This window comes from Bradyrhizobium sp. 2TAF24 (assembly GCF_052115025.1).
GTDB lineage: Bacteria > Pseudomonadota > Alphaproteobacteria > Rhizobiales > Xanthobacteraceae > Bradyrhizobium_A.
Map to the genome: position 1 here is coordinate 1 of NZ_JBFRFW010000002.1, position 113,237 is coordinate 113,237.

The following is a 113,237-nucleotide window of genomic DNA, read 5'->3' on the forward strand; positions in this document are numbered from 1 at the left end:
GTCTGGCCGACGAGCTTGAGCGCCGGGCCAAAGCCAGTCAGGTAGCCGAAGCCGGTGACGCCGACGAGGCCCATGGCCATGCCGACCGGCACGCGCAGCAGCATCAGAACGAACAGGGTGACGAAGCCGAGGACGGCGACGGTTTCAGGAGTCACAGCTGCTCACTCCGCCGTCTTGATCTTGGCATCATGGATATCCTCGGGGTGGAAGATCAGGCGATAGGTCCGGATCGCGATCAGCAGCACCGCCGAAACGTCACCGATCCAGGCGACCGCGAAGAACGGCCAGTTCGGCAACCGCAGGTCGTAGGTCAGGACGTGGTCCTGATAGGTGGTATAGACCTTGTCGAACAGCGTGATGGTCTGCACCGTCACGACGAACAGCAGCACCAGTGTCGCGAAGATGTCGATCAGGCGTTGGTAGCGCGGGGTGGCGTTGGCCCAGACGAGATCGACGGTAATGTGGGAGCCGCGATAACTGGTCGCGGCAATGCCCCAGAAGATCAGGATGCCGAGCAGCAGCCGGCCGAAGTCGTAGTAGTCGGGGATCGTCACGGCAAAGAACTTGCGCATGAAGATCGCAATGAAGGTGTTCAGCGCCACGATGCCGACAAAGGCGGCGGCGATCAGCTCGATCGTGTCGATGAAGCGGTCCATCAGGCTCTTGCGGCCCGACGGCGTGCCACCCTGGTTGACTTGCGGTTGTGCACTCATCGCAGCTCTCCCAGATCATCCAAGACCGGCCGCCCCGCACAAAGGCATAAGAATGAAGGCTGACGGTCTCGGGACGACACGACTTAATCACAGAACGGACGACCTGGTCATATGAAAGCAGGCGGCGGCGCCGGATTGGCGCCGCCGCCTGTCTCGTCCAGTGCCGGCTCAGATCCCGGCGTCGTGCTTCTTGATGGCGGCGTCGAGGTCGGCCTGGATCTTGGCCGCATCGCCACCGGCGGCTTTCACCGCATCGGCCCAGCTCGCGCGCAGCACCTGTGTCGCGGTCTTCCACTGTGCGATCTGGTCGTCGGTCAGCTTGTAGACCTCATGACCTGGCAATGCTCGCATCTTGACGCGGCCGTTGGCCTCGAACTCGGTCCAGGGATCGGACACCTTCGCCGCCCACTCCGGTGAGCAGTGATCGTCGAACACCTTCTTCTGGGCGTCCGACATCGAATTATAGGTCTTGAGATTGACGTTATAGGTGAACACCGTGGTGTAGAGCGGGGTATCGATGTGGTACTTCACCACCTTGTCGATGCCGAACAGGAAGATAGAACCCCATGGGAAGGCAATTTCGTCGGCAACGCCGCGCTCCAGCGCATCACGGGATTCCGGCGCCGATGCCTGCACGTTGGTGCCGCCCAGCAGCTTGACCATTTCGGCAATGGTGCTCTGCGCCGGGCGCACCTTCACGCCGCTGAGATCGGTCGGCACCACGATCTTCTTCTTGCCATGCAGCGAACCGGGATCGTGGATGAAGGCGAAGCACAGCTTGGTGTCCTTCATCTCGGTCGGCGCATATTTGCGGTACCACTCGTCGAGCGCCAGAGTGCCCTTTTTGCCGTCGCCGAAGGTGAACGGGATCTGGCCGGCGGCCACGATCGGGAAGCGGCCCGGCTGATAGCCCGGGTTGACATAGGTGACGTCGGCGATGCCGTCGCGCGCCATGTCGTAGTGGTCGAACGCCTTGCCAAGCTGCTCAGAAGGAAACACCGTCGACTTGATGGTGCCGCCCGAGGCCTTATCGAGATCGGCGGCCCATGCCTGCGTCGCCGGCACCAGCGGATGCGCCGGCGGCACCCACAGCGAGATCTTGAGATTGACGGTCTTGTCTTGCGCCATTGCAGGATTGAGCGCGGACATCGTCCCCGCCGCCACCGCGAGCGCCAACATTGTTTTCTTCATCAGGCGTCCCTCCCTCTACATGATGATCCAAGACGATTGTCGAGGATAGACTCTGTCCCAGGTCTTCCTGTCCGACATCGTCGCGCCCGGTTGCCCGGATCGTTCCTTAACACGTTATCTAGTCAGCCCTGCTTTGCAAGTCGCCACGTTGCCGCGCCGCCACAACGGCCGGTTCCCTTGCCCCCGGTGATGCCAGAGGGTCATGATGGCCGTCAGACAGGCTGACGACAAAAAGTTGCCTAAGCAACCTTTTCAACAGTCGTTGCATCGTATAATGAATGGGTCGGAATGGCGCGACCGTCGCAATGGCGGCGGATGGGATCAGCACCAACGGGAGGATCGAAGCCTTGCGCACGCAGGTTGTGATCATCGGCAGCGGACCGGCGGGCCTGCTGCTCGGCCAGTTGCTCCACACATACGGCGTCGACAACATCATTGTCGAACGCAAGGACCGTGACTACATCCTTGGCCGCATTCGCGCCGGCGTGCTCGAGCAAGGCACCGTGCGGCTGCTGGAGGATGTCGGCGCCGCGGCGCGACTGCACCGCGAAGGCCTCATTCACGATGGCATCGAGCTGTTGTTCGACGGTGTCCGCCATCGCATCGACATGAAGGAGGCCACCGGCGGCAAGACGGTCACCGTCTATGGCCAGACCGAGGTGACCCACGATCTGATGGATGCCCGCGTCGCGGCCGGACGTCAGACCATCTACAACGCCGATCAGGTCACCCCGCTCGATTTCGACGGGCCGTCGCCGCGTGTGACCTACGTCAAGGACGGCGTCACCCACGAGATCGCCTGCGACTACATCGCCGGTTGCGACGGCTTTCATGGCGTCAGCCGCCAGAGCGTGCCGGCCGCCGCCCTGAAGGAGTTCGAGCGGGTGTATCCGTTCGGATGGCTCGGTGTCCTGTCCGAAACCCCGCCTGTGTCGCCGGAACTGATCTACGCCCGCCACGCGCGCGGCTTCGCGCTGTGCTCGATGCGCTCGCTGACCCGCAGTCGCTACTATGTGCAGTGCAGCCTCGAGGACCATGTCGACAATTGGTCGGACGACCAGTTCTGGGACGAGTTGCGCCGCCGGCTCGATCCGGAAGCGGCGGAAGCCCTGGTGACCGGCCCGTCGATCGAGAAGAGCATCGCGCCGCTGCGCAGCTTCGTCGCAGAGCCGATGCGGTTTGGCCGCCTGTTCCTCGCCGGCGACGCCGCCCACATCGTGCCGCCGACCGGCGCCAAGGGCCTCAACCTTGCCGCCAGCGACGTGCACTATCTCGCCGAGGCGCTGCGCGAGGCCTACACCGACAAGTCCAGTGCCGGCGTCGACGCCTACTCCGCCCGCGCACTGGCGCGGGTGTGGAAAGCCGAGCGCTTCTCGTGGTGGATGACCTCGATGCTGCACCGCTTCGACGACACCGACGAGTTCAGCTCGCGCATCCAGATCGCCGAGCTCAACTACCTCGTGAGTTCGCGCGCCGCGACGACGTCGCTGTCGGAGAACTACGTCGGCCTGCCGTATTGATCTCTCCGCCGGCGGCTAGGCCGCCGGCGCCTTCATCGCCTTCGCCAGCATGTCGACCGCATCGGCGATCGCCTGACCGTCGCCCTGAACGCGGGCCAGGATCAGGGCGCCTTCCAACGCCGAAATCGCCAGCACCGAAAGCTTGCGCGCCTCTGCCCGCGAAAAGCCGTCGCGCAGCAGCGCCTTCGCGATGATGCCGGTCCACGCTTCGAACGCCGTGCGCCCCGCGGCGGTCAACGCCACCGACTCCGGCGCCGTCTCCAGCAGCGTGGTGGTGATCGGGCAGCCGTCGCGAAACCGCGACTGCGCCATCCAGCCCCGCAGCAGGCCACCATAGGCCTTGATCATCGCCGCCGCCGAATTGGTTTCCGCGGACAGCCGTTGCAGCGTCGCCGTGACGCGATCGGCGGCGAAACGGACCGCGGCCTCGCCGATCTCGTCCTTGCCGCCGGGGAAATAGTGATAGAGCGAGCCCTTCGGCGCGCCGCTGACTGCGACGATCTCGTTGATGCCGGTGGCGGCGAAGCCGTGGCGGCGGAACAGCGTGGCGGCTGCGGCGACGATGGCATCGCGGTGCTTCGGTGCGGCTCCCATCGCCGATTCTCCCCTTGCGTCGATATTCCGATTATATAGACTGGTCTAATTAATAAAAGGAGGCGTCGATGGACGACAGCGACGTGCCGGAGGGATTTGCCCGGCATTTCCGGCAAAGTCCCCTGACCGAGCCGTGGGAGCCGATCTATTCCAAACGAACGGACACGGCTGTCATCGTCGGTCTGCGCCTCGCAGCCGCCCACACCAACTCACGCGGACTGGTGCACGGCGGGCTGATCGCGACCCTGGCTGACAACGCCATGGGCCTGAGTTGCGGGCTCGCGCTGCGCGATCCCGGCTCGCTCGTCACCATCAGCCTCGGCATCGATTTCCTCGGCGCGGCGGCACTGGACCAGTGGCTGCAGGTCGATACCAACTTCGTCAAGGCCGGCGGCTCGATCTGCTTCGCGCAATGCCTCGTCACCGCCGACGGCACACCGTGCGCACGCGGCAACGCGACCTTCAAGGTGCTCAAGCCCGCGCGCGCCGCGGCTTAGCGCGCGCTGAAACGCCAGTCGCAGGTCTCGACCGTGAGGTCCACGAACGCGCGGACCTTGGCGGACAGCAGCCGCGACGCCGGATACACCAGATGGATGGGACGCGGCGGCAGCTCGAACGGCCGCAGCACGAGACGCAGGCGGCCATCGCGGATCGCGTCCAGCGCCTGATAGGCGAGCACCATGGTCAGCCCGCCGCCCTGTTCGGCATGCCAGACCCCGGCTTCGGCGCTGTTGGTGGTGTAACGCGGCGCGATGGCGACGCGGAGCGGCCGTCCGTCCTGCATGAAGCGCCACTCGTTCGAGGGCAGCAGCGCGGAACACTGGATGATGTCATGCACGCGCAAGTCCGACGGTGACGCCGGCTCGCCGCGGCGGGCGAGATACTCCGGTGACGCGACGACGACGCGGTACATGTCGCCGACGTTCTTCGCCACGACGCTGGAATCCGGCAGATGCCCGATCCTCACGGCGACGTCGACGCCCTCCTCGATCAGGTTGACCGGGCGGTCGGACAGGCGCAGCTCGCCGGTGACGTCGGGATAGCGCCGCAGATATTCGGACATCAGCGGATTGACATGCAGCCGCCCGAACATCAGCGGTGCCGACACCACGAGATGCCCGGACGGCCGGGTGCGCTCGGCGCGCGCTGCCCCTTCCGCTTCCTCGACGTCGGCGAGAATCCGCCGCGCGCGGGCGAGATAATGTTCGCCGATATCGGTCAGCGCGACCGAGCGGGTGGTGCGCTGCAGCAACCTCGCCCCGACGCGCTCCTCGAGCGCCGCCACCAGCCGCGTGACCGCGGAGGGCGACAGGCGCAGCTTGCGTGCCGCCGGCGCGAACCCCTTGAGGTCCGCCACCGCGACAAACGCTTCCATGGCTTCGATCCGGTCCATGCTTTTATTTCATATTTGGCAATAATCTAGTGTCAATGCTGGGAATTGCAGCAAATGAGGACTTTATCCATTTTGGAGGCAGGAACCGACGCCAGGAGGCGAACATGGACGGCAATTTCGCAATATCCAGCGACATCGCCTTCACCCCGACCGTGAAGGCGATCCAGAGCCGCAAGGGCTCGCGCCGGGCCTATCAGCATCAGGAAGAGAGTGGCGGCTGGGAGACCGAGATCACCGACGACCTCGCCGCCTTCATCTCCGAGCAGATCAGCATCTTCTTCGCCACCGCCAATGCCGACGGCCAGCCCTATATCCAGCACCGCGGCGGCCCGCCCGGGTTCATCCGCATCCTCGACCGCAAGACGCTGGCGTTCGCCGATTTCAGCGGCAACCGACAGTACATCACGCAGGGCAACCTGCAGGACAATCCCAAGGCCTACATCTTCCTGATCGATTACGCGCACCGCCGCCGCGTCAAGATCTGGGGAGAGGCCCGCGTGATCGAGGATAACCCGGACCTGCTGCGCCAGTTGATGCCGGAGGGCTACAAGGCGCGTCCTGAACAGGTGATCGTGTTCACGGTCGGCGCCTGGAGCGCCAATTGTCCGCAGCATATTCCGCAGCGGTTCGACGCGCCCGATGTCGCGGAGGTGCTCGCAGTCCGCGAGGCACGCATCGCCGAGCTGGAGACGGAAGTGGCGGCACTGAAGAGCCAGTTGGCCGCCGCTGCACCTGTCGCCGCTTCCACGGCGTCTCCGAGCACCTGAGCCAGGATCGTTACGCGGCCGCCAGCGGCTGCCAGTCGTGCTCCGGATAGACCTGCGCCATCATCCGATCGACATAGCGCAGCAGATTGGGAAACTGCAGCGCCTGCTGCCGCAGCGGCGAATCGAAGAACGGTGTCAGCAGGCCGGCGAGCGCCGCGAACGCCGTGGCATCGACGCCGCACGGGCGATCGCCGAACAGGTACGGCTTGTCGCCGAGCATCACCGACAGGGCCGACAGCGAGCGCACGCCGAGCATGACGATCTCCTCCGGCGTATGACGGGCGAGACCAGCGTTCCGCATGTTTTCCCCGACGCGCCCCTGAACATCCCGACACAGCGCCTCGCGCATGTCCTCGGGCGCACCATCGAAAAACCGGGCCGGCCCCTTGGCGAAATTCTCGGGCAGCATCCAGCGGGCATAGCCCGACGCCCAGTTGAAATGGTTCTCGATCATGCGCTCGAGCGCCCACGCCTCGGCGCGCTGGCGATCGTCCAGCCCGGCATCGAGATCCACCCCATGGGCCTGCTCGAGATGCAGGCGGATGAAGGTGGAATCGGCGACGCGGGCATCGCCGTCCGCGATATAGGGGAGCTGGCCTTTGGGCGAGCTGTCCGGCATCGCCTGCTGCTTGACGTAGGCAAGGCCTGCCAGCCTGAGTTGCACCTCGGTCTTGGTGACATAGGGGCTGATTTCCGGGAGGTCGAAACCGGGGCCGAAACCGTAGAGCGTGATCATGGCGTGCATCCTTGCGCGTTGAAAAGATGCCGTTTTCTAGCTACCCCCTGCTGCCACCATTCTGTCAGCAGTGATCACGAGGGATCGATGCGCCGCGCCGACCGGCTGTTCCAGATCATCCAGGTGCTGCGCCGCAGCCGCCGCCCGATCACGGCCGATGCCATCGCCGGGGAGCTCGAAACCTCCAAGCGCACGATCTATCGCGACATCGCGACCCTGATGGCGCAGCGCGTGCCGATTCGCGGCGAGGCCGGAACCGGCTATGTGCTGGACAAGGGCTACGACCTGCCGCCCCTGATGCTGACACCGAACGAAATCGAGGCCGCCGTGCTCGGCGCCCAATGGGTCGCCGGCCGCGCCGACCCGGTGCTGGCGACCGCTGCGCGCGACCTGATCGCCAAGATCGCGGGGACGGTTCCGGAACGGTTGCAGCCGCTGGTGCTGGAGCCGGCCAGTCGCCCCCGGCCGCAATGGGACGGACCAACGGACACAATCGACGTGGTGCAACTGCGGGCGCATGTCCATGCCGGTCGCAAGATCCACCTGCACTATCGCGACGAGCAGGGGCGCGACAGCGAACGCACCATCTGGCCGGTCGCCATCGGCTATCTCGACACCGTGCGTCACCTCATCGCCTGGTGCGAGCTGCGGCGCGACTTTCGCAGCTTCCGCATCGACCGCATCCGGCAGGCTGATTTTCTCGATGACAGATATCCCGAGCGCCGCGCTGCGCTGCGGGCACGATGGATGGCGACGCTGCCGCGCGCGCCGCACCCGGAGGGCAACCGATGACCGACGGCACAAGCCCCTGCCAGTCCTGCGGCGCCTGCTGTGCCTATTCGGCGAACTGGCCACGGTTCACGATCGAGGACGACGTCGCGCTCGATCTCATTCCCGCCCATCTCGTCAACGATCGGTTGTCGGGCATGCGCTGCGAAGGCGACCGGTGCTGCGCGCTGACCGGCAAGATCGGCGAACACACCGCCTGCGGGATCTATGCGGTCAGGCCCGAAGTCTGCCGGACCTGCGAGCCCGGCGATCCCGAGTGCACGATGGCACGGCGCAGGTTCCGCCTTCCCGACCTGCCGCCAGGCGGATGACGGCCGATCCGCCGGTCAGGCGACGATCGGTTCCTCGGCCTCGTCATCGATATCGTCCATCGCCGGCAACGCACTCAGCGGCGCCGTCGACAGCGTGATCGACTTGCGATGACCGGACGGGGCAGGTCTTGCCATCGGCGCCTGCCGCGAGATCGCGAACAGCGTGGTGCCGGCACGGCCGCCCCACTGCGACAGCTCGCGTTCATCGCAGCTCGCCGCGATTGCCACGCCAAGGGCGTGGAGATGGCTGCGGCGATAGCAGTAGAGCGCGAGCATGGCGCGAATGTCGGGCGAAACCGACGCCACAAGAGCGGGCAGACCGTTTTCGTTCGACCGGTACAACTGCCCCAGCAGATCATCGCCGACGGGACAGGCATCATTCTCAAAAGCGACGCGTCCAGACCACATTGCGAGTTCTCCTGTACCGAGAATGCAATGTGAGATGCTAATGAGCAGTTAACCAATGAACGCGGGAACCAGTCTTTCCCGCATTGTGTTGATAAAGTCTTCAGCTTTCGAGAAAGGTCACCGCGTCCTGCAACGACGCCCGATTCGTGCGGTAGCTATTTGCCGCATGCTCTCCGTCGGCAAAACCGAACGAGATGCCGCACACCACGCGCCGGTCGTCGCCAAGGCCGAAATGCCGCCGCACCATATCGGAGTGGCCGGCGAGCGCGGCCTGCGGAATGGTCGCGACCCCAAGCGCCTGCGCCGCCAGCAGGAAATTGCTGACATAGCCGCCGCAATCGACCGCACCATAGACCCCGAGCGCTTCGTCGGACGTGATGATCGCGACATGTGGCGCGCCGAACAGCCTGAAGTTCTGCAGCGACTGGCGGCGATAGCCCTCTTTGTCGCCGCGGGTGATGCCGAGTGCATTGTAGAGCTGGAACCCGCTCTCGCGCCGGCGCTCGAGATAGACGCCGCGATACTCCCGCGGGAAAGGAAAGTCCGAGTGCACGTCATGGGCCGACGCCGAGGCGCTGGCCGCATCGTGAATCGCATTGCTGAAGCGCCGCGCTGCCTCGCCGCTGGCGACGATCACCTGCCAGGGCTGGCTGTTGCACCACGAAGCAGTGCGCTGCGCCGCCGCCAGGATGCGTTCGATCGTCGCGCGCGGCACCACATCCGGGCGAAAAGCCCGGCAGGAATAGCGCTCGGCGAGCAGCGCCTCGATGGTATCGATGCGCCCGGTTGCTGATATCGTCATGAGAAATCCTCGGTCGGCTCAGCGGCCCTTGGTCGGGATCTGGTTGAACGGCACGTCCTTGTCGACCCGAATGTCGCCGGGCAGGCCAAGCACGCGCTCGGCGATGATGTTGCGCAGAATCTCGTCGGTACCGCCGGCGATGCGGTCGGATGGCGAGCGCAGCAGCATCGACTGGAACTGGCCGGCGGCTTCCGCGACTTTCGGATCGGTCAGTACGCCTGCCGCACCCTGCAGGTCGGCGGCATAGGCGGCAATATCCTGCAGCATGGAGCCGGCCACCAGCTTGCCGATCGAATTTTCCGGCCCCGGCCGCTCGCCGCGCGACAGCGCCGAGATCGAGCGGTAGCTGGTGTATTTCAGGCCGCTGTTGCGCACCGCCCAGTTGGCGAGCTTGGAGCGCACGGCGCGGTCGTCCAGCGCCGGCCCGTCCTCCAGCATCAGGTTGCTGCAGAACGCGAACATCTCCGCAAATCCGGTGGCGCCCCGCGCGCCGATCGACATCCGTTCGTTCATCAGCGTGGTCAGCGACACGTTCCAGCCGTCGTTGACGGCACCGAGCCGCTGGGCATCGGGAATGCGGACGTTGGTGAAGTAAACCTCGTTGAACTCCTGCTGGCCGTTGGCCTGCTTGATCGGCCGCACCTCGACGCCTGGGCTCTTCATGTCCAGGAAGAACATGGTCAGTCCCTTGTGCTTGGGCTGCGACGGATCAGTGCGCGTGATCAGAATGCCGTAGTCGGAATAGTGCGCGCCGCTGGTCCAGATCTTCTGGCCATTGATGATCCAGTCGTCGCCCTGCCGCTCCGCCCGGGTGCGCAACCCCGCAACGTCGGAGCCTGCGGACGGTTCGGAGAACAACTGGCACCAGATATGCTCACCGGAGGCAAGCTTGGGCAGATAGTGCTGCTTCTGCGCTTCGCTGGCATAGGTCATCATGGTCGGGCCGCACATGCCCTGGCCGATCAGGAAGACGCCGGCGAGCTTGTCGTAGACGCCCTCCTCCTGTTGCCAGATCACGCGCTCGATTGGCGAGGCGCCGCGACCGCCATATTCCTTCGGCCAGTGCAGGCAGGCCCAGCCGCCCTCGGCCTTCTTCTTCTGCCAGGCCTTGGAGGCCTCGATGATGTTGCCACGTTCCAGCGCGATGCGGCCGACCGACGGACGCGACAGCTCGGCCTCGAGCTCCTTGGGGGCGTTGGCTGCGATCCAGTCGCGCGCCAGCTTGCGGAATGCGGCTTCTTGCGGGGTGTCGTCGAAATTCATGGTCGTGATCCTCGATTATCTCAGGCGGCGTTGCGGCTGCGCATGCGGTCGATCAGCAGGTCTTCCCAATGGGACTGGCTGCCGAGCGCGAGCGCCAGCGCGTTGGAGCGCCGGTAGTAGAGATGGCAGTCGAACTCCCAGGTGAAGCCCATGCCGCCGTGAACCTGGATGTTGTTCTTCGAACAGTGCTGGAACGCCTGTGTCGCGCTGATGCGTGCCGTCGCTGCCGCCTCCGGCAGTTCCGCTGCGTTGGTCGAGAGCGCCCATGCGCCATAATAGGCGTTGGAGCGCGCCAGCGTCGCCGACACATACATGTCGGCGAGGAGGTGCTTGACCGCCTGGAACGAGCCGATCGGCCGTCCGAAGGCAATCCGGTCGAGCGCATAGTCGCGCCCCATTTCGAGCGCGCGGTCGGCGCCGCCGACCTGCTCGAAGGCCATCAGCACCGCGGCGCGATCGAGCACCCGCGTCAGCACGCTCCAGCCCTCGCCGGCCGCGCCGAGCGGCTCCGCAGGGCAGTTCTCGAACACGATCTCGGCCTGGTTGCGGCTGGGATCGACGTTCGCCAGGCTCTTGCGCGTGACGCCTTTACCCGTGAGATCGACGATGAACAACCCGATATCCGTCTCGCGGCCACTCGCCGCGGTGCGTGCCGCCACCACCGCGATGTCGGCGATGTCGCCATCGGCCACCGGAATCTTCCTGCCGCTGAGCTGGCCGTTGCTGACGCTCGCCTTGATCGCCTTCGGCGACGGATTGCCCGGCCCCTCGAACAGCGCCAGCGTGCCGATGGTGTCGCCCGACGAGATCCCCGGCAGCAGGCGCCGCTTCTGCTCGTCGCTGCCGGCGAGCATGATCGCTTCCGCCGCGAGATAGATCGACGACGAGAACGGCACCGGCGCGAGCGCCCGGCCCATCTCCTCGGCGATCACGCAGAGTTCGAGATGACCGGCACCGGATCCGCCGAACTCCTCGGGAATGGCGACGCCGAGGAACCCCATGCCAGCAAGCCCCTTCCACAGGGCGCGATCGAAAGGAGCCCCACCCTCGAGGACGGCCCGCACCGCCTTGGGGGAGGAATGCTCGGCGAGGTAGCGCCGTGCTTCATCCCGCAACTGCTTCTGTTCGTCGGAGAAATCGAAATTCATGGTCTGGCCTTTGCTTGCTCTTGTTCTCGAGAATGAAAGGAAACGATGCCGTCAGGAGATCACCAAGACGTCGGCGGCGGGCGGATCGGCATAGAGCCGCTCGACCAGCGCGGCGCGGCGTTCGAGGCCAGCTCGCTGGTTGATGTAGCCCTTGTCGGTCAGTTCATTGCCGTCGATCGACGGCGGCTCAGCCATCAGCATGGCGCGGGCGATGCGCAGGCTGCTGGCACAGTTGACCGCGGTGTTGTGCGCCTGCAGGCCGTCGCGCACGCGGGCGATCACGGCGGGATGAGCGATGACGCTGTCCATGGTCGCCGTCATGTCGCCGATCAGCCGGCGGCAGGCGTCGAGGTTCGGCCAGATCAAGAGACCGATCGCATCACGGTCCTGCCCCGTAACCAGCGCGTCCTGCACCACCGGCGACGCCGCCGCGATGGCATCGGTGCGTAGCGCGCCGACCTGGACAAAAGTGCCTGTCGTCAGCTTGAAGTCCTCGACAATGCGGCCGGAGAAGATCAGGCCCTGAACCGGATCGTCCGGATCGACGAACACCGCGGCGTCGCCGATGCAGTAGAAGCCCTCGTCGTCGAACGCGGCCGCCGTCAGATCGGGGCGACCGAAGTAGCCGGGCGTGACGTTGACGCCGCGCAGCCGCAGTTCGTATTTCGGCCCGACCGGCACGAGCTTGAGCTCGACGCCGGGGAACGGCAGGCCGATCAATCCGACGCGCTCGGTGTCCCAGTAAGTGCCGGTCGCCGTCGGCGCCGTCTCGGTCGCCCCCCAGCCGGTGTAGAACACGATACGCTCGCCGGTGGTGCGCACCGCCAACGCCTGCATGCGGTCATAGAGATCGTCGGGCAGCCGCGCGCCGCCATAGGCCATCAGGCCGAGTTTCCTGAAGAAGCCACGGCACAGCTCGTCGTCCTTTTCCATGGCGGAGGCGAGCGCGGCATAGCCGGCCGGAACGTTGGCATAATAGGTCGGCGAAACCTCGCGCAGGTTGCGCAGCGTCTCGTCGAACTGCCCGGGGACCGGGCGGCCATCGTCGATGTAGAGCGTGCCGCCCTCGATCAGCACCGGATTGAACAGGGCATTGCCGCCCATGGTGTGATTCCACGGCATCCAGTCGAGAAACACCGAATCGACGCTATCGGGATCGCGCGGCCGTGTCTGCATCATCATCGCCGCATTGGCACACATCATCTGCTGGGTGTTGATGACCGCCTTGGGCATACCGGTCGAGCCGGAGGTGAACAGCAGCTTGCCGATCGTCTGCGGCGTGATCCGTGCGATCGAGGCCTCCACCGCCGCCGTCACCGGCGTCGCGGCGAGGTCGGCATAGGCGAGGCTCGGCACGGCGGCCGGCGGCCGCTGCACATGCACCACGGTCACGCCGTCGAGATCGAGCGCTGCCAGCGCCTTCTCGAACATTGGACCGTCCTGCACCATCACCACCGCCGGACGGATCAGGTCGAAGATGTATTTGAGCTTGGCGTGGTCCTGGCTCATCAGCGAATAGGCGGGCGAGACCGGCGCCGCCGGAATGCGCGCCTGCATCGCCGCCTGGGTCATCAGGGCATGCTCGATCGAGTTGCCGCTGAGAATGGCGACCGGCCGCTCGCCGGTGACGTTCAGGTCGAGCAGGGCCTGGGTCAGCCCATCGACGGTGCGCTTGGCTTCGCCATAGGACACCTTCAGCCACTGCCGCTCGGGGCCGCGGCGCTGCGCGAGCCAGACATGGTCGGGGCGCTCCTTGGCCCACCGCGCAAGTGCTTCCGGAATGTACCGCGCATAGGGCTGCAGCGGCACACGGGACTTCAGGACGATCACGCCGTCAGGCCGTCGCTCGACGGCGATGTCCCGCTTCATCCAGTTGATCTTGCGGAAGGCGGGCTTTTGCAGCGCCGCCGCAGTCATGGTTTCCATCGGTCCTCCCCGGATCCGGCCCACTGCCCTCGTTCATCGAGGCTGTCGTGCTTATCGGGCCTTACATGTTGCGATAGACGGGCTTCCTCTTCTCCAGGAAGGCGCGGATGCCCTCCTTGAAATCTTCCGACCGGCTGGTCAGCACCTGGTTGCGGTCTTCCATCGCGACGACCGCCTCGAGCGAGGCGGCGTCGACGCTCATGTTGAGGCATTCCTTGGAGAGCCGCAGGCCGAGCGGCGAGGCCGCCAGCATGGCCTCGACATAAGGCGCCGCGGCAGCCTCCAGCGCATCGTCCGCGACCACCTCGGACACGAGGCCGACTGCCAGCGCCCGCTCGGCGCCGATGAACCGGCCAGTCAGGATCAGCTCCGAGGCCACAGAGACGCCGACGAGACGCGGCAGGAAATAGCTGGTGCCGATGTCGCAACCGCCGAGGCCGAGGCGAATGAAGGCGCAGTTCATCCGCGCCGATGTCGCTGCGATACGGATGTCGGCGGCGAGCGCCAGCGCAAAGCCGCCGCCGGACGCCGCGCCCTGCACCAGCGCAATGATCGGCTGCGGACAGCGCCGCATCAGCATGACGATGTCGGCGATGCTGCGCTGGTGCGCCAGCGCTTCCGCCACGCTTGCCGGCGGCGCGCCGGCCGGCCGGCGCTGTATCGCCTCCTTGAGGTCAAGCCCGGCGCAGAACGCCCGGCCCGCCCCCGACAGCACGACGACGCGCGTCTGCTCGTTGCGCGCAAGTCCGGCGAAATAGCCACTCAGCGCGTCCACCATCGCGGTGTCCAGCGCGTTGAGGCTGTCCGGGCGATTGAGCATCACCCGGTCCACTCCGTCGGCATGCGTGACGAGCAGCGGCGCGTCGGTCATGCGTTTCGCTCTTACTTCGGCGCCATGCGGATGGCGCCGTCGAGGCGGATGGTCTCGCCGTTGAGCATCGAGTTCTCAACGATGTGCACGGCGAGCGCACCATACTCCTCCGGCTTGCCGAGGCGGGCCGGATGAGGCACCTGCTTGCCGAGACTCTCGCGGGCTTCTTCGCTGAGGCCCATCAGCAGCGGGGTGAGGAACAGGCCCGGCGCGATGGTGTTGACGCGGATCAGCAGGCTGGAGAGGTCGCGCGCCACCGGCAGGGTGAGACCGACGATGCCCCCCTTCGAGGCCGAGTACGCCGCCTGGCCGATCTGTCCGTCGAACGCCGCGACGCTCGCGGTGTTGATGATAACGCCGCGTTCCTCGCCGATCGGCGACAGCGACTGCATGCGCTCCGCCGTCAGGCGGATGCAGTTGAAGGTGCCGATCAGGTTGACGCGGATCACGCGCGAGAACTGGTCGAGCGGATAGGGACCGTTCTTGCCGACGGTCTTGGCCGCGCCGCCGATGCCGGCGCAGTTCACCAGCACGCGCGCCACACCATGGGCCGCCTCGGCCTTGGCCAGCGCCGCCTTGACGTCGTTCTCTTCGGCGACGTCGCCGACCAGCGCCACGCCCTTGAGCTCGGCGGCGACCTTCTCCGCGTTCTCCTTGTTGACGTCGAGCACGGCCACCTTGGCGCCCTTGGCGGCCAAGGCGCGTGCCGTGGCAGCGCCGAGCCCCGAGCCACCGCCGGTGACGATGACGGCTACGTCTTTCAGATCCATGATAGTGCCTTTCTGTCGGGTTGGATTTTACGAAGCGGCCTGCCGCCGATCGGACCAGGCGGCAAGGATGTCGGGAATTGAGGTCGGCGGTACCGCGGCCGGCCCCTGGATGGCTGATCTCGTCCGGGAGAAGCGCGGAGCCGGCGCCGGCTGCAGGTTGCCGGCATGTTCGACGAAGGTGCGCCGCGCCGCAAGATGCGGATGCGATGACGCCTCGAACAGGCCGACCACCGCCGCGGCGCAGGCGTCGGTGCCTTCCAGAAGCGCGCACCATTCGTCGCATGTCTTGGTCTTGAAAACGGCGGCGAGCTTGTCCTGCAGCTCCGGCCAGCGGCTGCGGTCCATCTGCGCGTCGAATGCCGGATCGGTCAGCCCCGCCAGCTTGCGCAACTCGGCATAGAACTGCGGCTCGATGGCGCCGATGGAGATGAAGCGGCCGTCGGCGCACTCATAGGGGCGATAGAAGTGAGCGCCGCCGTCCAGCATGTTGGTCCGCGGTTGCTCGGTCCAGCGCTTCAACGCATGCATGCTGTGGAACATGGACAGCATCAGCGACACGCCATCGCACATCGCCACATCCACGACCTGGCCCTTGCCGGAGGCACGCGCTTCGATGACCGCGGCCAGCACGCCGACCACCAGGAACAGCGCGCCGCCACCATAGTCGCCGACGAGATTCAGCGGTGACACCGCCTCGCCATTGGATGCTCGGAACGAATCCAGCGCGCCGGTGATGGCAATGTAATTGATGTCGTGGCCGGCGGCCTGAGCGAGCGGCCCCTCCTGGCCCCAGCCCGTCATGCGGCCGTAGACCAGTCGCGGATTGCGCTTCAGTGTCTCGTCAGGACCGAGCCCGAGCCGCTCCATCACCTGCGGGCGGAACCCCTCCAGCAACACATCGGCTTGGGCGATCAGATCGAGCGCATGTGCGACGTCACCAGGTGCCTTGAGGTCGAGTTCGACGATCCGCCGTCCGCGGTTGACAAAGTCGCGGTCGTCACGCTTGCCGGCGCCGCGGCGCACGACCGAAACGACATCCGCGCCCATGTCCGACAGCATCATCGCCGCGAACGGCCCAGGGCCGATACCGGCAAATTCGACCACCCGCACGCCCGTCAGCGGCCCGGATGCCGCGCTCGTCCTGCTCACTCGATACCTCCCGCCTCATTTTCCTGCCGCTCGGCTTGTTGTCGTTGCACGCGACCTTGCCGGCGCCAGTTCCTTAGTTCCTTGCCGCGGCGCGCCGCCGCTCCGGCTGCAGCATGCCGCCCAGCAGCGCGTCGATCATGTGATCGATATACTGCCGCCGCACCTCGTCGGTCACCTCGCCGACCCCGGCCGCGCGAGACATCGCATGGCGCCCATGAAACAGGTGATCACAGGCACCGATCAGGTGGGTGTAGAAGAACACCGGATCGACCGGCTTGAACTCTCCCGCCGCAACTCCTTCGTCGAGCAGCCGCCGCTGGAAATCAAGCAGCGGCTTGACAAAAAAATGGGACACCGACTGAGCAGCCTTTTCCGTGCTGTCGTGCAACAGCAGATGCAGCAGGCGATTCATATAGGGAAAGCGATAATAGGCATTGATGATGCCGGCGATGTGAAGCTTCAGCTTCTCCGTCGGCGAGATCGGCTGCTGCAGCAGATATTCCAGGTGAGAGACCTGAACCTCCGCATCGCGCGCCAGCAAAGCCAGCAACAGGCCTTCCTTGTTGCCGTAGTGATATTTGACCAGCGCGGCGTTTACCCCCGACCTTTGGGCAAGGTCACTGAGCGACACGTCGGTGGAATTGCGCTCGATCATCAGATCACTGACCGCATCGAGCAGCTTTTCTGCCGTCGCATTCCGCGAGGGCTGCGGTCTGGCCGAAGCGTCGGTCGTCACACCCGGTGCCATTCGCGGTTCCATCTCTTCACGTACAAGCAGATGCATTTTGCGCTTCGTGGAATGTCGTCCGTCGCAGACAGCATTCTCCGCGCCGACAAGTTAATTGATTGATTGACTAAGTCCAGCCTCGTCTTTTTAATCCGGCCAACCAACCAGAACCCGTCAACCAGGGAGAAGAAGAATGGCCGAGGCCTACATCGTTGCAGCCGCCCGCACCGCCGGCGGACGAAAGGGAGGCCGCCTTGCAGGCTGGCATCCCGCCGATCTCGCGGCCGTCGTGCTCGACGCCCTGGTCGAACGCAGCGGCGCGGATCCGGCGCAGGTTGAAGACGTCATCATGGGATGCGTGATGCAGGCTGGTGAGCAATCCAACAATATCGCCCGCAACGCCATCATGGCATCCAGGCTGCCGGAGAGCGTGCCGGGCACATCGATCGACCGGCAATGCGGGTCATCGCAGCAGGCGCTGCATTTCGCGGCCCAGGCGGTGATGTCCGGCTCGATGGATGTCGTGATCGCCGCCGGCGTCGAGAGCATGACGCGCGTACCGATGGGCCTCGCCTCGACACTGCCGGCGAAGAACGGCTTCGGGCATTACAAGAGCCCGAACATGGAGCAGCGCTATCCCAACATCCAGTTCAGCCAGTTCACCGGCGCCGAGATGATGGCGAAGAAGTACGACCTGGATAAGGAAGCCCTCGATCAGTACTCCTACCAGAGCCATCAGCGCGCGATCGCAGCGACGCAGGCCGGCGCCTTCAGAGACGAGATCGTGCCGGTCTCCATCACCCGCACCGACGGCTCGACCGACATCCACCACATCGACGAGGGCATCCGTTTCGACGCCACGCTCGACGGCATCCGCGGCGTCAAGCTGATCACCGAGGGCGGCCGGCTGACCGCCGCCAGCGCCAGCCAGATCTGCGATGGCGCCTCCGGCGTGATGGTGGTCAACGAAAAGGGCCTCAAGGCGCTCGGCGTGCAGCCGATGGCGCGCATTCATCACATGACCATGATCGGCCACGATCCGGTGATCATGCTCGAGGCACCGCTGCCGGCGACCCACCGGGCGCTGAAGAAGGCCGGCATGAGCATCGACGACATCGACCTGTTCGAGGTCAACGAGGCCTTCGCCTCGGTGCCGACCGCATGGCTCAAGGACACCGGTGCCGATCCCGCCAGGCTCAATGTCAACGGCGGCGCCATCGCGCTGGGACATCCGCTCGGCGGTTCGGGCACCAAGTTGATGACCACGCTGTTGCATGCGCTGAAGCAGCGCAACAAGCGCTATGGATTGCAGACCATGTGCGAGGGCGGCGGCATGGCCAACGTCACCATCGTCGAGCGGCTCTGAGCCTGATCGACAAGGGCGGGTCGAAAGACCCGCCCTTTTTGTTTACGACCAAGACCACGCGCCAATGAGCGGCAGAAGCCGCCGGATCTTCCAGGAAACGCCAGGAAACACCCATGAGCCACCCGTCGCTGCACGCCCGGACCACACCCGACAAGACCGCCTACCGGATGGCCGGGTCAGGTGAGGCCATTACTTATCGCCAGCTCGACGAGCGTTCGAATCAGGGCGCGCAGCTGTTTCGCGCGCTCGGCCTCAAGGCGGGCGATCACATCGCCCTGCTGATGGAGAATTCGCTCGCGTTCATGGAGATCTGCTGGGCCGCGCAGCGCAGCGGCCTGTACTACACCGCGATCAGCCGCTACCTGACCGCCGACGAGATCGCCTATATTATCAAGGATTGTGGCGCCCGCATCGTGGTGACGTCGGAAAAATGCGTCGACGCCGTCGCTCCGCTGCTCGTGGGCGCGGATCCGGCGACCGCGTTCTACATGACCGGCACGCCGCGTCCTGGATTCCACTCATGGGACAAGGCGCTCGCCGCGCAGCCGAAGACACCGATCGCGGACGAGGTCGCGGGCTACGACATGCTGTATTCGTCCGGCACGACCGGCCGGCCGAAAGGCATCAAGCGCGAGGCCACCGGCGACGCGATCGACAAGCCGAATCCGTTCCTGCGCTTCCTGTGCGCCCACATGTGCGGCATGTCGGCCGATACGGTCTACCTGTCGCCGGCGCCGCTGTATCATGCAGCTCCCCTGCGCTTCAACATGATGGCCGGCGTGCTCGGCGGCACCTCGATCATCATGGAATCGTTCGATGCCGAAGCCTTCCTGCGCCTCGTGCAGGAGCATCGGGTTACCCAGAGCCAGCTCGTGCCCACCATGTTCGTGCGCATGCTGAAACTCCCGGAAGACGTGCGCCGACGCTACGACGTGTCGTCGCTCAAGGGCGCGATCCATGCGGCGGCCCCCTGTCCGGTCGACGTCAAGGCACGGATGATCGACTGGTGGGGCCCGATCCTGATCGAGTATTACGCCGGCTCGGAAGGCAACGGCGTCACCGTCAGCACCTCGGCGGAGTGGCTGTCCCATCGCGGCACCGTCGGTCGCGCGGTGGTCGGCAAGATCAGGATCCTCGACGAGAACGACGAGGAGGTGCCCACGGGAGAAATCGGCACCGTGTATTTCGCCGACGCGCCACAGTTCGCCTATCACAACGATCCGGACAAGACGAAGCGGGCCTACAATTCCAGGGGCTGGTCGACGCTCGGAGACGTCGGCTATGTCGACGACGGCGGCTATCTCTATCTCACCGACCGCAAGGCCTACATGATCATTTCCGGCGGCGTGAACATCTACCCGCAGGAGACCGAGGACGTCCTGATCACCCACCCCGCCGTCGCCGACGTCGCCGTATTCGGCGTCCCCAATGAAGAAATGGGCGAAGAGGTCAAAGCGGTGGTGCAGCCCCATGACATGATGCAAGCCGGCAGGCAGCTCGAGGCCGAACTGATCGCGTTCTGCCGGCAGCACCTGTCCCCGATCAAATGCCCACGCACCATCGACTTCGACCCGGAACTGCCCCGCACCCCGACCGGCAAGCTGGTGAAGCGGCACCTGCGCGACCGCTACTGGCCGGCCAAGCCGGCCGCCTGATCCGGCAACGGACGACGCCGGCGCGGACTGTTTCCGAAATGGCACGCGCCGGCACCTTCATCGGGCCCCTTCGCCCGAAGCATGGAGACCATCTGCGGTTCTGTGTTAGAGAGGCGCGGGCTGAAGCTTTCCACCGCCAAACCGAAGGGTCGTGATGTCGAAATCCCTGCTTCTGACTGCGCTCATTCTCGCTTCCGTCTCCACCTCCACCCTGGCGCAGAACGCGCAGCGCAGTGGAACGCCGGAGGAACAGAAGGCCTGCGCCAAGGATGTGTCCCGGTACTGCCGGACGCTGATGGACCAGGGCGACCTGGTGATCCTGTCCTGCCTGCAGCAGAACCGCCCCAAGATCACTCCCGCCTGCGACAAGGTCCTCAAGGACCACGGCCAATAAACGGCATCCTCGCAACCAAGGGGGACCGCGCATCCCGCGCGGTTGCCCGCAGGTTCAGGCGAACGTCAACGTCTGAGGGTGAATGAAGACAAGTGCGGCCCGACAGTCTGTCAGGCCAGCTTGCTGCCAGGCCGACTGCTGATCAGGCCGACTTGCGCATGGCGTTGTCGACCAGGGTCTTGCCGAGCGACCAGACGGCCCCTGGCACGCGATGGCTGGCGCCGATCACCGTATCGAAGGCCGTTTCAATCCACTGGCAGTCTTCGTCGGTGATCGACAGCGTGGGCAGCAGCTTGATGGTGTGGCTGCCGTGGCCGGACACCTGGGTCAAAATCTTGTGATCCTTGAACAGCGGAATGGTGATCAACTGGCAGAACAGCCCCTTGCTCGCCGTCTCCAGCACATTCCATGAGGCCTTCAGCGCCAGCGACTTCGGCGCGCCGAACTGCACGCCGAGCATCAGGCCCTTGCCGCGGACTTCCTTGAGAAGTTCGTATTTCTGCACCATGCGGCCGAGAGACGCGAGCAGGCGCTCGCCGCGCTGCTGCGCGTTCTCGATCAGCTTTTCCTGCTTCAGGACTTCGAGCGTTGCGATGCCCGCGGCCATCGCCAGGTCGTTCTTGCCGAATGTCGAGCCGTGCACCACCGCGCGATCCATGCGGTCGAACACCTTGTTGAAGATCGAGCGGCGGGTCAGCACCGCACCGACCGGTACGTGCCCGCCCGACAGCGCCTTTGCCAGCAGCACCATGTCCGGCTCGACATTCCAGTGCTCGACCGCCAGGAAGCGGCCGGTACGGCCGAGACCGGTCTGCACCTCGTCGGCGACGAACAGCGTGCCATAGCGCCGGCACAGCGCAGCCGCCTCCGGCAGGAAGTTGTCGTCGGGGATGTTGACGCCCTTGCCCTGGATCGGCTCGATGATGAAGGCTGCGACCTGGCGGGTGGCCAGCGCCTTCTCCAGTGCGGCGAGATCGTTAAAAGGGATGGAGGTGCACCCCGGCAGCAGCGGCTCGAACCCGCTGCGGAAGTTCATATCGTCGGTCAGCGACAATGAGCCGTAGGTCAGGCCGTGGTAGGACTGCCCGCAGTAGATGATGTCGGTGCGGCCGGTGGCAACCCGGGCAAACTTGATCGCGGCCTCGACACTTTCCGTTCCCGAGTTGGCGAAGAACACCTTGTCGAGGTAGGGAACACGCTCGATCAGCTGCTCGGCCAGGATACCCGCGAGCGTCGAGACGTCCATCTGCACCAGATTGGGCAGGTCGCTGTTCAGCACGCTGCCGAGCGCGCTGCGCAGCGCGGGGTGATTGCGGCCGATCGCAAAGACGCCAAAACCGCTCAGCAGATCCAGATAACGCGCGCCCACGCGATCGTAGAGATACTGCCCCTGCCCACGAACGAACCCCACATCGTAGCCGATGGTCTTGAGGACCCTGACCAGCTGCTCGTTCAGGTAGCTCGCATGCAGGTCACTGCGCTCCGCCTGGCGGGCCGCAAACATCTCGGAAAGGTCAAGATTGGGATACATCATCAGCTACATAGGTCGTTTCGGGAAGGGCGCGTCAACAGGAAATCAAAAATGCGGCGATTTGCCCCGCGCTGCGGAACTTCTGGTAAGATTGTTCATTGCTTCGCTGCATTGCAGAAGAGGTTCTATGAAGAAAGTCATCTTTGGCGGGATTGCCCTGCTCGCATCGCTCGGACCGGTCCACGCCGTGGAGCCGGTGCCTCCGCTGGGCGAGTGGTTGGTGCAGGAAGGGGTCGCGCGCATCCGCATCGTTGATTGCAACAGCCATCTCTGGGGGGTGGTTTCCTGGGAGAAGGTCCCGGGCAATGTCGACGCCCAGAACCCGGACCGCTCCAAGCGAACCCGCCCAACCTTCGGGATGCCTGTACTCCTGAACATGAAGAAATCTCCAGCAGAAAATAAAGGCGATCCCGAGGAATGGGAAGGCAAGGTTTACAACGCCAAGAACGGCAAGACCTACGATTCGACGATCAGGTTAACGGCCCCCGACAAGCTTGAGATCAAGGGGTGCGTCCTCGGTTTCCTGTGCGGCGGTGAGACCTGGACCCGCTATCTCGACCCCGCGGCGACTCAGATCCCCCCTGCGCCTACTCCTAGTACGCCACCAAAGTCGAATCCGGCTCAAGCGAAGACAAAGTCCATCGCCACGGCCGGCACAGCGAAAGGACCTCCCCCCGCCGACCCGGCCGCGGAGATTTGTTCACTTCCCGAGATCGCGGGGACGCCCCATTAGCGCCGGCTGGAACAGGACAGCCGCCGCCAGGGTGGTGACCAGCGACAGCGCCAGCAGCTTGCCCATGCTGGACGTGCCAGGATGGCTCGACAGCCAAAGGCTGCCGAACGCCGTGGCCGTGGTCATGGCGCTGAAGAAGACCGCCCGCGTCAGGCTCGACTGCAACAGGTCGGTCTGACCGGCGCGCCAGGCCGTCACGTAATAAATCTTGAACGCCACGCCGACCCCGAGCAGCAGGGGCAAGGCAATGATGTTGGCGAAATTCAGCGACAACCCGATCAGCACGCAGATCTCCAGCGTCAGCACGCCGGCGAGCAGCAGCGGCACCAGCGTCAGGAGGACGTCACCGATCCGCCGCAGCACGATCCAGAGCAGGATCGCGATCGACAACAACGCCCAGCCCCCGGCCTGGATGAAGGCCGATACGATGGTGTCGCCCGACTCCAGGATCGAAATTGGCCCCCCGGTCGCGGTCGGCGCGACCTTCAGAACAGCCCCGGCGAACTTGCGCAGCGTATCATTGTCGTTGGGATCGCCGCTCGGTTGCGCCTGCACACGAACACGCCCGTCTGGTGTGCTCCATTCGCTCACCAGATCCGGCGGCAGCGTCGTGACGGTGATCGGCTGAGCCCGCAGCAGCGCGCGCACCTGATCGAGCATCACATTCAACGGCGCGACGAACACCGCCTCGACCTTGTCTCGCATGCCGTTGTCGGCGGCGGCCAGCTTGCCGAGGTCGTCAGCAAGACGCTTGCTGGCCACGACCCAGGGTGCATCGGCCTTCGCATCGGAACTGCCGGCGAACTTGCGCAGGCTCTGGGCGGCTTCGGTCAGAGCGACGACACGGTCGGTGTCGCTGGGCGCCGCGCCGGGCTTGCCCTGGAGAATCGGATCGAGGGTTGCCGCAGCCTTGTGGATCAACGCCAGCTTGGCCGGCTGGTCCGCGGGCACGAAGGTGTCCAGCGAGATGGTCCGCGCCACTTCCGGCAGCTTTGACAGCTTGGCCTGCAGCTCCTGCGCCGCCGCCGCCGACGGCACGATCATGTCGACGGCGTTGGTTCCGGTGTTGGGATCACGCCGCAGATCGAGATAGGTCGCGATCGACTCGACCTTCTTGCTGCGCAGGTTGATCGGGTTGAAATCGAAATGAAGGAAGTACAGCAGCGGCAGGCCCGCCACCGCGACGATCAGTGTTCCCGCCACGATGGGGACGCGATGACGGCTGAGGAAGCGATCGACAGGCGCCATGAAGGCATAGCCAAGCGGCTCGGATTCACCGGGCGGATTGAACACCTTGAGCAGCGCCGGCAGCACGGTCAGCGCTGCCAAAAAGGCGACGATCATGCCGGCGCCGGCAATCTCGCCGAGTTCGGACACGCCCTTGTAGTCGGTTGGCAGGAACGACAGGAAACCGGCCGCGGTGGCCACTGCCGCCAGCGTCAGCGGCACCGCGGAATGATCTGCGGCGACCTCGATCGCCGTCTGCAGATCGCCTTCGTTATGACGCTCGGCGCGGTAACGCACGCTGTACTGGATGCCGAAATCCACGCCCAGGCCGACGAACAACACCGCGAAGGCGATCGAGATCAGGTTCAGCGCCCCGACCAGCATCAGGCCGATCGCGGTCGTGAGCGACAGGCCGATGACAAGAGTGATGAACACCGAGGCAATGATTTTCGGCGAGCGCAGCGCGAGCCACAGGATGAACAGCACCACCGCGACGGTTCCAATGCCGTTGACCAGAGCTCCCTCCTGGACGGTGGCGAACTCCTCGTTGGCGATCGGCGTCGGGCCGGTCAGGCGGACCCGGGCCTGATATTTGCCGGCGAGATCGAGCTCATGGGCCGCCCCGCGAATGGCGTCGGTGGCCACCTTACCGGGTTCCAACGCCTGAAAGTCCAGAATTGGACGTGCAGAAATCAGCACCCGGCGGTCGCCGGGCGTCAGCGGCTCCGGACTGGCTAATTCCCGCCAGGAGAAATTTCCATTCCCCTTTCCGAGAACCTGTTCGACCGTTGCGGCCACCGTGCTCAACGGCTTGGCCAGAGCCTCCTTGGGAAACTCCCCGCGCTGGGCGCCGTTCACAGCGAACTCCAGTACGCCCGTGAGCCCCCGCAGGTTCGGATCATCGACCAGGATATCGAGAATCGGAGACGCGGCCGCGAGCTGTTCCGTCTGCTTGGCGACCTCGGCGGTCGGCAGGAACAGGAGGCCATTGGTATCGAAAAACGGTCCGCCCCCGGCAAACCGGACCCAAATGAACTTGTCGGTCTGGGGAACCAGCTTCTTTTCCAGCTCGATTCCCGCCTGGCGGGCCTGTTCCGGGGTCGGGGCCTCGACCACCGCCAAAATCATGTCGTTTTGACCCGGAAACGCCTTGTCGAAGGCGATTTCACGCTGCCGCCAGTCCAGATTGTTGGCAATCAGCTTGCCGACATCGGTATCGATCGCGAAGTGCTTGGCGGAGTACGCCCCCGCAGCGACGGCCAGAAGGATTCCCGCAATGATCGTGAGCCATGCAAAACGCGTACAGCCCCTCACCAGGGCAACAATAATCCTTGTCAGCACAGTTTTTCTTTCTATGTCTTTGGACCGATCAGCAGTGGGCGCAGGCTGGGCAGCTTGCCGGGTTAACTGTATTGGCCGCGAGCGGTGCCCTTAAGTCACACAATCATGGCATAACGCCAGCCCCCTCCGAGAAATACTGCTGAAAATCTGCCAGAATGCTACACTTCAAGATGTTCTCGTCCTGTTCTTTGTGCTGAGTTGGAAGATAGTGCATGACTTCACAGACGCCGCTTCTTGACGCTGTTAAATCTCCTGCCGATCTCCGCAAGCTGAAAGAAAGCCAGTTGACCCAGCTGGCGGCGGAACTGCGCACGGAAACGATCAACGCCGTGGCCGTGACTGGCGGCCATCTCGGCGCCGGGCTTGGCGTTGTCGAACTTACGGTAGCACTGCACTACGTTTTCAACACGCCATCCGACCGCCTGATCTGGGACGTCGGCCATCAGGCCTACCCGCACAAGATCCTGACCAGCCGCCGCGACCAGATCCGCACTCTGCGACAGGGCGGCGGTCTCTCCGGTTTCACAAAGCGCGCCGAAAGCGAATATGACAGCTTTGGGGCAGCGCACTCCTCGACTTCGATTTCCGCTGGTCTAGGCATGGCGGTGGCCCGCGACCTCGCCGGCGAGGAGCGCAACGTCGTCGCCGTCATCGGTGACGGCGCGATGTCCGCCGGCATGGCCTATGAGGCCATGAACAATGCCGGCGCGATGGACTCGCGCCTGATCGTGATCCTCAACGACAACGAAATGTCGATCGCGCCGCCGGTCGGCGCCATGTCGGCCTATCTCGCTCGGCTGCTGTCCGGCCGCACCTATCGCTCGCTACGCGAGATGGGCAAACAGTTCGCCAAGAAGCTGCCGAAATTCGTCAAGACCAGCGCGGCGCGCGCCGAGGAATATGCCCGCGGCATGGTCACCGGCGGCACGCTGTTCGAGGAACTCGGCTTCTACTATGTCGGCCCGATCGACGGTCACAATTTCGATCACCTGCTGCCGATCCTCAAGAACGTCCGCGACTCCAAGGAAGGCCCGATCCTCATCCATGTGGTGACCCAGAAGGGCAAGGGCTATGCACCCGCCGAAGCCGCGTCGGACAAGTACCATGGCGTGGTCAAGTTCGACGTCGCCACCGGCACGCAGGCCAAGGCGAAGGCCAACGCGCCGTCCTACACCAAGGTGTTCGGCGAGAGCCTGACGAAGCTCGCCGAGACCGACGACAAGATCGTCGCGGTCACCGCGGCAATGCCGTCCGGCACCGGCATCGACATCTTCAACAAGGCCTTCCCGGACCGCACCTTCGACGTCGGCATCGCCGAGCAGCATGGTGTGACCTTCGCTGCGGGCCTTGCAACCGAAGGCATGAAGCCGTTCGTCGCGATCTATTCGACCTTCCTGCAGCGCGCTTATGACCAGATCGTGCACGATGTCGCGATCCAGAGCCTGCCGGTGCGCTTTGCCATCGATCGCGCCGGCCTCGTCGGCGCCGACGGCCCGACCCACGCCGGCTCGTTCGACCTCGCCTATCTCGGCTGCCTGCCCAACATGGTGCTGATGGCGGCCGGCGACGAAGCCGAGCTGGTGCACATGGTCGCGACCGCGCACGCCATCGATGATCGCCCCTCCGCTTTCCGCTATCCGCGTGGCGACGGTGTCGGCGTCGACATCCCCGCGATCGGCGTGCCGCTCGAGATCGGCAAGGGCCGCATCGTGCGCGAGGGATCATCGGTCGCCCTGCTGTCGCTTGGCACGCGCCTTGCTGAGTGTCTCAAGGCTGCGGAGATTCTAAAATCCCACGGATTGACGGCGACTGTTGCTGATGCTCGCTTTGCCAAGCCGCTCGACACCGACCTGGTGCTGCGCCTGGCCCGGGAGCACGAGGTGCTGATCACCGTCGAGGAAGGCTCCATCGGCGGCTTCGGCGCAATGGTCCTGCAGACCCTGACCGACCGCGGCGCCGTGGACAGGGGACTGAAGGTACGGTGCATGGTGCTGCCGGATACATTCATCGATCACGATACGCCGGCGGCGATGTATGCCAAGGCCGGGCTCGACGCCAAGGGCATCGTCATCAAGGTGTTCGAGGCGCTGGGTCGCGACGCCGACAAGAGCATGGTGCAACTTGCTTGATCAGCGCACCATCGAGGTCGTTCTAGCGCAGCCGCGCGGCTTCTGCGCCGGCGTCGTGCGCGCCATCGAGATCGTCGAGCGCGCGCTCGAGAAATATGGCCCGCCGGTCTATGTCCGCCACGAGATCGTGCACAACAAGTATGTGGTCGAGAGCCTGAAGGCGAAGGGCGCAGTGTTCGTCGAGGATCTGCACGAGGTCCCGGCCAATGCGGTCACCGTGTTCAGCGCCCATGGCGTGGCGCGCCGTGTCGAGGAGGAGGCGGCCGCCCGTGGCCTGCCGGTCCTGAACGCCACCTGCCCGCTGGTCACGAAAGTTCACAATCAGGGGAAGCGCTACGTCTCCAAGGGACGCTCGCTGATCCTGATCGGCCATGAAGGCCATCCCGAGGTGGTCGGCACCATGGGCCAGATCGACGGTCCGGTGACGCTGGTGCAGAACGTCGATGAGGTCGCCGCGCTCGACCTGCCGGCCGACACCCCGCTGGCCTACATCACCCAGACTACGCTTAGCGTCGACGACACCAGGGACATCATCGCGGCGCTGGAGGCCAAGTTCAGCGATATCCAGGGGCCGGATACCCGCGACATCTGCTACGCGACACAAAATCGCCAATCTGCCGTCAGAGACCTCAGCAAGGTGGTTGACGTCATTCTGGTGGTCGGCGCCACCAACAGCTCCAATTCCAATCGGCTTCGCGAGATCGGCACGGAGGTCGGCGTGCCGAGCTACCTCGTGGCTGACGGCAGCGAGGTCAGTGCCGAGTGGCTCAAGGACGCCAGAACCGTCGGCATCACTGCGGGCGCATCGGCGCCTGAGGTGCTGGTCGATGACGTGATCGAAGCCCTGCGGCGAATCGGACACGTGTCCGTGTCGCTGCTTCCGGGCCGCGAGGAGAATATCGAATTCCGCCTGCCGGCTGAGCTTGCCTACGCAAGCGCCAGCCCAACCCCCTGATCAGATCCGAGAAAGTCTGTCGCTCATCATGGCTATTCCGTTCTTCAAAGAGATCAAGATTGGCTCCTACCTCGTGAAGCAGAAGCTTCTCGGGCGGAAACGCTATCCGCTGGTGCTGATGCTCGAGCCGCTGTTCCGCTGCAATCTTGCTTGCGTCGGCTGCGGCAAGATCGACTACCCGGATGCGATCCTCAACCGCCGCATGACGGCGCAGGAATGCTGGGACGCTGCCGACGAGTGCGGCGCCCCGATGGTCGCGATCCCCGGCGGCGAGCCGCTGATCCACAAGGAAATCGGCGAGATCGTACGCGGCCTCGTCGCCCGCAAGAAATTCGTGTCGCTGTGCACCAACGCGCTGCTGCTCGAGAAGAAGCTCGACCTGTTCGAGCCGTCGCCCTACCTGTTCTTCTCGGTCCATCTCGACGGCCTCAAGGATCACCACGACAAGGCCGTGTCGCAAAAGGGCGTGTTCGACCGCGCCGTGTCCGCGATCAAGGCGGCGAAGGCCCGCGGCTTCACCGTCAACGTCAACGCCACCATCTTCGATGGTCATCCGGCCGAGGAGATCGCCAAGTTCCTCGACTTCACCAACGAACTCGGCGTCGGCGTCTCGATGTCACCGGGCTACGCCTATGAGCGCGCGCCGGACCAGGAGCACTTCCTGAACCGCAAGAAGACCAAGGAGCTGTTCCGCAAGGTGTTCGAGCTCGGCAAGGGCAAGAAGTGGAACTTCATGCATTCCGGCCTGTTCCTCGACTTCCTCGCCGGCAACCAGAACTTCCACTGCGAACCGTGGGGCATGCCGGCGCGCAACATCTTCGGCTGGCAGAAGCCGTGCTACCTGCTCGGCGAAGGCTACACCAAGACCTTCAAGGAGCTGATGGAAACCACCGACTGGGATTCCTACGGCACCGGCAAGTACGAGAAGTGCGCCGACTGCATGGCGCACTGCGGCTATGAGCCGACGGCGGCGAACGCGGCGGTGGCCAATCCGTTCAGGGCGCTGTGGGTGGCGCTGCGCGGCATCCGCACCTCAGGCCCGATGGCGCCGGAAATCGATCTCAGCAACCAGCGCCCGGCGCAGTACATCTTCTCCGAACAGGTGCAGAAGAAGCTGTCAGAAATTCGCGCCGACGAGGCGACCGCCGCCCTCGCCAAGAAGCAGGCTCCGACAGCCGCTTAACGACCGGAGGGCGCGATTGAAGTCGCGCCCTGCGGACACCAGCGCCGGGATCGCCATCGGGTTGACTGCGATCCCGCGCATCACCTTCCAGACATCGACCTTGCCATCCGGCTTCAGTGCATCCATCGCCAACGCCGGCAGCGCACGCGACGCCGGATCGCTGATGACGCGCACGGCTGCGAACGGCAGATCGTTTTCTTCGGCATAGGCTGCAGCGATGTGGCTTTCCATATCAACGGCGGCCGCGCCGGTCATCGCGCGCAGCGCCGCTTTGCCGGCCTGATCCACCACGACATCTTCCGAGCCCGCGAGCACGCCGGGCACGATCTTCGGGCGACCTGATCCGGGCAATGACACGAGATTGCGGCTCGCCGGCGACACGGCCTGCCAGCGCCTGTCACGAACGACGACTTCGGTCGCGACAACAACGTCGCCGGATTCCAGTTCGGGATCGAGACCGCCGGCAACACCGAACGACACGATGCCGCGCACGCTGCCCGGATCGAAGGTGGTCATCAATTCCCGAAGCTGACGCGGGTTGCTGCTGCTGCAGACCACGGTCATGCCCGGGCCGGCAGCAATCTGGGCCTCCTGACGGAGACCAGTCACGATCAATACGGGAAGACCGTCATGATTGGCGTCGCCGCCCGCCCCAAGAATCACATTCCGACCCCTACGTGACGACTATTACTATCGCGCAAATTCCGATACCGCGCCAGCGCCCACAGCGGGAAGAACTTGGAATAGCCGTGATAGCGCAGATAGAACACCCGCGGGAACCCGCCACCGGTGTAAGCCTGCTCATCCCACAGGCCGTGCGATGCCTGTGTTTGCAGCAGATAGCGTATTCCGCGCCGTGTGGCCAGATGATCGACCTCGCCCGCGGCCATCAGTGCCAGCGTCGCCCACGCGGTTTGCGACACCACGGATGATGAGCGCTCATAGCCACGGTAATCAAGCTTGTAGCTGTTACCGTCCTCGCCCCAGCCACCGTCGGTGTTTTGAATCGAAATGAGCCAATCCGCGGCCTTGCGGATCATGGGATCATCATGCGCGACGCCGGCGGCGTTGAGCGCGCACAGCACCGACCAGGTTCCGTAGATGTAGTTGACGCCCCAGCGACCGAACCAGGAACCGTCTGCGAGCTGGGTGCGACGCAGATACTCGACGCCGGCCCTGAGCGCCGGGCTGCTGTCCTGCGTATCGCCGAGCTGCGCCAGCATCGACACGCAACGCGCAGTGACGTCGTCGGTCGGTGGATCGAGCAGCGCGCCGTGATCGGCGAACGGGATGTTGTTGAGATAGTATTCAAGGTTGTCGGCATCAAAGGCGGCCCAGCCGCCGTCCTTGCTCTGCAGGCCGAGCAACCATTCGCGGCCACGCGCGATCGCCTCGTCATACGCCTTGCTGCCATCGAGCCTGCGCTCGCGATCCATCGCCATGACGACGACCGCAGTGTCGTCGAGATCCGGATAATGGGGGTTTGCGTACTGGAACGCCCAGCCGCCGGGGCGCACACCGGGGCGCTTCTCGATCCAGTCGCCCTCGACATCGAGGACCTGCATCGGTTTCAGCCAGTCGAGCGCGGTCTTTGCCGCAACGCGCGCCTCGTCACCGCCGGCTTCGAGCACCGCGTGGCTCGCGAGCGCAGTATCCCAGATCGGCGACACGCAGGGCTGGCAGTAGGCTTCGTCGTCCTTGACGACGAGCAGCTTCTCGATCGACTTGCGCGCGATGGCGCGCGACGGGTGATCCTCGGCATAGCCGAGCACGTCGTACATCATCACGCTGTTGGCCATCGCGGGATAGATCGCGCCGAGACCGTCCTCGCCGTTCAATCGCTCTGTCGTGAAAGTGACCGCCTTGTCCAAGGCACGCTTGCGCATCCCCTTGGGGAACAGCGGGTCGGCGACACGCAGCACCTTGTCGACGATGTCGAAGAACACGAACCACGACGTCTTCTGATGCGGCGCCTTCGGTGCGAGGCCGATGGCCTGCAGATCCTTCTCGACGAACAGCTCCGGAATCGAGATGCCGAGCGCGTTGCGTGCCCGCGGCTTCATCAGCATCAGCACCAGAAGCGGCACGATCACCGTACGCGCCCAGTACGAGATCTTTGTCAGGTGAAACGGAAACCAGCGCGGCAGCAGCATGATTTCCACCGGCATCACCGGCACCGCACGCCACGACAGCACGCCGTATTGTGCGAGCAGGATGCGCGTGAACACGTTGCTCTTCGACGCGCCGCCGCGCGCCAGCACTGCCTTGCGCGCCCGCACCATGTGCGGAGCATCGATGGAATCGCCGATCATCTTGAGCGCAAAGTAGGCTTTCACTGTCGCGCTCATGTCGAAATCGCCGCCATGAAACAGCGCCCAGCCGTCATGATCCGCCTGGATGCGGCGCAGATAGTTGCCGATCTTGGCCTCGAGCACGCTGTCAATGGGCTCGCCGAGATAGTGCCGCAGCAGGACATATTCCGACGGAATGGTCGCGTCCGCTTCGAGCTCGAACACCCAGTGCCCGTCACTCTGGCGACGTTTCAGCAGGGCGTCGCGTGCCGACGCGATGCCTGCGTCCAGCACGGCCCGGGAATCCTTGATGTGCGTATCCACCATCATCTGGTTCAATGTCGTCTCCTCGGCCGCTCTCCGTTGCAGGGACAGCGGCCCGTCGGCTTTGATGCTGTCGGGGAAATCCCGGCGGAGCGAGGCTCCACCATCCCCGGGAAACGTCTACGGCATCCGCAGGACGTGGTCGGCGGCGCGGTCGCCGGACCGCACCGAGCCCTCGATGGTCGCCGGCAGACCTGTATCAGTCCAGTCCCCGGCAAGGAACAGGTTTGTCCAGGCCGTCACTGTGCCCGGGCGCAGCGCATGCTGCTCGGGGGTCGCCTCGAAGGTCGCGCGCCGTTCCCGCACGATCTGCCAGGCTGGCATCTCCGCCTTGATTCCGGCCGCACGGCAGATATCCGCCCAGATCGCCCGCGCGAGTTCCTCACGGGGCGTATCGACCAGCCGGTCGCCATCGCTGATGGTCACGGACAGCCGTTCCGGGAAGGCGAACAGCCATTCGACCAATCCCCCGACAATCCCCATGAAGGGCGGCAGGTGGGCGGGCGATGCATAGCGGAAATGCGCGTTGACGATGGCGCGGAACCGGGTCGGCGCCTGCAGCCCTGGCAGGAGGGCTGTTGCCGACCGTGGCGGAACCGCCAGCACCACAGCATCGTCCGCCCCCAGTTCAACTTCATCTTCGACGAATTTGAGGCGCTCGACCCGGCCACCGGCGCGTACCAGCTCGCGGACCTCATGGCCGATGGTGACGCTGCCGCCGCGCGCGCGGATGAATTCCACCGCAGGATCAATCAGCACGGTACTCAGGCCGTCGCGCGCCACCAGCGGCCGGCAGGCCTGGCCGCCGGCCAGCAGGGTTTCGCGGACGATGGCGCCGGCAAGGCCGGCCGATCCCTGCGGCGGGTCGATATTGAGGGCCGCGAGCAGCAGCGGCTGCACCAGGCGGTCATACAGCGTGCCCCGGCAGGAAATGGCATCGCCGACCAGCTTGTCGGTGCCGGCCCAGGTGAGCGGCGCGAGCGCGAAGTAATCACGCGGGCTGGTATCGGGCACCCGGCTCGCCTTGTCGAACACCCAGAACGGAATACGGCCGTCGTTGAGCCGCAACAACCACTGCTTGTCAGCCTTGAAATCGACGAACGAGAATTCGGCCTGCTCGGGCCCGGCCAGCCCGCGCTCCGAACCGATGGTGCGGGCGTAAGCCAGCGCATGACGGTTGCCGGACAGCAGCAGGTGGTTGCCGTTGTCGATCATCAGCCCGGTGGCGCCGTCGAAATAGGTGCGGCAGCGGCCGCCGAGCTGCTGGGCCGCTTCGTGGACATGAACGACGTACCCCGCATTGGCGAGACGCACGCCCGCGGAAAGGCCGGAGATGCCGGCGCCGACGATGTGAACGGTCTTGGTCATCAGATGAATGCGTACCGAAGAAGGATGAGAAGCTTGGCCGCCTTGCCGAGCCGGACCGGCGCGCGCGGCGGCGCGAAGCCACGCGCGATCAGCCGATCGAGAATGGCATGATAGTATTCCGACATGATCCGCGGCGCCTTGACGATCCGCCGCGGATAGCGCGCCATGATCGCGTCGGCTTTCTCGAAATGCGCCTGCGCCTGCGCGATCAACGGCACGCAGGCCTGCGGCACTGCCGGGTCCGCCGCCACGACCTTTGGATCGGTCGAGCTGATGCCGGCCGTAGCGAGCGCCTCGCGCGGCAGGTAGAGCCGCCCGATCGACGCATCCTCGTCAATGTCGCGCAGGATGTTGGACAGCTGCAGCGCCCGGCCGAGATGATGCGCCAGCGCTTCGCCATCGGGCGACGGAACACCGAACACCTTGACCGAGAGCCGGCCGACGGCGCTCGCCACGCGATCGCAGTACAGATCGAGCGTTGCCGCGTCAGGCGCACGGATATCCGTCGGGACATCCATTTCCATGCCATCGATGATGGCCTGGAAATCCTCGCGCTTCAGCCCGAAGGTCTTCACCGCGGGCGCATAGGCCGCAACGCTCGCCGGCGGATGGCCGGCATAGAGCGCATCGATGTCGCGCCGCCACTGCGCCAGCGCCGCGAGCTTGTGCTCGCGCGGAGCCTCGGAGTCGGCGACGTCGTCGACATGGCGGCAAAAACTGTAGATCTGGAACATGGCGTCGCGCTGCGCCGGCGGCAGGATCCGCATGGCGGCGTAAAACGAGCTGCCGGACGCTTGCGCCTCGGCGGTGGCGGGTGCGGTTGTCATGTCAGAAGTCATGCCCCCGATGCGGTCCGCGACACCGCCGCGCGGCCGCTGCCTCGGCGGAGCAGACCGGCGAGCAGCGCGGCAAGGCTGTAGGTCGCGAACTGCAGCTTCGACAAATGCACGCGCTCGCTGAGCGGATCGCGCTGCTGCAGCATGCGCACGATCCTCTCCGCATAGGTCTGGATCACCGAGATCTCGAGGCTCAGCCGCAGGTCCCGCACCTCGGCGCCGAGATGGCGGCCGTCGCGCAGCAGGGTCTCGGTGCGCTGGGCGAGCTTGTGGATGCAGGCGAGCAGCGGCGCCGGCGCACGATCGAGCGCGAGCTGCTCGACGCTGGCGCCACAGGCCTCCATCGTATCGCGCGGCAGGTAGACGCGCTTGAGGCTGCGATAGTCCTTGCCGCAATCCTGCAGGTGATTGTTGATCTGCAGCGCCGCACATATCGCATCCGACGCTACCCAGGTCGAGCGATCCTCGCCATGGACATCGAGCATGAAGCGACCGACCGGCATCGCCGACAGCGAGCAATAGTGGATCAATTCGTCCCAGTTCTCGTAACGCAGCTTGGTGATATCGAGCCGGAACGCGCCGAGCAGATCCTGTGCATGCTTCGGCGCCATCGAGCGCTCGGTCAGCGCCAGGCGCAGCGTCGTCGCTTCCGGCTGGTCGTCGCGACGGCCGAACAGACCGTCCTCGAGCTGGTCGAGCAGATCGAGCTTTTCCTGCGGCTGCAGCGAGGCATGGTCGGAGATGTCGTCGGCGATCCGGACGAAATTGTAGAACGCCAGGATCAGCGCGCGATGGCGCGGATGAATAATCCATGACGCGACGGGAAAATTCTCGTCACGATGGGTCTTGCCGGAGCGCAGGTCGGAAGCGGTGGTCATCGGAACCCGGACAGGTTGGCCTGGGCGCGACCTTTCCACATGCCGCCACGACCCCGGTAAAACTGGTAAGCGGAGTTGATCGTGTACATCAGATAGGCGAGCGCGATGAGGGGAAGAGCGAAGCCCCAGAGGGGCGCGCGGCGATAATACCGCAGCGTCGGCTGGAAGGCGACCGCCATCAGCACCCACGACGCAAGCGCCAGCCAGCGGGTGTCGCCGCTGCCGGTCAGGGCGAGATACACCGGCGCCAGGTAGACCAGGGCCATCGCCACAATGGTGCCGACGAGCAGCAGCGGCGAATACTGCAACTGGGCGTAGGCCGAGCGCGAGATCATGCCGCCGACATCATCGAACGTCTTGGATGCACGCACACTGTTGACGTCGGGCGAGAAACCGAGCCAGACCGGCCCGCGGCTCTTGAGCAAGGCGCCCATGGCGCAGTCGTCGATCAGCGAACCGCGGATCGCATCGATGCCGCCGGCTTCATACAGCGCGGTCCAGCGCGCAAGCAGGCAGCCGCCGGCCGCCGCCGCCGTGGTACGGTCCTCGCGCGCCACCCAGGAGAATGGATAGAGCATCTGGAAAAAGAAGATGAAGGCCGGGATCAGGAAACGCTCGGCGAAGCTTTCGCAGCGCAGCCGCGCCATGATCGAGGCCATCGCCAGATGGCCGTTCTCGGCCCGCGCCACCAGGCGCGACAGTACGTCGCCGGAATAGACGATGTCCGCGTCGGTGAGCAGCACATAGGTCGGCGCCGTCTCGCGCTCCTCGATGCGGCTGAGCCCCTGCTTCAGCGCCCATAGCTTGCCCGTCCAGCCGGCCGGCGGCGTCCGCCCCGAGATCACGGTGAGGCGGTCCGCAGCGCCGATCGCGGCTGCAGCCGCGACCGCCAGCGCCGCCGTGCCGTCGCTGCTCTGATCGTCCACCAGGATGACCGACAAGTGACCCGCATAGGGCTGCGACAGCAGCGAGCGGATGCAGTCGCCGATGCTCTCCGCCTCGTCCCGTGCCGGAATCACGGCAACGATGTCCGGCCGACCCTGCTCCGGGAGCGGCGCGACCAGGTCATTGAAACGAGAGGTCATCCAGAAGCCGCCATGGAATCCGACCAAGTAGATCCACGCGGCGCAACCGATGGCGGCGACAAGAAACAGCATGACGGCTATCGAACTCGTTCGGCCCCCCGGGAGCACCGGAGGGGATCCGGCCCGGCGCCCCCCGCCGGGCGGCGGCGGCTTGGGGCCTCTCTTTGCCCCCTATTTTAGAACCAAACAAGGCCAATTCCCATGACGAAGTTTGACCGCAGGTTCGTCTTTTTCATATTAATATGAACAGCTTAACCCGAAAGAGCTGCGGCCGTGCCGCCGCGGCGTTCTGTCCCGCGCTCAAACGCCCGTGATCCGATGGGAAGATTCCCGCCCCGCCGCATTGTCTGCCTCACCGAGGAGACGGTCGAAACGCTGTACCTGCTGGGCGAGCAGGACCGCATCGTCGGCGTTTCGGGCTATGCGGTCCGCCCGCCCCGCGTACGCCGGGAAAAGCCCCGGGTATCGGCCTTCATCTCCGCGGACCTGCCCAAGATCACCGCGCTGGCCCCGGACCTGGTGCTCACGTTTTCGGACCTGCAGGCCGATATCGTCGCCGGCCTGGTCCGTGCGGGGATCGCGGTCCATGCCTTCAACCAGCGTGACGTCGCCGGCATCCTCGCCATGATCCGGACCGTGGGTGCCTTGGTGGATGCCGCCGGCCGGGCCGACACCCTGGTCGCGACCCTCGAGCGCCGGCTGGATGCGGTTGCCCACACCGCGGCGCGGTTGGTGAGACGGCCGAGGGTCTATTTCGAGGAGTGGGACGAACCGATGATCAGCGGCATCGGCTGGGTGTCCGAGCTGATCGGTCTCGCGGGCGGCACCGATGTGTTCGCCGACCTCGCCACAGCCGCGGCGGCCCGCGACCGGATCGTGTCGAGCGAGCAGGTGATCGCCGCCGCCCCGGCTGGGACAGCCTGCCGGCGGTGCGCGACGGCCGGATCGTCGAGATCAAGTCGGCGCTGATCCTGCAGCCGGGGCCGGCCGCCCTCACCGATGGCCTCGACGCCATGGTCGCGGCGCTGCGCTCCTGAGCCGCCTTACGGAAACAGGCCGCGCGTGGTCTTGGCGCCGCGCACACGCTCCACACCGATGGCCATGGCCGCGGTGCGGTTGAACACCTTGTCGCGCCGCGCGCGCGCCACCATGCGGTCGAATGCACGGTCGAGGATCTGGTATTCGCGCCGCGTCACCTCTTCCTCTTCCCAGAACAGCTGCTGCAGGTCCTGCACCCACTCGAAGTAGCTCACCACCACACCGCCGGAATTGCAGAGAATGTCAGGGATCAGGAATATCTCGTGCTGCCGCTGTTCCAGCACCAGGTCGGCTTCCGGCGTGGTCGGGCCGTTGGCGCCTTCCGCGACGATCCGGCAGCGCAGCCGCGCAGCGATGTCGGCATCGATCACCCGCTCCATCGCTGCCGGCACCACCACATCACATGGCAGCGTCAAAAGCTCATGCGGATCGAAGGCCAGTTCGTTGGCATAACCGGCCAGGCTGCCGCAAGCCGCGGCATATTCGACGAGGCCAGGAATATCCAGCCCGTTCGCGCGGTGGAGCGCACCGGTGTGGTCGCTGACCGCGATCACCTTGACGCCCATATTGTGCAGTTCGAGCGCCGCCACCGAGCCGACATTGCCGAATCCCTGCACCACCGCTGTCGCGCCGCCCGGGCGAATCTGCAGATCCTGCATCACCCGCCGCGTCAGATAGGCCACGCCCCGCCCTGTGGCCTCGCGGCGGCCGAGCGTGCCGCCGGCGGTCACCGGCTTGCCGGTGACGATCTCCGTCACCGTGCGGCCCTGGTACATGGAATAGGTATCCATGAACCAGGCCATCACCTGCTCGTTGGTGCCCATGTCCGGCGCCATCACGTCGGTGTGCGGGCCAACGAACGGAATCATCTCCTGCATGTAGCGCCGCGACAACGCCTCGAGCTCGCGCTTCGACAACGTCGACGGATCGACCCCGATGCCGCCCTTGGCGCCGCCATACGGCAAACCGACCAGCGCACACTTCCAGCTCATCCAGATCGCCAGCGCCGCGACCTCGCCGAGATCGACGCTCGCGGCGAACCGCGTGCCGCCCTTGGTGGGGCCGAGCGTCAGATGATGCTGCACCCGATAGCCTTCGAACACCGCAGTGGTGCCGTCGTCGCGATGGATCGGGCAGGAGATCGTCACTGCGCGCTTGGGCATCAGCAGCCGATCGCGCTCGTCGAGCGGGATCGACAGGTGATCGGCGATCACCCCGAACTGGTTGACCGCCATGTCGAACACCGGACCGCTATAGACCGTCATGCGTCCCTCCCTCGCTTGCGTGCGCGACGCGTTCCGACGGATTGTTACATCCGCCGCCATCGCGTGGCGCCGTGGCTTGATGAAATTTCGCGCTTGTGTCCTCTGCGACTCACGTCGCAGGACCGAAGCCCCCACCCGTCGGTGTGATGATGGTGACGGCCTCACCTGCCTGCAGCACCGTGCTGGCACAGCCGCCGAGCACCTCGACGCCATTCCGGCGCCGCACCAGATTTTCACCGAGCGCCCCCGGTTCGCCGCCATCGACGCCGAACGGCCTGACGCGGCGATGACCCGACAGGATCGCGCACTCCATGGCCTCGAGGAAACGGATGGTGCGGCGCGTGCCGTCGCCGGCGTTGTGCCGCCCCCTGCCGCCCGAGCCGCGCCGGATGGTGAACTCTTCCAGCACCACGGGAAAGCGGGTTTCCAGGATTTCCGGATCGGTCAGCCGCGAGTTGGTCATGTGGGTGTGGACCCCCGGCGCTCCGTCGAAATCGGGACCGGCCGGCGCGCCCGAGCAGATCGTCTCATAATACTGGTAGCGATCGTTGCCGAAGGTCAGGTTGTTCATGGTGCCCTGCGCCGAGCCCAGCGCCTTGAGCGCACCGAACAGGCAGTTGGTCACCGCCTGGCTGACCTCGACATTGCCGGCGACCACCGCTGCGGGATAGCGTGGCGCCAGCATCGAACCATCGGGCACGATCAACTTGATCGGACGCAGGCAGCCGGCGTTCATCGGGATGTCGTCGTCGACCATCACACGAAAGACGTAGAGCACCGCCGCGCGGGTGACCGGTGCCGGGGCATTGAAATTGTCCGGACGCTGCGTGCTGGTGCCGGTGAAATCAACCGTCGCCTCGCGCTTCTGCTTGTCGACCGTGATCCTGACCTCGATCACCGATCCCTGGTCGATCTCGTAGCGGAAGACGCCATCGGCAAGACGGTCCAGCACCCGCCGCACGCTCTCCTCGGCATTGTCCTGCACGTGGCCCATATAGGCACGCACCACGTCCATGCCGAAATAGCCGATCATCTTCTTGAGCTCGGCGACGCCCTTCTCGTTGGCCGCGATCTGTGCCTTGAGGTCATTGACGTTCTGCACCACGTTGCGAACCGGGTATTTCGCTCCTGTCAGCAACTGCGTCAGCGCCGCCTCGCGGAACACGCCGCGATCGACCAGCTTGAAGTTGTCGATATAGACCCCCTCCTCCTCGATGGTGGTGGCGATCGGCGACATCGAGCCCGGCGCGATGCCGCCGATGTCGGCATGATGGCCGCGGCTCGCGATCCAGAAGATGATCCGCTGCTCCGCATCGTCGAACACCGGCGTGCACACCGTGATGTCGGGCAGATGGGTGCCGCCATTGTACGGCGCGTTGATGGCGTAGACGTCCCCCGGGCGGATATCCGCATTCTGCGTCAGCACGGTCTCGACCGACTTATCCATCGAGCCCAGATGCACCGGCATGTGCGGCGCATTGGCGACCAGCGCGCCGGTCGCGTCAAAGATCGCGCAGGAGAAGTCGAGCCGCTCCTTGATGTTGACCGAATAGGCGGTGTTCTGCAGCGTCACCCCCATCTGCTCGGCGATCGACATGAACAGGTTGTTGAAGATCTCGAGCATCACCGGATCGGCAGCGGTGCCGACCGCCGCCCGCGCCGGCATCGCCTTGACGCGCGACAGCACGAGGTGGTCGCGCGTGGTCAGGCGGGCTTCCCAGCCGTCCTCGACCACGATGGTCTGGTTGGGCTCGACGATAATGGCGGGGCCCGGCATGCGGTGTCCCGCCACCAGTCCCTCGCGACGATAGACCTCGGCTGTATGCCAGCGACCGCCACTGAACATCTGGGTCTGGCGCACTCCCGGCGGGATCGCGGCCTCGATCGGCGCCACTTCCGGCTCGGCGAAGGTGGCCGCACCGCCGACGGCTTCCGTGCTCACCGCTTCCACCACCACCGGCTTGGTATCGTCGACGAAGCCAAAACGCTTGCGATGGGCGACCAGGAAATCGTCACGCAGGGTGCTGCGACGATCCGCGATGACCCGACCGTCACGCCGACTGAACGCCGGGATTTCCAGCGTGGTGTCGGTGCCGGCATAGCGGATATGGGCGCTGACGTTCACGGTGATCTCCTCTCCCGTCACGCCCTGACGTGTCAGTTCGGCCGTGCAGAGATCGCCGAGCTCGGCGCCGATCTCTTCGAGCGCGGCCCCTGCAGCCTCGAGGGGCTGGTCGAGCGCCCGCACCCGCGTGGCCCTGATATCGGCAAGCCCCATGCCGTAGGCCGACAGCAGCCCGGACATCGGATGGATCAGCACCTTGGTCATGCCGAGCGCGTCCGCGACGAGGCAGGCATGCTGGCCGCCGGCGCCGCCGAAGCAGTTCAGCGCATAGGCCGTGATGTCATAGCCACGCTGCACGGAGATCTTCTTGATCGCCTCCGCCATGTTGGCGACCGCGATCTGGATGAAACCGTCGGCGACCTGCTCAGGGGTCTGGCCGCCGCCGACATCCGCCGCCATGGCCGCGAACTTGTCGCTGACCACGCCGGCGTCGAGCGGCTGGTCCTGCTGCGGGCCGAAAATCGTCGGGAAGAACTCCGGGATCAGCTTGCCGGTCATCACATTGGCATCGGTGACCGCGAGCGGCCCGCCGCGGCGGTAGCAGGCCGGGCCCGGATTGGCGCCGGCGGATTCCGGCCCGACGCGGAAGCGGGCGCCATCGAACTGCAACAGTGAGCCACCGCCGGCGGCCACCGTGTGGATCAGCATCATCGGTGCACGTACCCGCACACCGGCGACTTCGGTCTCGAACGCGCGCTCATACTCGCCGTTGAAATGGGCGACGTCGGTCGAGGTCCCGCCCATGTCGAAGCCGATGACACGCTGGAAGCCCGCCGACTGACCGGTCTTGGCGAAGCCGACCACGCCGCCTGCCGGACCGGACAGGATGGCGTCCCGCCCCTGAAACATCTGCGCCGCGGTGAGACCACCGGACGACATCATGAACATCAGCCGGGCACCGGTTCGGGCGACATCGAGCTCCTCCGACACCTGCGCCACATAGCGGCGCAGGATCGGCGACAGATAGGCGTCGACCACGGTGGTGTCGCCACGCCCGACCAGCTTGATCAGCGGCGACACCTCGTAGCTGGCCGACACCTGGGTAAAGCCGATGCGCTCCGCGGCCGTTGCCAGAGCCTTTTCGTGCTCGGGGAAACGAAAGCCATGGATCAGAGCGATGGCGATGGCGCGAATGCCCGCGGCATATGCCGCCTTCATGGCTTCGACCGCCTGCGGCAGGTCGATCGCCTGCTCGACGGTGCCATCTGCCCGTACCCGCTCATCAACCTCGATGACGCGCTCGTAAAGCTGGTCAGGCTTGAGGATGTTGCGGGCGAAGATGTGCCGGCGATCCTGGTATCCGAGCTCCAGCACGTCGCGGAAGCCGCGGGTGGTGACGAACACGGTGCGATCGCCCTTGCGCTCCAGCAGCGCATTGGTCGCAACCGTCGTGCCCATCCGCACCTCGTCGATCAGCCCGGCCGGTATAGGCTCGCCGCTGCCGAGCCCGAGATGGGCGCGAATGCCGGCGACCGCGGCGTCGCGATAGGCGCCCGGATTTTCCGACAGCAGCTTGCGGGCGTGCAGGTCGCCTTGCGGATCGCGGCCGATCACGTCGGTGAAGGTGCCGCCACGATCAATCCAGAAATTCCAGCGTGACATTGTGGTCTCCGTCGTCAAATTTCGGCAATGGCTGACCGTTCGCCCGCGGTGGTCCGCCGGCGCCGGCCGTCTGAGTTGTCAAATGCGCCCGTGATCGGGCAACGAGCCTACATTCCGAGATAAGCCCGTCTCACCTCCGGGTTGTCGCGCACCTCAGCCGCAGGACCGCTCATGACAATACGGCCGGTCTGCAGCACATAGGCCCGATCGGAAATTTCAAGGCTCTCGGACAGCCGCTGCTCGACCAGCAGCACCGTCACGCCGGTCTCCCGGATCTTGCCGATCGCCTCGAAAATCTCGTCGACCAGCTTCGGCATGATGCCCTGTGATGGCTCGTCCAGCATCAACAGGCGCGGCCGCGTCATCAGCGCGCGCGAGATCGCCAGCATCTGCTGCTCGCCGCCGGACAGCGTCCCCGCCCGCTGGGGCAGACGCTCCTGCAGCCGTGGGAACAACTTGAACACGAAATCGAGCGGCGCATCTCGATCGGCCTTGTTTCGGAACAGGTAGCTGCCGAGCCGCAGATTGTCGGCGACGCTGAGGCGCGGGAACAACCGCTTGTTCTCGGGCACATAGGCGAGGCCGCGCGCGGTGATTTGATGGGCGGGGATGGTGTCGATGCGTTCACCGGCGAAATTGACCGTGCCCGAGCGCGCCTTCTCCATGCCCGCGATCGACTTCAGCAGGGTCGACTTGCCGGCCCCATTGGCGCCCGCCACGGTGACGATCTCGTTAGCATCGACCGCAATCGAAATGTCCGAGATGGCGATCAGGCCGCGATAGGCGGTCGTGATGTTGGAGACCTCAAGCAGCACGATGGCGATCTCCCAGATAGGCGGCGATGACGTTCTCATCGCGCACGACATCCTTCGGCGCGCCCTCCGCCAGCACCTTGCCGAGATTGAGCACCACGGCACGGTCGACCAGCGGCATCACCACTTCCATGACATGCTCGACCATCACCACGGTGACGCCGCTGTCGCGGATCTTGCGGATCAGCTCGGCGCCGGCACGCGACTCGCTGGGCGTCAGGCCTGTCAGCACCTCGTCGAGCAGCAGCAGTTTCGGCTCGGTCGCCAGTGCCCGCGCCACCTCGAGGCGACGCTTCTGCGGTGGAGTGAGGTCGGCAGCCGGTACGTTCGCCTGCGTCATCAGTCCGACATAGTCCAGCACGTCGAGCGCCTTGGCGCGGGCCTGGGCGGCGCGCGGATGGCGGACGAAGGCCCCGACGATGACGTTCTCGACCACCGTCATGGAATCGAACGAGCGCGGCACCTGGTAGGTGCGGGCAATGCCGCGAACGCAGCGCTCTGTCGCCGGCAGCGCGGTCACGTTCCCGCCCTCGAAGGTGATCGTGCCTGACGATGGCGGAAAGGCACCCGCGATCAGATTGAACAGGGTCGACTTGCCGGCACCATTGGGCCCGATCAGGCCGAGGATTTCGCCGCGGGCGATGGTCATGTCGATGGAGTCGTTGGCGACCAGACCGCCAAAACGGCGCGTCACCTTGTTGCAGGACACCAGAGGTTCACTCATGACGCCGTCCTCCGCCGCGCGGACTGGTCGAAGATGCTGAGCAGCCCCTCCGGGCGGGTCAGCGACACCACCATGATCAGCGCACCATAGACAGCGAGATCGAGTCCCGAGCCGGTGCCGCCCATGTAGGAGCGCGTGAACTCGGCGAGCGGGATCAAAATCAGCGCGCCCACCGCCGGCCCCCACAGCGAGCCGACACCTCCGAGCACGGCCGGCAGCGCCATCAGCAGCGAGAAGCGGAACTGCATCACGCTCTCCGGATCGATATAGGACACGAACGCCGCGTAGAAGCCGCCACCAATGGCCGTAAAGAACGCGGACACCCCGGCAGCCGCCATCTTGGAATGGAACACGGTGACACCGAGGCTTTCGGCGGCCTCCGGATTGTCCTTCACCGCCCGCCACCAGTAGCCCCAGCGCGACTCGACGATGCTGAAGGTGACGAGCCACACCACCGCGAACAGTCCCAGCACAAAATAGAAGTATGGCGCCTTGTCGCGGGCGAACTGCAGCGTCCACCAGCTGTCGCGGCCGAACGGCCACTGGATGCCGAGTGCCGCACCGGCATAGTCCCAGTTGTGCACGAGCAGCAGGCCGATCTCGGCGATGACAATGGTGGCGATCGAAAAATAGTGCCCCTTGAGGCGGAAACAGGGATAGCCGAGCACCAGCGCCACCAGCGCCGCGAGCATGCCGCCGGTCGCGAGCCCGACCCATGGCATGATGCCGAACTTCACGAACAGCAGGCTCGTGGTGTAGGCGCCGATGCCGAAATACAGCGCATGCCCGAGCGACACCTGCCCGCAATAGCCGCCGAGGATGTTCCAGCTCTGCGACAACGCGGCGAACAGCAGCGTCAGGATCAGGACGTTCATCACATAGACGTCGGAGACGAGCTTCGGCACGAAAGCCAGCGCCGCGAACACGGCGAGCGCAATGATCAGCTGCGCGCGGCGATCGGCGAGATGGCCGGCCACAGGGGATTGGGTCACGACGTCCCGCATCACAGCCTCCCGAACAGGCCGCTCGGCCGGATGAACAGCACACCCAGGTAGAGCGCATAAATGCCGACCGACTTCAGTGCCGGCGGCAAGATCAGCGTGGTCAGTGCCTCGACCAGACCGACGACGACTCCGGCGACAAGGGCGCCGAAGATGCTGCCGAAGCCGCCGAGCGCGACCGTGACATAGGCGATCAGCGCGAAGGTGCCGCCGACATTGGGATGGATGTAGTAGAAGATCGCAAGCACGGCGCCGGCAAGCCCGACCAGCGCGGCACCGAGCCCCCAGCCGAGCGCGAACACTCGGTTGCGGTCAATGCCGACCAGCGCCACCGCGCCCTGGTCCTCTCGGGTCGCTTCCAGCGCCTTGCCGAAATCGGTGCGGGTGATCAGCAGGTAGAGACCGGCAAAGGTAGCGAGCGAGATCACCCCGCCATAGATCTGCGGCCAAGGCAGGAACACGCCGCCGACATTGAGCGTCTTGCCGCCGAGCCAGGTGTGCGAAATGCTCTTGAAGTCAGGGGTGAAGACATACTGCGCGACGCCCTGGATCAGGATCGCGAGGCCAAAGGTCGCAAAGATCTGCACCATGCCCTGGTTGGTGGTGGCACGCATCGCAAACCGCACCACGCCGGCATAGACGGACACCCCGACCCCGAACATGACGGCAACCACAAGCGGCGCCATCAGCACCGGGTCGAGCGTGGTGGCGAACACCAGCCCGAAGGTTGTGTACATGGCCAGCATCAGGAACTCGCCATGGGCGAAGTTCACGACGTCCATCAGGCCGAATATCAGCGACAGCCCGACCGCGATCAGGGCGTAGATCAGCCCCATCAGAAGGCCGCTCGCAAGAACCTGCAACAATGCCTGCGTACTGATCATAAAGGGATCCGACGGCGCGCTTCAGCGCCAACGAGGAAAATGGACATTCATAAGTCGGGAGGCGCCGAACGTCGGGCCGGCGCCTCCGTGACGCGCGATCAGGCGTTCATCGGCCACAGCGGCTCGGCGACCGCGACCGCGGTCGGATAGATGGTGACGAACTTGCCGCCGATGTACTGGATCAGCACCGGATCGGCGTCGGCGTTCTGGCCGTCGGCACCAAACTTGACGCGTTTCCAGGGCATGATGGTGCGGTCACCCGGGATATCGGTCGCGGCGAGCGCCGCGCGGATCTTCTCGCCGTCGGTCGACTTGGCGCGATCGATGGCGTCCGCCAGCACCAGGATCGCCATCAGCTGGCGCGAGGTGTTGTCGTTGAGATCGCGGCCGGCGCGGGCCTTGAACATCTCGTTGACCTTGAGAATCGCGGGGCGCTTCTGCGCCATGTCCAGCGAGAAGCTGGCGCGGGAGATCAGGCCGACCGACTTGTCGGCGACCGCATCGAAATAGGCCTTGTCGGCGAATCCAGCGGCCTGGGCGAGGATGTTCTTCGGCTTGTAGCCGAGCTCGTCCATGGTCTTGACCAGCAGGATCGCGTCGGTGGTGTAGCTCGACGGCATCAGCACGTCGGGATTGGCCGACTTGAGCTGCTGCACCTCGGCGGTGAGCGACGGCGAGTTGGACTTGTACTTGATGTCGGCGACGATCTTGTAGCCGCGCTCGGCGGCGAGCTTGCGCTGCACGTTCGAGGAGTCGGTGCCGAAAATGGTGTCCTCATAGAAGATGCCGATCGTTTCGACCTTCTTGCCGGCCTTCTTCTGCGCGTCGAGGAAATCGAACATCGCCGCGGTGAACATCTCGTCATGGGCGGCGGGACGGAAGAAGAACTTCAGGCCGCGGGTGTGCAGGCTCGGCGACGAAGAGTCGGCCGCGACATAGGGCACACCGTAACGCTCGCAGGCGACGCTCGCCGTTGAAGACGCGGACGAATGGAAGGCGCCGGCGATGGCGACGACCTTCTCCTGGGTGATCAGGCGCTCGGCTTCGGCACGGGCTTTCTGCGGGTCGCCCTGATGGTCGGCGAACACCAGCTTGATCTTGGCGTTGCCGAGCCCGGCGAGGCCGGCATTCTTCGCCGTCGGCAGATCGAGATCGTGGGCGTTGTTGACGATGTCGACGGCGGTTTCGAGGGCATGCCGCGCATCGGTGCCGACCTGCGCACTGGCGCCGGTGAACGGCCAGATCGCGCCGATCGCAATCTCCCCTCCCGACTGAGCGAAGGCGCGGGTCCCCAGCAGGGACAGGGCGGCGCCGGACAACAAGACTTCGCGACGATTCATCGAAGATCCTCCTGAAGGTGAATGACGCCAGATGGCGCCTATTCGCTCGATTTACTGGATGGCGAATTCCGTATTGCGACGGTCCGTGACCAGCATGGCCCCGGGCGCGTGGGTGATGGCGAAGTCTGGACGCGACTGCAGGATGATCGACTGTGGCGTGACGCCGCATGCCCAGAACACAGGCACTTCACCCGGATTGATGGTCACCGCGTCACCATAGTCCGGCTTGCTGACATCAGCGATGCCGATCTGCGAGGGATCGCCGAAATGCACCGGCGCGCCATGCACCGACGGGAAACGGGTGGTGATCTGGATGGCGCGGATCGCGTCCCTGGGCTTGAACGGCCGCATCGACACCACCATCGGCCCCGAGAACGGTCCCGCCGCCGTGCAGGGCACGTTGGTGCGGTACATTGGAACGTTGCGGCCCTGTTCGATGTGGCGGATGCCGAGGCCATCGGCCATCAGCGCTTCTTCGAACGAGAACGAGCAGCCGATGACGAACGCGACGAGGTCCTTGCGCCAGTGCGCCATGATGTCCGTCGGCTCCTCGACCAGCTCGCCGTCGCGCCACACCCGATAGCGCGGCAGGTCGGTGCGGATGTCGAGGTCGAGGCCCAGCGCCGGGATCCGCGGATCGCCGACCTCCGAGATACCCACGATCGGACACGGCTTGGGGTTGAGCTGGCAGAAGCGCAGGAAGTCGGCGGCCAGCCGCTCCGGCAGGATGGCGAGGTTGCCCTGCACATAGCCGAGGGCGACGTTGGCGGTCGGGCCGGTGATCTGGCCGGTGCGGCAGGCCAGGCGCGCCTCACGGCTGGCCAGGGCACGGTCGGGGGACGGCGGAGTGATCGACATCGGCGTTTCCATTCTCGGGTGGTCCCGATCGTTGCAAAGTTTGTTCCTCTCGACAAAGGACCATCACGGAACGATAATGTCTAATCGTCTTTTTGGATCAATGTTGATAAATTCATCTTATCGGACGTTGAGCGCCGCACATGGTCGACTTCAAGAATCTCGAGACCTTCGTCTGGGTGGTCACCCTTGGCAGCTTCCGCGGCGCGGCGCACAAGCTCAACACCACCCAGCCGGCGATCTCCCAGCGCATTGCGCAGCTCGAGGACGAGATGGGCGTCAAGCTGCTGCAGCGTGACCACCGCGCCGTGCTTCCCACTCCAAGCGGCCGGCAGATGATGCTCTATGCGGAGCGGCTGATCGGCCTGCGCGCAGAAATGCTGGCCGCGGTGCGCGACCGCACGGCGATGCGCGGCGTGCTGCGGCTCGGCGTCTCCGAGACCATCGTCCACACTTGGCTATCGCAGCTGATCAAGGACGTGAACACCGCCTATCCGCACCTGTCGCTGGAGATCGAGGTCGACATCACGCCCAACCTGCAGGCCCGCCTGCTGGCGCAGGAGATCGATCTCGCATTCCTGCTGGGGCCACTGACCGCCCCCTCCGTGCGCAACCGGGTGCTCTGCGACTATCCCAACGCCTTCGTCGCGAGCCCGGCGCTCAAGCTCGGGAGCAGCCTCATGAGCGCGCATGACCTCGCGCAGTATCCAATCATCACATTCCCGCGCAAGACGCAGCCCTACGAGCTGATCCGCTCGCTGTTCAATCGTCCCGATCTGCCCTCGGTGCGGCTGCATGCCAGCGCGTCACTCGCCACCGTGATCCACATGGCGATTGAAGGCCTCGGCATCGCCGTCATTCCCACCGCCATCGTCGAGAACGAGATCGCCGACGGACGGCTGCAGATGCTCACGACCGAGATCGCCATCCCATCGCTGACATTCTCCGCGAGCTGGCTGGCCTCGCCGGACGCGCTGGCGGTCGAGCTGGTGGCGCAGATCGCGGTCGACCTGGCGCAGCGGCCGCAGGCCCCGCCCCGCCCGCCCCCCAGCAGGGGTTAGCGAGCGCCGCCGGCTGACCCGTCCAGCGCCCGGAAACTGTCCTCGAGCTGCGCCGAGATCGGCACATCGAGCTTTTCGCCAGTCGGCAGCCGCGCCACGAACCACTTCTTGTAGAGCGGCAGCAGGTCCTGGTTGGTGGCAAGCTTGCGCAGCGCCCGCTCGACCACATCGGCAACCTGCGGCTCGCCCTTGCGGAACATGATGCCGTAGGGATCGTAAGACAGATAGTCGCCGGTGACGCGGAACCTGTCCTGCGACTTGTGCCGCGCGATCAGACCGTAGAGCAGGATGTCGTCGGTGGCGAAGGCGTCTGCCTTGCCGTCCACCAGCATCTGGTAGGACTGCTCATGGTCGTCCCCGACCAGGAACTTGAGCCCAAGACTGAACTTGGCGTCGACGAGATGCATCGCCTGTTCGTTGGTGGTGCCCTTGGTCACCACCACGGTCTTGCCGGCGAGCTCTTTCGGGCCGTTGATGACGGAGGCCTTCGGCACCATCAGCTTGGTGCCGGACACGTAGATCATCGGCGAGAATGCCACCTGCTTGGCACGCTCGGCATTGGCCGTGGTCGATCCGCACTCGAAATCAATCTGCTTCTGCAGCAGCGCCGGAATGCGACTGTCCGACGTTACCTTCACATAGTCGATCTTGAGGTCGCCCTCGTCGATCTCGATACCGACCTCGTCGACGATCGCCTCGCAGATTTCGAGGCTGTAGCCGATCGGCCTGTTGGCATGGTCGAGGAAGGACAGCGGCGGCGAACTCTCACGATAACCGAGCCGCACGGTGCGAGTGGCCTTGATAGTGGCGAGGGTGGGGCTGAGCCCACCCTCCGTTTGAGCGGCGCCGGAGGCCGGCAAGCTCAGCACGCCGGCCAGAACGCAGGCGGCACGGAGCATCCTGATGACAGCTGCGCGCATTGGTCGATCCACTGGGCGATCCATCGCTCGATCCATCCTTGACCGAAACCGGCTACGGCTACGCTGGCACCGGTTCTCCGGGAATCGCGCTCGGCGGCACCACGTCATCCGGCCGCAGTTCGTGCTCGGGCGCGAGCTCGCCCTCCCACTTCGCCACCACCGCGGTGGCCAGCGAGTTGCCGATCACGTTGGTGGCGCTGCGGCCCATGTCGAGGAAGGTGTCGATCCCCATGATCATCAACAACCCCGCCTCCGGAATGTTGAACTGCGACAGTGTGGAGGCAATCACCACCAGCGACGCGCGCGGCACGCCCGCCACGCCCTTCGAGGTGATCATCAGCGTCGCCAGCATGGCGAACTGCGTCCCGAGGGGCATCTCGATATGATAGGACTGCGCGATGAAGATGCTGGCAAAGGTGCAGTACATCATCGTGCCGTCGAGATTGAACGAATAGCCGAGCGGCAGCACGAAGCTGGAGATCCGCGACGACGCGCCGAAACGATTCAAACCTTCCAGCGTCTTCGGATAGGCCGCCTCCGAGCTCGCCGTCGAGAACGCGATCATCAACGGCTCGCGGATCAGCCGCAGCAGATGGGCATAGCGCGGACCGATCGCAACGAAGCCGACGACGATCAGAATTGCCCAGAGAATCAGCAGCGACAGGTAGAAGCCGCCCATGAACACGACCAGCTTCCACAGCACGCCAAGGCCGTTCTTGGCGACCGTCGCCGTCACCGCCGCCCAGACGGCGAGCGGCGCGAACAGCATGACATAGCTCGTCACCTTCAGCATGATATGGGCAAGGTCGTCGATCAGCGACAGCATCTGCTTGGAGCGCTCGGGCATCGCGCCCATTGCCACCGAGAAGAACACCGAGAAGATCACGATCTGCAGGATTTCGTTCTGCGCCATCGCGTCGGCGATCGAGGTCGGGATCAGATGGGTGAGAAATTTTTCAAGTGAGAACGCCGAAACCGGCAGGCCGGTCGACTGCGTCGCCGCGGGCAGGGTGCCGGGAAAGTTCGCACCTGGTTTCAGGATATTGACCATGACGAGGCCGAGCAGCAGCGATACGAATGACGCCGTGACGAACCAGCCCATGGTCTTGGCAAAGATGCGGCCAAGCTTGGCGCCGCTGCCCATGTGGGCGATGCCGCCGACCAGCGTTGCGAACACCAGCGGCGCAATGATCATCTTGATCAGGCGGAGGAACAGCATCGCGATCAGGTTGATGCTGGAGGCAAGCTCGGCGCGGGTGTCAGGCCAATATTCGTAGATCGCGGCGCCCATCACGATGCCGAGCGCCATGGCGAAGAGAATGTAGCGAGTAAACTTATTGGACATAGCCAAGTACTCCCCAATCCCGACGGTGGTGAGTATGACGAAAATTTAAACCGGGGCAACCGCGTTCGACGCGCACACCATTACAGTTGTGCCTGCCGCTGCCCGCAGCGCAGCAAGCACACTGGTTGCGCTGCGACGCCGTTCGTCAGCGCTCGTCGTCGGCCTTGCGACGATCGCGCAGACCACCGGCGACGCGCTTCAACCTGTTTCGCAAGGTGGAGAGCGTCGGCATATCCAGCCCCGCGGCGCACATCAGCGCCGCCGGAATGTCCCGCGCCGTCTCGCGGAACGCGCGCCCCTTGTCGGTCAGCGTCACGCGAACAACCCGCTCGTCTTCGCTGTCGCGACGCCGCGCGACCCATCCTGCAGCTTCCATCCGCTTCAACAGCGGCGTCAAGGTGCCGCTATCGAGAAACAGCGGCTCGCCGAGCTGCTTCACGGTCTGGTCGTCCCGCTCCCAGAGCTGCAGCAGCACGAGGTATTGCGGGTAGGTCAGCCCTTGCGGATCGAGGAACGGCTTGTAGGCCTGCGTGAAGGCATGGCCGGCGGCATAGACGGCAAAGCACAACTGGTTGTCCAGTCGTTGCTCCGGCGGCACGTCTCCAGCAGCGATCTTCTTTGCGCTCAAAGACTTACTCAACGGCTTGCTCAACGCTCAAGACTCCGGCGGCAGGCATCCGTCAGCCTGCGCGATTCGACCCGGCAGGCACAATGCCCGCCCCGCTTGACTTTTAATATTACGCAATTAGATTGCGCGCAATGCAATTTGCGATGGCAAATTGCAGCCCTTCCTCTTCGAGCCTCGCTTCCCCTCACATCAAGGAATCTTGCCATGTCTCTGCAGAAGGTGGTCTATCAAGCTCATGCGACGGCGACCGGCGGCCGCGACGGCCGCGCGGTTTCCTCGGACAACGTGCTCGACGTCAAGCTCGCGACCCCGCGCGAGATGGGCGGCGCCGGCGGTGTCGGCACCAACCCCGAGCAGCTGTTCGCCGCGGGCTACTCCGCCTGCTTCCTCGGCGCACTGAAGTTCGTCGCCGGCCGCGAGAAAGTGGCAATTCCCGATACCACCACCGTGGAGGGCACCGTCGGCTTCGGTCCCATCCCCAATGGCTTCGGCATCGAGGCCGAACTGAAGGTCACCATTCCCGGGCTGCCGCACGAGCAGGCCGAAGCGCTGGTGCACAAGGCTCACCAGGTCTGTCCGTACTCCAACGCCACGCGCAACAATATCGACGTCCGGCTCGTCGTGGCCTGACGCGACGCGGACCATCGACCGGCGAAGCGCGCCGCTTCGCCGGTCGCGACATGATGCGGCCATTTCATCCCCGGCGGAAATGCTCTAGCGTTCAAAAAAACGCATCCGCCTGGAGGAATGCCATGACCGCCGTCAACCGTCAGATCCTGCTGGTCGAGAAGCCGACCGGAAAGCTCGGCCCCGAACATTTCCGTCTGGCGGAAGCGCCGATTCCGGAGGCCAAGGACGGCGAGGTTCTGCTGCGGGTGCGCTATATCTCGCTCGACGCCGCCAATCGCGCCTGGATGCACGGCGCCACCTACCGCTCGGCGGTGGAGGCCAACACCGTGATGGCCGGTGGCGGCATTGCCGAGGTCGTCAGCTCCAACGCCCCCGGCTTTGCTCCCGGCGACATCGTGTTCGGCGACACCGGCTGGCAGGACTACGCCGCGGTGCGCGGCAAGCATCTCACCAGGATGCCGAAGATCGAGCCGATGACCTACCTGCTCAGCGTCTACGGCATCGCCGGACTAACCGCCTATTTCGGCCTGCTGAATGTCGGCCGCCCGAAGGCCGGCGAAACCGTCGTCGTCTCGGCGGCGGCGGGTTCGGTCGGGTCGATCGTCGGGCAGATCGCGAAGATCAAGGGCTGCCGTGTGGTCGGGATCGCCGGCGGCGCCGACAAATGCCGCTGGCTGACCACCGAGCTCGGCTTCGATGCCGCGGTGGACTACAAGTCCGGCCCGGTGTTCAAGCAACTGAAGACCGCGGCTCCGAACGGCATCGACGTCTATTTCGACAACGTCGGCGGCGACATCCTGGAAGCCTGCCTGCCGCAGATGAACCTGTTCGGCCGGATCGCCTGTTGCGGCGCGGTCTCGCAGTATGATGGCACCCCGTCGTCCCATGGCCCGCGCGGCGTGCCGGGGCTGATCGTGGTGAAACGCCTGACCATGCAAGGCTTCATTGTGATGGATTTCGACAGCCAGCGCGACCAGGCGCTGGCCGACCTGCAATCGTGGGTGGCCTCGGGGCAGCTCAAGGTTCAGGAAGACGTCATCACCGGCCTGGAAAACACCCCGCAGGCACTGATCGGTCTGCTCGCCGGCGACAATCGCGGCAAGCGCATGGTGAAACTCTGAACGCAGGTGTCCTGGTTCTGACACTCGCATCAAGCTGTCGTAGACGACAGAACGGTGACGATGGCACAACCACGCCGTGAAAGGCTGATTCCTGAACGGCCCCAGCGACATCCCCTAGCAATTTGTCCCGGCCGGCGGCACACTGCACGCGCGAGCGGCCTTGTGACGGGCCGGGCCAACGGCGTTCTGATCGAGGGGAAGCAATGACCACGACCCATGCCGACCTGTCGCAAAGTCGCAATGGCCTGCCGCTCGCGGCGACGCTTGGCGCCCTCGGGGTGGTCTATGGCGATATCGGCACCAGCCCGCTCTATGCGCTGAAGGAAGCCGCCAAAGCCGCGGCCCATGGCGGGCCGCTGGCGCCGGACGCGGTGCTCGGCGTGGCATCGCTGATCCTGTGGGCGCTGATCACCATCATCTCGATCAAATATGCAATGCTGATCATGCGCGCCGACAACCGCGGCGAAGGCGGCATCGTCGCGCTGCTGGCGCTGTTGTCCGCGCGCAACGCCCGGCCCGGGACCTGGCGTGCGCATCTGCTGCTGGTCGGCCTGATCGGCGCCGCGCTGCTCTATGGCGATGGCGCCATTACCCCGGCGATCTCGGTGCTGAGCGCGGTCGAAGGCCTCAAGGTCGACGCACCGTCGCTGGCGCCCATCGTGGTGCCGCTGACGGTGGTGATCCTGATCGGGCTGTTCATCATGCAGAAGAAGGGCACCGGATTCATCGGCGGTATCTTCGGCCCGGTGATGCTCGCCTGGTTCCTGGTCATCGGCCTGCTCGGCCTTTACGGCATCGCCCACGCCCCCGGCGTGCTGGTCGCTCTCAGCCCGCTCTATGCGGTCGACTTCCTGCTGCACCAGGATTTTCATGTCAGCTTCGCGATCCTCGGTGCGGCGTTCCTCGCCGTGACCGGCGGCGAAGCGATGTATGCCGACATGGGCCATTTCGGTCGCATGCCGATCCGGCTTGCCTGGTTCGCGATCGCGCTGCCGGCGCTCGTGCTCAATTATTTCGGCCAGGCGGGCCTGCTGATCTCGGATCCAACCGCCATCGACAATCCGTTCTATCAGCTTGCCCCCAACTGGATCCACTATCCGCTGGTCGCGTTCGCGACCCTGGCGACCGTGATCGCCTCGCAAGCGATCATCTCCGGTGCCTTCTCGCTCACCCAGCAATCGATCCAACTCGGCTTCCTGCCCAGGATGCAGATCCGCCACACCGCCAGCCACGAGATCGGACAGATCTACGTGCCGCTGGTGAACTGGCTGCTCGCCGCCGCGACGCTCGGCGCCGTGCTGGGCTTCGGCACATCGGACGCGCTCGCCGGCGCCTACGGTATCGCCGTCTCGCTGCTGATGGCGATCACCACCCTGCTCGCGGCGCTGGTGGCGATCCAGTGGGGCTATCCACCCATCGTCGTGCTGGCCGTCAACGGCTTCTTCCTCATCATCGACTGCATCTTCTTCGCCGCCAACGCCACCAAGCTGTTCGAGGGCGGCTGGTTCCCGCTGCTGCTCGCCGGCGCGGTGGCTTTCCTGATGCTGACCTGGCGTAGCGGTGTGCGGCTGGTCGAAGCCGCGCGCGGCAGGCTGCGCCAGCCGGAAGAAGAGCTGATCGAAACCGCGGTGAGCAAGTGCAAGGCACGGCTGCCGGGCGCCGCGGTCTTCCTCGCATCATCGCCGCATGGTGTTCCGCTGGCGCTGACCCAGTTCGTCAAGCACAACCACGCCCTGCACGAACGTGTGCTGATCGTGACGGTCCAGATCGAGGAAGCTCCGCGCATTCCGGACACCGAGCGCGTCGAACTGATCGAGATCGTGCCCGGCATCACCCGGATCATCCTGCATTTCGGCTTCATGCAATATCCCACCATCTCGGAAGGCCTGAGCCTCGCCTGCGATCAGGGCAAGCTGCCAGACATCAATCTCGACGACATCAGCTACTACATCGGCCGCGAAACCATCATCCCGACCGAGAAGGTCGCCGGCATGGCGGTCTGGCGCGAGACGGTGTTTGCCTTCCTGCAGCGCAACGCCGAGCGTTCGGCTGCCTTCTTCGGCGTGCCCACCAAACAGGTTGTGGAGTTCGGCACCGAGCTCGAGATCTAGCGGGGCGTGGCCCAACTGGACGACCGAGTCAGGGGCGACGATTAACCATCTCCTGGAAGGTCCGCCGGCCGGCCCGCTGTGCCCGGACGCGACAATTTTCATCAATTGAAAACCACCGCTCTGCGTTTAAGCAGCAGGTCAGGTTTTCTTAAGTGCTCAGCCGACATGGTGGAACCGGTACTTCCGAACCGTCGGAAGCTCCCGGTTCGCGGCAACGACCGCCGAACCCGACAGGTAACAGGGCGGACGTGATGCAGCTCCACGCGCAGACACTTCAGATCGTGATTCTCGCGAACTTCGTTGCGCTCGCCGTGGTCTGGACCTATGTCGTCCGCAGCTATCCGACCCTGAACGCCGCAGGGTGCTGGACCGCATCGGCCTGGGCCGCCGCGGGCGGAGCCCTGGTCTCGCTGCTGCGCCCCGTGATGGATCCGCTGCTGCCGATCACGGTCGGCAACAGCCTGATGATCCTCGCCTGCTGCCTGTCGTGGGCTGGCATCCGGCAATTCTACAACCAGCCTATCCCGGTCCGCACGAGCGCCGTGGTCGTCGTCGCCACAGGCGCGCTGCTCGGGGCGCTGGCCCTGCTCGGGAAGGACGTCAACCTGCGGCTCGCCGTTTTCTCCGTGGCCGAGTGCATTCCCCTTGGTCTCGCGCTACGCGATCTGCGCGCACGCCCCGAGCCCGGACGAAGCCCTGGCGCCGAACTCGCCAGCACCATGATTATCTGCGTCATGCTCATCCACGCCCTGCGATCGGTGTGCGGCTTCCTCGGTTTGGGCGGCCCCATCTCCGTGGTCACGTTCAATGGCGTCCAGGCGGCTGCGTTCCTGCTCCTGATCTTCACCTCGATGATGGCGAACTTCGGCTTCATTCTCATGGCGATCGATCGCCTGCGCGCCGAGGTTGCCGGCCTCGCCCTCGTCGACGACCTGACGGGAATAGCCAATCGCCGCCATTTCCTGATCCGCCTGACCGAAGCGTGCAGCCGCGCCAGCCGCCTGGAAGAGCCGTTCGGCCTCCTGGTGATCGACCTCGACGGCTTCAAGGCAATCAACGACAGCTACGGCCACAGCGCCGGCGACGAATGCCTGCGCACCTTCACGCGTGTGGCGCAGGCCCACCTGCGGATCGGCGACCTGCTCGCCCGCACCGGCGGCGACGAGTTCTGCGTCATCCTGCCCTCCACCACCTTGAGCGAATCGGCGCTCGTCGCCCGCAATCTGGTCAAGGCCTGCCGCGGCACCGCCCTGCACTGGCACGGTCTGCAGCTGTCGATGACTGCCAGCATCGGGATCGCGGTCTGGTCGGACGACATCGGTCACGACTCCCAGAAGCTGATCGCGGAAGCCGATCACGCTCTCTACGTCGCCAAGAAGCAAGGCCGCGACCGTCTTGCGGTGCACCAGCATACCGTCCGGTTGCTGCGCAAGAGCGCCTGAAACCGGGCCCTGCCTTTGCCCCGGTGACGGCGTCGCAGGCAATTGCGGCAAACTCGACCGACTGCCTTCATAAACAAGAAGCCATAAACGCCCCCTTCAACGCTCGGGTGAAGGAATATTAAGCGCTCGCGCCCAAGCTGTCGGCACTATCCGGAGACATCCGGCTATCGGTTCGCGGCAACGACCGCTGAATTCGTCAAAGAAGCAGGGTCTGCAGTCATGCAGTTGAGTGTGCCGACGATCTATGTCGTCATCTTCGCCAACTTCCTGGCTTTGAGCCTGGTGTGGCTGCACTTCACACGCAGCTATCCGAACTTCGTCGCAGCCCGCTACTGGACGGCCTCGACCTCCGTCGCCGCGCTTGGCGCACTGTTTTCCTTCACTCGCGGATTGATGAATCCGCTGCTGGCCATCCTCGTCGGCAACGGCCTGCTGATCTTCGCGGCCGGCCTTGCCTGGATGGGTGTCCGACGCTTCTACGGGCAGCCGGTTCCCTGGCGCGGCAATATCGCCATCACTATCCTCTCCATCTGCGCGCTCGGCTTGCTCACCGTCGTCTACGACGACATCCGGATGCGGATCGTGGTCTATTCGATCGGGCAGTGCATTCCGTTAGCGATCGCGACCACCGAACTGCTGTCGCCGCGCGAGGGACGGCGCAGCCCCGGCGCGAAGCTCGCCGCAATCATGTTCGTTCTGCTCGTATTCACCCACGGCCTGCGCTCGCTCGTCAGCATGAGCCGCGTCGACGGTGCCATCGCCCTCGCTGACTTCAACGGCTTCCAGGCGGCCTGCCTTCTGATCATGGTCTTCGCTGGCATGATGGCCAACTTCGGCTTCGTGCTGATGGCGATCGATCGCCTGCGCGCGGAAGTCGCGGATCTCGCCTTGATCGACGACCTCACGGGCATTGCCAACCGGAGGCATTTTCTGGTTCGCCTGTCGGAAGCCTGCGCCCGCGCCAGCCGGGCGAACGAACCGTTCGCGCTGCTGATCCTCGATCTCGATGGCTTCAAGGCGATCAATGACGGCTCCGGCCATGCCGCCGGCGATGAATGCCTGCGGCTGTTTACACGGGCGGTGCAATCACGTCTGCGCGTCGATGACCTGTTCGCCCGCACCGGCGGCGACGAGTTCTGCGTGATCCTGCCGGCCACCAGCCTGAGCGACGCCGCCCTGGTGGCGCGCAACCTGATCAAGGCGGCCCGCAAGATCCACGTCTCATGGAACGGTCTGCAGATTCCGCTGACCACGAGCATCGGCGTCGCCATCTGGTCCAGTGAAACCGGGCGCGATGCCGAAAAGCTGATCGCTGCCGCGGACAAGGCTCTGTACGTCGCCAAGAAGCAGGGGCGCGACCGGCTCGCGGTCTATGAAGAGATTCCGGAGCGGTTGCGCGAGACGGCATGACGCCGCCCCCCGAGGCCGCTAGGCAGCCCGGAATTCTCCGATCGTCCGTGCCACGAGATCGGCAACCGACGGGATATCATGCACGCCCGACGTCGCGTGCCCCGCACTCCAGACATCACGCCAGCGTTTGGAACGCGCCTCGCGGGCGCCGACATCGATATCCCTGGCGATTTCGATCGCGCCTCGCTCCGGAAGCTTGTCCGGGTCGAGCCCGGCGGCGACGATCGACGGCGTCAGCATGTTGGTTTGCAAGCCGGTAAAGGCGCGGGTGAGCAGGATGTCATCCGCCGAGCTCGCGACCAGCATCTCCTTGTAGGCGGGATCGGCCATGCTCTCCTGCGTGGCAATGAAGCGTGTCCCCATATAAGCAAGGTCACAGCCCAGCACTTGCGCCGCGCGCAACGCATGGCCGTCGCTGATGCCACCTGCCAGCACGAGCGGCCCCTGGAAGAACTGCCGCACCGCACGGACGAAGGCGAATGGATTGAGCCAGCCGGTCTGGCCGCCGGCGCCGGCCGTCAGCAACACCAGGCCGTCGGCGCCCGCGGCAACCGCACGCTCGGCGTGCCGGATGCTGGCAACATCCGCCAGCACAAGCGCGCCGGCATCGCGCAGCGGGCCCAGCACCGGCGCGGGCGAACCAACGCTGGTGATCACGATCTCCGGTGCATGACGGAGCACCACCGCAAGATCGTCGGCAAGCCGTGGATTGGAGCGATGGACAATCAGGTTTGCGCACACCGGCGCCGGAGCGCGTCCAGCAGCGTCGGCAGCGCACTGCAGTCGATCGTGGATGATCTGCAGCCATTGATCGAGCTGCTCCGCGCTGCGGCAATTGGCCGTCGGGAACGAGCCGATCACGCCATGGGCGCATGCCGCGACCACGAGGTCGATCCCGGACACCAAAAACATGGGCGCCGCAATCAGCGGCAGCTGCAAGCGGCCTTCAAAACGGGACAGCTTTCCGGTCAACACGCGCCGACGGCCTCCATGGCACCGCCGTGAAGTCTGGCACAGCCACAGCCGGATGCAAAACCCGATCGAACTGCCGGATCCATCAGCCCGGCAATATCACTCCGCGGCTTCCGCCAGATCGTCGGTCTGCTTGTTATAGTCGTAGACCACGCGGCCGTAAGGCAGGGTGAGATCGGCGAGGAAATGACGCGCTCCGATCACCTTCCGGACCGGGAAGTCGGCCACGGGAGCGTTGACGTGGGGCACCAGATGCAACCGCCCCGGCCCGGCCCAGGACCCCTTCACGGCGATATCGGTGAGGTTGATGGCGACGAGCTGGCAGACCTCGGCGCGACCATCGACGCCCGGGATCAGCTTCAGGTTGATCTGGGTCTTGGCCAGCATGGCCCGCGTGGCGTCACCGCTGCCGGCCATCGCTTCATGCTTGTAGCCCATGGTGCCAACGGCGACCTGGGCGCCGGCATATTCCAGCGTTCCCGTCAGCGTATCCTTGATGATCTCGAGCTTGGGATGGGCGTACTTCTTGGGAAAGCCCCAGATCTCGCGTCCGGCGGCGATCGGCGGATCGTCATCGAGATACATCTGCGAGACGAAGTTGACTTCCTCACCCTTGAAGCGGGCAGGGATCACGAGACCCGACTCGGTATAGCTGCCGAAGCCGGAGCTGTCCGGCATCTTGATCCACTCATAGTGCGCGACCGGCTGCTCGACCGGCTCCAGCGGCTCGGGCAATCCGGCGCGGATCAGCTCCGGATCGGTCTCATAGCTGATGACCAGGAACTCACGGTTGACGAAGCGATAGGGGCCCGCCGGATAGCTCGGGCCTGCGGCCGGCATCGAGGGCAGCTTCAGCACGTCGTCCTTGCGCATCGATGGTCTCCCTGGGTGAGCCGGCGGAGCTTTGTCGTAGCGGCCACAGTTGACGCCGGTGTGAGGATTTTCGTGCAGCCCGATGACAGCCGCGCAGCAGCGCATTCCACGGCGTCAACCATCCGCACAACCGTCGGCCAGTTGTCACCACAGCGTCACGGCGACCGGAAATGCTACGCCGCATCATCGCGAGACCTGTGTCGCAACAGAGGGGCTGCTGCCATGGACGCACGAACGCCGGATACGCATGCGCTGGTCTTCCGCGGCTGGCGTCCCGACCGCTGCAACCGCGTCGCGCTGGTGCTGCAAGGCGGCGGCGCTCTCGGCGCCTATCAGGCCGGCGTGTATCAGGCCCTGCACGAGGACGGCATCGAGCCGGACTGGGTCTGCGGCGTCTCGATCGGCGCGATCAACTCGGCGATCATCGCCGGCAACCCGCCGGAGCGGCGGCTGGATCGGCTGCGCGCCTTCTGGGAGCACATCACCGGCCGCAAAGTATGGCACTACACGCCGGACGGCGACATCTATCGCAAAGCCCGTAACTTCGCCAGTTCATACCTCACCACCGCGCTCGGCCAGCCCGGCTTCTTCAAGCCGCACGACGTCAACCCGTGGCTCAGCCTGGCCGGTGCCCGCACCGCGACCAGCTACTACGACACCTCGCCACTGCGACGCACGCTGCTGGAACTGGTGGATTTCGATCTGATCAACGCCCGCAAGATGCATTTCGCCGTCGGCGCAGTGAACGTGCTGACCGGAAACTTCCTCTACTTCGACAACAAGAAGGAAGTGATCGGCCCCGAGCACGTGATGGCGAGCGGCGCGCTGCCGCCGGCCCTGCCGATGGTCAAGATCGGTACCGATCACTTCTGGGACGGCGGCATCGTCTCCAACACACCGCTGCAGCATCTGCTCGATCAGCAGGACAAGACCAATTCGCTGGTGTTCCAGGTCGACCTGTTCAGCGCGCGTGGCTCACTGCCGCGCGACATCCAGGAAGTCATGGCCCGGCAGAAGGACATCGTCTACTCCTCACGCACCCGCCACAACACCGATATCTACCGTCGCGAGAACAACCTCAAAGCCGACCTGTATCGGGCGCTGGGCAAGATCCCCGAGCATCAGTTGACCGAACGCGAGCGTGGCCTGCGCGACAGCCTGAAGGACCTGCCCGAGATCACCATTCTGCAGCTGATCTACCAGCAGAAAGCCTATGAGGGGCACGCCAAGGACTATGAGTTCTCCGCCACCTCGATGCGCGAGCACTGGCAGAGCGGCCTCGAGGACACGCGGCGAACCCTGCAGCGCCGCGACTGGCTGGCAATGCCCGAGCCCGGCACCGGCATCGTGGTGCACGACGTACACCGTGAGAACGGCTACTGACCTGCAAACAAGCGTCAGGCCGTTTTCACGACCCGAGCGCTCACCACAACGACTGCCTGGCCCGCGCCGGCCACGCCTTGTCGTACTCGGCGCCGCCGACCCGGTTCTCGCTCATCTCGGCGAGGATCTGTCCCGGCGTCGGCAGTGTCGACGGATCGACGCGCTTGTCGGGATTCCACAGATCGGAGCGTACGATCGCCCGCGCGCACTGGAAATAGATCTCGTCGACGTGGAACACGATCACCGAGCGCGGCGCCTTGCCTTCCATCCGGAACGTCTCGAGCAGCGCCGGATCGGCGGTGAGCTGCGCACGGCCATTGGCGCGCAACGTGGTGCCGGCGCCTGGGATCATGAACAACAGCGCGACGCGCGGGTCGCGCACGATGTTGCGCAGGGAATCGATCCGGTTGTTGCCGCGGCGATCCGGCATCATCAGCGTCCGCGCATCGTGGATGCGCACGAAGCCGGGATGGTCGCCACGCGGCGAGCAGTCGAGCCCTTCGGGCCCGCTGGTCGCCAGCGCCACGAACGGCGAGCGCTCGATCAGGATGCGGTAGAGCGGGGTGACATGATCCGCCACCTTGGCCGTCGAGGTCTCCCCGGTCTCGCCGTAGATGGCCTCGAGCTGCTCAATGGTGGCGATGATCGACACGTTGCTGTCCTCCGGTTTCAAGTCTCGCGGCGTCTGGCGACGACCGCCTCTCCGCGGATCGCCGCCAGCAGCTCACGGGCGTGGTCGTCGAGCGTGCCGACATTGTTGATGATCACATCGGGAGCAAACGCCGCCGTGTCGACTGCACGGTTGAGGCGATCGTCCAGGCGGCCGTCGCTGTCGCGGTTGCGCAACGCGAGACGCTGCATCAGCACCTCCGGCGGCGCCGTGATCAGCACGGCCGTCACCGCAGTGTAGGTCTGCCGCGCCTGCGCCACGACGGTGCGCGAGACATTGACCACGACCGTCCGCCCGGCGGCGAGATCGTCCTCGATCGCCCGCCGCACGCCGTAGCTCAGGCCATGGGCCTGCCAGTGCAGGGCAAATGCGCCCTCCACAACAGCGCGCGCGAAGTCGTCGGCCGACAGCGTTTCGTTGGGTTCGTGGGCAGAGCCCTGCCGCGTCACCACTCGCCTCGGAAACACCACGGAAGGATCGTCTGCGCACGCCGCCTCGGCGCGACAGAGCAGCGCATCCTTGCCGGCGCCGCTCGGGCCCACCACCAGCACAAGCCGGCCGCTCCGGTCATCCCGCGCACGCTCCCCGCCCATGATCGATGCCAATGTCACGCGACGCGCTGCCCTGCCCGCCACACGCTGCGGACCACCGGCACCTGGCCGGCGACATGGACGCGGATGACGTCGGCGCGCTTGCCAACGGCGATCTCGCCGCGGTCTCCGAGGCCGACGGCCTCCGCCGGACGCTTGGTGACGGTCCGCACCGCGGTGGCCAGGTCGATCGTCGGCACCCGTTCCGGCAACTGCAGCGCCGCCATCAGCAGGCTGGAGGGAATGTAGTCGGACGACAGGATGTCGAGCAGGCCCTCGCGTGCGAGATCGACCGCAGCGATATTGCCGGAGTGCGAGCCGCCGCGCACCACATTGGGGGCGCCCATCAGGATGCCGATGCCGGCCTGATGCAGCCCGCGCGCCGCTTCCATGGTGGTCGGGAACTCGGCGACCACGACACGGTCGCGAATGGCATCGCGCACATTCTCGTCCGTGGTGTCGTCATGGCTCGCCAGCGGCACGTTGTGCGCGTGCGCCAGCGCGACGATGCCGCGCATGTTGGTCTCGGCATACTCGCGCTGATAGGCGACGCGGCGGGCGAACATCACGTCGAGCTCGGCGTCGGTGAGGCCACCGCTCTTGCCGCGATAGTAGTCGCGCAGCTTGACCTCATCACGGAACTGGCGCTGGCCCGGGGTGTGATCCATCAGCGATACCAGCCGCACGTCGGGACGGTCCACCAGCCCGCGCGCCTCTTCGATGACGTTCGGCATCGGGATTTCGCAGCGCAGATGCAGGAAATGATCGGCGCGCAGCAGGCCGCCGTCACGCGCCGCTGCGATGGCAGCGGCAAGGATTTCGGCCTGGCCGTCGGCATCCGGCGCGCCCTCCTCGCGCCACACCCGCAGCGAGTCGAGCACCGTGGTGATGCCGCTGGTGGCGAGCTGGCCATCGTAGGAAATCACCGCCGCCACTGGATCCCAGTGCACCTTGGGGCGCGGCATGTAGTGCACCTCGAGGTGATCGGTGTGCAGCTCGATCAGGCCCGGCATCACCAGGTCACCGCCGGCGTCCTGCGCGCCCGCGGGCGCGGCGCCGTCGCCGATCTCCGCGACCTTGCCGCCGGACATCGCGATCCAGCCGCGTTCGATCACCCGGTCGGCAAGGACGATCCGGGCATTGCCGAGAACTGCCTCATTGGTATCGCTCATTGCTGGGTCACTGCCTTTCCTGCATCGTTGATTATCGCCGATCACGCCGCCGCCGCAAACGATGTCACGTCGACCAGGCGGTCGGCGATCAGTTCGCGCATCTCGTCATCGTGGACGATCGCCACGATGGCAACACCCTTCTGCTTCTTGGCCGCGATCAGGTCCACCACCACGGCCCGGTTGACGGCGTCGAGCGACGCCGTCGGCTCGTCGAGCAGCAGGACCGGCAGATCGGAGATGAAGCCACGGGCGATGTTGACCCGCTGCTGCTCGCCGCCGGAGAACGTCGCGGGCGGCAACGCCCACAGCCGCTCCGGGATATTGAGGCGACGCAGCAGCACAGCTGCCTGGCCCTGGGCGTCGGCACGGCTGACGCCGCCTGCGAGCAGCGGCTCCGCCACGACGTCGAGCGTCGCCACCCGCGGCACCGCCCGCAGGAACTGGCTGACATAGCCGATGGTCCGCCGCCGCACGTCGAGCACCTGGCGCGGCTCGGCGGTCGCCAGATTGACCTGCCGGCCGAGATGGTGGATGCCGATCACGCCGCGGTCGCAGCGATAGTTGCCGAAGATCATCTTCAGGATCGACGACTTGCCGGCGCCTGACGGCCCCGACAGCACCACACATTCACCGGCATCGACATGAAACGAGACGTTGCGCACCACCGGCAGCGTCACGCCGCCCTGCAGGTGCATGACGAAGCTCTTCTCTGCGCCGCGGACATCGATCAGCGGCACGGGGCCGGCGGCGGAAATATCGCTGGAAAGCATTGCGGACCTCATGGCGGCAGGATCGAGGAGACGAGCAACTGGGTGTAGGGCTCGCGGGGATCGTCGAGCACCTGGTCGGTCAGGCCAGTCTCGATCACCTGGCCGCCCTTCATGACCATGACGCGGTGCGAAAGCAGCCGCGCCACGGCGAGATCGTGGGTCACCACGATGGCCGCGAGCCCGAGCTCGGCGACGAGGCTGCGCATCAGGTCGAGCAGGCGCGCCTGCACTGACACATCGAGACCGCCGGTCGGCTCGTCCATGAACACCAGCCGCGGCTCGGTGACGAGATTGCGGGCGATCTGCAGCCGCTGCCGCATGCCGCCCGAATAGGTCCGCGGCGTGTCGTCGATGCGGTCGGCGGCGATCTCGACCCGACCGAGCCAGGTCGACGCGGTGTCACGGATGCGGCCATAGTGGTTCCAGCCGACCGCCATCAGCCGCTCGCCGACGTTGGCGCCGGCGGAGACGCCCATGCGCAAACCCTGCGCCGGATCCTGGTGCACGAAACCCCAGTCGGTGCGGAACAGGAAGCGCCGCTCGGCCTCGCCGAGATCGGTAAGGTCACGCGTCACGCCGTCGCGCATGCGGTAGCGGACGCGACCGCTCGTCGGAGTCAGCTGCCCCGACAGCATCTGCAGCAGCGTCGACTTGCCCGAACCGGACTCGCCCACGATCGCCAGCACCTCGCCGGGATAGAGCGCGAACGAGATGTCGCGGCAGGCCTGCACCCGGCCATAGGACTTGTTCAGGCCGTCCGCCAGCAGCAGCGGCTGGTCGCTGGTCTCGACGACCGCCATGGGAATGCCGTCAGTCATGGCGCGGCTCCGCATGCGGCGGTGCGCTCATCTCACCATGATGGCCGGCGTCGCGGCGGGTTTCGCAATAGTCGGTGTCCGAGCATACGAACATCCGGCCTCCCTTGTCGTCGGTGACGATTTCATCGAGATAGGAATCGCTCGCTCCGCACAGCGCACAGGGCGCGTCGAAGCGATAGCGCGTGAACGGATGGTCCTCGAAATCGAGCGATACCACCTCGGTATAGGGCGGCACGGCATAGATTCGCTTCTCGCGGCCGGCTCCAAACAGCTGCAGCGCGGCGCAATTGTCCATCTTCGGATTGTCGAATTTCGGCGTCGGCGATGGATCCATCACATAGCGCGCGCCGACCTTGACCGGATAGGCGTAGGCGGTGGCGATATGGCCGAAGCGGGCGATATCCTCGTAAAGCTTGACATGCATCAGGCCGTATTCGGCGAGCGCATGCATGCGACGCGTCTCGGTTTCGCGCGGCTCCAGGAAACGCAGCGGCTCGGGGATCGGCACCTGGTAGACCAGCACCTGGCCGGCGTGCAGCGTCTCCTCGGGGATACGATGGCGCGTCTGGATCACGGTCGCATCTGCGGTGCGGGTCGTGGTCTCGACGCCCGCGGTCTTGGCGAAGAACTTGCGGATCGAGATCGCGTTGGTGGTGTCGTCGGACCCCTGGTCGATCACCTTGAGCACGTCATCGGGACCGAGGATGGCGGCCGTCACCTGCACGCCGCCGGTGCCCCAGCCATAGGGCATCGGCATTTCGCGGCTGGCGAACGGCACCTGGTAGCCGGGGATCGCGATCGCCTTGAGGATCGCGCGGCGGATCATCCGCTTGGTCTGCTCGTCGAGATAGGCGAAATTGTAAGCGGGCGCGTTCATTCCGCGGCCTCCTTGACTACGTCGGCCGTTGCGTTGGCCTCGGCGAATTCCTGACGCAGCTTGCGCAGCAGGCCGAGTTCGGACTGGAAATCGACATAGTGCGGCAGCTTGAGGTGCTCGACGAAGCCGGTCGACTGGACGTTGTCCGAGTGCGACATCACGAACTCCTCGTCCTGGGCCGGCGCGACCACGTCCTCGCCGAGTTCGCCCGCCCGCAGAGCGCGATCGACCAAGGCCATCGACATCGCCTTGCGCTCGGACTGGCCGAAGGCGAGACCGTAGCCGCGGGTGAAACACGGCGCTTCGGTCGCGGAGCCCTTGAACTGGTTGACCATCTGGCACTCGGTCAGCGCGACGGCGCCGAGCGGCACCACGAAGCCGGCATCCTCGGCAAAAAACTCGACCTCGACCTCGCCGAAGCGAATCTCGCCGGCGAACGGATGGTTGCGGCCGTAGCCGCGCTGGGTGGAATAGCCCAGTGCAAGCAGGAAGCCCTCATCGCCCCGCGCCAGATTCTGCAGCCGCAGGTCGCGGCCGGCGGGAAAATTCAATGGTTCGCGGGTGAGATCGCCGACCGGAGCCCCCTCTTCCGCCGCTGGCGAAGCCTCGATCAGGCCGTCGCGGCCGAGAATATCGGTCACGCGGGGCATCGGCGCGGTCGGCGCTTCCGCGACCGCGGGCTGTTCCGGCTCGCTGCCGGCAGCGAGCAACGGGTCCAGCAGGCGATGAGTATAGTCGAACGTCGGCCCGAGCACCTGTCCACCCGGAATGTCCTTGAACGTCGACGACACGCGCCGCCGCACCTGCATCTTGCCGGTATCGACCGCCTCGGTCGCGCCGAAGCGCGGCAACGTCGCGCGAAACGCGCGCAGCAGGAAGATCGCCTCGATCATGTCGCCACGCGCCTGCTTGATGGCCAGCGCCGCGAGTTCGCGATCGTACAGCGAGCCTTCGGTCATCACACGATCCACCCCGAGGCTGAGCTGCTCGGAGATCTGCGACAGCGTCACTTCGGGCACATCGCGATCGCCGCGCCGCTCATGCGCCAGCAGCCGATGGGCGTTCTCGATGGCGCGCTCGCCTCCCTTGACGGCGACGTACATGCTCAGCTCTCCTTCGCAACGACCCGCGTGGTGCGGGGCAATGCCACGATGGCGTCATCCGCCGCGAGCACCAGATCCACCCCGCGGGGAAACAGCGTGTGATTGACCGCGAGCGCGGCGACGAGATCCGCACCGAGGGGCGCCTGCAGCGTCGTCGCGCCGTCGATGCCGGGCCCGCGCAGCTCGAACATTGGACCGCGGCCGAGATGGCTGACCTGCACGATCAGCGTCGTCGATCGGTCGGGATATTCGCCACTGCCGAGGGCAAAGCGGTCGAGCGGCAGCGCCGCGGCGATATCGCTGACCAGCGCGAAATGGGCGATCGAAGGATCGCTGACGAGCGGCGCGCTGGTGTGGAACTTGAGCCACTTGGCGACGTCGGACGACGCCTCCATGGCCGGGTCCAGCCAGATCGGCGTGTCGTGGTCGAACAGGGTGAGCGCGATTGCTGCGGTCGCCTGCATCAGCGGCGCCGGAGCACCGGCGACGCACGATACGCAATGCCGGGTGCCGGGGCGCGCCATGGCGTCCATCACCGAGCGAAAGATCGATTGTGCCGACAGCACCTGCTGGGCGAATTTTGTCGGCAGTTCCGCGACCGTCATCGGTCAGCCCTCCCCACGCACCATGGTGTAAAAATCAACACGCGTCGCCGCGGTCTCTGCCGCCCGATCGCGCCGGGCGTCCAGCATTTGCGTCCGCAGCGGCGCAATGATGTCGCGTTCCACGGCCGCGCCATGCGCGCCGGACTGCAACAGCGCGTCGCACAGCGCGATCAGTTCCGCCTTGCGACGGTCGCGCCCGAGCACATAACCGAAGCCCACTTCTCCGCTCGGCAGGCGCACGGCCGCCCGCGACACCGTCGCCTCGCCGAGATTGAACGGCGCGCCATCGCCGCCGACACGGCCGCGCATCATCACGAGGCCGTTTTCGGCCTCACGCAGGTTTTCATAGGCTGGCAGCGCAAGTGGCGTGAGCTTCTGCGCGATCGCGTCGACATCGCTGTGCGCGAGCACCGCCATGGCCGACTGACGGCGCTTCTGCAACTGGAGGTCGTCGTGGGGCTGACTGCTTGACATGGCCCGATCCAAGTTGTCTACTTTTCTAGACAACTTGATAGCCCCCGTCCATGACTGTTTCGTGACGCGGGGATGATTTCTCAGCTATGGTTTTGCGGCCGTTGCTTGCGGCGCGCCGGTTCTCGGGTAAGAGTGACCGTAGATGACGACAGCTGTTTTGCTTGCGGTGCGGAGCCGCCGCGTGCCATGACCATGACCGACACCACCGCGTCCGGCGTCGCCCTCTGGCGGCGGGTCGCCGACGCCATCGAACGGGGCATCGCCGACGGAACCTATCCGGCAGGCGAGCGGCTGCCCGGCGAGATGGAGATCGCGGAAGCCTATCGCGTCAACCGCCATACGGTGCGGCGTGCGCTCGCCGCGCTCGCCGAACGCGGCTTCGTGCGCGCCGAGCGCGGCAGCGGTACCTATGTCGAGGCGCCACGTCTTGCCTACCCGCTGCGGTCCCGCACGCGCTTTTCGGAGATTGTCGGCGCCGGCGGTCGCGAACCGCGCGGACAATTGATCAGCGCAACCATCGAGCCGGCAACACGCGAGTTCGCCAAACTGCTCGGGCTCAAGGCTGGCGCTCCTCTGGCACGCATCGAGGGCCTCCGCTTCGCCGATCAAACGCCGATCTGCATCGGAACGACCTGGCTGTCGGCGGACCGGTTCCCCGACGCAGGCGCGCTATACGAGCGGATGCGCTCGATGACCAAGGTTCTCGCCCATTTCGGCATTCGTGATTATCGTCGCGCGTCCACCCGCGTGACTGCCGCCATCGTCGACGCGGCCGATGCCGCCCGCCTCGATCTCGACCTTGGCCGGCCGATCCTGATCGTCGACAGCACCGACCTCGACGGCGAAGGCAAGCCCCTGCTCACCTCGCATTCGCGTTTCGTCGCCGAACGCGTCGAGTTCCTGGTGGAGAATACCTGAGCTTCAAACGGCCGGGCGGCGGCCGATGATCGCGAACCGCAAGCGTCCCGACACGAAGTCGATGAGCGCCACGGCGATCAGCACCATCAGGATGAGGAACGACACCTTCTGCCATTCCAGAACGCGGATCTGCTCGGCCAGTTGCAGGCCGATACCGCCGGCGCCGACGATCCCGATGATGGTCGCATCACGGGTGTTGGACTCGATGAAATAGAGCACCTGGCTCGCGATCACCGGCAGCACCTGCGGCATCAGGCCGAAGCGGATTTCGTGCAGCTTGCTGCCGCCGGAGGCCCTGATGCCCTCAACCTGCTTGTGGTCGGCCGCCTCGATCGCCTCGGAAAACAGCTTGCCGAGAATGCCGAAGTTGGACACCGCGATCGCCAGCACGCCGGCGAACGGGCCGAGACCCACGACGTTGATCCACACCAGCGCCCAGATCAGGGTGTCGACGCCGCGGATCGAATCGAGAAAGCGACGGACCGGGAAACGAAAGAGCGTCGACGGAATAACATTGCGCGCAGCCAGAAGGCTGACCGGAAACGCGACGATGGCCGCCACCACCGTGCCCAGCACCGCGATCGAGAGCGTCTCGCCGAGCGCGACCAGATAGGTCGGCAGCGACGAGCCGGGATCCGGCGGGACCATCATCATCACGATCCAGCCGAGCTGATGCAGCCCGCCGAGCATCCGTGCCGGCGAGAAGTCCAGCACCGCAAGGCCATAGATGAACAGCGCGACCATCGCGGCAGCCAGCGCCGGCACCAGCAATCGCGCGGTCAGCGAGCGCTGGAACAGCTCGGGATAACGTGCCCGCGGATCCCCCTTGGGATCGACAACCAGCGTCTTGGTCATGCGCGCCGCTCCCGGCCGAGAAAATGGCTGCGGATCCAGCCCGTGCCGATATCGATGACGAAGACCGTCAGGATGATCAGAAGCAGAATGGCGCTCACATCGGAGTAATAGAACTTGCGAATGGCGACCACGAGCTCCTGCCCGATGCCGCCGGCGCCGACGAAGCCCATCACCGAGGCGCCGCGAACGTTGATCTCGAACCGCAGCAACGTGTAGCTGGCAAAGCCGGCGAGCACCTGCGGCACCACGGCGAAGCGCATGCAGGCGACCCAGTTGGCCCCGGTGGACCGCACGCCCTCTACCGGCTTCATGTCGACGTTCTCGACGATCTCGGAGAACAGTTTGCCGAGCGAGCCGGCCGTGTGGATGGCGATGGCGAGCACGCCGGCCATCGGCCCCAAGCCGAACGCGATGACGAAGATCAGCGCGAACACGATGTCCGGCACGGTGCGGCAGAATTCCAGCGCACGCCGGGTGACGAAACGGACCCACGGCGCCGGCGCCGTATTGGCCGCGGACAGAAAATTGAGCAGGAAGGCGACGAACGCGCCGGCGACGGTACCGACGTAACTGATCAACAGCGTTTCGCCGAGCAGCGACAGCCACTTGCGCCAGCCCCACAGCCATTCGGCCGGATCGGTCCACACCCGTGCGCCGCTGTCGAGCGTGAAGATGCGATCGAAATAGCTGAAGAAGTTGCCAAAATAAGTGAACAGCGTGCGCAGATTGACCTCTGCGCCGATGGCAGAGACGAGCAGCACCACCACCATGGCGACGGCGGCAATGGCGTAGCGCAGACGCTTCCGGACAACGGCCTGGCGATAGGCCGCGTTCAGCGCACTCAGTTGCTGGTCAGGAAGCAGCGAGATGGTGACGGGCATGTCAGTGGCCGCGCGACAGTGAGATCGCCACCGAAGTGGCGGCGGTCGTCAGCGGGACAGGCCCGACTGCCGGCCATAAAAAGAGCCGGGTCACGAAGACCCGGCTCCCGATGGTATGACGGACGATCAAGACGCCTTCTTCTTGCGCAGGTTGTCGACGAACTTGATCAGCTCGATGGTGGCGTCCCAGTCCTTGGTGGTGGCCGGGTGGAAGCCCTTCTTCTGGCCGTCCGACAGACGCTCGAACGCCGCCTTGTCCTTGGTCGGCGCGTCCTGGAACGCCTTGGCGATCGCGGTCTTGAGGTCATCAGGCAGATCGGAGTTGTAGGCGTAGGGGCCGTTGATGATCGGCGCCGACTTGTGAATGATGCGGAAATCGTCCTTCTTCAGCGCCGTGCCGTCGGCATTCTTCAGCATGCCCTTGGTCAGCATCTGTGCCAGGGTCGAGTCGTCATCGCTGGTCCACTGATTGGCCGCGACGTCGACCGTGCCCTGCGACAGCGCCAGCAGCGCGTTCTCGTGGCTGCCGGTGAACACCACCTTGCTGAAATAGGTATCGGCATCGGTGATGCCCATCTTGTCGAGCTCGAAGCGCGGCACGTTGTTGCCGGAGGTCGAGTTCGGATCGACGAGGCCGAGGTTCTTGCCCTTGAGGTCCTGCACCGACTTGTAGGGGCTCGTCGCCTTGACGAAGAACACCGAGTAATAACCGGTGCTGCCATCGGCATTGATGTCGTTGGCGAAGGCATCAATCTTGACGCCGGTGAGGCGGGCGCGCGCGAACGAGGCCGAGCCATAGCTTGCGATCTGGATGTTGCCGGAACGCTGGCCTTCGATGACCGCGGCATAGTCATTGGCGATGCGCAGCGTGACCTTGGTGCCGAGCTCCTTCGACAGATAGTTCACGAACGGCGTCCAGCGTTCGGTGACGCCCGAAGCGTTCTCCGCCGGGATCACGGCAAAGACCAGCTCCGGATACTTGGCTTTCCAGTCCTGCGCCGAGGCAGCAGACGACATCGCCAGCGCCGCGGCGCCGGCGAGAATAAGACGGCGGGTGATCATGACTTCTCCTGATCTTTCGAGGAAACGCAGGCCGATCCGCTCACAGGCGCCCGGCTTGCACGCGCAGCTTTCAGGCTGCGGCCGTTCCGAACTGCGGAACGGGAACTGTTGCGCCCGCGGGCACGGCGGCGGGACTCGCATCCATCACCTCGTCGGCTTCGAGATCGTAGAGTTCCCGGGCAATCTGATCGGTCAGCGCTGCCGGCGCGTCGTCGAACACGACCCGGCCGGCGGCCATGCCGATCAGCCGGTCGCAATAAGTCCGCGCGAGGTCGAGCGAGTGCAGGTTGCACATCACCGTGATGCCGAAATGCTTGTTGATGCGCAGCAGCGCGTCCATCACGATCCGGGTGTTGCGCGGATCGAGCGAAGCGATTGGCTCGTCGGCGAGAATGATGTCGGGCTGCTGCACCAGCGCGCGGGCGATGGCCACGCGCTGCTGCTGGCCGCCGGAGAGCTGGTCGGCCCGCTGCGCCGCCAGGGTGGCGATATCGAACTGCTCGAGCGCCGACATCGCGATCGCCCTATCCTCGTCGGGCCAGAGCTGAAACAGCGAGCGCCAGGCCGGCACGTCGGCGAGGCGGCCCATCAGCACGTTGGTCAGCACATCGAGGCGGCCGGCGAGATTGAACTGCTGAAAGATCATCGCTGAACGCGCACGCCACTTGCGCAGATCGCGACCTTGCAGCGCGGTCACGTCCGTCCCCTCGAACATGATGCGGCCCGAGGTCGGCTCGGCGAGGCGATTGATCATGCGCAGCAGCGTCGACTTGCCCGCGCCGGAGCGACCGATCACACCGATGAAACTGCCGGGCGCGATGGAGAACGATGCATTGTCCACGGCGAGCTTGTCGCCGAAGCGGCACGTCAAACCATCCACCACCAACATGAGAGACTCCAAAAATTCCTTCCGTCATCGCCACCGCTAGCGCCGGGATTCTACAGTTGTGTGACAGCGAGCCCGTGTGCGACGCGTTATCGCAACGCGGAACAGGTTGACGGTCGCTCAGTCGTCACGACACCGTCATGAAAGCGATGGAAGTAAAGCGACGCTCCGCGAGGAGCTCAATCGAGGATTGTAGACTTCAAGATGGCCGCCAAGGCGCTCTCCCCTACCCCGCTGGTCGATCCGTCGGCGAGTGTCCGTGACTGTCGTCTCGGCACGTACTGCGAGGTTGGCGCCCGCACCCAGCTGCTGGACATCGCGATGGATGTCCCGGCCTACGCCATCGTCGCCGGCAACCCTGCCCGTGTGATTCGCCACAGCTTTCCGGAAGCAATCGCCGAGCGTCTCGCCGCGCTGCAGTGGTGGGACTGGGAGCACGAGGCGCTGCGCACCGCACTGCCTGACGTTCGCCACCTCGCCATTGAAGACTTTCTCGACAAGTACGAGGCGCGCCTGCGTGCCGTCACCCCTCCCGCAACCCAACATCATCCTGCCTGACCGTGACTGACATGCTGATCCGGGGCGGCCGCGCCCTCGTCCAACAGGACATCCTCGACACCTTCCTGCAGATCACCGACGGCGAGATCTCCGCCGTCGGCAACGGCGGCGCGCACGCGTCGCTCGACCTCGATGCCAGCGGGCTGCTGGTCATGCCCGGCATCGTCGACATCCATGGCGATGCCTTCGAGCGCCAGATGATGCCACGGCCCGGGGTCGATTTTCCGATCGACGTCGCGCTGCTCGACAGCGACCGCCAGGCCATCAGCAACGGCCTGACCACCGTCTTCCACGCAACCACCTGGTCGTGGGAGCCGGGTCTGCGCAGCGGCGACAATGCCGAACGCCTGCTCGGCGCGATCGAAGCAATGCGGCCGCGGCTGTTCGCCGATACCCGCTTCCACCTGCGCCACGAGACCTACAACCTCGACGCGGAGGCCGTCCTCACGCAATGGCTTGCCGCGGGGCGCATCGACCTGCTCGCCTTCAACGACCATATGCATTCCACGGTCGCCAACCTCGATAAGCCGCACAAGCGCACCCGCATGGTGGAGCGTACCGGCCTGTCCGACGCTGCATTCGACGACCTGGTTTCTGGCGTGATGGCCCGTGCCGACGAGGTGCCGGGATCGATCGCGCGGCTAGCGGACACCGCACGCGCCCACGGCATCCGCATGCTGTCGCATGACGACGAGAGCCCGGAGCAGCGCCACGCCTACCGGACGATGGGTGTCACGCTCGCGGAATTCCCGGTGAACGAGGCAACCGCCCGCGCGGCGGCGGACGCCGGCGACCATATCGTGTTCGGCGCCCCGAACGTGGTGCGCGGCGGCAGCCATACCGGCTGGACCAAGGCGGCCGACATGATTGCCAAGGGTCTCTGCTCCGTGCTCGCGTCGGATTACTACTATCCGGCGCCCCTGCTGGCCGCGTTCCGGCTGGTTGCCGACAACATCTTGACCCTGCCAGAGGCGTGGGCACTGATTTCATCGGCGCCCGCGACCGCCGCCGGCCTCACTGACCGCGGCCGGCTCGCCGAAGGACTGCGCGCCGATATCCTGCTCATCGATGACCAGGTCCCGCAGCGCCCCCGCATCGTCGCGGTGATCGCCGGCGGCCGGCTGGTTCAGCTCACCGAACCAGAGCGGTTGTCGCGGACTTCCCCGGTACGCAAGGCAGTTGCGGCGGCCTGACGACGCTCTATTCTGGTGTCTGGACCCATCATGACCAGCCCTCCCCGCTATGCTCTCTATTTCGTGCCGGCGCCCGACAGCGACCTCTATCGTCTGGGCGCCGGGCTGCTCGGCTATGATGCCTTCAGCGGCGAGGAGTGGCCGTTTCCTGACGACGTGATCGCCGAACTGCCCGACTGGCACGACCTCACCCGCGATCCGCGCAAGTACGGCTTCCACGCCACGCTGAAGGCGCCGATCACGCTGGCGGACGGCGAGACAGAAGCAAACCTCCTCGCCGCGTGCGTGGACTTTGCCCGGAGCTATGTCACCGCGACACGCCCGTTGCCGCGAATCCGGCCTGTCGCGCGCGCGCTCGGCAGCTTCATCGCTCTGGTGCCGGATGAGCCATCGCCGGCGCTGCAGGAACTGGCGCAGACCTGCGTCGAGGCATTCGATCGCTTTCGTGCGCCGCTCACCCCGCAAGACCGCGCCCGCCGCAATCCGGTCGCGCTCAGCGCACGTCAACTCGCCTATCTCGACCGCTGGGGCTATCCCTACGTGAACGACGAGTTCCGCTTTCACATGACGCTGACGGGACGTGTGCCGGCGGACCGCCGCGAGGCTGTGCTGGAGCTCCTGCGCGAGCGGACCCGTGCGCACACGCACGCCGGCGCGACGCTCGCGATCGACCGGCTGGCCGTGTTCCGCCAGGAGACGTCGACCGCGCGCTTCCGCGTCATCGCACACCATCCGCTGCAGTCGCGGGAAACGACCAGCACCTGATCGGCAACGCCGTTTTGTTTACGCGGACCGGCGGCCGTTTCCTCGACAATACGCTAGGGAATCTGCGCCATAACGTCGGCAGCCGCAGTCGCTCCGGCCGAGCCAAGCAGCTTACAAAGCAGATCGAGGACGAGACGGGCCGTCTGCTGCCGTCGGTCGCGAAGAGGATTGAGCTCGACCACGTCCAGCGATCGCACCAGGCCGGACTCCCGCAGAGCCGCCATCACGACAGAGATATCCTCGACCGAAAGCCCCCCCGCGACCGGCGTGCCCGTGCCCGGGGCCAGCACCGGGTCGAGAACATCGACATCGAAGCTGACATGTAGCACGCCGTTACACGCTTTCACCCGCCCGATCAGTTGCCGGATCAGGTCCGAGACACCGGCTGTCGCGATCCGCGACATGTCGATCACACGGAGTCGGCGCTCCTCCAGGAGCTGCTGTTCCAGGACGTCGATCGATCGGGCGCCGAATATCTCCATTCGCTCCGGCGCGATCGACACGCGGGGCTCATGGTCAAGAAGCCTCTCGAAACCCGGCTCACCGCAGAGGAAGGCGGCCGACATGCCGTGCATGTTGCCGCTCGGCGAGATCGCGGGCGTGTTGAAATCGGCATGCGCATCGAGCCACAGCACGAACAGCGGCCGTCCGATATCATCCCAGTAGCGCGCGACCCCATTGATCGATCCCATCGACAGGCTGTGATCGCCGCCCAGAAAGATGGGGACGACGCCCGGTTCGCATAGCCCGTAGGCACGCGCGCTGAGGACCCGAACCCAGGCCTGGATCTCGCGATAGTGCTTTGCGTTGGGCGGCCCTGGATGGTCCAGAGGATGCAGCTCGCTCCCGGATACATCGCCATGGTCCGTGACCGTCACGCCGTTGGCTTCCAGAACGGAGATCAGCCCGGCGCTCCGTAACGCTGCCGGGCCTTTCGCCGTTCCGCGTCGTGAAGCGCCGATTTCCACCGGGACGCCCAGCAGCGCAACCGCCGAATGATGCAAAGGAGCCACCGACGGCGCCATCATATGGCTGGATGATACGATCCCGTTGGGTCCGCCGTCAGCCATCCTTGCCCTCCTCCGGCGCATCGACGCCTGACAGCCCGGCGGCAAAGCGAGACCTCACCGCCAGGAGGACGCCGCGATCAGGCGGCAACCGCGATCTTGCGCGGACTCGCCGCATGCTCCTTCAAGACGGTATCGGACGCATCGACCTCCTTGAGCAGGACGTCGTAGCTCCAGAGATCCGCCAGATGCTGCAGCACGCGCTTGGCGTCGACTTCATCGAGCAGGCTGCCGTTGATGACCTGATGGCGGAGCAGCAGGCGGCGGTCCCCGGCAAGATCGACGTCGACCACCTCGATATTGGGCTCGATCTGGCCGACATCGTATTGGCGCGCCAGTTCGCGCCGGATCCGGCGATAGCCGCGCTCGTTGTGGATGGCCTCCACCTCGATTCCTTCATGCCGCGCCGGATCGTCGTGCAGGTGGAACATGCGCATGTGGCGGATCAGCCGCGGGCTGAGGAACTGGCTGATGAAGCTCTCGTCGCGGTAGTTGGCCCAGATATCACGCAGCACGCCCATGGCATCGCCGGTGCCGGCGATATCCGGGAACCAGGCGCGATCCTCGTCATCCGGTTCGGTCACGATCCGCTCGATATCCTGCATCATGGCGAAGCCAAGCGCATACGGGTTGAAGCCCGAGTATCTGGGATCATCGAAGTTCGGCTGGAATACCACGTTGGTATGCGACTGCAGGAATTCGAGAAAGTTGCCATCCGACAACCGCCCCTGCCGGTGCAGGCGGTTCATGATCTGATAGTGAACGTAGGTCGCGGTGCCCTCGTTCATCACCTTGGTCAGGCCCTGCGGATAGAAGTACTGAGCGATGTGGCGGACGATCCGCAACAATTCGCGCTGCCAGGACTGCAGCCGCGGCGCCGACTTCTCAAGAAAATACAGCACGTTCTCCTGCGGCAGCCCGAGCAAGGCACGGCGGCGGTCGATGCTGAGTTCGGAAGCGCTTTTGCCGGGCCCCGACGGCACCGTGCGCCACAGATCGTTGAAGCTGCGTTCCTTATGATTGCGGCGTTCCTGCTCGCGCTTCTCTTCCGCGCGCAGGTCGATGGTCTTCTTGCCGGGATAGCGAAAGACGCCGTGCGACATCAGCGCATGGGCGGCGTCGAGCGTTCGCTCGACCGCGAGCGAGCCGTGATGCTCCTCGCATTGAGCGACATAGGTCTTGGCGAAATTCAGATAGTCGAGAATGCCCTCGGCATCGGTCCATTGCCGGAACAGGTAATTGTTCTTGAAGAAATGATTATGGCCGAAAGCCGCGTGGGCAATGACCAGCGTCTGCATCGTCGCTGTATTTTCCTCCATCAGGTAGGAGATGCAGGGCGACGAGTTGATCACGATCTCATAGGCGAGGCCCATCAGGCCCTTGCGATAGAAGGCCTCGTGATGGGCGAAATGCTTGCCGAACGACCAGTGCTTGTAGAATAGCGGCATCCCGATCGAGGAATAGGCGTCGAGCATCTGCTCGGCGGTGATGACCTCGATCTGATTCGGATACACGCTGAGGCCAAGTTCACCGAGCGCGATGTCTTCGCAGGCATCATGAATGCGCTGCAGAGTCTGGAAATCCCAGTCCGCACCACGGAACAGGAGGGAACCGGTGGAGGATGCTGTCACGGGGCAACCTTCTCCTGCTTGCGCCGGCGCTGGAACAGATCGTGGAAGACCGGAAAGATCTCGCTGCGATCGCTGACCTTGCGCATCGACAGCGGCGCGCCATCCGCACACAGCTTCTTGTACAGCGTCCACAGCGCCGAGTCCGGCATATCGACCGGACCACCGGACTCGCTGACCTCGAGATAGGCGAAGTACTGAGTGACAGGCAGGATCATATTCGTCAGCAGACGCGCGGTCGTCTCGCTGTCGGAATAGGCATTATCGCCGTCCGAACTCTGGGCGGCGTAAATATTCCAATCCGCCGGGTGAAAGCGGGTCCGGACGACCTCGTTCATCACTTCCAGTGCGCTCGATACCAGCGTGCCGCCCGATGCCGGATTGCGGAAGAACGTTTCCTCGTCGACTTCCTCGGCGCGATCGGTATGCCGGATGAACACGATCTCGACATGACGGTAGCGCCGGGTGAGGAAGACGTAGAGCAGCATGTAAAACCGCTTAGCGAGGTCTTTCATGTGCTCGGACATCGACCCCGACACGTCCATCAGGCAGAACATCACCGCTTGTGCGACAGGCTTCGGCACCGTCTCGAAGCGCCGGTAGCGGATGTCAATGGGATCGATGAACGGAATCCGCTTGGTCTTGGCCCGCAAGGCCTCGATCTCCGCCAGCAGCTCCGCGCGCCGTTCCTCGTCACAGGTTTCGAGCTCGGCCTCCATCCGCTCGATGGTCTCGGTTCTCGGCCGGCGCAGCGCGATCCGCCGCGCTGTGGCAAGCTTCACCGTCCGACTGATCGACAGGTTTGCGGGCGAGCCGGAAATCGAGTACCCGGCGCGCCGGATACCCTCGTGCTCGACCTCGGTGAGTCGCCGCTTGGCAAGATCAGGCAGCTCGAGATCATCCAGGAAAAGATCAAGGAACTCCTCGCGGGTGAGCACGAAGCGGAAGGCATCCTCGCTGTCGCCCTCGCCCGCCTCCTTCGGCCTGCCGCCAGCTCCGCCACTCGGGCGCGGCAGGATATCGCCCTCGACAAACTTCTTGTTGCCCGGCAGCACGAAGTCGCGGGTTCCTGCGCTGCGGCGCAGACGCGGCTCGTTGGTGCCGTCGAGCGGAATGCTGACCTCTCCGCCCTCCAGCACGTCCTTGATGTCGCGCTTCTGCGAGGTGTCCTTCACCGCCCGCTGAATCAACGCCTTGGCCCGGCGCAGAAAACGCTGACGGTTTTCCAGACTCTTACTACCCGGGTTCAGGCGTCGATCAACGATATGCATTGCCACCTTCGCGTTTGCGCTCAGCCAGCCTGCTTGACCCTCATGTACCACTCGACGAGACGCCGCACCTGCCGCTCCGTATAGCCGCGGTCGACCATGCGCTCGACGAACTCGCCGTGCTTCTTTTCAGTCTCGCCGTCCCGCTTCGATCCGAACGAGATCACCGGAAGCAGGTCCTCGACCTGCGAGAAGATGCGCTTCTCGATGACTTCCCGGATCTTCTCGTAGCTGGTCCAGGTAGGGTTCTTGCCGCCATTCTGCGCCCGCGACCGGAGCGAGAATTTGACGATCTCGTTGCGGAAGTCCTTGGGGTTGGCGATGCCGGCAGGCTTCTCGATCTTCGTCAGTTCCTGGTTCAGCAGCTCGCGATCGAGCAGCTGGCCGGTATCGGGATCCTTGAAATCCTGATCCTCGATCCAGGCATCGGCGTAGTCGACATAGCGGTCGAACAGGTTCTGGCCGTAGTCGGCGTAGGATTCCAGATAGGCCTTCTGGATTTCGTGGCCGATGAACTCCGCATAGCGCGGCACCAGTTCTGCCTTGATGAACTCCAGATAGCGCTTCTCAGTCTCGTCCGGGAGCTGCTCGCGGCGGATCGACTGCTCGAGGTTGTACATCAGATGCACCGGGTCGGCACCGACCTCGGCAGTGTCGTGGTTGAAGGTCGCAGCCAGCACCTTGAAAGCGAATCGGGTGGATACGCCGTCCATTCCCTCGTCGACGCCGGCGGCATCACGATATTCCTGCACGCTGCGCGCCTTGGGATCGGATTCCTTGAGGCTTTCGCCGTCATAAACCCGCATCTTGGCGAACAGGGTCGAATTGTCGTGCTTGCGCAGGCGCGACGACACTGTGAAGCGCGCGAGTGTCTCCAGCGTCGCCGGCGCGCAGGGAGCGCTGGCAAGTTCCGAACCCTGGATCAGCTTCTCATAGATCTTCTGCTCCTCGATCACCCGCAGGCAGTACGGAACCTTGATGACGCAGATACGATCGATGAAGGCTTCGTTGTTCTTGTTGCTCTTGAAGCTCTGCCACTCCGCCTCGTTGGAGTGGGCGAGGATGGTGCCGGTGAACGGGATCGCGCCGATATTCTCGGTCCCGATGTAGTTACCCTCCTGCGTCGCCGTCAGCAGCGGGTGCAACATCTTGATGGGCGCCTTGAACATCTCGACGAATTCGAGAATACCCTGATTGGCGCGATTGAGGCCGCCCGAGTAGCTGTAAGCGTCGGGATCATTCTGGGCGTAGGTTTCGAGCTTGCGGATATCGACCTTGCCGACCAGGGACGAGATGTCCTGGTTGTTCTCGTCACCCGGCTCGGTCTTGGCGACCGCGATCTGGCGCAACCGCGACGGCTGGATCTTGGCGACGCGGAACCGCGAGATGTCGCCACCGAATGCCTCAAGCCGCTTGTAGCACCACGGACTCATCAGCCCGGTGAGCCGGCGACGCGGAACACCGTAACGTTCCTCGAGGATCGTTCCCATCGTCTCGGGATCGAACAGGCTGAGCGGGCTCTCGAAAACCGGGCTCAACTCGTCGCCTGCCTTCAGCACATAGATCGGATGTACTTCCATCAACGACTTCAGTCGCTCGGCGAGCGACGACTTGCCGCCGCCGACCGGACCGAGCAGATAGAGAATCTGCTTGCGCTCCTCCAGACCCTGCGCGGCATGCCGGAAGAACGAGACGATGCGTTCGATCGTCTCCTCCATGCCGTAAAATCCCGAGAACGCCGGGTAGACTCGCATCGTCCGGTTCAAAAAAATTCGGCCAAGGCGCGCGTCCTTGGCCGTGTCGATCATCTGAGGTTCGCCGATGGCAGCTAAGATCCGCTCCGCCGCATTCGCATATCGCATAGGATCGCCGCGGCAGGATTCCAGATACTCCGACATCGACATGTCGGCTTCGCTACGTGCCTCGAACGAGCGAGCGAAGGCGTTGAACAGAGAATCGTTGTACATGACCCCGTCTCCTTAAGCCCCGTCATTCGGCATGCCGAGCGACGACGTTCGTGCAGCGGTCATCAAAGCTGCACATTCAATCGACGAATCAGCAGCACAGTTAAGCGATTGGACACCCGCAAGACGTCCTTCCGCAATACAGGAATTAGGCAGACGCATGTTTCATTCCTGTGCTGTTGCCAAAAAGTTCGGCGGCAGCGGGATGCGTTCGCAGCTCACGTACATGAACGACATAGCCCGATACCCGTCTGGTTAACGTTCTCGAAGCGGTCGCCGCACGCCGCGCATCACGAACTGGCAGCACTCTTCATTCGCTGGTGCTGCACGCCATGCGGTGGCTGTCAGTGGAAACGGCCCAACGAATAGGCAGTTCCTCTTCCCTTTTGACATGTGTACGCGTGCGGCGAATTCAATGGCGTGCCTTGCCGCAGCCTCGCGCAGGCCGAACTTTCAGCCGCCGGCTCCTTCGCCTCCCCGCCGCATCGGGTCCAGGCGATCAAGGCTCTGGATTTGCTGCACAATCACGCGGGCGGCCGGCTGGACAAAAAGCGCCTGCAGCGATTGCGCGGCAGTCGCTCCTTGCGATATCCAGATCACGCCACCGCGGCGACGATGCCGCGACCGCCTTCCGTGCCAGGACCTCATGTTCAATCCCGCCGCGAACCCCGGAAATAAATCCCGCGCCGTTGCGCTGCTCAACAGCGTGTTTGGCCTCACGGCCTTTCGCGGGCCGCAGGAGCAGATCGTCAGCCACGTCAGCGGTGGCGGCAACTGTCTCGTGCTGATGCCGACCGGCGGCGGCAAATCGATCTGCTACCAGTTGCCGTCGCTGCTGCGCCAAGGATGCGGCATCGTGGTGTCGCCATTGATCGCCCTGATGCGCGATCAGGTCGCGAGCCTCACGGAAGCCGGCGTGAAGGCGGCAGTGCTCAATTCGACACTGTCGATGGAAGAAGCCTCCACGGTCGAAGCGCGCCTCGTTGCCGGCGACCTGGATCTGCTGTACGTCGCCCCCGAGCGGCTGGTGACGCCGCGCTGTCTTGCACTGCTGGCACGTAGCCGTCTCGCGCTGTTCGCCATCGACGAAGCGCATTGCGTGTCGCAATGGGGCCATGATTTCCGCCCCGAATATATCGGGCTGTCGATACTTGCCGAACGCTTTCCCGACGTGCCGCGCATCGCCCTCACCGCGACGGCGGACGAGATTACGCGGCGCGAGATCGCCGAGCGCCTGGCGCTCACCGATGCGCCCAGCTTCGTCGCGAGCTTCGACCGGCCGAATATCCGCTACGAGATCGTCGACAAGCGCAATCCGCGGACCCAGCTCGAAACGTTTATTTCCCGCCATCACGCCGGCCAGGCAGGCATCGTCTATTGCCTGTCGCGCGCCAAGGTCGAGGACACTGCCGCGGCCCTGGTCAAGGCCGGCATTCCGGCGCTGCCCTATCACGCCGGCCTCGACCCGGCGGTGCGCGCACGCAACCAGGACCGCTTCGTCAATGAGGACAGCCTGGTGATGGTGGCCACGGTGGCGTTCGGCATGGGCATCGACAAGCCGGATGTCCGCTTCGTCGCTCATCTCGACCTGCCGAAGAGCGTCGAGGCCTATTATCAGGAAACCGGCCGCGCCGGCCGCGATGGCAAGCCGTCCGTCGCATGGATGGCCTATGGTCTTGCCGATATCGTGCAGCAGCGGCGCATGATCGACGAATCGACTGGCTCCGATACCTTCAAGCGTGTCTCGATCGGCAAGCTGGACGCGCTGGTTGCGCTCGCGGAAACGCCGCATTGCCGTCGCACCCATTTACTTGGCTATTTCGGCGAAGCCGCGAAAGCAGCGAACTGTGGCAACTGCGACAACTGCCTGTCGCCACCGAGCATTACGGACGGCACGGTCATCGCACAGAAGCTGCTGTCATGCGCCTACCGCACCGGCCAGCGTTTTGGCGCCATGCACCTGATCGACGTGCTGAGCGGCCGCGCCACCGAGAAGGTCGGGCAGTTCGGCCACGACAAGCTGTCGGTATTCGGCATCGGCAGCGATCTCAACGACAAGCAGTGGCGCGCCGCGCTCCGCCAGGTCGTGGCACAGGGCCATCTGCGGGCCGACAGCGAGGCCTACGGCGCCCTGATGCTGACCGACACGGCGCGGGGCGTTCTCAAGGGAGAAACGCGCGTGATGCTGCGTGAGGAAACCTACTCCTCCGCCGCCGGGCGAAGCGCGAAGTCCAGGACGAAGCGCGATGCCGTACCTGCCGGCGCCGGCAGCGCCTTGCTGGACGCGCTGCGTTCCTGGCGGTCCGAGACGGCACGCAAGCGCGGCGTCCCGGCCTATGTCGTGCTGCATGACGCAACGCTCGAGAGCATCGCAGCGCTGCGCCCGGGGACCTTCCCGGAGCTTGGAGCGATTTCCGGCATCGGCGACAAGAAGCTCGAACGCTACGGTGAAGCGCTGCTGGCGCTGGTCGCGAGTTCCACGACGTAGCGCCGATACGCTGCGCGGGCGGCACAGAAAGTGACGAAAGTCATATTCCGCCCGGTTGGCGCGGCCCCTATGATCGAAGCGTGATCGAACCTCAGGCGAAACGCTGTCGCGCAGCAGGCTGGTTCTGACAGGAAGTACTTGTGATGAGACGTGCGCAGGAGGCTTTCGTGAACCACTCGCTCTACAGCGCAGATCGCATGACACATCTGAGAATCGTGGTTGTCGCGCTGGTTGCAGCCATCGCCGTTGCCGCCGTCGGCATCTCATCTCGTGTGAGCCAATCCGATGATCTGCGGGCCGGCGTCTTCAAGGCCCGCAACACTGTCGTGCTGACCAGCAACATGGCTTCGATGGTACGATAGCAGCTGAATTCGCGGAGCGTTTGATCCTCCTCAGGAGGCGCCCCGCAGATCGACAGCCGGCAACGGCTGAGGGGATTGCTGCAGAACGACCCAGGCAACGACCCCGTCCACCGTCACTCCGCGGAGTGGCATCAGTGAGAAAACGCCCGCCCCCACGGGCGTTTTCTTTTTGACGGACGGAGCCGCATGCGCCGGCCACCGCTAAAGCTGGCGGCGGCGAATGGTCTGAGCAAGCTCGACGAAACTCTCGACGATGCCGGCGCCGGTCTTGGCGCTGACCAACTTGACGTTCGACTTCGCGACCTCGGCGAGACGCATGGCGCTACCCGCAGCTTCCGGCAGATCGGTCTTGTTCAACAAGGCCCTGTAGGGGCGCCCCGGAAACCGGGTTTCGAAGCCGTGAATCAGCTCGATCATACGGGTGACCGTCTGCGGCCGCGTGACGTCCGACACGATGATCGCCGCGGACGCGCCAGTCACATAGACGGTGTCGAAGATCTGCGTTCCAAAATCGCCGTCCGTATCCCACAACACGAACCGCGTCGGGTCTGCACCATCGCCCGGGATCGAGGGGACGTCATAGCTCAAGACCTCCACTCCCAAGGTGGTCTTGTATTGCCCGTCGAAGCGATCATAGACGACGCGGTACATGATCGATGTCTTGCCGACACCCATGTCACCAAGAAGCATCACTTTCGCCGTCAGCGTCATGGCGCAACTTCGGCCTGAAACACGTTTTCAAATGTGACGCGGCGGTTTCCGCCGACCGAAACGCCGACCCTGTCGGTGATTGGATTCGACGCCGAGCGCGACACCACGAACAGCCGCGAAGGCTCGATCCCGAGAGACGCCACACGCCGCATCACCTGTTCGGCTCGCTTGCGGCCAAGGACCTTGTTGCCCGCGTCCGATCCACTTTCGTCCGCATATCCGACGATACGCACGCGCAGATCGTTACCAGCGAGCAGTGCTGCGAGGTCCCGGATCTGGCGCGCGGCGTCATCACCATTGAGGAATTCGTCGCTATTGCCAAAAAAGATGGCCGCCGAAGCGATGAAGCGATTGAGACGTTCGGCTGGCCGGTCGACGACAGACTTCAGGCCGGCCTGTTGCTCATCCAGGCGGGCATCTTGCAGGCTTCGGGACTTCGTCTCTTCGGCGATCATCGTGCGCGTTTCAGCAGCGGCCACCTGCACTTCGGCAGCCGACCGCTGCAGGGCCGCGACATCAGAGCGCAGGGCCGCGAACGCCTCCAGGCCGGGCAGCACGCCGATACGGTTGACGACCCGGTACGGCGCCGCCGCCTGGGTGAGCCCCTCGATCAGCGGAGCAATCTCGACCTGGCTGGGCTCGATGCCAGACACCGAAACACTTCGGTTGCCGTGATCGAATTCCAGCCGCAGCGGAAATGATGCCAGCAACGGCTGCCTTGCCACCAGTTGCGCGACCGCCGCGTCCGTGCGGCGTTCGACCATGGTTCGGCTCACGAATGTTGCGAGTTGCCAGGCAAGTAGCGCAGCACCGAGAACGAGCAGGATGACGAGAGCAGCTCTTCCGCGCCGGCCTGCCTTCCTGGCCGGTGACAGGTCTGTTTCAATGGCCGCAGCCAGGGAGGCGAGCATCGTCGCATCGGCGGCCGTGCCGCGGTCAATGGTCTCGATCGTATCGAAGAAAAGCGAATTGATCCGCGCATCATCGGCCGGACGAAGAGGACCGAGGCATTCCGCCGCGAGAATGAACCGCGGCGACTCGCGAAGGACGACCGCCCGCCCGCCGAAATCGAGCGTTCGCAGGTTTCCCTCTCCGGCCAGCGCCTGAACTGAAAACTCGAGAATCGCCGCGACCATCGCGCTGAGCAAGTCCGCACGCTCGTCGACCGTGCCCTCACGCTTCCAGTCCGCGATCAGCCGGCCATTGCCGCGCTCGATGATCAGCAGCCGGTTGACACGGGCCGGCTGGCTGTTCGCCAGGACGAATTCGCTGATCGGACGCCCCGTCACCAGCGACTTGATGCGCCCGATCCAGAGCTCGGCCGACGTCAGCGCATTGATGCGCTGCTCGATGAACGACACCAGCTCCTTGAAAGAATTGGCGACCGCCGCACTCACCAGCCGCCCGGTGATGGGATAGAGCGCATCGATCATCTGCTCGCGCGAATTCCTGATCTCGCTCCGGATCGCAGACACCACCAGGGGCGCGATGGCATTGGCGAGCTCGCGCGGACGCTCGACTTCCGCGCGCTCCAGCGCGGCGACCAATATCTCTGCCGTCGCCGTTTCGAGACGATCAGCGGTACCAACATACTGCTGAAGGAAGGCAACATTGCCTTCCAGCGTCTGAAGGCGCGCGGCCTCGGGTTGAAGCAGCAGGGCTCTGAGCTGTTCGATTTCCCGGTTCTGGCCGGCAGCAGCTCCCATGCTACTTTCCCGCGCGGTCAGATCCCAATCCGGTGATGGCCGCACCAAGCTGCGAAATCGACGCACCGATATCCCTCAGCGACGCGAGCCGCTTGTGCTCGGTATCCTGCTCCAGCTGCTGGACCTTCGCTTGCAGCGAGGCCAGCTCCTTCGTGAAGTCGGCTTGGAGCTGCGCGAGGGATGCCAGCATCTCGTCCCGCAGGCCCGACAGATTGCTCTCGATGGAGCGCTGCGCGCCGCCGAACAAGAGATCACGAACCTGATCGATCGTTGTTTCCCCGCGCACAGCGGCATCCAACCCATTGGTCGGGGGCGCCGGATTCAACGATCCATCTGTCATTTTTACCTGGCGCTCAGTGCCCTTCATCGCAGTTCCCCGGTTATCCAACACTCCTCGTGCTCGCGGAGCTTCAGATAAAAAAACGAATTGATATGGTAGCTAATTCAGAAATTTCGACCCAGATCAAGCGCACAGCCGCTGCGTACGGAATTGACCATCGCACACAGCGGCTCCGCGAGACTTCTCTTAAGTGATTGTCTTCACTGCGAGTTCCGTTCTGTTTTTGACCTGACACTTGCCCAGGATCGTGCTGACATAGTTCTTCACCGTCCCCTCGGACAAATGCAGCTGCTCACCGATCTCGGTGTTGCTCTTGCCCTCGACGATGAGCTTGAGAATTTCATTCTCACGAGCGGTCAGCCCCTCCTGGGCAGACAGCTTCGCCGACGCGCGCGGGCGCCGCAGTCGCTTGAACTCATCGAGAATGCGCGCGGCCACGCTCGGCGACAGCCCGGACTGGCCGTTCGTAACCGCCCGGATGGTGGTCGCGATCTCCTCGGTCCTGGCATCCTTCAGCAGGTAGGCCTTCGCCCCGGCACTGACCGCCTCGAAGATCAGATCATTGGTCTCGAAGGTGGTCAGCACGACGATATTGGTCTGCGGAAACTCGCGAAGAATTCGCTGCGTCGCCGTGATGCCGTCGACGCGCGGCATCTGCAGATCCATCAGAATGACGTCCGGTCGGTATCGACGCGTGAATTCGATCGCCTGCTCGCCATCAGCGGCTCCCGCAACGATTTCAAGATCGTCGTTCTGCTGCGCGAGAAGCGTGGCAAGGCCCTCCCTGATCAATGCCTGATCTTCGGCGATCAGCACTCTGATCTTTTCGATATTGCTCACGGACGGTCCTATGATCTCGTCTATATCTGTCACATCCGGTGTGCGGTGATTTTCGATCTGCCGCAACTCAATTCACGAATGTCCCCGAAGACGGCACCACCGGCGGGATTGTCGCCGGAAGCGAAATCCGGACCAGCGTGCCTGCGCCGGGAGAGCTCTCCACCAGGCAATCTCCACCGACCAGCTCAGCAAATTCAGCCATGCCGATCAACCCGAAATGCCCGGGATGCGGCACCATCGGATCAAAGCCGCGCCCGTCGTCGCGAATCTCGACGACAAGCCTCTGGCCGGAGGCACTTCGCTCCGCCATCGCCCGGAATTGCACCCGCCGCGCGCGCGCATGCACCTCGACATTGCGCAACGCCTCGCTGAGAATGCGCTTCACCGTCATGCTGTGGTTGCGCAGCCCGTCACGCGTCCCGTCGTCGATGGACGCCGACACCTCGACGCCCGTCCGCGCCGTGAAATCCGACAGCATCTCTTCGACATCCGGCATCAACTCCAGCTCATCCGGCATCCTCAGGCGGGCGATGGCTTCGCGCGCACGAGCCAGACCGCTGATGGCGGCATCTTCGGCCGTCGCAAGGCCGTCGGCGACGCGAGCCGGATCGGTCGACAGGAAATGCCGAATCAGCCGGATCTGGGTCAGCAGAGAAACAATCGAATGCACGAGCGTATCGTGCAGGTCGCGCGCCAGACGCAGACGCGCCCGCGCCAGCGAGGCAAAACGCACCTCCGCGCTCGCGGCCTCGAGCTGCTGCTCGACCAGGCGCCGGGCTCGCCGTTCGCTCCCCAGCAGGACTTCCACCTGGCGCGCCGCGAAGTCCGGCATCGCAATCACAAGATAGTGCGACTGCGCCCCATTCCACAGAATGGTCGCTGTCACCGGCACGTCCATTCCGGACGACGCGCCGCGCACGCTGGCCAGCGCGATCATGTCCCGACGCCCTTCGGACAGCGCAGCCAGCTCGGCCTCCATCCCGACCAGCATCATGCATTGGCAGCAATCGTCCCCGATCGCCGGCAGCCATTCGACCAGACGACCGATTCTCTCCTGCACCACGTGATCGGCGCGGATGATGGCGAGCCCGATGACGCCGGCCTCTGCCGCCGGAAACAACTCAGCGCTGAGATCGATCATCCTTTCCCCGAACCCATTCCAAGGCTATCCGCCCGATACTGACGTACGCCCAGACCGGCGACAAACGAATATGACTTTCGTCATCTCCGATCGTGACTTTCGCCACATGTCGTCGAGTCCGCAAATGCGATTTTGATCTGGTGGTAACGGGGGGAGGCAGGCGTACCGGCATCGTTCTACCGCAGGCCCCCGCGATGCAAGCCATGAGTCGACGGATGACGGTCGTATTTCAAAAGCCACGGCGTGCTCGTCCCGGCGATTTGGCCAATGCGACAGGCAGCCCCAGAAGCGCTGCAATCACGGCGCGGCAGCAAGCGGCGCTTGGGGCAGCGCTCGCCGGACGTCTCCGCTTCTATCCCCGCGGCTATGCCGCGAGCGGATCGGGGCCGTTCTACACACAGCGAACCATTCTGTCGCTCACGCGCGCTGGTCTTCTGAAGCTCAGCACAACAATGCGCTTCGCAACGGCAACCAAGCGCGCGCGGGAAATCTATTCGAGCTGAGCGGCGAAACGAATGAGCGGAAGGAAACGCCGCAATCCTCACCTTGTTTCCGCGGTCTCGGAATGACCGGCCTGGACATCACCTTGGTACGAGTTGCCGCACACGACCAGTTCGGCGGCGAAAAGCGAGGACAAATGCTCCTGCTCTGGATCGGATCGGCAGTCATTGGAGGCGGCTTCTTCGCCGTCCTCTCAGGACTTCTGATGCTGGAGACACGATTCGGAAGTGCCCTGCTTGTCGGCGGACTGATCCTCTCCGCGTTCGGGCTTGCGGTCTGGGTGCTCGGCCTCGCGCTCCGGAAATGCGAGCGCCGGCCCCGCGGCGGCGTCACCGACATCCTGGGGACGCGGATTGCCCGCGAACCTCACCTCCCGATGTCCCCCTCCCCCCTCCGGGAGATTGGCAACTCGCTCGCGCATCCCCGTTGAGGCCGCGGCTGCGGAAACGCGCGCCGATGGGCCGCCCTGACGACGCGCAATCCGACATGGTCTGCCGGCTCGCGACGCCCGTGCAACGAGCGCCCAGCATCAAGTATTTGATTTTACGAAAGTTTCAGGGATCTCGTGGCGGAGAGAGCGGGATTCGAACCCGCGATACGGTTTCCCGTATACACACTTTCCAGGCGTGCGCCTTCAACCACTCGGCCACCTCTCCACGCGCCCTCTCATACGGAGCCGCCGGACTTTTGCAAGAGAGCGCGGGACGACAACGACACATTTCTACAAGATATTGATTTTGATTATTTATTTACCGCGCCTCGCTCGCCGCTTGACCGCTCCGATACGCCCATGCAGGGCAGGAATGACACCAGAGTGACGCCCGCTTCGCCCTTTTCGGCCTCCGGCCCGGCCGCCTGCTTGATTTTTGCCGGGTCAGCGGCGAGACCGGAGCTCGACACCAATGAGCCAGCCATGCCCGAAACGATCCTGCGTCTCCAGGGACTGAAATGCCCGCTGCCTGTCCTGCACACCCGCAAGGCGTTGCGCGCGCTCGCAAGCGGGGATGTGGTGGTGGTGGAATGCACCGACCCGATGACCGCAATCGACATCCCGGTGCTGCTGGGGCAGACCGGCGACATACTGGAAGCATCGGAGCAGCATGGCGACGTCCTGACCTTTCGGATCCGCAAGCCATGATCCCCACCCGGTCGCCAGGCGAATCGCGCGCCGCGGCTACCATGTCGCGCCGCTGATGCTGGCAGGTCTGTCCCTCGCAAATGCCCGAACCTGCCGGCGCGACGGCTCATCCGTGCGCTGCGATGACGGCCGGCGCCACCCGCCAATGACGGATTACTGCAGCCGGCCCGCGCCGACCGAGTAGAGCGGCCTCACCGCATGGCCGCCAAACATCGGCCTGGCGGCGACTATCGACCTGTCGGAGAGGTTGTGCGCGTCTTCGAGCGCTTCGACGAAGTCCGAGAACCACTGATGGATCGTGCCGGCGCGCAGCCGCTGCATCATCGCCTCCCAGCGCATGCGGCGTTCGGGCGCCGGCATGGTGAGGGCCGTCGAAATCGCGCGCGCCATGGCGTCGATGTCGTGCGGATTGACCAGCAGCGCCGCGTCCAGCTCGTTCGCCGCGCCGGCGAACTTCGACAGCACCAGCACCCCCGGATCGGTTGGATTCTGGGCCGCGACATATTCCTTGGCGACGAGATTCATGCCGTCATGCAGCGGCGTCACCACGCCGACCTGCGCCGCGCGATAGAACCCAGCCAGCACAGTCTGGCTGAAGCCCTTGCTGAGATAGCGGATCGGCGTCCAGTCCACTTCGCCATGGCGACCGTTCACCTCGGTGACAAGCTTGGCCAGTTCGTTCTGCAGATTGCCATAGGCTTCGATCCCGCCGCGGGATGGGGTCGCGATCTGCAACAGCGACACCGAACGCTTCAGAGACGGCTGCATCGACAGCAACCGGTCGAACGCATTGATGCGATTGACCAGCCCCTTGGAGTAATCGACGCGATCGACACCAATCGCCAGCCGCTCGCCGTGCAGGCTCATGCGCAGACGCGACACGTCGGGATGCGAAGCGGCCCGGGCGGCGTGCTGGGTGAACGCATCGACATCGATCCCGATGGGAAATACGGCAAGGCGCGACAGGCCATAGCGCGACGTCACCACGCCGTCCTCCACCTCGAGGCCGAGTTCGCCGCGCAAATAGTCGGCAAAATTCTCGCAGTCATCGTCGGTCTGGAAGCCGATGAGATTGTACGCGAGCATGGCGCCGATCAGCTCGCGATGGTTCGGCACGCCGCAAATCACCGCGCGCACCGGCCACGGCGTGTGCAGAAAGAAGCCAATCGGCTGCTGCACATTGAGATCACGCAGCTCGGCGCCCAGTGCGAGAAAGTGGTAATCTTGGATCCAGAACGCGGTGTCGGGCCGCCGGAAACGCAGCAGCGCCCGCGCCATGAACGCATTCACCTCACGATAGGACTGGTAGTCGTCGTTGGAGACGCGGATCAGGTCCGGACGCGAATGGAGCGCCGGCCAAAGGGCCGAATTGGCAAAACCCTCGTAGTAACCGCCATAGTGATCCGCCGGCAGGTCGAGCATGGCGATCGCACCCGCGCCCAACGACTCGATTCGAGGAAACGGATCCTTCAGCGCACCGTCACGAACGCGACCGCTGGAACCAACCCAAATCGCCCCGGACTTTTCCACCATCGGCAAGAGTGCCGCCGCCAAGCCCCCTGTCATGGGCTCGTTGGCCTTCGCGCGCGCCACGCGATTCGAGACGACAACGAGATTCACAGGCTGTTCTCCGATTTTTGATCGAGAGATAAACGGCCGTTCATCAATATGGTTCCTGACTGAACCGGACAGCGAACCGCTTCGTCAAGTCCCCGCGGTACCGCGCCGGAATTGCTTCAAAACCCTCAATTCTCGAAGGGTTTCGATTCATGAGCACCCGCACTCGCGGGAACTCGATGAATCGTCCGGCGGCCACCCTTCGTCCCAATTGAAGTCAAATTCAGGCAACGCCGCACGGGAACCGTGTTCCTTGGCGCTCAACGCACGACAGGCGCTGCATGCATGCGCCGGACACAGCTTGCGAAGCCGGCGCACCTCATCCGCGCCAGTAGCGATCTTCCCAGTTCCGCGACAGCTTCATGCCGGTGAGAATCAACCCGGCCATCGAATAGGTCTGTGGGAAGTTGCCGAACAGTGCACCGGATTTGGGATCGACATCCTCCGACAGCAATCCATACCGATTGCGGTGTGCCAGCGCGTCGACGAACAGCTCGCGCGCCTCTTCCCTGCGGCCGAGTGACCACCACGCATCGATCAGCCAGAACCGGCAGATCAAAAACGCCGTCACGGGAAGACCGAAATCGTCTTCGGCGGCGTAGCGCATCACATGCTTCTCCCGCAGCAATTCGCGCTCCATGGCGGCGACGGTCTTGACGAAACGCGGGTCGTCGACCTCGCAGACGCCGAGATCCGGCAGCAGCAGCACGCTGGCGTCGAGATCATCCGAACCGAACGCAGCGGTGAAGGCCTGCCGTTTCGGATTCCAGGCGCGCTCGATCAGCTCGGCGTGCAGCGGATCGGCAATCGCGTTCCAGTGCGCGGCGCGGTCGGCGAGACCGAGGCGGGTGGCGATCGCCGCCAGACGGTTGACCCCCGCCCAGCACATCGCCGACGAATGGGTGTGGACCCGCTGCCGCCCGCGATATTCCCAGATGCCGGCGTCAGGCGCGAGCGCCACCTTCGCCGCCTTGTGCCCAAGGGTCTCCAGCAGGCGAAACAGGCTTTCGTCGCCCGGCTTCGGCAAGCGCCGGTCGAAGAACAACGGCAGCGCCGCAAGAATCACGCTGCCATAGGTGTCGTGCTGGATCTGGTCCACCGCCGCGTTGCCGATCCGAACCGGGCCGTCGCCCCGGTAGCCCTGCAGATCTCCAGCGATCCATTCGTCGAGCGATAGCGTCGGCACGACGCTGTACACTGGCTTGAGGTCGTCATCGGCATTCGCGGCGATCGACAGCGTGAAGCCGATGAAGTCCTCCATGGTCTGGGTGGCACCGACGCGGTTGAGCGCCTTCACCACGAAGTAGGCGTCGCGTAGCCAGCAGTAGCGATAATCCCACGTGCGGCCCGAGCCCGGCGCTTCGGGAATGGACGTGGTATGGGCGGCGATGATGCCGCCGGTTTCCTCGAAATTCGACAGCTTCAGCGTGATCGCCGCGCGGATGATCGCTTCCTGCCAGTCGTAGGAAATATACAGACGCCGCACCCAATCGAGCCAATATGCCCTGGTCTGGTCGGCGAACGACGCGGCCGTGGAGGCGAGATCACCGGGGAACGGCTCGTCGGTGCCGAACACGAGGTGCAGCGGCCGCGTCAGCACGAAGGGTGATTCATTGTCAATCAGCGCCAATGGCCCGTCAGTGGTCATGCGGATCGCGAGATCGTCGTGCACGTAGCGGATGTGATTGCTGCCCATCGTGCGCCAGGCGAGCGGCTTGCCGTAGGCATGGGTCGGCCTGACACGGACGGTGATCCGCGGCAGACCGGCAATCGGCTCGATGATCCGGAACAGCTGCGGCGGCCGGAACATGCGGCCATACTGCCGAAACCGCGGCGCGAAATCCGTGACCCGCACCGCATTGCCATGATGGTCGGTCAGTATGGTCGAAACCAGCGCGGTGTTGCGAATGTAATCGGACTGCGCATCGACCATGCCGTCCAGCACCACGTCGGTGAATCCCTTCTCCTCATTGCCGGCGAGCAGGCGAGAAAAAATCGGGTCGGAATCGAACCGCGGATAGCACCACCACACCAGGCGCGCCGACGGGTCCACCAGCGCGGCCGTGCGGCCATTGCCGATCACGGCAAGGTCAAGTCCATGGTCAGTCATTATGCGGTCAATCCTTCGCGAACGAGCAGGCCTTCCAGCCAGGCGCGAACCTGGCGCGGGTTATCGAAATATCCGGCAACGCCGCGAGCATGACGCCCTACTGAAAACGCCAGCCCGCGCAGATCCGGCATGATGGCGAATACCGTTTCGTCGGTGACGTCGTCTCCGAGGAAAATCGGCACCCGTCCATTGAATGGGGCCCGCTGCATCAGGTCGCGCACCCCGCTGGCCTTGTCGAACCCCGCCGGCTTGATCTCGCACACCGCCTTGCCTGGCAGCACTTCGATTGGCGCCTGCGGCAGTTCGGCACGGATCATCGACACCGCATGATAGATCGCGCGCTCCGCCTCCGGCGCGAGACGATAGTGCAGCGCCAGCGAATAGCCCTTGTCCTCGAGCAGAACGCCGGGCGCGAGATCTGCGATCGCCGCAAACCGCCGCTTCAGGTCCGGGTCGATCGGCTGGATCGACGCCGGCACGATACGACCGCGGGCTACGGCCCGCGTCTCCGCACCATGTCCTCCAACCGCCGGAAACTGCGCAGGAGCAAAAATCTCATCGATATCGTCGATCGGGCGACCGCTGACCAGCGCGAGCGCCCCCGAGGTGCGCCCGAGCAGCGCTTCGATCGTCTGTCGCAATCCGGTGGGCACCCGCACATCACCGGGAGTGGGCGCGAGCTCCAGCAGGGTGCCATCGATATCGAGCAGCAGCGCGCACTCCTCCAGCGACGGAATCGTTGCCGCGACGAGGGGCGCGCTTTTCGCCACCGAGGATATCGGCAACTTCAAATCGGCGTCGTTCCGTATCATTCAACCATGCTCCTCGGCCGCGAGAGGCCGTGCAACGTCTTCGAGTGCGCGGCGTTCGGCGGGAATGCAGAACCGCCACGCGATCACAGCCGCTGCTACCATCAAAAATGCTCCCAAAAGATAGCCGGCGAACACACTGTTGCGTGAACCGCTCGCGATCAGCACGCCGAACAGCGCGGGGCCTGCCACGCCGCCGATCCCGGTTCCGATCGCGTAGAACAGCGCGATCGCCAGTGCCCGCACCTCGAGCGGAAACGTCTCGCTCACCGTGAGATACGCGGCACTCGCGGCCGGCGAGGCGAAGAAGAAGATGATCATCCAGCTGATCGTCTGGGTCTGCGCGCTCATCACGCCGATCGAGAACAGATAGCCGGACACGGCCAGCAGAAGTCCCGACACGCCATAGGTCAGCGCGATCATCGCGCGTCGTCCGAGACTGTCGAACAATCGTCCCAGCAGCAACGGCCCGAGGAAATTCCCTGCCGCGAACGGCAGGATGTACCAGCCGACCTGATCGGCCGCGATGCCGAAGAAATCGGTCAACACCAAGGCATAGGTGAAGAAGATCGCGTTGTAGAAGAACGCCTGTGCGGTCATCAACGCAAGGCCGACCATCGCGCGCTGGCGATAGGTCAGGAACAGCGTCCGCGCCACCTCGCGCAGCGCCGTATGCGATCGCATGGTGAGGCGGATCGCCGGCAGAGAGCCCGCCGACGGCGCAGCAGCGACGGAAGCTTCGATCTCGCTCACGATCTGCTGCGCGCGCGCCGGTTGACCGTGGATCATCAGCCAGCGCGGGCTCTCCGGAATCCACAAGCGCATCAGGAACACGACGAGACCCAATGTCGCACCGATCAGGAAAGCGAGCCGCCAGCCAAGATCGGGATCGATCATCGCGGGATTGAGCAGCACGATCGTTCCGACCGCGCCCATCGCGGCACCGATCCAGAAGCTGCCGTTGATGACGAGATCGGTCCATCCGCGAAAGCGCGCGGGCACCAACTCCTGAATGGTGGAGTTGATCGCGGTATACTCGCCGCCGATCCCCGCTCCCGTGAAAAAGCGAAACAGGCTGAAGCTCCACACATTCCACGACAGCGCCGTCGCCGCGGTGGCCGCGAGATAAAGCGACAGCGTGATGAAGAACAGTTTCTTGCGGCCGAGCCGGTCGGTGAACCAGCCAAACAGGAGGGCGCCGAGCACGGCGCCGCCGAGATAAGCGCTGCTGGCAAAGCCGATGTCGATGTTGTCGAAGCGCAACGTCGGGCTCTGTTTCAGCGCGCCCGACAGCGCTCCGGCCAGCGTCACCTCGAGACCATCGAGAATCCAGGTGATCCCGAGCGCGACCACCACGAGCGTGTGGAAGCTGCTCCACGGCAGGCGGTCCAGCCGCGCGGGAATGTCGGTGTCGATGACCCGCGCGCCCGCCGCCATCACATCACGCGCGCATACGTCCCCGCTGCTCCGGTCCGACCAGGCCAGCCCTGCATGATCCGCCGCAGTCATCATGCGTCCTTCCACCGCGCGCACCGATGGCACCACGGCGTGGACGCCTGAAGGGTTCGTGCGCGCCAGGTAATTCTGGGGTGACCGGTGATGGACAGACCCGCAATGAAACCGATCCGGAGCGCAGGCTCCAGAAGCTCAGCGCGATGGAACCGATATCGGCCCGTCGCGGGAGGGTAACGCCCGTCCGGCGGTCAGGTTCCCCGTTGGCAACACGTCCGGAACACGTAAAAAAAATCCCCCGGAGACCGCTCCGGGGGATCGCAACACGATGATTGCGGCTGAGAGCCGGTACGCAGGCTCAGGCGGCGCGAATGGTCGCCATGAAGCGGTCGAGTTCCTGGCGAAGCCGGGTGCTCTCGACCGACAAGGTCTGCGCCGAGTTCAGCACATCACCGGAGGCCGCGCCGGTTTCGCCGGCACCGCGGTTGACCTCGGTGATGCTGCCGGCGACCTCCTGGGTGCCCTTGGCGACGCTCTGGACGTTGCGGGCGATTTCCTGGGTCGCGGAACTCTGCTGTTCGACCGCGGTGGCGATGGTGGCGGCGATGCGCGAGATCTGGCCGATGGTCTGGCCGATCTCCTTGATCGCGGCAACCGACTCCTGGGTCGCAACCTGCATGCCGGTGATGTGCGAGGAGATCTCGTCGGTCGCCTTCGCGGTCTGGCTCGCAAGCGACTTCACCTCGCTCGCCACCACCGCGAAGCCTCGGCCGGCTTCGCCGGCGCGGGCAGCCTCGATGGTCGCGTTGAGTGCCAGCAGGTTGGTCTGCTCGGCGATCGCGGTAATCAGCTTGACCACGTCGCCGATCTGCTGCGCGGCGCGCGACAGCTTGGCGATGCGGGCGTCGGTCTCCTCTGCCTGAGACACCGCGGCGGCGGCGATCCGGCTGGATTCCTGCACCTGGCGGCCGATCTCATCGACCGACGCCGACAGCTCCTCGGTCGCCGAGGCGACCGACTGCACGTTGGACGACGCTTCCTCCGAAGCGCCGGCGACACGGCCGGACAGCTCCTGCGTGGTTTCGACGGTGCGGGTCAGCGTGCCGGCCGCGCTCTCGAGCTGGCTCGCCGACTGCGACACGTTGGAGACGATGCCGCCGACGGCCTCTTCGAAGTTGTCGGCGAAACGATGCAGCTCGGATCGGCGGGCGTCGCCACTCGCCTTGTTCTGGGCTTCTCGCTCTGCGGCGTCGCGCTCGGCCTTGGCGACGGCCTGCAGCTTGAACTCCTCGACAGCGCTCGCCATCTCGCCGATCTCGTCCTTGCGGCCGAGGCCCGGCAGCACGACGTCGAACTTGCCGGTCGCGAGCTCACGCATCGCCGCGCACATCCCGATCATCGGCCGGGAGATGCCCTGACCCAGGGTCCAGGCCAGCAGCGCACCGAACACCAGACCGCCGATGCCGAGCAGGGACACGAAGTTCTTGGTGTCCTGGGCGATGGCGTTGGACTGTTCGGAAATGCGGTCCTGCTGTGCCAGCAGACCATCCTTGACCACCTTGGCGTCCTTGGTGATGGCACCGGCCGATTCCGTCATCTGGGCGGTCAGTTCATCGACCTTCGCCGAGTTCTGGACGAACTTGGTGAAGGAGGTCTGGTAGCCGCCGAGCTGGTCGGCGATTTCCTTGATCTTGGCGCTCAGCTTCTCGTCACTCGAGGTGAGTGAGGCAAAGCTGTTCTTGAGCAGGTGAATGCGGGCCGTGGCGCTGTTCGCCACTGCCTGATCCGGCTTGACGATGAAGTTGGCGACGTTCGCGGTCACCGCCGCGGACTGCATCGCCATTTCCTTGACGCTGGCCTGGAACGAGGTCTGGCCGGCGAGCGCTGCGGTATCCGCGAGGTCCTCGAGGCGGTAGCGGAAGAAGTTGCCGAGCCGCAGCAGCTGGTTCGACGCGATGCCCGCATTCTCGGTCTTGATCTCGACGACCTGGGCGAACAGCCTCGTAAACTCATTGAACTTGCCGGCGAGCGTCGAAATCTTCGCCTTGTTGTCGCCGCTGCTGACACTCTCGGCTCGCTTGATCGCCTTGGCGAGGTCGCCTTCGGCGGAGCGGGCCGCCGATTCATCGGCCGCGTAGCCGGTCAGGGCGTAGTAACGCGCAAGTAACTGGTAGGCGGCAAGCTCGCGGTCAATGTCCCGCGCGGCGTCGGTCTCCGACACGATCGTATGGTAGGAACTGACCCCTGCGGAAATCCGCTCGAAGCCGAAATAGGCAACGCCCATGCTCACAGCCGAGAGGCCGAGCACCGTGACGAAGCCCAGCATGATCTTGGCGCGAAACCTCAAGTTGGACAAAAAGCCGGGTTTCTTTTGCGCCTGCGCGCCGTGCTTCTGCCCCCCGGCACCCCTGAACCAGCCCATTTGCGAACCACCCCAATCGATTGCCAAACGAAAGTGACCGGGATGGCCCCCGGTCACAGCGATACATCAAATTACAGCAAAATCGATAAGAGGGCGTAAACCTCTACCTCTGGTAGTGCGGTAAGGACCCGATCAGGCGGCCTGGTCGGCAGCTTTCGCCGCAGGCTTGGCCGGTGTGATCGCCGGCGCCTGCAGTTCCTGCCAGTCCGGTGCGAGCTGCAAGGCCGGCTCGGTCAGGGATTGCAGACGGGCCAGATCCATGCCCGAAACCATTTCCCGCACCACCAGCCCCTGCGGGGTGACGTCGATCACGGCGAGATTGGTGTAGATGCGCTTCACCACCCCCGGGGCGGTGAGCGGCAACGAGCAGCGGTGCTTGATCCGCGGCTCACCGGTCTTGCTGGTGTGCTCCATCAACACCCGAATGGCGCGGGCGCCAACCGCGAGGTCCATGGCGCCCCCCACCCCCGGCGGAAAGTCGGGGTCCTCTGTGGTCCAGTTGGCGAGATCACCGGAGCCGGAGACTTCGAAGGCGCCGAGCAGACTGATGTCGAGATGGCCGCCGCGGATCATCAGAAACGCATCGGCATGGTGAACGTAGCAACCGCCCTTGATCAGGGTGGTGTAGTTCTTGCCGGCATCGATCAGGTCGTCGTCCTCCTCACCGGGTTTCGGCGCCGGACCAAGGCCGAGCACGCCATTCTCGCTATGGAAGATCACCTCGCGTTCCGCCGGCACATAGCTCGCGGTCAACGTCGGAATGCCGATGCCAAGATTGACATAGGCCCCTTCGGGCAGGTCCTGGGCGGCGCGCCAGGCGATCTGGTGGCGGGTCAGCGGGGTCATGCGGCAGCTCCCGAGTATTTGGCGTAAAGCGGATGGTTCTTGGGCGGCAGGCGGCCGACCTCGACGATGCGATTGACAAAAATGCCCGGCGTCACCACCGCCTCGGGATCGAGGCTGCCGAGGTCGACCATGGTCTCGACCTCGACAATGGTGAGGTCAGCCGCCATGGCGCAGACCGGATTGAAGTTTCGGCTCGACTTCCGGTAGGTCAGATTGCCCCAGCGGTCGCCGCGCGCGGCCTTGACCAGCGCGACGTCGCCACGCAACGGCTTCTCGAACACATGCAGCCGTCCGTCGATGACGCGCGTCTCCTTGCCCTCGGCGAGCTTGGTGCCGGCCGACACCGGCGAGAAGAAGCCGCCCAGTCCTGCTGCAGCGCAGCGCATACGCTCACTGATGGTGCCCTGCGGCACCAGTTCCAGCTCGAGGCTCTTGCTGCGATAGGCATTGAGGAAGGCGCGGTAGTCACCGGACCGCGGATAGGAGCAGATCACCTTGCGGACGCGGCCAAGGTTGATCAGCCGCGCGAGACCATGCTCGTCGTTGCCGGCATTGTTGGCGACGATGGTGAGGTCGCGCGCGCCCTGGTCACACAGCGCCTCCAGCAGGTGGTCGGCAATGCCCACCGCTCCGAAGCCCGGGACCAGCACCACTGCGCCATCGCGGATATCCGCGACCGCCTCCCTGATGTCCTTGACCTGCTTGTCGATCACGCCGAACCTTTCCTTCCCACCTGGGGGCCGACGGCTGTCGCCCCGTCGTCATCTTTGTTTTGCCGTGCTGGATCTGTTGACCGGCATCGGTGTCGTGGCCGGCATTGTTTGCACCCACGTGACACTGCGACAAGGCCGCACGCCGCCGGCCCTGTACGCAAGTTTGTCATATCTCAGCGGGATCGCACGCCTGAAAAAGCTGCAGGCGGCCTCGGGCCGCACGCCGTGCGGTGGCAAACGCCGCTACGACCAAAATCGTGGTTGCAAAGCAACGACGCCCTGCTCTTTAATATTGGAACAATGAAAAGAACTTTTTGAGGGAGGATCGGCGTGCCAACAGTCAAACTGACGGTCAACGGCAAGGCGGTGTCCGCCGACGTTGAAGATCGCACCCTGCTCGTGAATCTGCTGCGCGATCATCTCGGCCTCACCGGCACACATGTCGGCTGTGATACCAGCCAGTGCGGCGCCTGCGTCGTTCATATCGACGGCCGCGCGGTCAAATCCTGCACCACGCTGGTCGGCCAGGCCGACGGCAGCAGCATTACCACGATCGAAGGCATTGCCACCGGCGACCAGCTACACCCGATGCAGGCGGCCTTCCGCGACAATCATGGCCTGCAGTGCGGCTATTGCACGCCGGGCATGATCATGAGCGCGATCGACATCGTCCATCGCCATGGCGGCAAGCTCGACGAGGCGACAGTCCGCCACGAGCTCGAGGGCAATATTTGCCGCTGCACGGGATATCACAACATCGTCAAGTCCGTGCTCGACGCCGCCGAGCGCATGAAGGTTTCCGTCGCGGCCGAATGAGCCGCGCCGCCGACTTGGTCTTCGAAGCAATCACAGGCGGCAAGCGCCCCGACTCCGCGAGCGTCGCGTGGCCGTCCGCCGGACAGGGAGAGATCGCATGGGCGTTGAAGGCATCGGCGCGCGCGTCGCGCGCAAGGAAGACAAGCGGTTCATTACCGGCAGCGGTCGTTACGTCGACGACATTCGACTGCACGGCATGACCTATGCGCACTTCGTGCGCAGCCCCCACCCGCACGCCAGGGTCAAGAGCATCGATGCGTCGGAGGCGCTGAAGCTGCCCGGCGTGGTGGCCGTGCTCACCGGCCAGCAACTGGTCGACGACAAGGTCGGCAACCTGATCTGCGGCTGGATGATCCATTCCAAGGACGGCACGCCCATGAAGATGGGTGCATGGCCGGCGATGGCGCCGGAAACCGTGCGCTTCGTCGGCCAGGCCGTCGCGGTCGTGATCGGCGAGACGCGCAACCAGGCGCGCGACGGCGCCGAAGCGGTCGTCGTCGACTACGAGGAACTGCCGGCAGCCGCCGACATCCGCGCCGCGATCGCGCCGGGCGCGCCCCAGCTTCATCCCGAAGCCCCGGGCAACATGATCTACGACTGGCATATCGGCGACGAGGCGGCGACCGACGCCGCGATCAAGAACGCCGCGCATGTCGTCGAGCTCGACCTCGTCAATAACCGCCTCGTGCCGAATGCCATGGAGCCGCGCGCGGCCGTCGCCAGCTACGACGCCGCCGAGGAGCACTACACGCTCTACACCACGTCGCAGAACCCGCATGTCGCGCGCCTCGTGCTGTCGGCGTTCTACAACATCGCCCCCGAGCACAAGCTGCGGGTGATCGCTCCTGACGTCGGCGGCGGCTTCGGCTCCAAGATCTACATCTATCCCGAGGAAATGGTGGCGCTGTGGGCGTCGAAGCGCGTCAACCGCCCGGTGAAGTGGACGGCGGACCGCACCGAAGCCTTCCTCACCGATGCCCATGGCCGCGATCACCTGACCAAGGCCGAGATGGCCTTCGACAAGGACCACAAGATCACCGGCCTGCGGGTGAAGACTTACGCCAACCTCGGCGCCTACATGTCGCTGTTCTCGTCATCGGTGCCGACCTATCTCTACGCCACGCTGCTGTCGGGCCAGTATGTCATTCCCAACATCTCCGCCGAGGTGATCACGGTCTACACCAACACCACCCCGGTCGACGCCTACCGCGGCGCCGGACGGCCGGAAGCGAGCTACCTGCTCGAACGCATCATGGAAACCGCGGCGCGGCAGTTCAAGGTCGATCCAGCCGAACTGCGGCGCAAGAACTTCATCACCCAGTTCCCGTACCAGACCCCGGTGATCATGGCGTACGACACCGGTGACTTTAATGCCTCGCTCGACGCCGCGCTGAAGGCCATCGACTATGCCGGCTTCCCGGCCCGCAAGGCGAAAGCCAAGCAGGACGGCAAGCTGCGCGGCATCGGCTTCTCCTGCTACATCGAGGCCTGCGGCATCGCGCCGTCGAAGGCCGTCGGCAGCCTCGGCGCCGGCGTCGGCCTGTGGGAATCCGCCGAGGTTCGCGTCAATCCTGTCGGCACCATCGAGATCCTGACCGGCTCGCACAGCCACGGCCAGGGCCACGAGACCACCTTCGCCCAGGTGGTCGCCGACCGCCTCGGCATTCCGATCAGCCAGGTGTCGATCGTCCACGGCGACACCGACAAGGTGCAGTTCGGCATGGGCACCTACGGTTCGCGCTCCGGCGCGGTCGGCCTGTCCGCCATCGTCAAGGCGATGGAGAAGGTCGAGGCCAAGGCCAAGAAGATCGCCGCCCATCAGCTCGAAGCCTCGGTCGACGACATCGTCATCGAGGAAGGCCAGTTCAAGGTGACCGGCACCGACAAGGCGATCGCCTTGCCGATGGTGGCGCTCGCCGCCTACACCGCCCACAACCTGCCCGACGGCATGGAGCCGGGCCTCAAGGAAGGCGCGTTCTACGATCCGACCAACTTCACCTTCCCCGCCGGCGCCTATGTCTGCGAGCTCGAGGTCGATCCCGCCACCGGCAAGACCAGCTTCATCAACTTCGTCGCCGCCGACGATTTCGGCCGCCTGATCAACCCGATGATCGTCGAGGGCCAGGTCCATGGCGGCCTTGCCCAGGGCATCGGGCAGGCGCTGCTGGAGGGCGCGGTCTACGACAGCAGCGGCCAGTTGCTGACGGCGTCGTTCATGGACTACGCCATGCCGCGCGCCGACGACCTGCCGTCGTTCCAGCTGTCGCACACCACGACGCTGTGCCCGGGCAATCCGCTCGGCATCAAGGGCTGCGGCGAAGCGGGTGCCATCGGCTCATCCGCCGCCGTCATCAACGCCATCACCGACGCCATCGGCCACAACCGCCTGGAGATGCCGGCCAGCCCCGACCGGGTGTGGCACGCCATTCATCAGCCGCAGGCCGCCGAGTAACGGGGAGACGAACCATGTACCAGACCACATATCATCGCCCCTCGACCGTCGCCGACGCCACGGCGCTGTTCGCCAAGGGCACGGAAGCCAAATATCTCGCCGGCGGCCAGACACTGCTGCCGGTGATGAAGCAGCGCCTGGCGGCGCCATCGGACGTAATCGACCTCGCCCGGATCAAGGAGCTGGTGGGTGTCGAAGCGTCGGCCGATACGCTGACCATCAAAGCCGCGACAACCTACTACGACATCATGACTGATCCCGCGGTCAACAAGACGATCCCGGCGATCGCCCATCTGACCTCGACGCTGGGCGATCCGGCGGTGCGCTATCGCGGCACCATCGGCGGCTCGATCGCCAACAATGACCCAGCCGCGGACTTCCCGGCGGCGGTGCTGGCGCTCGATGCGACCATCACGACCAACACGCGCAGCATCAAGGCCGCCGACTTCTTCAAGGGCCTGTTCTCGACCGCGCTCGAAGACGGCGAGATCATCACCGCGGTCTCCTTCCCGATCCCGGAGAAAGCGGCCTATGCCAAGTTCCGCCATCCGGCATCGCGCTTCGCCCTGACCGGCGTGTTCGTGGCGAAAACCAAAGGCGGTGATGTCCGCGTCGCGGCCACCGGCGCGTCGCAGAACGGTGTGATGCGAGTGCCGGCGATCGAAGCTGCGCTCAAGGCCAGCTGGTCGGCAGCCGCACTCGACGCGATCACGATCCCCGCGACTGGAATGATCGAGGATATCCACGGCAGCGCCGTCTATCGCGCCAACCTGATCAAGGTGATGGCGCAACGCGCGGTGGCTGACGCGGGCTGACCCGGCTCGATCAACCAATTGCCCGGAGCCGGCGCCCGCGCTTTGGGGCGCCGGCTTTTGCAGATCACGCCCCGAAGCTTTCGTCTGCAGCGGATCGGGGTATTGTGCACCGATGACCGACGATCGCCTGTCCGCGCCTGCGGCGTTTCGCAACCGTGATCCCATCCTCGACGTGCTGCGGACCATTCTGCCCGTGCGCGGCACCGTGCTGGAGATCGCCAGCGGCAGCGGCGAACATGTGGTGCATTTCGCCCGCCACCTGCCGGACCTCGTTTTCCAACCGTCCGATCCAGGCATCGATGAGCGGCGCAGCATTGCGGCCTGGGTCGCCGACAGCGGCCTTCCCAACATCGAGGCGCCGATTGCGCTTGATGCCGCCGCCCCGCCCTGGCCGATCGCCCATGCCGACGCCGTCGTCTGCATCAACATGATCCACATCGCACCGTGGCAGGCGACGCAAGGCCTGATGCGCGGCGCGGCCGCGATCCTGCCGCCGGGCGCACCACTCTATCTCTATGGACCCTACCGGCGCAGCGACACTCCGCTCGAGCCGAGCAACGCCGCGTTCGACGCCAGCCTGTGCAGCCGCAATCCCGCGTGGGGCCTGCGATTGCTCGACGATGTCGCCGCCCTCGCGACGGCCAGCGGATTTGCAAGCCCGGCCGTCACGCCGATGCCGGCAAACAATCTCAGCGTGGTCTTCCGGAAACGTTGAGCTAAAGCGTTTTCGAGCGAAGTGGGCACCGGTTCGCGCAAAGAAAACGCGTCAAAACAAAAAATGAGAGCGCGGCCAGCCGACAGACCATTGCATGTCATTCCGGGCCGGCGCGCGGCGACGGCCCCGGAATCTCGGCTGTCGATCTTGCGGAGCCTTCGAGATTCCGGATCGCCGCAAAGCGGCGTCCGGAATGACGGAGTGAACGCCGATGCGCCACATCACAGCGTGTTGACGCTACGCCGCGGTCTTGCCGTTCACCGCCAGCACGCCGCGGCGGATCTGGTCTTCCTCGATCGACTCGAACAGCGCCTTGAAGTTGCCTTCGCCGAAGCCGTCGTCGCCTTTGCGCTGGATGAACTCGAAAAAGATCGGGCCAATGGCGTTGGCGGAGAAGATCTGCAGCAGCACCTTGGTGTGGCCGCCATTCACGACACCTTCGCCGTCGATCAGGATACCGTTCTTCTGCAGCCGCGCCACGTCCTCACCGTGCCCGGGCAGCCGGCGGTCGACCCGCTCGAAATAGGTCTCGGGCGGCGACGGCATGAACGGCAGGCCATCCGCGCGCAACGCTTCGATGGCGCGATAGATGTCCTTCACGCCACAGGCGATGTGCTGGATGCCCTCGCCGCGGTAGATGTGGAGATACTCCTCGATCTGCCCGGCATCGCCGGCGTCTTCGTTGATCGGAATTCGGATCTTGCCGTCGGGACTGGTCAGCGCCCGCGAGAACAGGCCCGATGCGCGGCCCTCGATGTCGAAGAAGCGGATCTGGCGGAAGTTGAACAGACGGCTGTAGAAGCCGGTCCACACATCCATGCGGCCGCGATGGACGTTGTGGGTGAGATGGTCGAGATAATAGAGGCCAACGCCTTCGGGCCGCGGATTGCGGCCATTGAGCCACTCGAACTCGGCGTCGTAGGCCGAACCCTTGGCGCCATACTGATCGACGAAATACAGCAGGCTGCCGCCGATCCCCTTGATCGCGGGAACGTCGAGGGTCTTCTGCGCGGACGGAATGTCCGCTGGTTCGGCGCCGAGCGAAATGGCGCGTTCATAGGCGCGACGCGCATCGACCACCCGGAACGCCATCGACGGCGCACACGGGCCATGGGCAGCGACGAAGCTGTGGCCGTGAGTGCCCGGCTGTTCGTTGACGAGATAGTTCACGTCGCCCTGGCGGTACACAGTGATCGCCTTGGTCTTATGCCGCGCCACCGCGGTGAACCCCATCAGGCGGAACAAGGCATGCAGTTGCTCCGGCTCCGGGTGGGCGTATTCGACGAACTCGAAGCCGTCGGTCCCCATCGGGTTGTGGTCGGAAATGGTGGCGGCTGGCGCATCGTGCGGAAACGGACCCATCGCGGCTCTCCCTGGACTTTGATGCCGACATTTTCATTCACATCGGACACAATGTTCATGCATAATGGGGCGCTTTCCGGCACGAACACGCACGATCTGTGCATCTAGGAGGCTTCTTCTGCATGACATCGATGGGAACCGTCGCGGTCGACGCCTTCGATCTGAAGATTCTCGCCGCCCTGCAGGATGACGGGCGCCTGACCAACCAGGAGCTGGCTGATATCGCCGGCCTGTCCGCCTCGCAGTGCTCGCGCCGCCGCAGCCGGCTCGAGGAGGATGGCATCATCCAGGGCTATCATGCCGACCTCGCCAATGAGGCGCTGGGCTTCAATGTCATCGCCCTGGTGCACATCACGCTCGCCACCCACTCGCCGAACAACGCCAAGCGCTTTCGTGACCTGGTGCTGCGGGTCGACGATATCCAGGAGGCCTTCGCCCTCACCGGCGACGCCGACTACATGCTCAAGATCGCACTGCGCGACCTCAAGAGCTTGTCTGACATCGTCAACAATGTGCTGATGCCGCACGACAGCGTCGCCCATGTGCGCTCGTCGATCGTGCTGGATTGCCTCAAGACCACGCGGAAGCTGCCGCTTGGCCGGCCGCGCCCCGCTGGCGGGCGTTAACGATTTGAGACGTCGGGCGTCGCCACGACTGAAAAGACGCCAACGCCATGTTGTGGTGCATGCGGCCGACATCACCAGATCAAGCATGGCCTGGTATCGCGCCCGGGTGATTCGGCCGATTCGCCCCTGTTTCGTTCCGCCGTTGTTCGAAACGTTAAAGGCGCTCATCGCGCTCGTTACATTTCAACACAAATGCCTTGTTCTGCACGAAGTCGCTGGCTGGCGACGACACCTGGCCGCTGCAGGTACACACCAAGCCCGGCCGCCTCTCGCGAAAATTAACGATTGCGACACGTCGCGCGATGAAGCGATCGCAATCTGTCCCGAAGCCGATCTTCATCTTGTAGCCATGCATTCGCCGGTCCCAAGATGAGGCGGGCGCGATCGACGATCACGGCGATTCGGCCGATTCGCCCTCGTTTCGTTCCGGCAGCGTTCGAAATGTTAACGGCACGAGCGCGGTTCGTTACATTTCGACACAAATGCCTTGTTCTGCGCGATGCCACTGATCGTGACGGCACCTGGCGGCGACAGGCGCACACAAGCCCGGCCATGTCTCGCGAAATTAACGATTGCAGCACGCCGCATAATGAAACGATCGTGATCGGTGCCGAAGCCCGATCTTCATCTTGTACCCGCGCATCCGCGCAATCCCCAGATGAGGCGGGCGCGATCGAGCGCCATGGCGATTCGGCCGATTCGGGCGTGTTTCGTTCCAATGTCGTTCCAAAGGTTAACCGCACCGCGCTGACACGTCGCGTTCTGAGACAAACGCGCAACACTTTCAGCCGCCCTGCCGCACCGCAGCCGGCGGCTATTGACGCCCGACACGGCCAAATCTTAACGTCTGGTTGACGGTTCCCATTTGGGATCAAAAGGGAATGCGGTGAGGATCCCCTCCGATGCCGCAGCTGCCCCCGCAACTGTAAGCGACGAGCCAGCCATCCGTTGCCACTGGGCCCTCGGACCCGGGAAGGCGATGGCGCAGCGATGACTCGCGAGCCAGGAGACCTGCCGTCAACGTGGTCACACGCGACGATGCCGGTCGGGGAGTACAGGCATTGGTTCCATGAGGGTGAACGCTCGCATGGGCCCCGGTTGCTGTGACGTGCCACTGCCGTCAACCGAGGGCTCCATGTCTGCTGTTTTCACTGCGTCAAAGTCGCGCCGCCGCCAGGCGGTGGTCACCTCCATCGCCGCACCACTGCTCTTCACCGCCATCTCCCAGGCCCGCGCTCAACCGGCGCCGACGGCGGCCCAGAATCTGCCCGAGATCGTCGTCAGCGCCACGCGGACGGAAACGCCGGCCGAGCAGATCGGCAATTCGGTGACGGTGATCTCCGGCAAGGACCTCGAGCGTGACCAGCGGCGCACGGTGCCTGACGCCCTCGCCACCGTGCCCGGGCTCAATGTGGTCCAGAGCGGCGGCCCCGGCGGCCTCACCGCCGTGTTCATCCGCGGCACCAACGCCAACCACACCAAGGTGCTGATCGACGGCATCGACGTCAGCAATCCCAGCGACGTCAACCGCGTGTTCGATCTCGGCCAGTTGCTCACCAGCGACATCGAACGCATCGAGGTGTTGCGGGGACCGCAGAGCGGCCTCTACGGCGCCGATGCGATCGGCGGCGTGATCTCCATCACCACCAGGAAGGGCGAAGGTCCGCCGCGGGCGACCGCCAGCATCGAGGGCGGCTCGTTCGGCACGTTCAACCAGGACGTCGGCCTCAGCGGATCACAGGACCGCATCAGCTACGCCTTCAATGTCTCACACTTCGCGTCATCCAACACGCCGGTCACGCCATCCGAGCTTCTGCCGCCGGGGCAGCGGGCGATCGGCAACTGGTATGACAACATGACATACTCCACGAAGCTCGGCGTCGACGTCACCGACGATTTCGCCCTCAACGTCACGGCCCGCTACACCGACGCGACGCTGCGCTTCACCGGCGACACCTTCAATCCCGTCACCTTCTCCAGCACACCGAGCCCGACCCAGAGCACGCAGCAGGTACGGCAGATCTTCACCCGCGCCGAGGGCGTATGGTCGCTGCTGGACGGCCGTTTCAAGAACTATTTCGGCGTGAACTACGCCAGCCACTGGAATTTCAATGCCGATCCGAGCGCGGGCAACTCCACCAACACCGGCGATCGCGTGAAATATGACTGGCGTGGCGTGCTGGCCCTGCTGCCGGCGCAGACCCTGGTGATCGGCGCAGAGCACGAGCGAGAGCAGCTCAACACTGCCACGGTATTCGCCGAGAACGTCAACAAAGGCGCCTATCTCGAGCTGCAATCTGAATTCTTCAAGCGGCTGTTCGTGGTGTCGAACATCCGCCTCGACGACAACGACCGCTTCGGCGACCACACCACCTGGCGCGTGGTGCCCGCCTACATCATTCCAGGCACCGAGACCAGGCTGAAGGCGAGCTATGGCACCGGCTTCAAGGCCCCGACCCTGAGCCAGCTCTATGTCGACTATCCGTCGTTCCTGTTCTTTGCCAATCCGAACCTCAAACCGGAGCAGAGCACCGGCTACGACGCCGGCTTCGAGCAACCGGTCGGCGACCGCTTCCGCTTCGGCGCCACCTACTTCCACAACGACATCACCGACCTGATCAACACCGTGTCGAACCCGGCGACCTTCAGCTCGACCTATGTCAATATCGGCGCGGCAGAAACCGAAGGCGTCGAGACGTTCGCGACCTGGACCGTCTCCGAGACCGTTCAGTTGCGCGGTGACTACACCTATACCCGCGCGATCGACAAGACGACCGGCCTCGAACTGCTGCGACGTCCGAAGAACAAGGCGAGCGTGACGGCGAACTGGTCGCCCTCTGCGGTGCTGTCGGTATCGGGAACCGTGCTCTATGTCGGCAGCTTCATCGACAGCAGCCGCGATTTCTCCATCCCGCGGATGACCGCACCGGGCTACACCGTCGTCAACCTCGCGGCCGACTACACCATCAACGACCAGATGAAACTGTTCGGGCGCATCGATAACCTGTTCAACCAGCGCTATCAGGACCCGACCGGATTCCTGCGGCCCGGCTTCGGGATCTTCGGTGGCGTTCGTGTCGCCAGCTATGGCGTAAGATAGCCTGGAAACCGGTGAAGCATCGTCGCGTGCTTGCACGCGACGATGCTTTGTGGTTCGGTGCCGCCGTCATCGCTGTCTTCCGCCACATGGCCGCTGATCAGGTCTGGAGCAAGATGACTGCCGATACGCCCGCGGCGCAAAACATCCTCAGTGCAAGCGACACATCCTCAGTGCAAGCGACCTGGACGTGACCAACCACGAGACAATCGGGCCTATCGCCCATGGAGGGGTCAACGCGACATGGTAGCCCCCGGCGCCGCCCGGCCTTCACTCACGGCCCCCCTGATCCTTGCTGTGCTTGCGAGCGCGCTTTTTGTCGCTTCGCTGGGAGTAGGTCCGGTCAAGCTCGCGCCGGCGACCGTGGTCAGAGCCCTGCTCGGCCTCGGCAGCGACGTACACCTGATCATCGTTCGCGAGATCCGGCTGCCTCGCGCGATCCTCGCCTTCGCCATCGGCGGCATCCTTGGGTTGTCCGGCGCCGCGCTGCAGGGGCTCCTGCGCAACCCCCTGGCATCACCGTCGCTGTTCGGCGCGCCGCAGTCCGCTGCCTTCGGTGCGGTGCTGATGATCGCGCTCGGCCTCGCCGACGTCCGTTCCTACGTGCTGCCTGTGGCCGCGATCATCGCGGCCTTCATCTCGGTGTTCGCACTGCTTGCCGTTGCCGGTCGCAATGCCGGGCTGCTGCTGCTGATCCTCACCGGCCTCGCCCTGCAGAGCCTCGCCGGCGCCCTCACCTCGTTGGCGATGAACCTGTCGCCCAATCCGTTTGCTGCGCTCGAGATCGCCTTCTGGTTGCTCGGCTCACTGGAGGATCGCAGCTTCCAGCATGTGATGCTGGCCCTGCCGTTCATCGTGGCCGGCGCGATCGTGCTGATGAGCCAGCGCCACGCCTTCCGTGTGCTCAGCCTTGGAGAGGAAGCCGCGCAAAGTCTTGGCGTCGACGTGGCGCGGGTGCGGCTTGTCACCATTGTCGGCGTCGCCCTCGGCGTCGGCGGCGCGGTCGCGGTAACCGGGACCATCGGCTTCATCGGCCTCGTGGCACCGCATCTGGTGCGTCCGCTCGTCGGCCACGACCCCGGACGGATCATGGTGCCGAGCGCGCTGGCCGGCGCCTGCCTGCTGCTCGCCGCCGACATCGCCGTGCGGCTCATTCCCGCGACCACCGACATCAAGGTCGGCGTGCTCACCGCGATCATCGGCGTGCCTTTTTTCCTTTATCTGATCATGCGCGAACGGCGCGCGCTCGGCGGAGGGCTGGCATGACCGCGCCCTTCCTGACGGCGGATGACCTGCAGGTCCGCCTCGCCGGCCGCGAGGTGCTCAAGGGCGTCTCGCTGGCCCTGCCGCAACAGGGGCTGATCGCGCTGGTCGGACCGAACGGCGCCGGCAAGACCACGCTGCTGCGCGCACTCGCCGGCCTCCTGCCGGCGCACGACCTGATCCGCGGCACGGTGAAGCTCGACCAGACCGACATCGCCACGCTGTCGATCCGCGAGCGCGCCCGGCGCTTCGCCTACCTGCCACAAGGCCATGCCGTGCATTGGCCGCTGCCGGTGCACGATGTCGTGGCGCTTGGCCGCTACCCGCACGGCGCCACCGATCCGAGCCGCCTGAGCGAAGCCGACGAAGCCGCGGTCACGCGCGCGATGCGGACCGCCGACGTCACGCTGTTCAGCGCACGCAGCATCACCGAACTGTCCGGCGGCGAGCGCAGCCGTGTGGCGCTGGCGCGCGTGCTGGCGGTGGAGGCCCCGGTGATCCTCGCGGACGAGCCAATCGCCTCGCTCGACCCGCGCCATCAGATCGACGTGATGCGCGGCCTGCACGCCGCGGCCGGCGACGGCAAGCTTGTCATCGTCGTCACCCACGACCTCGGACTTGCAGCGCGCTTTGCCGACCAGGTGCTGGTGCTGTCCAACGGGCAGCTCGCCGCACAAGGCTCCTGCGATGCAGCGCTATCCGACGCCGTCCTCGCCGAGGTATTCCGGGTCGACGCCTATCGCGCTGTCCATGGCGGCGCCACGGTGATCGTGCCGTGGGCGGAGCGATCGCAATGAGGGACGGCTCACCCCGACCGCAGCGCGGTGATCAGACGCTCGCACGCAGCCTCGTCGG

106 protein-coding genes, 1 tRNA gene, 1 pseudogene and 1 riboswitch (1 of these 109 running past the window's edge) are annotated in these 113,237 nt (G+C 64.9%); of the genes and pseudogenes, 40 read left to right on the forward strand and 68 right to left on the reverse strand.

Going from position 1 to position 113,237, the window contains the following annotated elements; translation table 11 throughout:
• Nucleotides 1-161: 161 nt before the first annotated feature.
• Nucleotides 162-713 (reverse strand): TRAP transporter small permease, encoded by a 552-nt coding sequence (locus AB4Z37_RS03235; RefSeq protein ID WP_441515257.1) that lies wholly within the window; start codon nt 711-713, stop codon nt 162-164.
• 168 nt (nt 714-881) lie between these two features.
• Entirely contained in the window at nt 882-1,904 is a 1,023-nt protein-coding gene (locus tag AB4Z37_RS03240) for a TRAP transporter substrate-binding protein (protein WP_441515258.1), read from the reverse strand.
• A 347-nt stretch (nt 1,905-2,251) separates the two neighbouring features.
• Between AB4Z37_RS03240 and pobA the strand changes: the two genes are divergently transcribed.
• Entirely contained in the window at nt 2,252-3,424 is a 1,173-nt protein-coding gene (pobA, locus tag AB4Z37_RS03245; RefSeq protein ID WP_441515259.1) for a 4-hydroxybenzoate 3-monooxygenase, read from the forward strand.
• Nucleotides 3,425-3,439: 15 nt separating this feature from the next.
• Here the strand turns inward: pobA and AB4Z37_RS03250 are convergent, their stop codons facing one another.
• Entirely contained in the window at nt 3,440-4,018 is a 579-nt protein-coding gene (locus AB4Z37_RS03250) for a TetR/AcrR family transcriptional regulator (protein ID WP_441515260.1), read from the reverse strand.
• 68 nt (nt 4,019-4,086) lie between these two features.
• Between AB4Z37_RS03250 and AB4Z37_RS03255 the strand changes: the two genes are divergently transcribed.
• On the forward strand, nt 4,087-4,515 hold the full coding sequence (locus AB4Z37_RS03255) for a PaaI family thioesterase (RefSeq protein WP_441515261.1): 429 nt from the start codon (nt 4,087-4,089) through the stop codon (nt 4,513-4,515).
• Here AB4Z37_RS03255 and AB4Z37_RS03260 read toward each other — a convergent pair.
• Nucleotides 4,512-5,411, reverse strand: coding sequence for a LysR family transcriptional regulator (locus tag AB4Z37_RS03260; protein WP_441515262.1), 900 nt, complete (start codon nt 5,409-5,411; stop codon nt 4,512-4,514). The two genes, AB4Z37_RS03255 and AB4Z37_RS03260, sit on opposite strands and share 4 nt — an antisense overlap.
• A gap of 104 nt (nt 5,412-5,515) precedes the next feature.
• On the opposite strand from AB4Z37_RS03260, the gene AB4Z37_RS03265 reads away from it, so the two are divergent.
• Nucleotides 5,516-6,178 (forward strand): pyridoxamine 5'-phosphate oxidase family protein, encoded by a 663-nt coding sequence (locus tag AB4Z37_RS03265; RefSeq protein ID WP_441515263.1) that lies wholly within the window; start codon nt 5,516-5,518, stop codon nt 6,176-6,178.
• Nucleotides 6,179-6,188: 10 nt separating this feature from the next.
• Here the strand turns inward: AB4Z37_RS03265 and AB4Z37_RS03270 are convergent, their stop codons facing one another.
• Nucleotides 6,189-6,914, reverse strand: coding sequence for a glutathione S-transferase family protein (locus AB4Z37_RS03270; protein WP_441515264.1), 726 nt, complete (start codon nt 6,912-6,914; stop codon nt 6,189-6,191).
• A gap of 87 nt (nt 6,915-7,001) precedes the next feature.
• Between AB4Z37_RS03270 and AB4Z37_RS03275 the strand changes: the two genes are divergently transcribed.
• Together AB4Z37_RS03275 and AB4Z37_RS03280 are read left to right on the forward strand one after the other, a co-directional pair.
• On the forward strand, nt 7,002-7,706 hold the full coding sequence (locus AB4Z37_RS03275) for a helix-turn-helix transcriptional regulator (RefSeq protein ID WP_441515265.1): 705 nt from the start codon (nt 7,002-7,004) through the stop codon (nt 7,704-7,706).
• Nucleotides 7,703-8,014 (forward strand): YkgJ family cysteine cluster protein, encoded by a 312-nt coding sequence (locus AB4Z37_RS03280; RefSeq protein WP_441515266.1) that lies wholly within the window; start codon nt 7,703-7,705, stop codon nt 8,012-8,014. The genes AB4Z37_RS03275 and AB4Z37_RS03280 overlap by 4 nt, the downstream gene beginning before the upstream one ends.
• Before the next feature lie 15 nt (nt 8,015-8,029).
• Here AB4Z37_RS03280 and AB4Z37_RS03285 read toward each other — a convergent pair whose 3' ends face one another.
• From AB4Z37_RS03285 to AB4Z37_RS03325, 9 genes are all read right to left on the reverse strand, one after another.
• On the reverse strand, nt 8,030-8,422 hold the full coding sequence (locus AB4Z37_RS03285; protein WP_441515267.1) for a hypothetical protein: 393 nt from the start codon (nt 8,420-8,422) through the stop codon (nt 8,030-8,032).
• A 100-nt stretch (nt 8,423-8,522) separates the two neighbouring features.
• Nucleotides 8,523-9,224 (reverse strand): nitroreductase, encoded by a 702-nt coding sequence (locus AB4Z37_RS03290; RefSeq protein WP_441515268.1) that lies wholly within the window; start codon nt 9,222-9,224, stop codon nt 8,523-8,525.
• 18 nt (nt 9,225-9,242) lie between these two features.
• Nucleotides 9,243-10,487 (reverse strand): acyl-CoA dehydrogenase, encoded by a 1,245-nt coding sequence (locus AB4Z37_RS03295; protein ID WP_441515269.1) that lies wholly within the window; start codon nt 10,485-10,487, stop codon nt 9,243-9,245.
• A 20-nt stretch (nt 10,488-10,507) separates the two neighbouring features.
• Nucleotides 10,508-11,635 carry an acyl-CoA dehydrogenase family protein gene (locus AB4Z37_RS03300; RefSeq protein WP_441515270.1) on the reverse strand — a complete coding sequence of 376 codons (1,128 nt, stop codon included), beginning with the start codon at nt 11,633-11,635 and terminating at the stop codon, nt 10,508-10,510.
• Between the two features lie 51 nt (nt 11,636-11,686).
• Entirely contained in the window at nt 11,687-13,561 is a 1,875-nt protein-coding gene (locus AB4Z37_RS03305) for an AMP-binding protein (protein WP_441515271.1), read from the reverse strand.
• Between the two features lie 61 nt (nt 13,562-13,622).
• A complete protein-coding gene (locus AB4Z37_RS03310) occupies nt 13,623-14,432 on the reverse strand; it encodes an enoyl-CoA hydratase/isomerase family protein (RefSeq protein ID WP_441515272.1) in 810 nt (269 codons plus the stop codon).
• Nucleotides 14,433-14,443: 11 nt separating this feature from the next.
• Nucleotides 14,444-15,202 carry an SDR family NAD(P)-dependent oxidoreductase gene (locus AB4Z37_RS03315; protein WP_441515273.1) on the reverse strand — a complete coding sequence of 253 codons (759 nt, stop codon included), beginning with the start codon at nt 15,200-15,202 and terminating at the stop codon, nt 14,444-14,446.
• Between the two features lie 27 nt (nt 15,203-15,229).
• On the reverse strand, nt 15,230-16,351 hold the full coding sequence (locus tag AB4Z37_RS03320; protein ID WP_441515274.1) for a CaiB/BaiF CoA transferase family protein: 1,122 nt from the start codon (nt 16,349-16,351) through the stop codon (nt 15,230-15,232).
• A 73-nt stretch (nt 16,352-16,424) separates the two neighbouring features.
• Nucleotides 16,425-17,099 (reverse strand): TetR family transcriptional regulator, encoded by a 675-nt coding sequence (locus tag AB4Z37_RS03325; protein WP_441515753.1) that lies wholly within the window; start codon nt 17,097-17,099, stop codon nt 16,425-16,427.
• A 172-nt stretch (nt 17,100-17,271) separates the two neighbouring features.
• On the opposite strand from AB4Z37_RS03325, the gene AB4Z37_RS03330 reads away from it, so the two are divergent.
• From AB4Z37_RS03330 to AB4Z37_RS03340, 3 genes are all read left to right on the forward strand, one after another.
• A complete protein-coding gene (locus AB4Z37_RS03330) occupies nt 17,272-18,444 on the forward strand; it encodes an acetyl-CoA C-acetyltransferase (protein ID WP_441515275.1) in 1,173 nt (390 codons plus the stop codon).
• Between the two features lie 113 nt (nt 18,445-18,557).
• The gene (locus tag AB4Z37_RS03335; protein WP_441515276.1) at nt 18,558-20,099 is read left to right on the forward strand and encodes an acyl-CoA synthetase; all 1,542 of its coding nucleotides are present in this window, start codon (nt 18,558-18,560) and stop codon (nt 20,097-20,099) included.
• 154 nt (nt 20,100-20,253) lie between these two features.
• Nucleotides 20,254-20,493, forward strand: a complete 240-nt coding sequence (locus AB4Z37_RS03340; RefSeq protein WP_441515277.1) for a hypothetical protein — start codon at nt 20,254-20,256, stop codon at nt 20,491-20,493.
• A 142-nt stretch (nt 20,494-20,635) separates the two neighbouring features.
• Here the strand turns inward: AB4Z37_RS03340 and AB4Z37_RS03345 are convergent, their stop codons facing one another.
• Nucleotides 20,636-22,027 carry an aspartate aminotransferase family protein gene (locus AB4Z37_RS03345; protein ID WP_441515278.1) on the reverse strand — a complete coding sequence of 464 codons (1,392 nt, stop codon included), beginning with the start codon at nt 22,025-22,027 and terminating at the stop codon, nt 20,636-20,638.
• A gap of 124 nt (nt 22,028-22,151) precedes the next feature.
• Between AB4Z37_RS03345 and AB4Z37_RS03350 the strand changes: the two genes are divergently transcribed.
• A complete protein-coding gene (locus AB4Z37_RS03350; RefSeq protein ID WP_441515279.1) occupies nt 22,152-22,757 on the forward strand; it encodes a DUF2147 domain-containing protein in 606 nt (201 codons plus the stop codon).
• On the opposite strand, the gene AB4Z37_RS03355 is transcribed toward AB4Z37_RS03350, so the two are convergent.
• On the reverse strand, nt 22,725-25,325 hold the full coding sequence (locus tag AB4Z37_RS03355; protein WP_441515280.1) for an MMPL family transporter: 2,601 nt from the start codon (nt 25,323-25,325) through the stop codon (nt 22,725-22,727). The genes AB4Z37_RS03350 and AB4Z37_RS03355 overlap by 33 nt on opposite strands.
• A 212-nt stretch (nt 25,326-25,537) precedes the next feature.
• Between AB4Z37_RS03355 and dxs the strand changes: the two genes are divergently transcribed.
• Genes dxs through hpnH form a run of 3 tightly spaced genes read left to right on the forward strand, consistent with a single transcriptional unit; the run spans nt 25,538 to nt 29,592 of the window.
• Nucleotides 25,538-27,454, forward strand: coding sequence for a 1-deoxy-D-xylulose-5-phosphate synthase (gene dxs / locus AB4Z37_RS03360; RefSeq protein ID WP_441515281.1), 1,917 nt, complete (start codon nt 25,538-25,540; stop codon nt 27,452-27,454).
• 10 nt (nt 27,455-27,464) lie between these two features.
• Nucleotides 27,465-28,409 (forward strand): 4-hydroxy-3-methylbut-2-enyl diphosphate reductase, encoded by a 945-nt coding sequence (gene ispH / locus AB4Z37_RS03365; protein ID WP_441515754.1) that lies wholly within the window; start codon nt 27,465-27,467, stop codon nt 28,407-28,409.
• A 28-nt stretch (nt 28,410-28,437) separates the two neighbouring features.
• Entirely contained in the window at nt 28,438-29,592 is a 1,155-nt protein-coding gene (gene hpnH / locus AB4Z37_RS03370) for an adenosyl-hopene transferase HpnH (RefSeq protein ID WP_441515282.1), read from the forward strand.
• On the opposite strand, the gene AB4Z37_RS03375 is transcribed toward hpnH, so the two are convergent.
• The 6 genes from AB4Z37_RS03375 to AB4Z37_RS03400 form a co-directional block, all read right to left on the reverse strand.
• A complete protein-coding gene (locus tag AB4Z37_RS03375) occupies nt 29,527-30,255 on the reverse strand; it encodes a phosphorylase (RefSeq protein ID WP_441515283.1) in 729 nt (242 codons plus the stop codon). The two genes, hpnH and AB4Z37_RS03375, sit on opposite strands and share 66 nt — an antisense overlap.
• Nucleotides 30,252-32,213 (reverse strand): squalene--hopene cyclase, encoded by a 1,962-nt coding sequence (gene shc / locus AB4Z37_RS03380; RefSeq protein ID WP_441515755.1) that lies wholly within the window; start codon nt 32,211-32,213, stop codon nt 30,252-30,254. The genes AB4Z37_RS03375 and shc overlap by 4 nt, the downstream gene beginning before the upstream one ends.
• 114 nt (nt 32,214-32,327) lie before the next feature.
• Nucleotides 32,328-33,575 carry a hydroxysqualene dehydroxylase HpnE gene (gene hpnE, locus AB4Z37_RS03385; RefSeq protein ID WP_441515284.1) on the reverse strand — a complete coding sequence of 416 codons (1,248 nt, stop codon included), beginning with the start codon at nt 33,573-33,575 and terminating at the stop codon, nt 32,328-32,330.
• A complete protein-coding gene (hpnD, locus tag AB4Z37_RS03390; RefSeq protein WP_441515285.1) occupies nt 33,575-34,414 on the reverse strand; it encodes a presqualene diphosphate synthase HpnD in 840 nt (279 codons plus the stop codon). Before hpnD ends, hpnE begins: the two co-directional genes overlap by 1 nt.
• Nucleotides 34,411-35,289 (reverse strand): squalene synthase HpnC, encoded by an 879-nt coding sequence (gene hpnC, locus AB4Z37_RS03395; RefSeq protein WP_441515286.1) that lies wholly within the window; start codon nt 35,287-35,289, stop codon nt 34,411-34,413. The genes hpnD and hpnC overlap by 4 nt, the downstream gene beginning before the upstream one ends.
• The gene (locus AB4Z37_RS03400) at nt 35,286-36,446 is read right to left on the reverse strand and encodes a glycosyltransferase (protein ID WP_441515287.1); all 1,161 of its coding nucleotides are present in this window, start codon (nt 36,444-36,446) and stop codon (nt 35,286-35,288) included. Before AB4Z37_RS03400 ends, hpnC begins: the two co-directional genes overlap by 4 nt.
• Nucleotides 36,447-36,692: 246 nt before the next feature.
• Here AB4Z37_RS03400 and AB4Z37_RS03405 point away from each other — a divergent pair.
• Nucleotides 36,693-37,411 (forward strand): annotated as a pseudogene (locus AB4Z37_RS03405) (ABC transporter substrate-binding protein).
• Nucleotides 37,412-37,417: 6 nt separating this feature from the next.
• On the opposite strand, the gene AB4Z37_RS03410 reads toward AB4Z37_RS03405, so the two are convergent.
• The 8 genes from AB4Z37_RS03410 to AB4Z37_RS03445 form a co-directional block, all read right to left on the reverse strand.
• Nucleotides 37,418-38,677 carry a Glu/Leu/Phe/Val family dehydrogenase gene (locus tag AB4Z37_RS03410; RefSeq protein ID WP_441515288.1) on the reverse strand — a complete coding sequence of 420 codons (1,260 nt, stop codon included), beginning with the start codon at nt 38,675-38,677 and terminating at the stop codon, nt 37,418-37,420.
• Nucleotides 38,678-38,786: 109 nt separating this feature from the next.
• A complete protein-coding gene (locus AB4Z37_RS03415; RefSeq protein WP_441515289.1) occupies nt 38,787-42,404 on the reverse strand; it encodes a hydantoinase B/oxoprolinase family protein in 3,618 nt (1,205 codons plus the stop codon).
• Nucleotides 42,405-42,511: 107 nt separating this feature from the next.
• Nucleotides 42,512-43,258 carry an ABC transporter ATP-binding protein gene (locus AB4Z37_RS03420; RefSeq protein ID WP_441515290.1) on the reverse strand — a complete coding sequence of 249 codons (747 nt, stop codon included), beginning with the start codon at nt 43,256-43,258 and terminating at the stop codon, nt 42,512-42,514.
• Entirely contained in the window at nt 43,209-43,940 is a 732-nt protein-coding gene (locus AB4Z37_RS03425) for an ABC transporter ATP-binding protein (protein ID WP_441515291.1), read from the reverse strand. The genes AB4Z37_RS03420 and AB4Z37_RS03425 overlap by 50 nt, the downstream gene beginning before the upstream one ends.
• Nucleotides 43,937-44,944 (reverse strand): branched-chain amino acid ABC transporter permease, encoded by a 1,008-nt coding sequence (locus AB4Z37_RS03430; RefSeq protein WP_441515292.1) that lies wholly within the window; start codon nt 44,942-44,944, stop codon nt 43,937-43,939. The genes AB4Z37_RS03425 and AB4Z37_RS03430 overlap by 4 nt, the downstream gene beginning before the upstream one ends.
• Nucleotides 44,944-45,825 (reverse strand): branched-chain amino acid ABC transporter permease, encoded by an 882-nt coding sequence (locus AB4Z37_RS03435; RefSeq protein ID WP_441515293.1) that lies wholly within the window; start codon nt 45,823-45,825, stop codon nt 44,944-44,946. The genes AB4Z37_RS03430 and AB4Z37_RS03435 overlap by 1 nt, the downstream gene beginning before the upstream one ends.
• A gap of 98 nt (nt 45,826-45,923) precedes the next feature.
• Nucleotides 45,924-47,165: an ABC transporter substrate-binding protein gene (locus AB4Z37_RS03440; RefSeq protein WP_441515294.1), complete on the reverse strand. Its 1,242-nt coding sequence runs from the start codon at nt 47,163-47,165 to the stop codon at nt 45,924-45,926.
• A gap of 51 nt (nt 47,166-47,216) precedes the next feature.
• Entirely contained in the window at nt 47,217-48,023 is an 807-nt protein-coding gene (locus tag AB4Z37_RS03445) for a putative hydro-lyase (protein WP_441515295.1), read from the reverse strand.
• A 140-nt stretch (nt 48,024-48,163) separates the two neighbouring features.
• Here AB4Z37_RS03445 and AB4Z37_RS03450 point away from each other — a divergent pair, with 140 nt between their 5' ends.
• Nucleotides 48,164-49,081, forward strand: coding sequence for a LysR family transcriptional regulator (locus AB4Z37_RS03450; RefSeq protein WP_441515296.1), 918 nt, complete (start codon nt 48,164-48,166; stop codon nt 49,079-49,081).
• On the opposite strand, the gene AB4Z37_RS03455 is transcribed toward AB4Z37_RS03450, so the two are convergent.
• The 3 genes from AB4Z37_RS03455 to AB4Z37_RS03465 all read right to left on the reverse strand — a co-directional run bounded on the left by AB4Z37_RS03455 (nt 49,078) and on the right by AB4Z37_RS03465 (nt 51,974).
• Nucleotides 49,078-49,980, reverse strand: coding sequence for an amino acid ABC transporter substrate-binding protein (locus tag AB4Z37_RS03455; protein ID WP_441515756.1), 903 nt, complete (start codon nt 49,978-49,980; stop codon nt 49,078-49,080). The two genes, AB4Z37_RS03450 and AB4Z37_RS03455, sit on opposite strands and share 4 nt — an antisense overlap.
• 79 nt (nt 49,981-50,059) lie before the next feature.
• Entirely contained in the window at nt 50,060-51,346 is a 1,287-nt protein-coding gene (locus tag AB4Z37_RS03460; protein ID WP_441515297.1) for a dicarboxylate/amino acid:cation symporter, read from the reverse strand.
• A 145-nt stretch (nt 51,347-51,491) separates the two neighbouring features.
• Nucleotides 51,492-51,974, reverse strand: coding sequence for a MarR family winged helix-turn-helix transcriptional regulator (locus AB4Z37_RS03465; RefSeq protein WP_441515757.1), 483 nt, complete (start codon nt 51,972-51,974; stop codon nt 51,492-51,494).
• Between the two features lie 204 nt (nt 51,975-52,178).
• On the opposite strand from AB4Z37_RS03465, the gene AB4Z37_RS03470 reads away from it, so the two are divergent.
• The 5 genes from AB4Z37_RS03470 (at nt 52,179) to AB4Z37_RS03490 (ending at nt 58,688) form a co-directional block, all read left to right on the forward strand.
• On the forward strand, nt 52,179-52,604 hold the full coding sequence (locus AB4Z37_RS03470) for an organic hydroperoxide resistance protein (RefSeq protein ID WP_441515298.1): 426 nt from the start codon (nt 52,179-52,181) through the stop codon (nt 52,602-52,604).
• Between the two features lie 122 nt (nt 52,605-52,726).
• Nucleotides 52,727-53,725: an NADP-dependent oxidoreductase gene (locus tag AB4Z37_RS03475; RefSeq protein WP_441515299.1), complete on the forward strand. Its 999-nt coding sequence runs from the start codon at nt 52,727-52,729 to the stop codon at nt 53,723-53,725.
• Between the two features lie 203 nt (nt 53,726-53,928).
• Nucleotides 53,929-55,836, forward strand: coding sequence for a potassium transporter Kup (locus tag AB4Z37_RS03480; protein WP_441515300.1), 1,908 nt, complete (start codon nt 53,929-53,931; stop codon nt 55,834-55,836).
• 251 nt (nt 55,837-56,087) lie between these two features.
• Nucleotides 56,088-57,278: a GGDEF domain-containing protein gene (locus AB4Z37_RS03485; RefSeq protein WP_441515301.1), complete on the forward strand. Its 1,191-nt coding sequence runs from the start codon at nt 56,088-56,090 to the stop codon at nt 57,276-57,278.
• A 219-nt stretch (nt 57,279-57,497) separates the two neighbouring features.
• Complete coding sequence (locus AB4Z37_RS03490) at nt 57,498-58,688, forward strand: GGDEF domain-containing protein (RefSeq protein WP_441515302.1); 1,191 nt, start codon at nt 57,498-57,500, stop codon at nt 58,686-58,688.
• Nucleotides 58,689-58,706: 18 nt separating this feature from the next.
• Here AB4Z37_RS03490 and AB4Z37_RS03495 read toward each other — a convergent pair whose 3' ends face one another.
• Entirely contained in the window at nt 58,707-59,663 is a 957-nt protein-coding gene (locus tag AB4Z37_RS03495) for an NAD(P)H-dependent flavin oxidoreductase (RefSeq protein WP_441515303.1), read from the reverse strand.
• A 96-nt stretch (nt 59,664-59,759) separates the two neighbouring features.
• Entirely contained in the window at nt 59,760-60,533 is a 774-nt protein-coding gene (locus AB4Z37_RS03500; protein WP_441515304.1) for an acetoacetate decarboxylase, read from the reverse strand.
• Between the two features lie 222 nt (nt 60,534-60,755).
• Here AB4Z37_RS03500 and AB4Z37_RS03505 point away from each other — a divergent pair, with 222 nt between their 5' ends.
• Nucleotides 60,756-61,916 carry a patatin-like phospholipase family protein gene (locus tag AB4Z37_RS03505; protein ID WP_441515305.1) on the forward strand — a complete coding sequence of 387 codons (1,161 nt, stop codon included), beginning with the start codon at nt 60,756-60,758 and terminating at the stop codon, nt 61,914-61,916.
• A gap of 40 nt (nt 61,917-61,956) precedes the next feature.
• On the opposite strand, the gene AB4Z37_RS03510 is transcribed toward AB4Z37_RS03505, so the two are convergent.
• Genes AB4Z37_RS03510 through phnG form a run of 9 tightly spaced genes read right to left on the reverse strand, consistent with a single transcriptional unit; the run spans nt 61,957 to nt 68,995 of the window.
• Complete coding sequence (locus AB4Z37_RS03510) at nt 61,957-62,568, reverse strand: pyridoxamine 5'-phosphate oxidase family protein (protein WP_441515306.1); 612 nt, start codon at nt 62,566-62,568, stop codon at nt 61,957-61,959.
• A gap of 17 nt (nt 62,569-62,585) precedes the next feature.
• On the reverse strand, nt 62,586-63,179 hold the full coding sequence (gene phnN / locus AB4Z37_RS03515; RefSeq protein ID WP_441515758.1) for a phosphonate metabolism protein/1,5-bisphosphokinase (PRPP-forming) PhnN: 594 nt from the start codon (nt 63,177-63,179) through the stop codon (nt 62,586-62,588).
• Between the two features lie 14 nt (nt 63,180-63,193).
• Nucleotides 63,194-64,348, reverse strand: a complete 1,155-nt coding sequence (locus AB4Z37_RS03520) for an alpha-D-ribose 1-methylphosphonate 5-triphosphate diphosphatase (RefSeq protein WP_441515307.1) — start codon at nt 64,346-64,348, stop codon at nt 63,194-63,196.
• Between the two features lie 41 nt (nt 64,349-64,389).
• On the reverse strand, nt 64,390-65,118 hold the full coding sequence (gene phnL / locus AB4Z37_RS03525; RefSeq protein ID WP_441515308.1) for a phosphonate C-P lyase system protein PhnL: 729 nt from the start codon (nt 65,116-65,118) through the stop codon (nt 64,390-64,392).
• An 8-nt stretch (nt 65,119-65,126) separates the two neighbouring features.
• On the reverse strand, nt 65,127-65,936 hold the full coding sequence (phnK, locus tag AB4Z37_RS03530; protein WP_441515309.1) for a phosphonate C-P lyase system protein PhnK: 810 nt from the start codon (nt 65,934-65,936) through the stop codon (nt 65,127-65,129).
• Nucleotides 65,929-66,813, reverse strand: coding sequence for an alpha-D-ribose 1-methylphosphonate 5-phosphate C-P-lyase PhnJ (locus AB4Z37_RS03535; protein WP_211967326.1), 885 nt, complete (start codon nt 66,811-66,813; stop codon nt 65,929-65,931). Before AB4Z37_RS03535 ends, phnK begins: the two co-directional genes overlap by 8 nt.
• Nucleotides 66,810-67,916: a carbon-phosphorus lyase complex subunit PhnI gene (locus AB4Z37_RS03540; protein ID WP_441515310.1), complete on the reverse strand. Its 1,107-nt coding sequence runs from the start codon at nt 67,914-67,916 to the stop codon at nt 66,810-66,812. The genes AB4Z37_RS03535 and AB4Z37_RS03540 overlap by 4 nt, the downstream gene beginning before the upstream one ends.
• A 2-nt stretch (nt 67,917-67,918) precedes the next feature.
• The gene (gene phnH / locus AB4Z37_RS03545; protein ID WP_441515311.1) at nt 67,919-68,521 is read right to left on the reverse strand and encodes a phosphonate C-P lyase system protein PhnH; all 603 of its coding nucleotides are present in this window, start codon (nt 68,519-68,521) and stop codon (nt 67,919-67,921) included.
• 3 nt (nt 68,522-68,524) lie between these two features.
• The gene (gene phnG, locus AB4Z37_RS03550; protein WP_441515759.1) at nt 68,525-68,995 is read right to left on the reverse strand and encodes a phosphonate C-P lyase system protein PhnG; all 471 of its coding nucleotides are present in this window, start codon (nt 68,993-68,995) and stop codon (nt 68,525-68,527) included.
• Between the two features lie 186 nt (nt 68,996-69,181).
• Between phnG and phnF the strand changes: the two genes are divergently transcribed.
• Complete coding sequence (gene phnF, locus AB4Z37_RS03555; protein WP_211967329.1) at nt 69,182-69,913, forward strand: phosphonate metabolism transcriptional regulator PhnF; 732 nt, start codon at nt 69,182-69,184, stop codon at nt 69,911-69,913.
• A 3-nt stretch (nt 69,914-69,916) separates the two neighbouring features.
• Here the strand turns inward: phnF and phnE (AB4Z37_RS03560) are convergent, their stop codons facing one another.
• From phnE (AB4Z37_RS03560) to phnC, 4 genes are all read right to left on the reverse strand, one after another.
• A complete protein-coding gene (gene phnE / locus AB4Z37_RS03560) occupies nt 69,917-70,768 on the reverse strand; it encodes a phosphonate ABC transporter, permease protein PhnE (protein WP_441515312.1) in 852 nt (283 codons plus the stop codon).
• Nucleotides 70,765-71,649: a phosphonate ABC transporter, permease protein PhnE gene (phnE, locus tag AB4Z37_RS03565; protein ID WP_441515313.1), complete on the reverse strand. Its 885-nt coding sequence runs from the start codon at nt 71,647-71,649 to the stop codon at nt 70,765-70,767. Before phnE (AB4Z37_RS03565) ends, phnE (AB4Z37_RS03560) begins: the two co-directional genes overlap by 4 nt.
• A gap of 126 nt (nt 71,650-71,775) precedes the next feature.
• The gene (gene phnD / locus AB4Z37_RS03570) at nt 71,776-72,711 is read right to left on the reverse strand and encodes a phosphonate ABC transporter substrate-binding protein (protein ID WP_441515314.1); all 936 of its coding nucleotides are present in this window, start codon (nt 72,709-72,711) and stop codon (nt 71,776-71,778) included.
• 70 nt (nt 72,712-72,781) lie between these two features.
• Nucleotides 72,782-73,600 (reverse strand): phosphonate ABC transporter ATP-binding protein, encoded by an 819-nt coding sequence (gene phnC / locus AB4Z37_RS03575; RefSeq protein ID WP_211967333.1) that lies wholly within the window; start codon nt 73,598-73,600, stop codon nt 72,782-72,784.
• Between the two features lie 201 nt (nt 73,601-73,801).
• Between phnC and AB4Z37_RS03580 the strand changes: the two genes are divergently transcribed.
• The 3 genes from AB4Z37_RS03580 to AB4Z37_RS03590 are packed head-to-tail and all read left to right on the forward strand — an operon-like array spanning nt 73,802 to nt 76,113.
• Nucleotides 73,802-74,155 (forward strand): hypothetical protein, encoded by a 354-nt coding sequence (locus tag AB4Z37_RS03580; RefSeq protein ID WP_441515315.1) that lies wholly within the window; start codon nt 73,802-73,804, stop codon nt 74,153-74,155.
• A gap of 2 nt (nt 74,156-74,157) precedes the next feature.
• A complete protein-coding gene (locus AB4Z37_RS03585) occupies nt 74,158-75,348 on the forward strand; it encodes an alpha-D-ribose 1-methylphosphonate 5-triphosphate diphosphatase (RefSeq protein WP_441515316.1) in 1,191 nt (396 codons plus the stop codon).
• Between the two features lie 30 nt (nt 75,349-75,378).
• Entirely contained in the window at nt 75,379-76,113 is a 735-nt protein-coding gene (locus AB4Z37_RS03590) for a DUF1045 domain-containing protein (protein ID WP_441515317.1), read from the forward strand.
• A 53-nt stretch (nt 76,114-76,166) separates the two neighbouring features.
• On the opposite strand, the gene rocF is transcribed toward AB4Z37_RS03590, so the two are convergent.
• From rocF to AB4Z37_RS03610, 4 genes are all read right to left on the reverse strand, one after another.
• The gene (gene rocF / locus AB4Z37_RS03595) at nt 76,167-77,138 is read right to left on the reverse strand and encodes an arginase (protein ID WP_441515760.1); all 972 of its coding nucleotides are present in this window, start codon (nt 77,136-77,138) and stop codon (nt 76,167-76,169) included.
• 122 nt (nt 77,139-77,260) lie between these two features.
• A complete protein-coding gene (locus AB4Z37_RS03600) occupies nt 77,261-78,811 on the reverse strand; it encodes a SpoVR family protein (RefSeq protein ID WP_441515318.1) in 1,551 nt (516 codons plus the stop codon).
• Entirely contained in the window at nt 78,808-80,079 is a 1,272-nt protein-coding gene (locus AB4Z37_RS03605; protein WP_441515319.1) for a YeaH/YhbH family protein, read from the reverse strand. The genes AB4Z37_RS03600 and AB4Z37_RS03605 overlap by 4 nt, the downstream gene beginning before the upstream one ends.
• A gap of 20 nt (nt 80,080-80,099) precedes the next feature.
• Nucleotides 80,100-82,043 carry a PrkA family serine protein kinase gene (locus AB4Z37_RS03610; protein ID WP_441515320.1) on the reverse strand — a complete coding sequence of 648 codons (1,944 nt, stop codon included), beginning with the start codon at nt 82,041-82,043 and terminating at the stop codon, nt 80,100-80,102.
• A 643-nt stretch (nt 82,044-82,686) separates the two neighbouring features.
• Between AB4Z37_RS03610 and recQ the strand changes: the two genes are divergently transcribed.
• Both recQ and AB4Z37_RS03620 read left to right on the forward strand, forming a co-directional pair.
• A complete protein-coding gene (gene recQ, locus AB4Z37_RS03615) occupies nt 82,687-84,528 on the forward strand; it encodes a DNA helicase RecQ (protein ID WP_441515321.1) in 1,842 nt (613 codons plus the stop codon).
• Between the two features lie 167 nt (nt 84,529-84,695).
• Nucleotides 84,696-84,890 (forward strand): hypothetical protein, encoded by a 195-nt coding sequence (locus AB4Z37_RS03620; protein ID WP_441515322.1) that lies wholly within the window; start codon nt 84,696-84,698, stop codon nt 84,888-84,890.
• Between the two features lie 201 nt (nt 84,891-85,091).
• On the opposite strand, the gene AB4Z37_RS03625 is transcribed toward AB4Z37_RS03620, so the two are convergent.
• From AB4Z37_RS03625 to AB4Z37_RS03645, 5 genes are all read right to left on the reverse strand, one after another.
• Nucleotides 85,092-85,601: a hypothetical protein gene (locus AB4Z37_RS03625; protein WP_441515323.1), complete on the reverse strand. Its 510-nt coding sequence runs from the start codon at nt 85,599-85,601 to the stop codon at nt 85,092-85,094.
• The gene (locus tag AB4Z37_RS03630) at nt 85,598-87,307 is read right to left on the reverse strand and encodes an OmpA family protein (RefSeq protein WP_441515324.1); all 1,710 of its coding nucleotides are present in this window, start codon (nt 87,305-87,307) and stop codon (nt 85,598-85,600) included. The genes AB4Z37_RS03625 and AB4Z37_RS03630 overlap by 4 nt, the downstream gene beginning before the upstream one ends.
• A 1-nt stretch (nt 87,308) precedes the next feature.
• Nucleotides 87,309-87,674, reverse strand: coding sequence for a hypothetical protein (locus tag AB4Z37_RS03635; RefSeq protein WP_441515325.1), 366 nt, complete (start codon nt 87,672-87,674; stop codon nt 87,309-87,311).
• 159 nt (nt 87,675-87,833) lie between these two features.
• The gene (locus AB4Z37_RS03640; RefSeq protein ID WP_441515326.1) at nt 87,834-88,487 is read right to left on the reverse strand and encodes a response regulator transcription factor; all 654 of its coding nucleotides are present in this window, start codon (nt 88,485-88,487) and stop codon (nt 87,834-87,836) included.
• Nucleotides 88,488-88,554: 67 nt separating this feature from the next.
• The gene (locus AB4Z37_RS03645; RefSeq protein WP_441515327.1) at nt 88,555-89,628 is read right to left on the reverse strand and encodes a sensor histidine kinase; all 1,074 of its coding nucleotides are present in this window, start codon (nt 89,626-89,628) and stop codon (nt 88,555-88,557) included.
• Nucleotides 89,629-89,843: 215 nt separating this feature from the next.
• Here AB4Z37_RS03645 and AB4Z37_RS03650 point away from each other — a divergent pair, with 215 nt between their 5' ends.
• Together AB4Z37_RS03650 and AB4Z37_RS03655 are read left to right on the forward strand one after the other, a co-directional pair.
• Complete coding sequence (locus AB4Z37_RS03650) at nt 89,844-90,131, forward strand: hypothetical protein (RefSeq protein WP_441515328.1); 288 nt, start codon at nt 89,844-89,846, stop codon at nt 90,129-90,131.
• A 62-nt stretch (nt 90,132-90,193) separates the two neighbouring features.
• Nucleotides 90,194-90,559 carry a hypothetical protein gene (locus AB4Z37_RS03655; protein WP_441515329.1) on the forward strand — a complete coding sequence of 122 codons (366 nt, stop codon included), beginning with the start codon at nt 90,194-90,196 and terminating at the stop codon, nt 90,557-90,559.
• Nucleotides 90,560-90,695: 136 nt separating this feature from the next.
• Here the strand turns inward: AB4Z37_RS03655 and AB4Z37_RS03660 are convergent.
• Both AB4Z37_RS03660 and AB4Z37_RS03665 read right to left on the reverse strand, forming a co-directional pair.
• Nucleotides 90,696-90,785 (reverse strand) — tRNA-Ser (locus tag AB4Z37_RS03660).
• 85 nt (nt 90,786-90,870) lie between these two features.
• Nucleotides 90,871-91,044, reverse strand: a complete 174-nt coding sequence (locus AB4Z37_RS03665) for a hypothetical protein (protein ID WP_441515330.1) — start codon at nt 91,042-91,044, stop codon at nt 90,871-90,873.
• Between AB4Z37_RS03665 and AB4Z37_RS03670 the strand changes: the two genes are divergently transcribed.
• Entirely contained in the window at nt 91,043-91,267 is a 225-nt protein-coding gene (locus AB4Z37_RS03670) for a sulfurtransferase TusA family protein (protein ID WP_441515331.1), read from the forward strand. The genes AB4Z37_RS03665 and AB4Z37_RS03670 overlap by 2 nt on opposite strands.
• A gap of 153 nt (nt 91,268-91,420) precedes the next feature.
• On the opposite strand, the gene AB4Z37_RS03675 is transcribed toward AB4Z37_RS03670, so the two are convergent.
• The 7 genes from AB4Z37_RS03675 to AB4Z37_RS03705 form a co-directional block, all read right to left on the reverse strand.
• Nucleotides 91,421-92,887, reverse strand: coding sequence for an alpha,alpha-trehalose-phosphate synthase (UDP-forming) (locus tag AB4Z37_RS03675; RefSeq protein WP_441515332.1), 1,467 nt, complete (start codon nt 92,885-92,887; stop codon nt 91,421-91,423).
• Between the two features lie 316 nt (nt 92,888-93,203).
• Nucleotides 93,204-94,994, reverse strand: a complete 1,791-nt coding sequence (locus AB4Z37_RS03680) for a glycoside hydrolase family 15 protein (protein WP_441515333.1) — start codon at nt 94,992-94,994, stop codon at nt 93,204-93,206.
• A complete protein-coding gene (gene otsB / locus AB4Z37_RS03685) occupies nt 94,994-95,806 on the reverse strand; it encodes a trehalose-phosphatase (RefSeq protein ID WP_441515334.1) in 813 nt (270 codons plus the stop codon). The genes AB4Z37_RS03680 and otsB overlap by 1 nt, the downstream gene beginning before the upstream one ends.
• Nucleotides 95,807-97,240, reverse strand: coding sequence for an MFS transporter (locus AB4Z37_RS03690; RefSeq protein ID WP_441515335.1), 1,434 nt, complete (start codon nt 97,238-97,240; stop codon nt 95,807-95,809).
• Between the two features lie 373 nt (nt 97,241-97,613).
• A complete protein-coding gene (locus tag AB4Z37_RS03695) occupies nt 97,614-99,677 on the reverse strand; it encodes a methyl-accepting chemotaxis protein (RefSeq protein WP_441515336.1) in 2,064 nt (687 codons plus the stop codon).
• A gap of 132 nt (nt 99,678-99,809) precedes the next feature.
• Nucleotides 99,810-100,523 carry a 3-oxoacid CoA-transferase subunit B gene (locus AB4Z37_RS03700; RefSeq protein ID WP_441515337.1) on the reverse strand — a complete coding sequence of 238 codons (714 nt, stop codon included), beginning with the start codon at nt 100,521-100,523 and terminating at the stop codon, nt 99,810-99,812.
• Nucleotides 100,520-101,233, reverse strand: a complete 714-nt coding sequence (locus tag AB4Z37_RS03705; protein ID WP_441515761.1) for a 3-oxoacid CoA-transferase subunit A — start codon at nt 101,231-101,233, stop codon at nt 100,520-100,522. Before AB4Z37_RS03705 ends, AB4Z37_RS03700 begins: the two co-directional genes overlap by 4 nt.
• 67 nt (nt 101,234-101,300) lie before the next feature.
• Between AB4Z37_RS03705 and AB4Z37_RS03710 the strand changes: the two genes are divergently transcribed.
• From AB4Z37_RS03710 to AB4Z37_RS03730, 5 genes are all read left to right on the forward strand, one after another.
• Nucleotides 101,301-101,540, forward strand: a complete 240-nt coding sequence (locus tag AB4Z37_RS03710; protein ID WP_441515338.1) for a hypothetical protein — start codon at nt 101,301-101,303, stop codon at nt 101,538-101,540.
• Nucleotides 101,541-101,566: 26 nt separating this feature from the next.
• Entirely contained in the window at nt 101,567-102,052 is a 486-nt protein-coding gene (locus AB4Z37_RS03715) for a (2Fe-2S)-binding protein (protein ID WP_441515339.1), read from the forward strand.
• A gap of 97 nt (nt 102,053-102,149) precedes the next feature.
• Nucleotides 102,150-104,504: a xanthine dehydrogenase family protein molybdopterin-binding subunit gene (locus AB4Z37_RS03720; RefSeq protein ID WP_441515340.1), complete on the forward strand. Its 2,355-nt coding sequence runs from the start codon at nt 102,150-102,152 to the stop codon at nt 104,502-104,504.
• A gap of 14 nt (nt 104,505-104,518) precedes the next feature.
• Nucleotides 104,519-105,319 carry an FAD binding domain-containing protein gene (locus tag AB4Z37_RS03725; RefSeq protein WP_441515341.1) on the forward strand — a complete coding sequence of 267 codons (801 nt, stop codon included), beginning with the start codon at nt 104,519-104,521 and terminating at the stop codon, nt 105,317-105,319.
• Between the two features lie 112 nt (nt 105,320-105,431).
• The gene (locus AB4Z37_RS03730; protein WP_441515342.1) at nt 105,432-106,034 is read left to right on the forward strand and encodes a DUF938 domain-containing protein; all 603 of its coding nucleotides are present in this window, start codon (nt 105,432-105,434) and stop codon (nt 106,032-106,034) included.
• 237 nt (nt 106,035-106,271) lie between these two features.
• On the opposite strand, the gene hppD is transcribed toward AB4Z37_RS03730, so the two are convergent.
• Nucleotides 106,272-107,396: a 4-hydroxyphenylpyruvate dioxygenase gene (gene hppD, locus AB4Z37_RS03735; protein ID WP_441515343.1), complete on the reverse strand. Its 1,125-nt coding sequence runs from the start codon at nt 107,394-107,396 to the stop codon at nt 106,272-106,274.
• Between the two features lie 122 nt (nt 107,397-107,518).
• Here hppD and AB4Z37_RS03740 point away from each other — a divergent pair, with 122 nt between their 5' ends.
• The 6 genes from AB4Z37_RS03740 to AB4Z37_RS03765 all read left to right on the forward strand — a co-directional run bounded on the left by AB4Z37_RS03740 (nt 107,519) and on the right by AB4Z37_RS03765 (nt 113,179).
• The gene (locus AB4Z37_RS03740; protein WP_441515344.1) at nt 107,519-108,022 is read left to right on the forward strand and encodes an Lrp/AsnC family transcriptional regulator; all 504 of its coding nucleotides are present in this window, start codon (nt 107,519-107,521) and stop codon (nt 108,020-108,022) included.
• Between the two features lie 552 nt (nt 108,023-108,574).
• A complete protein-coding gene (locus AB4Z37_RS03745; protein ID WP_441515345.1) occupies nt 108,575-108,877 on the forward strand; it encodes a hypothetical protein in 303 nt (100 codons plus the stop codon).
• A riboswitch (cobalamin riboswitch) is annotated at nt 108,861-109,055 on the forward strand. It overlaps the preceding gene by 17 nt.
• 102 nt (nt 109,056-109,157) lie before the next feature.
• Nucleotides 109,158-111,122 (forward strand): TonB-dependent receptor plug domain-containing protein, encoded by a 1,965-nt coding sequence (locus tag AB4Z37_RS03750; protein ID WP_441515346.1) that lies wholly within the window; start codon nt 109,158-109,160, stop codon nt 111,120-111,122.
• A 26-nt stretch (nt 111,123-111,148) separates the two neighbouring features.
• Complete coding sequence (locus AB4Z37_RS03755) at nt 111,149-111,313, forward strand: hypothetical protein (protein WP_441515347.1); 165 nt, start codon at nt 111,149-111,151, stop codon at nt 111,311-111,313.
• A gap of 49 nt (nt 111,314-111,362) precedes the next feature.
• Nucleotides 111,363-112,385 carry a FecCD family ABC transporter permease gene (locus AB4Z37_RS03760; RefSeq protein WP_441515348.1) on the forward strand — a complete coding sequence of 341 codons (1,023 nt, stop codon included), beginning with the start codon at nt 111,363-111,365 and terminating at the stop codon, nt 112,383-112,385.
• A complete protein-coding gene (locus tag AB4Z37_RS03765; RefSeq protein ID WP_441515349.1) occupies nt 112,382-113,179 on the forward strand; it encodes an ABC transporter ATP-binding protein in 798 nt (265 codons plus the stop codon). The genes AB4Z37_RS03760 and AB4Z37_RS03765 overlap by 4 nt, the downstream gene beginning before the upstream one ends.
• Nucleotides 113,180-113,187: 8 nt before the next feature.
• Here AB4Z37_RS03765 and cobD read toward each other — a convergent pair whose 3' ends face one another.
• Nucleotides 113,188-113,237 carry the 3' end of a threonine-phosphate decarboxylase CobD gene (gene cobD / locus AB4Z37_RS03770; protein WP_441515350.1) on the reverse strand. The gene runs 940 nt beyond the window's last position, so 50 of the gene's 990 nt are visible here — the last part of the coding sequence; its start codon lies off the right edge, out of view; its stop codon occupies nt 113,188-113,190.

Excerpts from the sequence above, each read along its gene's own strand:
- AB4Z37_RS03290 (WP_441515268.1), bottom strand. The coding sequence starts at position 9,224 with ATGACGATATCAGCAACCGGGCGCATCGATACCATCGAGGCGCTGCTC.
- AB4Z37_RS03625 (WP_441515323.1), bottom strand. The coding sequence starts at position 85,601 with ATGACGCTGACGGCGAAAGTGATGCTTCTTGGTGACATGGGTGTCGGC.
- phnE (WP_441515312.1), bottom strand. The coding sequence starts at position 70,768 with ATGACCAAGACGCTGGTTGTCGATCCCAAGGGGGATCCGCGGGCACGT.
- AB4Z37_RS03450 (WP_441515296.1), top strand. The coding sequence starts at position 48,164 with ATGGTCGACTTCAAGAATCTCGAGACCTTCGTCTGGGTGGTCACCCTT.
- AB4Z37_RS03275 (WP_441515265.1), top strand. The coding sequence starts at position 7,002 with ATGCGCCGCGCCGACCGGCTGTTCCAGATCATCCAGGTGCTGCGCCGC.
- AB4Z37_RS03335 (WP_441515276.1), top strand. The coding sequence starts at position 18,558 with ATGAGCCACCCGTCGCTGCACGCCCGGACCACACCCGACAAGACCGCC.
- AB4Z37_RS03345 (WP_441515278.1), bottom strand. The coding sequence starts at position 22,027 with ATGATGTATCCCAATCTTGACCTTTCCGAGATGTTTGCGGCCCGCCAG.
- hpnE (WP_441515284.1), bottom strand. The coding sequence starts at position 33,575 with ATGACCAAGACCGTTCACATCGTCGGCGCCGGCATCTCCGGCCTTTCC.
- AB4Z37_RS03270 (WP_441515264.1), bottom strand. The coding sequence starts at position 6,914 with ATGATCACGCTCTACGGTTTCGGCCCCGGTTTCGACCTCCCGGAAATC.
- AB4Z37_RS03315 (WP_441515273.1), bottom strand. The coding sequence starts at position 15,202 with ATGGATCTGAAAGACGTAGCCGTCATCGTCACCGGCGGTGGCTCGGGG.
- AB4Z37_RS03680 (WP_441515333.1), bottom strand. The coding sequence starts at position 94,994 with ATGACTGACCATGGACTTGACCTTGCCGTGATCGGCAATGGCCGCACG.
- AB4Z37_RS03645 (WP_441515327.1), bottom strand. The coding sequence starts at position 89,628 with ATGATCGATCTCAGCGCTGAGTTGTTTCCGGCGGCAGAGGCCGGCGTC.
- AB4Z37_RS03655 (WP_441515329.1), top strand. The coding sequence starts at position 90,194 with ATGACCGGCCTGGACATCACCTTGGTACGAGTTGCCGCACACGACCAG.
- AB4Z37_RS03765 (WP_441515349.1), top strand. The coding sequence starts at position 112,382 with ATGACCGCGCCCTTCCTGACGGCGGATGACCTGCAGGTCCGCCTCGCC.
- AB4Z37_RS03500 (WP_441515304.1), bottom strand. The coding sequence starts at position 60,533 with ATGCGCAAGGACGACGTGCTGAAGCTGCCCTCGATGCCGGCCGCAGGC.
- AB4Z37_RS03630 (WP_441515324.1), bottom strand. The coding sequence starts at position 87,307 with ATGGGAGCTGCTGCCGGCCAGAACCGGGAAATCGAACAGCTCAGAGCC.
- recQ (WP_441515321.1), top strand. The coding sequence starts at position 82,687 with ATGTTCAATCCCGCCGCGAACCCCGGAAATAAATCCCGCGCCGTTGCG.
- AB4Z37_RS03305 (WP_441515271.1), bottom strand. The coding sequence starts at position 13,561 with ATGGAAACCATGACTGCGGCGGCGCTGCAAAAGCCCGCCTTCCGCAAG.
- AB4Z37_RS03280 (WP_441515266.1), top strand. The coding sequence starts at position 7,703 with ATGACCGACGGCACAAGCCCCTGCCAGTCCTGCGGCGCCTGCTGTGCC.
- AB4Z37_RS03760 (WP_441515348.1), top strand. The coding sequence starts at position 111,363 with ATGGTAGCCCCCGGCGCCGCCCGGCCTTCACTCACGGCCCCCCTGATC.
- AB4Z37_RS03440 (WP_441515294.1), bottom strand. The coding sequence starts at position 47,165 with ATGAATCGTCGCGAAGTCTTGTTGTCCGGCGCCGCCCTGTCCCTGCTG.
- AB4Z37_RS03695 (WP_441515336.1), bottom strand. The coding sequence starts at position 99,677 with ATGGGCTGGTTCAGGGGTGCCGGGGGGCAGAAGCACGGCGCGCAGGCG.
- rocF (WP_441515760.1), bottom strand. The coding sequence starts at position 77,138 with ATGGCGCCGTCGGTGGCTCCTTTGCATCATTCGGCGGTTGCGCTGCTG.
- shc (WP_441515755.1), bottom strand. The coding sequence starts at position 32,213 with ATGATGGTGGATACGCACATCAAGGATTCCCGGGCCGTGCTGGACGCA.
- AB4Z37_RS03240 (WP_441515258.1), bottom strand. The coding sequence starts at position 1,904 with ATGAAGAAAACAATGTTGGCGCTCGCGGTGGCGGCGGGGACGATGTCC.
- AB4Z37_RS03475 (WP_441515299.1), top strand. The coding sequence starts at position 52,727 with ATGACCGCCGTCAACCGTCAGATCCTGCTGGTCGAGAAGCCGACCGGA.
- hpnC (WP_441515286.1), bottom strand. The coding sequence starts at position 35,289 with ATGACCACCGCTTCCGACCTGCGCTCCGGCAAGACCCATCGTGACGAG.
- dxs (WP_441515281.1), top strand. The coding sequence starts at position 25,538 with ATGACTTCACAGACGCCGCTTCTTGACGCTGTTAAATCTCCTGCCGAT.
- AB4Z37_RS03445 (WP_441515295.1), bottom strand. The coding sequence starts at position 48,023 with ATGTCGATCACTCCGCCGTCCCCCGACCGTGCCCTGGCCAGCCGTGAG.
- AB4Z37_RS03520 (WP_441515307.1), bottom strand. The coding sequence starts at position 64,348 with ATGAGCGATACCAATGAGGCAGTTCTCGGCAATGCCCGGATCGTCCTT.
- AB4Z37_RS03455 (WP_441515756.1), bottom strand. The coding sequence starts at position 49,980 with ATGCTCCGTGCCGCCTGCGTTCTGGCCGGCGTGCTGAGCTTGCCGGCC.
- AB4Z37_RS03415 (WP_441515289.1), bottom strand. The coding sequence starts at position 42,404 with ATGTCACGCTGGAATTTCTGGATTGATCGTGGCGGCACCTTCACCGAC.
- phnL (WP_441515308.1), bottom strand. The coding sequence starts at position 65,118 with ATGCTTTCCAGCGATATTTCCGCCGCCGGCCCCGTGCCGCTGATCGAT.
- AB4Z37_RS03325 (WP_441515753.1), bottom strand. The coding sequence starts at position 17,099 with ATGGCACCGGGTGTGACGACCGACGCTTCGGCCAGACCGCAGCCCTCG.
- phnK (WP_441515309.1), bottom strand. The coding sequence starts at position 65,936 with ATGACTGACGGCATTCCCATGGCGGTCGTCGAGACCAGCGACCAGCCG.
- AB4Z37_RS03740 (WP_441515344.1), top strand. The coding sequence starts at position 107,519 with ATGACATCGATGGGAACCGTCGCGGTCGACGCCTTCGATCTGAAGATT.
- hpnH (WP_441515282.1), top strand. The coding sequence starts at position 28,438 with ATGGCTATTCCGTTCTTCAAAGAGATCAAGATTGGCTCCTACCTCGTG.
- AB4Z37_RS03310 (WP_441515272.1), bottom strand. The coding sequence starts at position 14,432 with ATGACCGACGCGCCGCTGCTCGTCACGCATGCCGACGGAGTGGACCGG.
- AB4Z37_RS03410 (WP_441515288.1), bottom strand. The coding sequence starts at position 38,677 with ATGACGGTCTATAGCGGTCCGGTGTTCGACATGGCGGTCAACCAGTTC.
- AB4Z37_RS03480 (WP_441515300.1), top strand. The coding sequence starts at position 53,929 with ATGACCACGACCCATGCCGACCTGTCGCAAAGTCGCAATGGCCTGCCG.
- phnG (WP_441515759.1), bottom strand. The coding sequence starts at position 68,995 with ATGTCAAGCAGTCAGCCCCACGACGACCTCCAGTTGCAGAAGCGCCGT.
- phnF (WP_211967329.1), top strand. The coding sequence starts at position 69,182 with ATGACCATGACCGACACCACCGCGTCCGGCGTCGCCCTCTGGCGGCGG.
- AB4Z37_RS03340 (WP_441515277.1), top strand. The coding sequence starts at position 20,254 with ATGTCGAAATCCCTGCTTCTGACTGCGCTCATTCTCGCTTCCGTCTCC.
- AB4Z37_RS03690 (WP_441515335.1), bottom strand. The coding sequence starts at position 97,240 with ATGGCGGCGGGCGCGCGGGTCATCGACACCGACATTCCCGCGCGGCTG.
- AB4Z37_RS03295 (WP_441515269.1), bottom strand. The coding sequence starts at position 10,487 with ATGAATTTCGACGACACCCCGCAAGAAGCCGCATTCCGCAAGCTGGCG.
- AB4Z37_RS03260 (WP_441515262.1), bottom strand. The coding sequence starts at position 5,411 with ATGGACCGGATCGAAGCCATGGAAGCGTTTGTCGCGGTGGCGGACCTC.
- AB4Z37_RS03505 (WP_441515305.1), top strand. The coding sequence starts at position 60,756 with ATGGACGCACGAACGCCGGATACGCATGCGCTGGTCTTCCGCGGCTGG.
- AB4Z37_RS03250 (WP_441515260.1), bottom strand. The coding sequence starts at position 4,018 with ATGGGAGCCGCACCGAAGCACCGCGATGCCATCGTCGCCGCAGCCGCC.
- AB4Z37_RS03665 (WP_441515330.1), bottom strand. The coding sequence starts at position 91,044 with ATGGCTGGCTCATTGGTGTCGAGCTCCGGTCTCGCCGCTGACCCGGCA.
- AB4Z37_RS03700 (WP_441515337.1), bottom strand. The coding sequence starts at position 100,523 with ATGACCCCGCTGACCCGCCACCAGATCGCCTGGCGCGCCGCCCAGGAC.
- AB4Z37_RS03425 (WP_441515291.1), bottom strand. The coding sequence starts at position 43,940 with ATGAGTGAACCTCTGGTGTCCTGCAACAAGGTGACGCGCCGTTTTGGC.
- phnC (WP_211967333.1), bottom strand. The coding sequence starts at position 73,600 with ATGTTGGTGGTGGATGGTTTGACGTGCCGCTTCGGCGACAAGCTCGCC.
- AB4Z37_RS03610 (WP_441515320.1), bottom strand. The coding sequence starts at position 82,043 with ATGTACAACGATTCTCTGTTCAACGCCTTCGCTCGCTCGTTCGAGGCA.
- AB4Z37_RS03460 (WP_441515297.1), bottom strand. The coding sequence starts at position 51,346 with ATGTCCAATAAGTTTACTCGCTACATTCTCTTCGCCATGGCGCTCGGC.
- AB4Z37_RS03485 (WP_441515301.1), top strand. The coding sequence starts at position 56,088 with ATGCAGCTCCACGCGCAGACACTTCAGATCGTGATTCTCGCGAACTTC.
- AB4Z37_RS03470 (WP_441515298.1), top strand. The coding sequence starts at position 52,179 with ATGTCTCTGCAGAAGGTGGTCTATCAAGCTCATGCGACGGCGACCGGC.
- AB4Z37_RS03255 (WP_441515261.1), top strand. The coding sequence starts at position 4,087 with ATGGACGACAGCGACGTGCCGGAGGGATTTGCCCGGCATTTCCGGCAA.
- AB4Z37_RS03650 (WP_441515328.1), top strand. The coding sequence starts at position 89,844 with ATGACGGTCGTATTTCAAAAGCCACGGCGTGCTCGTCCCGGCGATTTG.
- phnN (WP_441515758.1), bottom strand. The coding sequence starts at position 63,179 with ATGGGCGGGGAGCGTGCGCGGGATGACCGGAGCGGCCGGCTTGTGCTG.
- AB4Z37_RS03535 (WP_211967326.1), bottom strand. The coding sequence starts at position 66,813 with ATGAACGCGCCCGCTTACAATTTCGCCTATCTCGACGAGCAGACCAAG.
- AB4Z37_RS03580 (WP_441515315.1), top strand. The coding sequence starts at position 73,802 with ATGGCCGCCAAGGCGCTCTCCCCTACCCCGCTGGTCGATCCGTCGGCG.
- AB4Z37_RS03635 (WP_441515325.1), bottom strand. The coding sequence starts at position 87,674 with ATGAAGGGCACTGAGCGCCAGGTAAAAATGACAGATGGATCGTTGAAT.
- AB4Z37_RS03730 (WP_441515342.1), top strand. The coding sequence starts at position 105,432 with ATGACCGACGATCGCCTGTCCGCGCCTGCGGCGTTTCGCAACCGTGAT.
- AB4Z37_RS03540 (WP_441515310.1), bottom strand. The coding sequence starts at position 67,916 with ATGTACGTCGCCGTCAAGGGAGGCGAGCGCGCCATCGAGAACGCCCAT.
- AB4Z37_RS03750 (WP_441515346.1), top strand. The coding sequence starts at position 109,158 with ATGTCTGCTGTTTTCACTGCGTCAAAGTCGCGCCGCCGCCAGGCGGTG.
- AB4Z37_RS03265 (WP_441515263.1), top strand. The coding sequence starts at position 5,516 with ATGGACGGCAATTTCGCAATATCCAGCGACATCGCCTTCACCCCGACC.
- AB4Z37_RS03300 (WP_441515270.1), bottom strand. The coding sequence starts at position 11,635 with ATGAATTTCGATTTCTCCGACGAACAGAAGCAGTTGCGGGATGAAGCA.
- AB4Z37_RS03235 (WP_441515257.1), bottom strand. The coding sequence starts at position 713 with ATGAGTGCACAACCGCAAGTCAACCAGGGTGGCACGCCGTCGGGCCGC.
- AB4Z37_RS03490 (WP_441515302.1), top strand. The coding sequence starts at position 57,498 with ATGCAGTTGAGTGTGCCGACGATCTATGTCGTCATCTTCGCCAACTTC.
- phnD (WP_441515314.1), bottom strand. The coding sequence starts at position 72,711 with ATGATCACCCGCCGTCTTATTCTCGCCGGCGCCGCGGCGCTGGCGATG.
- phnE (WP_441515313.1), bottom strand. The coding sequence starts at position 71,649 with ATGCCCGTCACCATCTCGCTGCTTCCTGACCAGCAACTGAGTGCGCTG.
- AB4Z37_RS03670 (WP_441515331.1), top strand. The coding sequence starts at position 91,043 with ATGCCCGAAACGATCCTGCGTCTCCAGGGACTGAAATGCCCGCTGCCT.
- AB4Z37_RS03330 (WP_441515275.1), top strand. The coding sequence starts at position 17,272 with ATGGCCGAGGCCTACATCGTTGCAGCCGCCCGCACCGCCGGCGGACGA.
- AB4Z37_RS03745 (WP_441515345.1), top strand. The coding sequence starts at position 108,575 with ATGTCTCGCGAAATTAACGATTGCAGCACGCCGCATAATGAAACGATC.
- AB4Z37_RS03590 (WP_441515317.1), top strand. The coding sequence starts at position 75,379 with ATGACCAGCCCTCCCCGCTATGCTCTCTATTTCGTGCCGGCGCCCGAC.
- hpnD (WP_441515285.1), bottom strand. The coding sequence starts at position 34,414 with ATGACTTCTGACATGACAACCGCACCCGCCACCGCCGAGGCGCAAGCG.
- AB4Z37_RS03400 (WP_441515287.1), bottom strand. The coding sequence starts at position 36,446 with ATGCTGTTTCTTGTCGCCGCCATCGGTTGCGCCGCGTGGATCTACTTG.
- AB4Z37_RS03350 (WP_441515279.1), top strand. The coding sequence starts at position 22,152 with ATGAAGAAAGTCATCTTTGGCGGGATTGCCCTGCTCGCATCGCTCGGA.
- AB4Z37_RS03285 (WP_441515267.1), bottom strand. The coding sequence starts at position 8,422 with ATGTGGTCTGGACGCGTCGCTTTTGAGAATGATGCCTGTCCCGTCGGC.
- otsB (WP_441515334.1), bottom strand. The coding sequence starts at position 95,806 with ATGATACGGAACGACGCCGATTTGAAGTTGCCGATATCCTCGGTGGCG.
- AB4Z37_RS03420 (WP_441515290.1), bottom strand. The coding sequence starts at position 43,258 with ATGAGAACGTCATCGCCGCCTATCTGGGAGATCGCCATCGTGCTGCTT.
- AB4Z37_RS03430 (WP_441515292.1), bottom strand. The coding sequence starts at position 44,944 with ATGCGGGACGTCGTGACCCAATCCCCTGTGGCCGGCCATCTCGCCGAT.
- phnH (WP_441515311.1), bottom strand. The coding sequence starts at position 68,521 with ATGACGGTCGCGGAACTGCCGACAAAATTCGCCCAGCAGGTGCTGTCG.
- AB4Z37_RS03435 (WP_441515293.1), bottom strand. The coding sequence starts at position 45,825 with ATGATCAGTACGCAGGCATTGTTGCAGGTTCTTGCGAGCGGCCTTCTG.
- AB4Z37_RS03720 (WP_441515340.1), top strand. The coding sequence starts at position 102,150 with ATGGGCGTTGAAGGCATCGGCGCGCGCGTCGCGCGCAAGGAAGACAAG.
- AB4Z37_RS03725 (WP_441515341.1), top strand. The coding sequence starts at position 104,519 with ATGTACCAGACCACATATCATCGCCCCTCGACCGTCGCCGACGCCACG.
- hppD (WP_441515343.1), bottom strand. The coding sequence starts at position 107,396 with ATGGGTCCGTTTCCGCACGATGCGCCAGCCGCCACCATTTCCGACCAC.
- AB4Z37_RS03605 (WP_441515319.1), bottom strand. The coding sequence starts at position 80,079 with ATGCATATCGTTGATCGACGCCTGAACCCGGGTAGTAAGAGTCTGGAA.